At 42.2% G+C, this 115343-nt stretch carries 113 protein-coding genes (2 of these 113 cut by a window edge); 54 read left to right on the top strand and 59 right to left on the bottom strand.

From position 1 onward, the window contains the following. Positions 1-920 carry the end of an ABC transporter permease gene (locus tag ACFQ3S_RS18620; RefSeq protein WP_377167304.1) on the top strand. It extends 1534 nt beyond the left edge of the window, so only the last 920 of its 2454 coding nucleotides appear in the window; the start codon falls outside the window, past its left edge; the stop codon is at positions 918-920. A gap of 221 nt (positions 921-1141) precedes the next feature. Here the strand turns inward: ACFQ3S_RS18620 and ACFQ3S_RS18615 are convergent, their stop codons facing one another. The 3 genes from ACFQ3S_RS18615 to ACFQ3S_RS18605 form a co-directional block, all read right to left on the bottom strand. Beyond that, a complete protein-coding gene (locus ACFQ3S_RS18615) occupies positions 1142-1771 on the bottom strand; it encodes a CatA-like O-acetyltransferase (protein ID WP_377167302.1) in 630 nt (209 codons plus the stop codon). Next, the gene (locus tag ACFQ3S_RS18610; RefSeq protein WP_377167300.1) at positions 1768-2457 is read right to left on the bottom strand and encodes an HAD family hydrolase; all 690 of its coding nucleotides are present in this window, start codon (positions 2455-2457) and stop codon (positions 1768-1770) included. The genes ACFQ3S_RS18615 and ACFQ3S_RS18610 overlap by 4 nt, the downstream gene beginning before the upstream one ends. A 312-nt stretch (positions 2458-2769) precedes the next feature. Beyond that, a complete protein-coding gene (locus tag ACFQ3S_RS18605; RefSeq protein WP_377167298.1) occupies positions 2770-4014 on the bottom strand; it encodes a cation:proton antiporter in 1245 nt (414 codons plus the stop codon). Between the two features lie 268 nt (positions 4015-4282). Between ACFQ3S_RS18605 and queA the strand changes: the two genes are divergently transcribed. Continuing rightward, positions 4283-5332 (top strand): tRNA preQ1(34) S-adenosylmethionine ribosyltransferase-isomerase QueA, encoded by a 1050-nt coding sequence (queA, locus tag ACFQ3S_RS18600; protein ID WP_377167296.1) that lies wholly within the window; start codon positions 4283-4285, stop codon positions 5330-5332. Positions 5333-5517: 185 nt separating this feature from the next. Next, entirely contained in the window at positions 5518-6237 is a 720-nt protein-coding gene (locus ACFQ3S_RS18595; protein WP_377167294.1) for a 2-C-methyl-D-erythritol 4-phosphate cytidylyltransferase, read from the top strand. 36 nt (positions 6238-6273) lie between these two features. On the opposite strand, the gene ACFQ3S_RS18590 is transcribed toward ACFQ3S_RS18595, so the two are convergent. The 4 genes from ACFQ3S_RS18590 to ACFQ3S_RS18575 all read right to left on the bottom strand — a co-directional run bounded on the left by ACFQ3S_RS18590 (position 6274) and on the right by ACFQ3S_RS18575 (position 7608). After that, complete coding sequence (locus ACFQ3S_RS18590) at positions 6274-6435, bottom strand: lmo0937 family membrane protein (protein ID WP_377167292.1); 162 nt, start codon at positions 6433-6435, stop codon at positions 6274-6276. Between the two features lie 33 nt (positions 6436-6468). Then, positions 6469-6630, bottom strand: a complete 162-nt coding sequence (locus ACFQ3S_RS18585) for a lmo0937 family membrane protein (protein WP_377167290.1) — start codon at positions 6628-6630, stop codon at positions 6469-6471. Between the two features lie 118 nt (positions 6631-6748). Further along, positions 6749-6970, bottom strand: coding sequence for a DUF2795 domain-containing protein (locus ACFQ3S_RS18580; protein ID WP_002996718.1), 222 nt, complete (start codon positions 6968-6970; stop codon positions 6749-6751). Positions 6971-7059: 89 nt separating this feature from the next. Beyond that, the gene (locus ACFQ3S_RS18575) at positions 7060-7608 is read right to left on the bottom strand and encodes a cob(I)yrinic acid a,c-diamide adenosyltransferase (protein ID WP_377167288.1); all 549 of its coding nucleotides are present in this window, start codon (positions 7606-7608) and stop codon (positions 7060-7062) included. A 97-nt stretch (positions 7609-7705) separates the two neighbouring features. On the opposite strand from ACFQ3S_RS18575, the gene ACFQ3S_RS18570 reads away from it, so the two are divergent. Then, positions 7706-8740 (top strand): chitinase, encoded by a 1035-nt coding sequence (locus tag ACFQ3S_RS18570; protein WP_377167286.1) that lies wholly within the window; start codon positions 7706-7708, stop codon positions 8738-8740. A gap of 127 nt (positions 8741-8867) precedes the next feature. Here ACFQ3S_RS18570 and ACFQ3S_RS18565 read toward each other — a convergent pair whose 3' ends face one another. From ACFQ3S_RS18565 to ACFQ3S_RS18555, 3 genes are all read right to left on the bottom strand, one after another. Beyond that, a complete protein-coding gene (locus tag ACFQ3S_RS18565) occupies positions 8868-9344 on the bottom strand; it encodes a DUF4920 domain-containing protein (protein ID WP_377167284.1) in 477 nt (158 codons plus the stop codon). 108 nt (positions 9345-9452) lie between these two features. Continuing rightward, positions 9453-10832, bottom strand: a complete 1380-nt coding sequence (locus ACFQ3S_RS18560) for a tetratricopeptide repeat protein (protein ID WP_377167282.1) — start codon at positions 10830-10832, stop codon at positions 9453-9455. A gap of 216 nt (positions 10833-11048) precedes the next feature. Continuing rightward, positions 11049-12308, bottom strand: coding sequence for a dicarboxylate/amino acid:cation symporter (locus ACFQ3S_RS18555; protein ID WP_377167280.1), 1260 nt, complete (start codon positions 12306-12308; stop codon positions 11049-11051). A 235-nt stretch (positions 12309-12543) separates the two neighbouring features. Between ACFQ3S_RS18555 and ACFQ3S_RS18550 the strand changes: the two genes are divergently transcribed. The 7 genes from ACFQ3S_RS18550 to ACFQ3S_RS18520 all read left to right on the top strand — a co-directional run bounded on the left by ACFQ3S_RS18550 (position 12544) and on the right by ACFQ3S_RS18520 (position 20935). Next, the gene (locus ACFQ3S_RS18550) at positions 12544-15849 is read left to right on the top strand and encodes an amidohydrolase family protein (protein WP_377167278.1); all 3306 of its coding nucleotides are present in this window, start codon (positions 12544-12546) and stop codon (positions 15847-15849) included. Positions 15850-16372: 523 nt separating this feature from the next. Further along, on the top strand, positions 16373-16600 hold the full coding sequence (locus ACFQ3S_RS18545) for a hypothetical protein (protein WP_377167276.1): 228 nt from the start codon (positions 16373-16375) through the stop codon (positions 16598-16600). Positions 16601-16695: 95 nt separating this feature from the next. Further along, a complete protein-coding gene (gene tam / locus ACFQ3S_RS18540) occupies positions 16696-17463 on the top strand; it encodes a trans-aconitate 2-methyltransferase (RefSeq protein ID WP_377167274.1) in 768 nt (255 codons plus the stop codon). A 44-nt stretch (positions 17464-17507) separates the two neighbouring features. Further along, positions 17508-18767: a glycosyltransferase gene (locus ACFQ3S_RS18535; RefSeq protein WP_377167272.1), complete on the top strand. Its 1260-nt coding sequence runs from the start codon at positions 17508-17510 to the stop codon at positions 18765-18767. A 122-nt stretch (positions 18768-18889) separates the two neighbouring features. Further along, a complete protein-coding gene (locus ACFQ3S_RS18530; RefSeq protein WP_377167270.1) occupies positions 18890-19303 on the top strand; it encodes a DUF1810 domain-containing protein in 414 nt (137 codons plus the stop codon). Between the two features lie 177 nt (positions 19304-19480). Further along, complete coding sequence (locus ACFQ3S_RS18525) at positions 19481-19894, top strand: hypothetical protein (protein WP_377167268.1); 414 nt, start codon at positions 19481-19483, stop codon at positions 19892-19894. A 15-nt stretch (positions 19895-19909) separates the two neighbouring features. Further along, the gene (locus ACFQ3S_RS18520; protein WP_377167266.1) at positions 19910-20935 is read left to right on the top strand and encodes a DUF4189 domain-containing protein; all 1026 of its coding nucleotides are present in this window, start codon (positions 19910-19912) and stop codon (positions 20933-20935) included. 2 nt (positions 20936-20937) lie between these two features. Here the strand turns inward: ACFQ3S_RS18520 and ACFQ3S_RS18515 are convergent, their stop codons facing one another. Next, positions 20938-21744: an alpha/beta hydrolase gene (locus ACFQ3S_RS18515; RefSeq protein ID WP_377167264.1), complete on the bottom strand. Its 807-nt coding sequence runs from the start codon at positions 21742-21744 to the stop codon at positions 20938-20940. 514 nt (positions 21745-22258) lie between these two features. On the opposite strand from ACFQ3S_RS18515, the gene ACFQ3S_RS18510 reads away from it, so the two are divergent. Beyond that, complete coding sequence (locus ACFQ3S_RS18510) at positions 22259-22720, top strand: hypothetical protein (protein ID WP_377167262.1); 462 nt, start codon at positions 22259-22261, stop codon at positions 22718-22720. 85 nt (positions 22721-22805) lie between these two features. Here the strand turns inward: ACFQ3S_RS18510 and ACFQ3S_RS18505 are convergent, their stop codons facing one another. The 3 genes from ACFQ3S_RS18505 to ACFQ3S_RS18495 all read right to left on the bottom strand — a co-directional run bounded on the left by ACFQ3S_RS18505 (position 22806) and on the right by ACFQ3S_RS18495 (position 25393). Further along, positions 22806-24740: a DNA polymerase III subunit gamma/tau gene (locus ACFQ3S_RS18505; protein ID WP_377167260.1), complete on the bottom strand. Its 1935-nt coding sequence runs from the start codon at positions 24738-24740 to the stop codon at positions 22806-22808. Between the two features lie 129 nt (positions 24741-24869). Next, the gene (locus ACFQ3S_RS18500; RefSeq protein WP_377167258.1) at positions 24870-25172 is read right to left on the bottom strand and encodes a PIN domain-containing protein; all 303 of its coding nucleotides are present in this window, start codon (positions 25170-25172) and stop codon (positions 24870-24872) included. Further along, positions 25169-25393 carry a hypothetical protein gene (locus tag ACFQ3S_RS18495; protein WP_377167256.1) on the bottom strand — a complete coding sequence of 75 codons (225 nt, stop codon included), beginning with the start codon at positions 25391-25393 and terminating at the stop codon, positions 25169-25171. Before ACFQ3S_RS18495 ends, ACFQ3S_RS18500 begins: the two co-directional genes overlap by 4 nt. A gap of 76 nt (positions 25394-25469) precedes the next feature. On the opposite strand from ACFQ3S_RS18495, the gene ACFQ3S_RS18490 reads away from it, so the two are divergent. The 8 genes from ACFQ3S_RS18490 to eno all read left to right on the top strand — a co-directional run bounded on the left by ACFQ3S_RS18490 (position 25470) and on the right by eno (position 31884). After that, a complete protein-coding gene (locus tag ACFQ3S_RS18490; RefSeq protein ID WP_377167254.1) occupies positions 25470-26051 on the top strand; it encodes a Uma2 family endonuclease in 582 nt (193 codons plus the stop codon). Between the two features lie 111 nt (positions 26052-26162). Further along, positions 26163-26522, top strand: coding sequence for a 30S ribosomal protein S6 (gene rpsF / locus ACFQ3S_RS18485; protein ID WP_377167252.1), 360 nt, complete (start codon positions 26163-26165; stop codon positions 26520-26522). Between the two features lie 2 nt (positions 26523-26524). Continuing rightward, entirely contained in the window at positions 26525-26788 is a 264-nt protein-coding gene (gene rpsR / locus ACFQ3S_RS18480) for a 30S ribosomal protein S18 (protein ID WP_377167250.1), read from the top strand. A gap of 17 nt (positions 26789-26805) precedes the next feature. Next, positions 26806-27249 carry a 50S ribosomal protein L9 gene (gene rplI / locus ACFQ3S_RS18475; RefSeq protein ID WP_377167248.1) on the top strand — a complete coding sequence of 148 codons (444 nt, stop codon included), beginning with the start codon at positions 26806-26808 and terminating at the stop codon, positions 27247-27249. A 151-nt stretch (positions 27250-27400) separates the two neighbouring features. After that, on the top strand, positions 27401-28087 hold the full coding sequence (mtgA, locus tag ACFQ3S_RS18470) for a monofunctional biosynthetic peptidoglycan transglycosylase (protein WP_377167446.1): 687 nt from the start codon (positions 27401-27403) through the stop codon (positions 28085-28087). A gap of 223 nt (positions 28088-28310) precedes the next feature. Further along, positions 28311-29072 (top strand): ABC transporter ATP-binding protein, encoded by a 762-nt coding sequence (locus tag ACFQ3S_RS18465; RefSeq protein WP_377167246.1) that lies wholly within the window; start codon positions 28311-28313, stop codon positions 29070-29072. 121 nt (positions 29073-29193) lie between these two features. Then, a complete protein-coding gene (locus ACFQ3S_RS18460; protein ID WP_377167244.1) occupies positions 29194-30351 on the top strand; it encodes an ABC transporter permease in 1158 nt (385 codons plus the stop codon). Between the two features lie 237 nt (positions 30352-30588). After that, positions 30589-31884: a phosphopyruvate hydratase gene (eno, locus tag ACFQ3S_RS18455; RefSeq protein WP_377167242.1), complete on the top strand. Its 1296-nt coding sequence runs from the start codon at positions 30589-30591 to the stop codon at positions 31882-31884. A gap of 150 nt (positions 31885-32034) precedes the next feature. Here the strand turns inward: eno and ACFQ3S_RS18450 are convergent, their stop codons facing one another. The 3 genes from ACFQ3S_RS18450 to ACFQ3S_RS18440 all read right to left on the bottom strand — a co-directional run bounded on the left by ACFQ3S_RS18450 (position 32035) and on the right by ACFQ3S_RS18440 (position 33515). Then, entirely contained in the window at positions 32035-32412 is a 378-nt protein-coding gene (locus ACFQ3S_RS18450; protein WP_377167239.1) for a response regulator, read from the bottom strand. Between the two features lie 168 nt (positions 32413-32580). Then, positions 32581-32871 carry a putative quinol monooxygenase gene (locus ACFQ3S_RS18445; protein ID WP_377167237.1) on the bottom strand — a complete coding sequence of 97 codons (291 nt, stop codon included), beginning with the start codon at positions 32869-32871 and terminating at the stop codon, positions 32581-32583. Positions 32872-32939: 68 nt separating this feature from the next. Beyond that, positions 32940-33515 (bottom strand): thymidine kinase, encoded by a 576-nt coding sequence (locus ACFQ3S_RS18440; protein ID WP_377167235.1) that lies wholly within the window; start codon positions 33513-33515, stop codon positions 32940-32942. 77 nt (positions 33516-33592) lie between these two features. Between ACFQ3S_RS18440 and ACFQ3S_RS18435 the strand changes: the two genes are divergently transcribed. The 5 genes from ACFQ3S_RS18435 to ACFQ3S_RS18415 all read left to right on the top strand — a co-directional run bounded on the left by ACFQ3S_RS18435 (position 33593) and on the right by ACFQ3S_RS18415 (position 37159). Beyond that, positions 33593-34771: a hypothetical protein gene (locus ACFQ3S_RS18435; protein WP_377167233.1), complete on the top strand. Its 1179-nt coding sequence runs from the start codon at positions 33593-33595 to the stop codon at positions 34769-34771. A gap of 57 nt (positions 34772-34828) precedes the next feature. Then, on the top strand, positions 34829-35371 hold the full coding sequence (locus tag ACFQ3S_RS18430; RefSeq protein WP_377167231.1) for a hypothetical protein: 543 nt from the start codon (positions 34829-34831) through the stop codon (positions 35369-35371). Positions 35372-35402: 31 nt separating this feature from the next. Further along, positions 35403-36209, top strand: a complete 807-nt coding sequence (gene truA, locus ACFQ3S_RS18425; RefSeq protein ID WP_377167229.1) for a tRNA pseudouridine(38-40) synthase TruA — start codon at positions 35403-35405, stop codon at positions 36207-36209. Between the two features lie 133 nt (positions 36210-36342). Further along, positions 36343-36534 (top strand): cold-shock protein, encoded by a 192-nt coding sequence (locus ACFQ3S_RS18420; RefSeq protein WP_377167227.1) that lies wholly within the window; start codon positions 36343-36345, stop codon positions 36532-36534. Positions 36535-36700: 166 nt separating this feature from the next. Further along, a complete protein-coding gene (locus ACFQ3S_RS18415) occupies positions 36701-37159 on the top strand; it encodes a cold-shock protein (RefSeq protein ID WP_377167225.1) in 459 nt (152 codons plus the stop codon). Positions 37160-37278: 119 nt separating this feature from the next. On the opposite strand, the gene ACFQ3S_RS18410 is transcribed toward ACFQ3S_RS18415, so the two are convergent. Genes ACFQ3S_RS18410 through ACFQ3S_RS18395 form a run of 4 tightly spaced genes read right to left on the bottom strand, consistent with a single transcriptional unit; the run spans position 37279 to position 39562 of the window. Continuing rightward, entirely contained in the window at positions 37279-37983 is a 705-nt protein-coding gene (locus tag ACFQ3S_RS18410) for an SDR family NAD(P)-dependent oxidoreductase (RefSeq protein ID WP_377167223.1), read from the bottom strand. After that, positions 37980-38342 (bottom strand): type II toxin-antitoxin system VapC family toxin, encoded by a 363-nt coding sequence (locus ACFQ3S_RS18405; protein WP_377167221.1) that lies wholly within the window; start codon positions 38340-38342, stop codon positions 37980-37982. Before ACFQ3S_RS18405 ends, ACFQ3S_RS18410 begins: the two co-directional genes overlap by 4 nt. Then, the gene (locus tag ACFQ3S_RS18400) at positions 38332-38586 is read right to left on the bottom strand and encodes a hypothetical protein (protein ID WP_377167219.1); all 255 of its coding nucleotides are present in this window, start codon (positions 38584-38586) and stop codon (positions 38332-38334) included. Before ACFQ3S_RS18400 ends, ACFQ3S_RS18405 begins: the two co-directional genes overlap by 11 nt. Before the next feature lie 28 nt (positions 38587-38614). Further along, positions 38615-39562 (bottom strand): lysylphosphatidylglycerol synthase transmembrane domain-containing protein, encoded by a 948-nt coding sequence (locus ACFQ3S_RS18395; protein ID WP_377167217.1) that lies wholly within the window; start codon positions 39560-39562, stop codon positions 38615-38617. Between the two features lie 127 nt (positions 39563-39689). Here ACFQ3S_RS18395 and ACFQ3S_RS18390 point away from each other — a divergent pair, with 127 nt between their 5' ends. The 5 genes from ACFQ3S_RS18390 (at position 39690) to ACFQ3S_RS18370 (ending at position 44869) form a co-directional block, all read left to right on the top strand. Continuing rightward, positions 39690-40559 carry a carbon-nitrogen hydrolase gene (locus ACFQ3S_RS18390; RefSeq protein WP_377167215.1) on the top strand — a complete coding sequence of 290 codons (870 nt, stop codon included), beginning with the start codon at positions 39690-39692 and terminating at the stop codon, positions 40557-40559. Continuing rightward, positions 40552-41625: an agmatine deiminase family protein gene (locus ACFQ3S_RS18385; RefSeq protein ID WP_377167213.1), complete on the top strand. Its 1074-nt coding sequence runs from the start codon at positions 40552-40554 to the stop codon at positions 41623-41625. The genes ACFQ3S_RS18390 and ACFQ3S_RS18385 overlap by 8 nt, the downstream gene beginning before the upstream one ends. 495 nt (positions 41626-42120) lie before the next feature. Continuing rightward, complete coding sequence (locus tag ACFQ3S_RS18380) at positions 42121-42948, top strand: LiaF transmembrane domain-containing protein (RefSeq protein ID WP_377167211.1); 828 nt, start codon at positions 42121-42123, stop codon at positions 42946-42948. Between the two features lie 143 nt (positions 42949-43091). Beyond that, entirely contained in the window at positions 43092-44126 is a 1035-nt protein-coding gene (locus tag ACFQ3S_RS18375) for a sensor histidine kinase (RefSeq protein WP_377167209.1), read from the top strand. Next, positions 44123-44869 carry a LytR/AlgR family response regulator transcription factor gene (locus ACFQ3S_RS18370; protein WP_377167207.1) on the top strand — a complete coding sequence of 249 codons (747 nt, stop codon included), beginning with the start codon at positions 44123-44125 and terminating at the stop codon, positions 44867-44869. The genes ACFQ3S_RS18375 and ACFQ3S_RS18370 overlap by 4 nt, the downstream gene beginning before the upstream one ends. 466 nt (positions 44870-45335) lie before the next feature. Here ACFQ3S_RS18370 and ACFQ3S_RS18365 read toward each other — a convergent pair whose 3' ends face one another. From ACFQ3S_RS18365 to ACFQ3S_RS18335, 7 genes are all read right to left on the bottom strand, one after another. Beyond that, positions 45336-46673, bottom strand: coding sequence for a TldD/PmbA family protein (locus ACFQ3S_RS18365; protein WP_377167205.1), 1338 nt, complete (start codon positions 46671-46673; stop codon positions 45336-45338). Positions 46674-46681: 8 nt separating this feature from the next. Then, positions 46682-48322 (bottom strand): TldD/PmbA family protein, encoded by a 1641-nt coding sequence (locus tag ACFQ3S_RS18360; RefSeq protein WP_377167203.1) that lies wholly within the window; start codon positions 48320-48322, stop codon positions 46682-46684. Between the two features lie 39 nt (positions 48323-48361). Beyond that, the gene (locus tag ACFQ3S_RS18355; RefSeq protein ID WP_377167201.1) at positions 48362-48751 is read right to left on the bottom strand and encodes a four helix bundle protein; all 390 of its coding nucleotides are present in this window, start codon (positions 48749-48751) and stop codon (positions 48362-48364) included. A gap of 52 nt (positions 48752-48803) precedes the next feature. After that, positions 48804-50441, bottom strand: a complete 1638-nt coding sequence (locus ACFQ3S_RS18350) for a TldD/PmbA family protein (RefSeq protein WP_377167199.1) — start codon at positions 50439-50441, stop codon at positions 48804-48806. Positions 50442-50624: 183 nt separating this feature from the next. Then, the gene (locus tag ACFQ3S_RS18345; RefSeq protein ID WP_377167197.1) at positions 50625-51608 is read right to left on the bottom strand and encodes a LiaI-LiaF-like domain-containing protein; all 984 of its coding nucleotides are present in this window, start codon (positions 51606-51608) and stop codon (positions 50625-50627) included. 2 nt (positions 51609-51610) lie between these two features. After that, positions 51611-52114, bottom strand: a complete 504-nt coding sequence (locus ACFQ3S_RS18340) for a PspC domain-containing protein (protein WP_377167195.1) — start codon at positions 52112-52114, stop codon at positions 51611-51613. 23 nt (positions 52115-52137) lie between these two features. Further along, the gene (locus ACFQ3S_RS18335; protein WP_377167193.1) at positions 52138-52842 is read right to left on the bottom strand and encodes an SDR family oxidoreductase; all 705 of its coding nucleotides are present in this window, start codon (positions 52840-52842) and stop codon (positions 52138-52140) included. Between the two features lie 79 nt (positions 52843-52921). Here ACFQ3S_RS18335 and ACFQ3S_RS18330 point away from each other — a divergent pair, with 79 nt between their 5' ends. Both ACFQ3S_RS18330 and ACFQ3S_RS18325 read left to right on the top strand, forming a co-directional pair. After that, on the top strand, positions 52922-53653 hold the full coding sequence (locus ACFQ3S_RS18330; protein WP_377167191.1) for an MlaE family ABC transporter permease: 732 nt from the start codon (positions 52922-52924) through the stop codon (positions 53651-53653). A 3-nt stretch (positions 53654-53656) separates the two neighbouring features. After that, positions 53657-54409, top strand: a complete 753-nt coding sequence (locus ACFQ3S_RS18325; protein WP_377167189.1) for an ABC transporter ATP-binding protein — start codon at positions 53657-53659, stop codon at positions 54407-54409. A 91-nt stretch (positions 54410-54500) separates the two neighbouring features. On the opposite strand, the gene ACFQ3S_RS18320 is transcribed toward ACFQ3S_RS18325, so the two are convergent. Further along, positions 54501-55376, bottom strand: a complete 876-nt coding sequence (locus ACFQ3S_RS18320) for a restriction endonuclease (RefSeq protein WP_377167187.1) — start codon at positions 55374-55376, stop codon at positions 54501-54503. 206 nt (positions 55377-55582) lie between these two features. Here ACFQ3S_RS18320 and ACFQ3S_RS18315 point away from each other — a divergent pair, with 206 nt between their 5' ends. Then, positions 55583-56464 carry a class I SAM-dependent methyltransferase gene (locus tag ACFQ3S_RS18315; protein WP_377167185.1) on the top strand — a complete coding sequence of 294 codons (882 nt, stop codon included), beginning with the start codon at positions 55583-55585 and terminating at the stop codon, positions 56462-56464. A 126-nt stretch (positions 56465-56590) separates the two neighbouring features. Then, positions 56591-57640 carry a hypothetical protein gene (locus ACFQ3S_RS18310; RefSeq protein WP_377167183.1) on the top strand — a complete coding sequence of 350 codons (1050 nt, stop codon included), beginning with the start codon at positions 56591-56593 and terminating at the stop codon, positions 57638-57640. A gap of 193 nt (positions 57641-57833) precedes the next feature. Here ACFQ3S_RS18310 and ACFQ3S_RS18305 read toward each other — a convergent pair whose 3' ends face one another. The 5 genes from ACFQ3S_RS18305 to ACFQ3S_RS18285 all read right to left on the bottom strand — a co-directional run bounded on the left by ACFQ3S_RS18305 (position 57834) and on the right by ACFQ3S_RS18285 (position 62163). Further along, on the bottom strand, positions 57834-58502 hold the full coding sequence (locus ACFQ3S_RS18305) for a DUF5683 domain-containing protein (RefSeq protein WP_377167181.1): 669 nt from the start codon (positions 58500-58502) through the stop codon (positions 57834-57836). A gap of 58 nt (positions 58503-58560) precedes the next feature. After that, complete coding sequence (locus tag ACFQ3S_RS18300; RefSeq protein ID WP_377167179.1) at positions 58561-60048, bottom strand: gluconokinase; 1488 nt, start codon at positions 60046-60048, stop codon at positions 58561-58563. A 144-nt stretch (positions 60049-60192) separates the two neighbouring features. Beyond that, entirely contained in the window at positions 60193-61050 is an 858-nt protein-coding gene (locus tag ACFQ3S_RS18295) for an OmpA/MotB family protein (RefSeq protein WP_377167177.1), read from the bottom strand. A 200-nt stretch (positions 61051-61250) separates the two neighbouring features. After that, a complete protein-coding gene (locus ACFQ3S_RS18290) occupies positions 61251-61670 on the bottom strand; it encodes a PH domain-containing protein (protein WP_377167175.1) in 420 nt (139 codons plus the stop codon). A 13-nt stretch (positions 61671-61683) separates the two neighbouring features. After that, positions 61684-62163: a DUF6702 family protein gene (locus ACFQ3S_RS18285; RefSeq protein ID WP_377167173.1), complete on the bottom strand. Its 480-nt coding sequence runs from the start codon at positions 62161-62163 to the stop codon at positions 61684-61686. A 67-nt stretch (positions 62164-62230) separates the two neighbouring features. Here ACFQ3S_RS18285 and ACFQ3S_RS18280 point away from each other — a divergent pair, with 67 nt between their 5' ends. The 5 genes from ACFQ3S_RS18280 to ACFQ3S_RS18260 all read left to right on the top strand — a co-directional run bounded on the left by ACFQ3S_RS18280 (position 62231) and on the right by ACFQ3S_RS18260 (position 67627). Further along, positions 62231-62821: a HupE/UreJ family protein gene (locus tag ACFQ3S_RS18280; protein ID WP_377167171.1), complete on the top strand. Its 591-nt coding sequence runs from the start codon at positions 62231-62233 to the stop codon at positions 62819-62821. Continuing rightward, complete coding sequence (locus ACFQ3S_RS18275; RefSeq protein WP_377167169.1) at positions 62818-65163, top strand: M1 family metallopeptidase; 2346 nt, start codon at positions 62818-62820, stop codon at positions 65161-65163. Before ACFQ3S_RS18280 ends, ACFQ3S_RS18275 begins: the two co-directional genes overlap by 4 nt. Positions 65164-65230: 67 nt before the next feature. After that, entirely contained in the window at positions 65231-65944 is a 714-nt protein-coding gene (locus ACFQ3S_RS18270) for a DUF4145 domain-containing protein (RefSeq protein WP_377167167.1), read from the top strand. A 55-nt stretch (positions 65945-65999) separates the two neighbouring features. Beyond that, on the top strand, positions 66000-66452 hold the full coding sequence (locus ACFQ3S_RS18265; RefSeq protein WP_377167165.1) for a hypothetical protein: 453 nt from the start codon (positions 66000-66002) through the stop codon (positions 66450-66452). Positions 66453-67081: 629 nt separating this feature from the next. Next, the gene (locus ACFQ3S_RS18260; RefSeq protein ID WP_377167163.1) at positions 67082-67627 is read left to right on the top strand and encodes an REP-associated tyrosine transposase; all 546 of its coding nucleotides are present in this window, start codon (positions 67082-67084) and stop codon (positions 67625-67627) included. A 710-nt stretch (positions 67628-68337) separates the two neighbouring features. On the opposite strand, the gene ACFQ3S_RS18255 is transcribed toward ACFQ3S_RS18260, so the two are convergent. Next, positions 68338-69417, bottom strand: a complete 1080-nt coding sequence (locus ACFQ3S_RS18255) for a right-handed parallel beta-helix repeat-containing protein (protein ID WP_377167161.1) — start codon at positions 69415-69417, stop codon at positions 68338-68340. Between the two features lie 869 nt (positions 69418-70286). Here ACFQ3S_RS18255 and ACFQ3S_RS18250 point away from each other — a divergent pair. From ACFQ3S_RS18250 to ACFQ3S_RS18235, 4 genes are all read left to right on the top strand, one after another. After that, positions 70287-71330: an NAD(P)-dependent alcohol dehydrogenase gene (locus ACFQ3S_RS18250; RefSeq protein ID WP_377167159.1), complete on the top strand. Its 1044-nt coding sequence runs from the start codon at positions 70287-70289 to the stop codon at positions 71328-71330. Positions 71331-71442: 112 nt separating this feature from the next. After that, positions 71443-72252 carry a 5'-nucleotidase, lipoprotein e(P4) family gene (locus tag ACFQ3S_RS18245; protein ID WP_377167157.1) on the top strand — a complete coding sequence of 270 codons (810 nt, stop codon included), beginning with the start codon at positions 71443-71445 and terminating at the stop codon, positions 72250-72252. A gap of 67 nt (positions 72253-72319) precedes the next feature. Further along, positions 72320-73186, top strand: a complete 867-nt coding sequence (locus ACFQ3S_RS18240) for an aldose 1-epimerase family protein (protein WP_377167155.1) — start codon at positions 72320-72322, stop codon at positions 73184-73186. Between the two features lie 84 nt (positions 73187-73270). Next, a complete protein-coding gene (locus tag ACFQ3S_RS18235; RefSeq protein ID WP_377167153.1) occupies positions 73271-73612 on the top strand; it encodes a hypothetical protein in 342 nt (113 codons plus the stop codon). 62 nt (positions 73613-73674) lie between these two features. On the opposite strand, the gene ACFQ3S_RS18230 is transcribed toward ACFQ3S_RS18235, so the two are convergent. Then, on the bottom strand, positions 73675-76395 hold the full coding sequence (locus tag ACFQ3S_RS18230) for a DNA gyrase/topoisomerase IV subunit A (RefSeq protein WP_377167151.1): 2721 nt from the start codon (positions 76393-76395) through the stop codon (positions 73675-73677). A 239-nt stretch (positions 76396-76634) separates the two neighbouring features. Between ACFQ3S_RS18230 and ACFQ3S_RS18225 the strand changes: the two genes are divergently transcribed. Further along, positions 76635-77189 (top strand): hypothetical protein, encoded by a 555-nt coding sequence (locus ACFQ3S_RS18225; protein ID WP_377167149.1) that lies wholly within the window; start codon positions 76635-76637, stop codon positions 77187-77189. 33 nt (positions 77190-77222) lie between these two features. On the opposite strand, the gene ACFQ3S_RS18220 is transcribed toward ACFQ3S_RS18225, so the two are convergent. After that, a complete protein-coding gene (locus tag ACFQ3S_RS18220; RefSeq protein ID WP_377167147.1) occupies positions 77223-77732 on the bottom strand; it encodes a YdeI/OmpD-associated family protein in 510 nt (169 codons plus the stop codon). Between the two features lie 163 nt (positions 77733-77895). Here ACFQ3S_RS18220 and ACFQ3S_RS18215 point away from each other — a divergent pair, with 163 nt between their 5' ends. Continuing rightward, positions 77896-78321 carry a nuclear transport factor 2 family protein gene (locus ACFQ3S_RS18215; RefSeq protein ID WP_377167145.1) on the top strand — a complete coding sequence of 142 codons (426 nt, stop codon included), beginning with the start codon at positions 77896-77898 and terminating at the stop codon, positions 78319-78321. A gap of 86 nt (positions 78322-78407) precedes the next feature. Here the strand turns inward: ACFQ3S_RS18215 and ACFQ3S_RS18210 are convergent, their stop codons facing one another. The 3 genes from ACFQ3S_RS18210 to ACFQ3S_RS18200 form a co-directional block, all read right to left on the bottom strand. Continuing rightward, positions 78408-78905 (bottom strand): cytidine deaminase, encoded by a 498-nt coding sequence (locus ACFQ3S_RS18210; protein WP_377167143.1) that lies wholly within the window; start codon positions 78903-78905, stop codon positions 78408-78410. Positions 78906-79337: 432 nt separating this feature from the next. Next, the gene (locus ACFQ3S_RS18205; RefSeq protein WP_377167141.1) at positions 79338-81215 is read right to left on the bottom strand and encodes a DNA topoisomerase IV subunit B; all 1878 of its coding nucleotides are present in this window, start codon (positions 81213-81215) and stop codon (positions 79338-79340) included. Positions 81216-81351: 136 nt separating this feature from the next. After that, positions 81352-82014 carry a hypothetical protein gene (locus tag ACFQ3S_RS18200; RefSeq protein ID WP_377167139.1) on the bottom strand — a complete coding sequence of 221 codons (663 nt, stop codon included), beginning with the start codon at positions 82012-82014 and terminating at the stop codon, positions 81352-81354. 112 nt (positions 82015-82126) lie between these two features. Between ACFQ3S_RS18200 and ACFQ3S_RS18195 the strand changes: the two genes are divergently transcribed. Then, positions 82127-83449, top strand: coding sequence for an APC family permease (locus ACFQ3S_RS18195; RefSeq protein WP_377167137.1), 1323 nt, complete (start codon positions 82127-82129; stop codon positions 83447-83449). Between the two features lie 117 nt (positions 83450-83566). Then, positions 83567-84883 (top strand): sensor histidine kinase, encoded by a 1317-nt coding sequence (locus ACFQ3S_RS18190; RefSeq protein ID WP_377167135.1) that lies wholly within the window; start codon positions 83567-83569, stop codon positions 84881-84883. Positions 84884-84938: 55 nt separating this feature from the next. Here ACFQ3S_RS18190 and ACFQ3S_RS18185 read toward each other — a convergent pair whose 3' ends face one another. Both ACFQ3S_RS18185 and ACFQ3S_RS18180 read right to left on the bottom strand, forming a co-directional pair. After that, positions 84939-85583, bottom strand: coding sequence for a PAS domain-containing protein (locus tag ACFQ3S_RS18185; protein ID WP_377167133.1), 645 nt, complete (start codon positions 85581-85583; stop codon positions 84939-84941). Beyond that, entirely contained in the window at positions 85543-86394 is an 852-nt protein-coding gene (locus tag ACFQ3S_RS18180) for an alpha/beta fold hydrolase (RefSeq protein WP_377167131.1), read from the bottom strand. Before ACFQ3S_RS18180 ends, ACFQ3S_RS18185 begins: the two co-directional genes overlap by 41 nt. Before the next feature lie 256 nt (positions 86395-86650). Between ACFQ3S_RS18180 and ACFQ3S_RS18175 the strand changes: the two genes are divergently transcribed. Both ACFQ3S_RS18175 and ACFQ3S_RS18170 read left to right on the top strand, forming a co-directional pair. Continuing rightward, the gene (locus ACFQ3S_RS18175) at positions 86651-86884 is read left to right on the top strand and encodes a molybdenum ABC transporter permease (protein ID WP_377167129.1); all 234 of its coding nucleotides are present in this window, start codon (positions 86651-86653) and stop codon (positions 86882-86884) included. 300 nt (positions 86885-87184) lie between these two features. Continuing rightward, the gene (locus tag ACFQ3S_RS18170; RefSeq protein ID WP_377167127.1) at positions 87185-88282 is read left to right on the top strand and encodes a PD-(D/E)XK nuclease family protein; all 1098 of its coding nucleotides are present in this window, start codon (positions 87185-87187) and stop codon (positions 88280-88282) included. A 149-nt stretch (positions 88283-88431) separates the two neighbouring features. Here the strand turns inward: ACFQ3S_RS18170 and odhB are convergent, their stop codons facing one another. The 5 genes from odhB to ACFQ3S_RS18145 all read right to left on the bottom strand — a co-directional run bounded on the left by odhB (position 88432) and on the right by ACFQ3S_RS18145 (position 96997). Further along, on the bottom strand, positions 88432-90027 hold the full coding sequence (gene odhB, locus ACFQ3S_RS18165) for a 2-oxoglutarate dehydrogenase complex dihydrolipoyllysine-residue succinyltransferase (protein WP_377167125.1): 1596 nt from the start codon (positions 90025-90027) through the stop codon (positions 88432-88434). Positions 90028-90129: 102 nt separating this feature from the next. Then, on the bottom strand, positions 90130-92943 hold the full coding sequence (locus ACFQ3S_RS18160) for a 2-oxoglutarate dehydrogenase E1 component (protein ID WP_377167123.1): 2814 nt from the start codon (positions 92941-92943) through the stop codon (positions 90130-90132). A gap of 514 nt (positions 92944-93457) precedes the next feature. Next, entirely contained in the window at positions 93458-94330 is an 873-nt protein-coding gene (locus tag ACFQ3S_RS18155) for a YitT family protein (RefSeq protein ID WP_377167121.1), read from the bottom strand. Positions 94331-94446: 116 nt separating this feature from the next. Next, positions 94447-95103 (bottom strand): DUF4136 domain-containing protein, encoded by a 657-nt coding sequence (locus tag ACFQ3S_RS18150; protein WP_377167119.1) that lies wholly within the window; start codon positions 95101-95103, stop codon positions 94447-94449. Positions 95104-95347: 244 nt separating this feature from the next. Then, positions 95348-96997 carry an NAD+ synthase gene (locus tag ACFQ3S_RS18145; RefSeq protein ID WP_377167117.1) on the bottom strand — a complete coding sequence of 550 codons (1650 nt, stop codon included), beginning with the start codon at positions 96995-96997 and terminating at the stop codon, positions 95348-95350. A 66-nt stretch (positions 96998-97063) separates the two neighbouring features. Between ACFQ3S_RS18145 and gldB the strand changes: the two genes are divergently transcribed. Together gldB and ACFQ3S_RS18135 are read left to right on the top strand one after the other, a co-directional pair. Then, positions 97064-98107 (top strand): gliding motility lipoprotein GldB, encoded by a 1044-nt coding sequence (gene gldB, locus ACFQ3S_RS18140; RefSeq protein ID WP_377167115.1) that lies wholly within the window; start codon positions 97064-97066, stop codon positions 98105-98107. Between the two features lie 20 nt (positions 98108-98127). Further along, positions 98128-98559 carry a hypothetical protein gene (locus ACFQ3S_RS18135; RefSeq protein ID WP_377167113.1) on the top strand — a complete coding sequence of 144 codons (432 nt, stop codon included), beginning with the start codon at positions 98128-98130 and terminating at the stop codon, positions 98557-98559. Between the two features lie 58 nt (positions 98560-98617). Here ACFQ3S_RS18135 and ACFQ3S_RS18130 read toward each other — a convergent pair whose 3' ends face one another. The 10 genes from ACFQ3S_RS18130 to ACFQ3S_RS18085 form a co-directional block, all read right to left on the bottom strand. Further along, complete coding sequence (locus ACFQ3S_RS18130; RefSeq protein ID WP_377167111.1) at positions 98618-98821, bottom strand: hypothetical protein; 204 nt, start codon at positions 98819-98821, stop codon at positions 98618-98620. 71 nt (positions 98822-98892) lie between these two features. Then, positions 98893-99765, bottom strand: coding sequence for a DUF4349 domain-containing protein (locus tag ACFQ3S_RS18125; protein WP_377167109.1), 873 nt, complete (start codon positions 99763-99765; stop codon positions 98893-98895). A 259-nt stretch (positions 99766-100024) separates the two neighbouring features. After that, positions 100025-100912 carry an ATP synthase F1 subunit gamma gene (gene atpG / locus ACFQ3S_RS18120; protein WP_377167107.1) on the bottom strand — a complete coding sequence of 296 codons (888 nt, stop codon included), beginning with the start codon at positions 100910-100912 and terminating at the stop codon, positions 100025-100027. Between the two features lie 120 nt (positions 100913-101032). After that, the gene (atpA, locus tag ACFQ3S_RS18115; RefSeq protein WP_377167105.1) at positions 101033-102607 is read right to left on the bottom strand and encodes a F0F1 ATP synthase subunit alpha; all 1575 of its coding nucleotides are present in this window, start codon (positions 102605-102607) and stop codon (positions 101033-101035) included. 35 nt (positions 102608-102642) lie between these two features. Beyond that, on the bottom strand, positions 102643-103191 hold the full coding sequence (gene atpH / locus ACFQ3S_RS18110; protein WP_377167103.1) for an ATP synthase F1 subunit delta: 549 nt from the start codon (positions 103189-103191) through the stop codon (positions 102643-102645). 87 nt (positions 103192-103278) lie between these two features. Beyond that, on the bottom strand, positions 103279-103788 hold the full coding sequence (atpF, locus tag ACFQ3S_RS18105) for a F0F1 ATP synthase subunit B (protein WP_377167101.1): 510 nt from the start codon (positions 103786-103788) through the stop codon (positions 103279-103281). 149 nt (positions 103789-103937) lie between these two features. Then, on the bottom strand, positions 103938-104144 hold the full coding sequence (gene atpE, locus ACFQ3S_RS18100) for an ATP synthase F0 subunit C (protein WP_157540113.1): 207 nt from the start codon (positions 104142-104144) through the stop codon (positions 103938-103940). A gap of 51 nt (positions 104145-104195) precedes the next feature. After that, positions 104196-105305 carry a F0F1 ATP synthase subunit A gene (gene atpB / locus ACFQ3S_RS18095; RefSeq protein ID WP_377167098.1) on the bottom strand — a complete coding sequence of 370 codons (1110 nt, stop codon included), beginning with the start codon at positions 105303-105305 and terminating at the stop codon, positions 104196-104198. Positions 105306-105319: 14 nt separating this feature from the next. Further along, positions 105320-105700: a hypothetical protein gene (locus ACFQ3S_RS18090; RefSeq protein WP_377167096.1), complete on the bottom strand. Its 381-nt coding sequence runs from the start codon at positions 105698-105700 to the stop codon at positions 105320-105322. Continuing rightward, complete coding sequence (locus ACFQ3S_RS18085) at positions 105697-105894, bottom strand: AtpZ/AtpI family protein (RefSeq protein WP_377167094.1); 198 nt, start codon at positions 105892-105894, stop codon at positions 105697-105699. The genes ACFQ3S_RS18090 and ACFQ3S_RS18085 overlap by 4 nt, the downstream gene beginning before the upstream one ends. Before the next feature lie 107 nt (positions 105895-106001). On the opposite strand from ACFQ3S_RS18085, the gene porW reads away from it, so the two are divergent. From porW to uvrC, 3 genes are all read left to right on the top strand, one after another. Then, positions 106002-108788 (top strand): type IX secretion system periplasmic lipoprotein PorW/SprE, encoded by a 2787-nt coding sequence (gene porW / locus ACFQ3S_RS18080; RefSeq protein WP_377167092.1) that lies wholly within the window; start codon positions 106002-106004, stop codon positions 108786-108788. Positions 108789-108791: 3 nt separating this feature from the next. Then, the gene (locus ACFQ3S_RS18075) at positions 108792-111029 is read left to right on the top strand and encodes a penicillin-binding protein 1A (protein WP_377167090.1); all 2238 of its coding nucleotides are present in this window, start codon (positions 108792-108794) and stop codon (positions 111027-111029) included. 332 nt (positions 111030-111361) lie between these two features. Beyond that, positions 111362-113206 (top strand): excinuclease ABC subunit UvrC, encoded by a 1845-nt coding sequence (gene uvrC / locus ACFQ3S_RS18070; protein WP_377167088.1) that lies wholly within the window; start codon positions 111362-111364, stop codon positions 113204-113206. Positions 113207-113271: 65 nt separating this feature from the next. On the opposite strand, the gene porN is transcribed toward uvrC, so the two are convergent. Then, positions 113272-114234, bottom strand: a complete 963-nt coding sequence (gene porN / locus ACFQ3S_RS18065; RefSeq protein WP_377167086.1) for a type IX secretion system ring subunit PorN/GldN — start codon at positions 114232-114234, stop codon at positions 113272-113274. 16 nt (positions 114235-114250) lie between these two features. Next, positions 114251-115343 carry the 3' portion of a type IX secretion system motor protein PorM/GldM gene (porM, locus tag ACFQ3S_RS18060; RefSeq protein ID WP_377167084.1) on the bottom strand. It continues 443 nt past the right edge of the window, so the window shows 1093 of its 1536 coding nt (coding positions 444-1536); the start codon falls outside the window, past its right edge; the stop codon is at positions 114251-114253.

The raw sequence follows: 115343 nt of genomic DNA, 5'->3' as shown, positions 1-115343 counted from the left end.
GTACGGGAGGAGCTCCGCCATCATCGGGCAATACCATGTCTACAACTATGCAGTATAAAGACGGTAAAAAGGAGATTGAAACTGAGGTATTCCTTAAATATGCCGATGAAAACTATATGCCTATCTATAAATTCCGCTTGCTGGCCGGCAGGCCCTTGCAGGCACATGATACTGTTGGTGCATTTGTTATCAATCAAACCTACGCCAAAGTGCTGGGATTTAGAGATGCTAAAAGTGCTGTAGGTAAAATGATTATCCGCGATAACAAGAACGTTCCTATAGTAGGCGTTGTGCAGGATTTCCACCAAAAATCGTTGCATGTTCCTATTAAACCGGTAGTTATTTTAACCAGCCAGCAGCGTCACTATAACCGCACTATTCATTTGGCGCTAAAACCGCAAACCGGTAACGATAAATCATGGGCCAAGGCCATCAAACAAATGAAAAAAGACTGGAAAGCCGTTTACCCGGAAGATGATTTTGAATACACATTTATGGATGAAAGCGTAGCCCGCTTTTACAAAGCCGAGCAAAATACGGCTAAATTGCTTAACTGGGCTACAGGTTTGTCTATCCTCATTAGCTGTTTAGGTTTATTAGGATTAGCCATACACAGCACCAACCAGCGCACCAAAGAAATTGGCGTACGCAAGGTATTAGGCGCTACGGTGAGCCAGATTGTAACCCTGCTGAGTGTAGATTTTGTTAAGCTTATTGTGCTGGCCTTTATGGTATCGTTACCTATTGCCTGGTATGCCATGCACCAATGGCTGCAACGGTTCGAGTATCATACCAACATCAGCCTGTGGATCTTCGCTATAGCCATCCTATCTACCGTGATAGTAGCCCTATTTACCATGAGCCTGCAAACCGTTAAAGCCGCTATGGCCAACCCGGTGAAGAGTTTGAGGAGCGAATGAGGTCAGTAGTCAGTAGTCAGTAGTCAGTAGTCAGTAGTCAGTAGTCAGTAAAGTTGCAGATGGGGTTTGTTGTTTTGATTTTTCTAACTTTATAACCCAAAAAACTTTGGACTTTGGACTTTGGACTTTGGACTTTGGACTTTGGACTTTGGACTTTGGACTTTGGACTTTGGACTTTGGACTTTGGACTTCGGACTTTAGACTTCGGACTTTGGACTCGCCTATAGTCCCATATTCAGCAGATCCTGGAAGCATTGCAAGTATTGAGCTACGTGCATGCCATCCATAAGGGCGTGGTGTACGTGGACGGATACCGGCATTGCTTTTTGGCCGTCGACGTCGGTAATACGACCGAAGCTTACCTTGGGCACGCTCTCTTTAATGCTAAACATGCGGGCGTGCGATATAGATGTAAAGTTGATCCACGGCAGGGCCGAAAAGTGAACGACGTTCTGGCCCGATTTGGATGGCATCAAATCGGTTGTGTTTTGAACCTTGGCAATTTCCTGTTCAGCCCCTTCTAAAAAACGCGCGAACAACTCGTTGTAGTACAGGTAACCGAAACCGAAGGTACCATTGGGCCTGTTAATGGTTGGCGCGGCGTCTACCCTGTCATAAACCATTACCTGTTCGTCCTCTATTCGGTACCGGAAAGGTTCAACGGTATTGGCAGCGGCCAGGGCCTGGTACAGGTAGTAAATAAATAAAGATACGCCTGCGGCTTTAGCATGCTCAAAGCCCAGCGTTACATCAACATTGGCCGTAACGCCGAAATAAGGTTCTTCAAACTGTTTAAAAAATTCGAAGTGTTGCTTGCGGGGCCAGTTCTCTAAATCGAGCAGGTGTTTCATAAGAGTAAGTAGGATAATATTTCTTTGATGTGGGTTACGCTTTTAAAGTTTTCGTGTTCCACCTGGTTTTCTACCATTTCGTGCGCCCAGGTAATATGGTAGGGCACGTGTATAGCATGGCCGCCAATGTTCAGCACAGGTATCACGTCAGATTTTAAGGAGTTACCCACCATCAGCAGTTCGTGTGGTTGAATGTCGAGGTGCTTCAACAGCTTTAAATAACTGGCGTCATCCTTTTCCGACATCACCTCAATATGGTGAAAGTATTGGGTCAGGTTAGATTTTTTAAGTTTGCGTTCCTGGTCTAACAAGTCGCCTTTGGTTGCAACCACCAGCCGGTATTTGCCGTGTACGGCCTGCAGCACCTCCTCTACCCCTTCCAGTAATTCAATGGGTTCGTTCAGCAGTGCTTTACCCAGGGTAAGTATCTTGCCAATGCCATCAGTGCTTATCTGTCCGTTGGTTATTTGAAGTGCCGTTTCAATCATCGATAGCATGAAGCCTTTGATACCATATCCATACAAACCCAGGTTGCTTATCTCGGTCTTCATCAACTCGCGTTCAATATCATGCGGTGATAAAAACTCGCTGAACAGGTGACAAAATTTTTCCTCGGTACGCCTGAAATAGGGCTCGTTCACCCAAAGGGTGTCATCGGCATCAAAGGCAATAACTTTAACGTTCATAAATAGGTAATTCGGTACAATTATAGGCAAATGGACTCAAATGAAAATCACCTATATTACTTAACAGGCATTTATGTAAAGTAAATTGTTACAATTGCCTCCTTGTATTTTACAACCTTTAGGAATACCTTAGCAATGAAAGCGGCTTCTTGTTGTGGTTGTTTTCATAAGTAAATTAGATTAGGGACCGGGTTTGATTACCCGGTCTCTTTTTTTTAATATAATGAGTACAAAAAAGGTATTTACCATGCATAAAATAGCCTGTTAGTGGGCTTTAAAATATTTGGCAGTAGCCTCGCTTATTAAGCCTTTTTACATTTTGATCTCTTTGGCAAAACGCCTTTCCATCCGTTTCATAACCGTAGTAGCGGTTAGGCCATGTACAATAATTGAAAGTAATATGGTAAATGAAACAATAGTCCATAGTTGCTGGGCAAATGGAAACTCGGCCTCTTTAAGCGCATACGACAAATAGTAGACAGAACCCATGCCCCTTATCCCAAAAAAGCTGATAACCCATTTTTCTCGGGTATGTAACTTACAAGAAATGAGGCTTAAAAATGACGTTAACGGCCTCAATACAAACAAAAACAAAACCGAAAACATCACCATACGCCAGGTTAGGCCATCCAGTACGCCGCTTAGTAAGCTTCCGCCAAATAAAATGAGTACAATGGCAACCATAATACGCTCGGTTTGGTCGGCAAAGGCATGCAGTTTATCGTGGTAATTATGTTGGGATTGATAATTGCGCAGTGTTAAACCGGCTACAAACACAGCTATAAAACCGTAACCGTGCACTACCTCGGTTAGGCCGTAAACCATTAGCGTAAGTGATAATGCTACAAAACCATCGCGGGTTTCCATCATATTAAACTTATTGCCCATGGTAAAAATAAGGTAGCCCAGCATCCTGCCAATAATATAGCCTACAACCAACCCAATAGCCATGCGTACAATTACCTCATAGCTCAACCATACCCAAACACTCCCCTCACCTTTAAACATCATGTGCGAAAGGGTAATGGCCAGCAACACGAATGGCAGCGCAAGCCCATCGTTCATCCCAGCCTCGGCAGTTAAGGCAAATTTAGTTTCAAACTTTATATTTTCATTAGGTGGCCCTACCTGCACATCCGAAGCCAGTACCGGATCGGTTGGGGCCAACACGGCACCCAGTAGCAGTGCCGATGCCACATCCATACTGAAGAAAGCGTAGCCTAACAAGGCCGCAGTGCCAATACAACCTACTAAGGCTATGGTAACCAAGCGTATGGGGTTTTGCCAGCTTTTCCATTTTAGGGGCCGGTCAATTTTTATAGCAGTACCGAATATGGAAATAATGACTACCATTTCGGTTAAATGGCGGGTATAAGTTTGGTGCGTACGCGGATCGGGGTTGGGTAACAAATGCGGAAAAGCCCAGTAGATCAGCACACCGGCCAAGGTATAAAATATAGCGTAGGAAATTCCTGTTTTTTGCGAAACCGACGGCATCCAGGCCATACCCAAAGCGGCTATGCCAATAACGCTGATAATTACGATGTACTGATCCATATATTAAAAAGAAGAAGCAAAAAACCTACAATGAGCTGGGCATCTATGCAGTTAATAAGGATATAGCAAGCTAATTCAACAAACTATATTGCATTAAATTTAACCCGTTTGTACACTTTAACTGTAATTAAAACAAATAACCTGTATGCTAAAAACCTCAACTGCTATTTTGTTTGCTTTAGCCTGACACAAATGCACCTGTTAAAGCGTTTACATTTACAAGAAAAAATGCGTACATTTGCGCCCTAAAAATATATTTTAAAAAGATATGAAATTATCTCAATTTAAATTCAATCTACCCGATTCGTTAATTGCTCACAACCCGTCCGATGTTCGCGACGAGTCGCGTTTGATGGTATTACACCGCGATTCCGGTAAAATTGAGCATAAGATATTTAAGGATGTATTGAGTTATTTTGATGATAAGGATGTAATGATCCTGAATAATACCAAGGTATTTCCGGCCCGTATGTACGGTAACAAAGAAAAAACCGGTGCTACTATTGAAGTTTTTTTGCTGCGTGAATTAAATAAAGAACTCCGCCTTTGGGATGTACTGGTTGACCCGGCACGTAAGATTCGTGTGGGTAACAAATTATATTTTGGTGACGACGACCTGCTGGTTGCCGAAGTGGTAGATAACACTACATCGCGCGGCCGTACTATCCGCTTTTTGTTTGACGGTACCGATGAGGAGTTTCGCCGCAACGTGGAAATTTTAGGGGAAACACCACTGCCTAAATACATTAAACGTAAAGCAACAGCCGAAGATAAAGAGCGCTATCAAACCATTTTCGCTAAAAACGAAGGTGCTGTAGCCGCACCTACCGCAGGTTTACACTTTAGTCGTGAATTAATGAAACGCCTGGAATTAAAAGGTGTTGAGTTTGCCGAAGTAACGCTTCATGTAGGTTTAGGTACGTTTCGCCCGGTTGAGGTAGAAGATTTGACCAAGCACAAAATGGATTCGGAGCAAATTATCATCGAACCTAAACAGGCTGATATTGTAAACCAGGCTATTGAGCGTAAAAACCGTATTTGCGCGGTAGGTACAACTTCCATGCGCGCTATCGAATCGGCCGTATCGGCTAATAAAACGCTCAAATCGGTTAACGACTGGACCAGTAAATTCATTTTCCCACCGTACGAGTTCAGCATAGCCAACTCTATGATTACCAACTTCCACACCCCCGAATCGACCCTGTTGATGATGGTGAGCGCATTTGGAGGCTACGATCATATTATGAATGCTTACGAAGTAGCCGTAAAAGAGAAATATCGCTTTTACAGCTACGGCGATGCCATGCTGATCATCTAAGGTTAAATTTGAGATAAATTACAGCGTGTCAGTCTGAGCCTGTCGAAGACTTGGCTCATTGAAAAGTTCAGAATCACATTAAAAGAAGTATAATGCATAACGCAAAAAGGTGACCTTCATAAGGTCGCCTTTTTGCGTTATGATATTCAGGTGCCCACATTGTATATTTGAGCAATCGTATAAACATGACCGAAGCCCCTCTCACTTCTCCAATCTCTAATCTCAAATCTTCACACTATGCTATTATAGTAGCCGGTGGGTCGGGTACGCGTATGCAGTCGGCTGTGCCTAAACAATTTTTGTTGCTGAACGGTTTACCGGTTTTAATGCATACCCTCAACGCTTTTTACAGCTGCCACCCACAGCCGAACCTCATACTGGTATTGCACGAAGATTATCATAGCTATTGGATGCACCTTTGTGCCGATCATCAGTTTCAGCTACCCTATCAATTAGTGAGTGGTGGCGACAGTCGTTATCAATCGGTTAAAAATGCTTTAGAGCTGGTACCCGATGATGCGCTGATAGCCGTACATGATGCGGTAAGGCCATTAATTAGCACGGATATTATTGAGGAAGCTTATCGTCAAGCCGAGCAGCAAGGCGCCGTTGTGGTAGCCGTAAAAAGCCGTGACTCCATAAGGCAGGTTAAATACGAACGCAGCCAAAGCCTGCTGCGCGATGAAATTTACCTGGTACAAACCCCTCAAACCTTTAAAGCCGGTTTGCTGAAAGAAGCATACCTACACCCCTACCGCAATGACTTTACCGACGATGCCAGCGTAGCCGAACAAGCCGGACATCAAATTCATATTGTAGAAGGCAGTTATCAAAACTTTAAGATTACCTTTCCTGAAGATATTGCCATTGCCGAATTACTGATCAACAAAAAAGCCTCCCTGTAATTAAACAGAGAGGCTTGAGTTATTTAGTGCTGTAAATTATGCCCTACGGATAACTTTAAGCAATATTACAATAATAGCGATTACTAATAATACGTGGATTAAACCACCATCGCCAAAGGTACCTAAGCCGTGGAATAAAAATCCTACCGCCCATAAAATGATCAGGATAACAGCGATTAAATACAATAAATTTCCCATGATATGTTGTTTAAGTTGAATATTTAATTGAAATTATGCCCTGCGTATTACACCTAATATGATTGCGATAATAGCGATCACCAGCAAAACGTGGATAATGCCACCACTACCAAATGTTCCAAGTCCATTGAATAGAAATCCTACTACCCATAATATGACTAATACCACTGCGATTAGATACAATAAGCCTCTCATAACGTTGTTTTTTAATGTTTTTTAGTTTGATAAATGTATTTTCTACATACGTAACCAAAACTATTCCAAAATGTTGTTATAAAATAAAAAAACCTGCCGGGGCAGGTTTTTATAGGTTTTAATATTCGTCTTCATTAAAAAAGAAATCATCCTTTGTAGGATAATCAGGCCATATTTCCTCTATATTTTCATACGGTTCGCCGTCATCTTCCAGTGCTTGCAGGTTTTCAATAACCTCAACAGGCGCGCCCGAACGAATGGCGTAATCTATCAGTTCATCTTTTGTAGCAGGCCATGGTGCATCTTCCAGATGTGAAGCCAATTCAAGAGTCCAGTACATATTTTATAATTTTTATTATTGGGGTTAATTTATCAATTTTCGCAAAAATATAATAATTTTAAATGCTTTATCAAATTTTTTTTAAATCATTAATTTCGGGTTATCCATTTATTTTCTTTTACACCCTGCTCATGCCCTATCTGGCGTGCCAGCATAAAAAGGTAATCGCTCAATCTGTTTAAATATACTATAACATTTTCGTCTACACTGCTCTCTTCTGCCAATTGCACGGTTATGCGTTCGGTCCTGCGGCATACGCAGCGCGCAACATGGCAATAAGATATGGCATTATTTCCACCCGGCAAAATAAAATGCTTTAAAGGGGGCAATTGCTTGTCCATCATATCCATTTCTTGCTCCAGCAAATCTATATCTGCCGTAGTTAAATCAGGTTTTATTATGTCTGGTTTATCTGGGTCGGCAGCCAGTGATGCTCCTATGGTAAACAGCCTTTCCTGAATTTGTTTTAAAATTTGTTGGTGATGCGGTAAAATATCCTGATCGGCAATGAGCCCCAGGTAAGCGTTCAGTTCATCTACCGTACCATAACTTTCTATACGGATATGGTACTTAGCCACCCGGCTGCCGCCAATTAGCGAGGTGAAACCTTTGTCGCCGGTTTTAGTATATATTTTCATATAACTGCAAGTAAATAATTTAAATATTGATTTGATGCAATGTGAATAATTTTTGATGTTTACCGTTATATTATTATTCTACTTAACATACGCTTTTATGCCCAACCCTTTTAATAATAAGTCCGCATTATACGCCAAAATACTTGCCTGTACAGCCAGTACCCTGTTGCTATTCAGCTTTAGTTGCGGCAACACCAATAGCTCAAAAGCCGTTAATACTGCCCAGGTTAAGGCTAAACCTGTAGCTGCTGTAGCAAATATGATCACCGAAAAACAATTTAACACACTTTTTCCGCAGCGTAATACATTTTACACTTATTCTTCCTTTATTAAGGCAATAAAAGAATTAGGTAACATAAAAGTTAAGGTAACGCGCAGAGCGGTATCGGTGTACCAAATTATACGCACAGTTAAAACTACCGGCAAAGCTAACGTAGTGCGCCAGGATGTAGATTGGAACGAGGAATGGGCCAAAGAAAAACCCGATAGCAGCTTTATAGTTGATTTTAGTAAATTTTGCAGCGAAAAAGACACAACGACCAATAAGAAAGAGTTAGCCGCCTTTTTTGCCAACATAGCCCATGAAACCCGTGGCGGTGTAGACGATACCTTTACCGATGGACTGATGTACGTTCACGAAAAGAATACGTCCTTGACATATATTGCCGAAAATGACGAATACCCACCCGTACCCGGCAAAAAATATTATGGCCGCGGACCAGTACAATTGAGTTATAACGGCAATTACGGCTATGCTGGCGATTGTATTTTAGGCGATGATAAGATTTTGCTGAACAACCCCGACCTGGTGGAGACCGACCCGGTGCTGGCATTTAAAACGGCTATTTATTTTTGGATGATGCCGCAAACCCACAAACCATCGGCACATGATGTAATGGTGGGCGTTTGGCAACCTAAGGCCAGTGATACCGCCAAAGGGCGCGCCCCGGGTTTTGGCATGACCATTAATATTATTAACGGCGAAGTAGAATGCAACAAAGGCGAAAGCAATTACAGCATGAAAGACCGCTTGAAATTTTACCAGCACTTCCTCACCAAATTTAATGTACAGGATATCACCAACTGCTCATGTGGCAAAATGCAGCCTTATTTGTATGGGGTGAATGAGTAGTTTTTAGAGACAAGAATTAAGATACAAGAGCCAAGAAACTAAAAATGCCCTGCTATCATAGGGCATTTTCAATTGATATAACCAGAAATGTCTTGTTTCTTGTCTCTTACTTCTTGTCTCTTTTCCGTTACTCCGTTACCAGCACCCCATCGGCCATAATGGTTACGTCTTTTTTAGGTTTATTGATCTTAGAAATTTCTTCCTTACTTTTACCGGCATCTTTGGCATAGTGGCGTAAGCGCTCTACGGTGGTTTCGGTTACTTTGGCTTTACCTTCTACCACTACCTTTTTACCTACCAGGTTTTGCGGCATAAAAAAGGCGTAATCTGTAAAACGCACCATTACGTCTTCGCCGTTGGCTTGTTTCAGTTTCATAAAACAGCCTTTCTTTTTACACACTTCCACTACTTCACCGGTAATTTTACCATTGTACACGGTATCCTTGCTTAGTTCTTTATTTAAACTGGCTAAGGTAATGGCTTTATCTTTAGTTACCGTTTTGCCGTAAGTTACACCTGGGGCAGCCGGCTTAATGGCGTCTTGCTGGGCGTAAGTAAATGTGGCGGTTAACATGGCCGCGGCTATAAAGAGTAATGCTTTCATATTGAGTTTGTTGTGTGGGTGTAAAGGTAAACACAATTTTGTTTATTCAAAAGCATTATACAAAATGTGTTCATGGTAAATTATGCCAATGTTTAAACATCCCGAAGATTACAATTCTTCCTGGTAGTTTAAGCTTTCTACTTGTTGCTCATCCTCCTTTACTACGGGCAAGGTGAACGGGTTAAGCAGTCCTTTCCTTATAAGAATAGAACCTGTTAAAGCGGTAAGCAACACTATTAAAACAAAAGTAGCAAACAGGAGGATGTTGTTAAACCGGTTACTCTTTACTTCTTGTTTTAAATTGTATTGCTGCTGTAACAAATCAAAATCATCATTGAAGTTAGCCGCGGCTAAAACCCGCATATCAACCTCTACAGAATCTTTGAGGTTTACATAACTATTCAGAAAATTGTATGCCAGTTTAGCATCGCCATCAGGAGCCGCACTGTAGTAGGCCGCATTGGTTTGCAGCCATTTCAACATTTCGGGCCGGTAATTAGTATCGAGAGCCGGTTTAACACTATCTAACAATAACCTGGCTTCATTAAAACGGGCGGTTTGCACATATAACTGTGCCAGTTTAAGCTGGGTCATGCGGGCATCACCTACATAAAAGTTCTTTTTGCCGTTAATGCCAATACTGGCCTTATACCGTGCTTCGGCCAATGCATATCTTTTTTTTTGCAGGTAGGCATCACCTTCGTTACCATATATAAGTCCCAAAGCCATTTGCAAAACGTCCTTTTGATTGGGGTATAAATGCTGTTGCGACAAAATCAAACTTATGGCCTTATCAAAATACCGGATGGCTTCATCGGGCCGGTTTAGGTTACGGTAGCATAAGCCAATATCATCAAGCGTGCCTTGTTTACGGCGCAAGGCCTCATAGCCATTTTCACAAGTGACCTTGTTCATTCGTTCGTGAAAGAGGCGTATGGCTTGTTTATATTTTCCCTGCCCGTATGCTACCAGCGCAAGGTTTCCGTTAAGTTCGCTCATGTATTTATTGTAGGCGCAACTATCTTGCTGGTGAAGTATAGTTTTACCCAAATAATACCACTGGTATGCCGATGAATAATATTTTTGCTTGTAAAGTATATTTCCTTTACACAGGTAAGCATTAGCGTAGCTTAGGTTATACTTCTCATCGTTATAATAAGGCTTTATCACCGTAAGCATGCTATCGGCATAAAACATGGCCTTATCACAATCACTTAAATAATACAGGTAAAAAACACTTTTGAAATAATATTTCTGTACCAGATCGGCCGTGCTTACATGGGGTACGCGGTTATATACCGAGTCGATATAAGGTATGGCTTTTGAATATATCGCCGGATTGGGCATACTGTAAGCGTGAGTAATGGCCTTTTTAAAATAAGCTTCATGATCGGGTTCGCGCTCGAAGAACCTGCATGATGAAAGTACGATAGCTGCGGTGAGGAAGCTAAAAAACAGGTATAGAGATTTGTGAGGATAAGGTGGCATTTTACAGCTGCTAACAATATACTACTAATATACAGTGTTATTATTAATAATTGGTTAACAGATGTTAGATGCAGTTAATATTTGCAGAACAACCGCTAAAACTTACCCGCCCGCTCAATTTAATGCTATATAAACCCATATTAATACTCAGAAGTCATCCTATATTGCCAAAACATCCACAGATATAAAACATATACCAGCCAAAAATTTTTTTCTCTAAGCTTCTGTTACCGGCATCTCTACGCTGTGCAAATCCTGCACCTCTCTTTCCATCCACCCTTTACCCTCGGTAAAACGGGTGATCATCATGGCGGCAACCGTATCGCCGGTGGAGTTAAGCAGGGTAGCCAGCGGGTCGACCAGTGTACCGATAATCATGGCCGGAGGCAGGGCTTCGGGTGGGAAACCGTAGGCTGCAATGAACAGCAGTTCGCCTACGTAACCACCATTGGGGATGCCACCTTCTACAATGCTGACCAAAACCGTCATGGCCAGGGCCAGTATAATTACATCGGCACTGTTAAAGCTTTTGCCGAACAGGGCAAACACTACCGCCATTTTAACAATGGACGAGATACTGGATCCATCTTTATGCAGCGTGCCGCCCAGGGGGATGGTCACATTAGCGATAACATCAGGAATACCTATTTTTTTAGCGGCGTCCATATTAGCCGGTATAGTGGCAACACTACTGCAGGTGCCCACCGCCGTAGCCGAAGGGATAATGTTATTGCGCCAGTACTTTTTCACCCCTTTTATTCCTCCCGCAATAAAGGCATACACGCTGAACATCACCACAAAATAAACAGCACCCGTAGCATAGTACAACCCCAGCGAGCGTGCATAAGCCCCAAACAATTGCGGCCCGAACACACCCACCTGGTAGGCAAAGTAAGCACCCAAGCCTACAGGCCCTAACTTCATAATAATAATGAACACCTGCTTAAATACTTCATTACCCGAATGCAGAAAGCCAGTGAAAGCGGCACCTTTATCTCCGCTGCGCAGTGCCGCAAAACCAATGATCACCGAAAAAATAATCATAGCCAGCATGCTCTTGCGTGAGAGCAGTTCGTAAAATTCACCCGTAGTAAATAGCTGCGTAATTTGATTACCAATGGGCTGCGGGTTCAAATCTTCGGTTAATTTGGCGCCGGTTAACTGCTCATGAATAGGAAACATCCATACGGCAACTATGGTAATACAAGCCGCCACAATCACCGTCCCCAAAAATATTAAGCACATCACACCCATAATACGGCTCAGCTTTTTACCCGGCTGCAAACCTGCAATAGCCGATGCTATGGCAAAGAAAACCAACGGTATAACGGCGGTAAACAGCAGGTTCAAAAAAATATCACCTATGGGTTTTAATATCTCTATTTTTTTGTCGAACACCAAACCTGCTATGCTTCCGCATAAAATGCCGGTAAGCAGCCAAATAATACCGCCATAATTTTTGTAAAAGTTGTTCATGATGATGATGGGTGGTTAAATGTAATGAAAAAAAGCCCCTCTCAAACCCTTCGCATTCTTATACCTCATAATTAGTTCCGTCATGCCGATAAATATCGGCCTCAACGGATTAAAAACATTGCTTAATTTAATATTACCCGCCGCCGCTTGGCTCCAGCCAAGTGGCAACTATTATTCGGCCTCCGGCCTACACACGTATTAACGAAGCACAACAATCTCATCACCTCCATCCCTAATGCATACATTTACAACCTCCCCTTTTGCCCATAATTTCTTAATTTCGCCTCCATTAGCCGACACCATGAAATACTACTACCTCTCCATAATTCTGTTATCAGTTACCCTTAACGCTGCCGCTCAAAAGTGGAACGTGGAAAACACCATAGGCCCCACCAAAAAGGTCAGCATTATTACCGACGAAGGCACCTGGATGAACCTGGATGTGAGCCCGGATGGTAAAAATGTGGTTTTTGATATGCTGGGCGATATTTATACGATACCGGTAGCAGGGGGTAAAGCGGTATTGCTAACCGGCGGCAAGGCCTGGGATGTTCAGCCGCGCTATAGCCCCGATGGTAAAAGTATATCCTACACCAGCGACCGCGATGGCGGCGATAATATTTGGATCATGAATGCCGATGGTGGCAGTAAACGTGTGGTGACCAAAGAGACCTTCCGGCTGCTTAACAATGCCTGCTGGACACCCGACGGACAATACCTGGTAGCCCGCAAGCACTTTACCAACACCCGTTCGTTAGGCGCAGGTGAATTATGGATGTATCATAAAAACGGTGGCGAAGGCATCCAGCTTACGAAACGCAAAAACGATCAGCAAGACGCCGGCGAACCTGTGGTATCGCCCAAGGGCAAATATATTTACTGGAGCGAAGACGTTACCCCCGGCCCAAACTTTCAATATAATAAAGATCCTAACCAGGGTATTTATGCCATTAAACGCTTAAACCGCGTGACCGGTGAAATTGAAACCGTGACTGGTGGAAGCGGCGGAGCATGCCGTCCGCAGTTATCGCCCGATGGTAAGCTGATGGCTTTTGTAAAACGGTCGCGCTTAAAAACCGTATTGTACATCCATAATGTATTAACGGGCGAAGAATGGCCTGTTTATAACGATTTGTCGCACGATCAGCAGGAAACCTGGGCCGTATTTGGCACCTATCCCAACTATAATTGGCTGCCCGATAATCAGCACATCATATTTTACGCAAAAGGCAAGATCTGGAACCTGGATATTTCGACCCTGAACGCGATGAACGTTCCATTTGAAGTTACCTCACAGCAAACCATCACCGAGGCGCTGCACTTTCCGCAAAAGGTTTACCAGGAAGAGTTTACGGCTAAAATGATCCGCCAGCTAACCACCTCGCCCGATGGTAAGCGGGTTGCCTTTAATACGGCCGGATATATTTACATTAAAGACCTGCCATCGGGCAAACCCGAACGCATCACTACTACAACCGAGTTTGAATACGAGCCGGCTTTCAGTCCTGATGGAAAGCAATTAGCTTACACCAGTTGGAACGATGAATTAAAAGGCGCAGTTAATGTGATAGACCTTACTACCCGCAGGGTTACCCGCCTCACCAACGAAAGAGGATTTTATTACTCGCCGGTGTTTAGCAACAAAGGCGATAAAATAGTTTACCGCAAAGGCGAGGGTAACGATGTGCTGGGTTTCGCATTCGGCAAAAATCCGGGCATTTATACCATTGTAGCTACCGGCTTTGCATCGCCGCAGCTCATTATTAATAACGGCATCCGTCCGCAGTTTTCGGCTGATGACAGTAAGCTATATTACCAAAGCAGCGAAGACGGCAAAAAGGCTTTCAAGGTAATTGATTTGACGCTGAACGGCGTAGCACCTAAAACATTATATACCTCTACCTATGCCACCCAGTTTGCGCCAAGCCCCGATGGTAAGTGGATGGCTTTTACCGAACTTTTCAATTGCTATATAACACCCATGACCCAGGTGGGCAACGCGCTCGAGCTATCGGCCACCAATAAAGCCCTGCCGCTTAACCGCCTTACCCGCGACGCCGGCACGTACCTGCATTGGAGCAAAGACAGTCAGAAACTCATGTGGACCTTAGGCCCTAAGTACTATACGCGTGATATTCGCACCGCTTTTCCTTTTATAGAAGGCAATGGTGAGAAAGCACCTGCTGCCGATACCGCCGGAATTGATATTGGCTTGAAATTAAAGTCAGATATTCCTACCGGGAAAATTGCTTTCACCAATGCGCGCATCATCTCTATGAAGGGTGATGAGGTTATTGAAAAAGGCACCATTGTGATAGACCGTAACGTGATTATGGCGATGGGAAAAAATGTGCAGCCCCCCGCCGATGCCAAGGTTTACGATGTGACCGGTAAAACCATCATCCCGGGCATTGTGGATGTACACGGGCATTTAGGTGTTAGTCCCGATGGGATATCGCCGCAGCAAGACTGGCATTACTTTGCTAATTTAGCTTACGGCGTAACCACTTCCCACGATCCATCAAGCAATGCCGAAATGGTGTTTAGTCAAAGCGAAATGCTGAAAAGCGGCCGCATGGTTGGTCCGAGGGTGTATTCAACAGGTAACATATTATACGGTGCCGATGGCGATTTTAAAGTGGTGATCAATAGCCTGGACGATGCCCGTTCGCATTTGCGCAGGTTGAAAGCAGTGGGGGCATTCTCAGTAAAAAGCTATAATCAACCCCGTCGCGAACAGCGCCAGCAAATTATTGAGGCTGCACGCGAGTTAAATATGGAAGTGGTACCCGAAGGTGGTTCTACCTTTTTCAGCAATATGAACATGATTGCCGATGGGCACACAGGCATTGAGCATAACATCCCCGTTTGGCCGGTTTACAAAGACGTAAAAAGCTTTTGGAATGCCAGCAAAACCGGTTACACGCCTACCCTCATTGTAACCTACGGCGGCCAGTTTGGCGAAAACTATTGGTACGACCGCAGTGAGGTTTGGAAGAACGAACACCTGCTAACCTTTACGCCACCAGCCAATATTGATGCGCGGTCGCGCAGACGCACCACTTCGGAGTATGGTGATTATGGCCATATTGATGCGGCCAAAGCCACCAAACAAATTGCCGATGGCGGCACTAAGGTAAATTTAGGCGCTCATGGTCAGTTGCAGGGCTTAGGTGCCCACTGGGAAATATGGATGCTGAACCAGGGCGGCTTTACGCCATTGCAGGCCCTGCGTTGCGCTACCATAAACGGCGCGGCATATTTAGGTATGGATAAGGAAATTGGTTCGCTGGAAGTAGGTAAACTGGCCGATTTAGTAGTACTCAACCAAAACCCTTTAGACGATATCCGCAATAGCGATAACATTAAGTACGTGATGGTGAACGGCCGTCTGTTCGATTCGGACTCTATGAACGAAACGGGCAATACCGAAAAGCCACGCCTGCGTTTTTGGTGGCAGCTCAACCGCGGCGATATGATGAATATGCCGGTTGGGAATACGGAAACTTATCTGTTTGGCAGTAGTGATGGGGAGAATTAGTTTTTAGTTGAAGTGGTGAGTAGCAGTTACAACTTGCACGTGCTGCCGCTGTTAAATGCTTGTAAAACATTTAACAGCCGTCATGCCGATGAATATAAGCATACCACATACCAATTCATAAACTGTTAATATGCAAAGAGTTCACCTTTCTGTTGAGGAGGCTGTCTCATAAGTAAAATGGAGACTCTGAGAATCGTCTGTACAAAAACTATCTCAGCCACCTATCCGAATAAATTAAAGAAAAAAGAGGCTGTCTCGTACTTATGAGAAAGCCTCAATTGATTATGCTTGCTATTAACGATACCGGAATCATAAAAAAGAGAAATCAAAAGATCGAAACAATTTAAATAATTAGTGCTTTTCAGCAAGTGAATCACCAAATCGGAAGTCACTATCAATGCCTTTGCAACTGCACTGGATTTGATTTTTTATCTTATTTCTCCCATATTTTCAGGCTAATGATATTTATAACTAATAAATATTTTCAGCAAACATGGTGTTATCGATTAGCTATCTTTACCCAATGATGCAGATCGTTGTTGATTTTAATGACACTTACGTGCCAATAACACTAAACCAAGAACTTACGTTGATGACCTTTATGGCACCACAGAAGATTGGTACGGATCAAGAATTACTGATCAAAATTGAGCCGCAGGGAAATCCTTTTCTACCGAACGTCTTCAACCTTGACTTCGGCCCGCCTGATATAGAAACCGTTGTTGCCCGGGCAAGAGGTAGAAGAGTTTAGTCCACTCATATTGTAATATATTAAACTGTTTGATTTTAATTATATAAATAACCTACACCATCCATCGGTTAAATTAACCTAACCACTAAATCTCCATGAGATGGTCATCCGTACAATATTCAAAGTTTGAGAACGAGCGTAACCGGCCTATACATGATCTGCTGGCGCAAATACCTAACAGCAATGTAAAAACTGCTGCCGATATAGGTTGCGGACCGGGCAACTCAACCGAACTATTAGTTCAAAAATATCCGGGTGCCCATATTATTGGGATGGACAGTTCGGCTAATATGATTGAAGCGGCACGTAAACGGATACCTGCCGTAGTCTTTGAAGTTGCCGACATTGCAACCTGGCCAAACCCTGGCGCTTTCGATGTAATTTTGGCTAACGCATCATTGCAATGGGTGCCCGATCATGCTTCTTTATTCCCGGCACTAATTGCTAAACTGGCACCGGGCGGCACCTTAGCTGTACAAATGCCCGATAATTTTAACGAACCCGCGCACCGCCTGATGCGGGAAGTAGCGGCTAATGGAACATGGAGCAACAAGTTGGCTAACTCATCAAAACGGTTGGTACGCGAAAGTGCCGATTGGTATTATGAACACCTGCGCGGTAAGGTAGCCAGTGTTAACATCTGGCGAACTACTTATTATCACACGCTTACCGGCGGCTCAGGCGCGGTGGTGGAATGGTTTAAAGGTACCGGACTACAGCCATTTTTAGCACCGTTAAACGAGGAGGAACGCAGCCTGTTTTCAGACCAATACCAGCACGAGATCAGCAAAGCATACCCTGCCTATGCCAATGGAACTGTACTACTGCCTTTTCCACGATTATTTATTGTGGCAACACGGTAAGGTGTTCGCACTATTTGCTTACATTTCGTTCAAATTAAAAGGGGATGCATTTCGGACTATTTACTTACGGCTCAAGGGGCGATGTGCAGCCATATATTGCACTGGCATTGGGACTCATAAACCGTGGTCATCAGGTTACCTTAGCCGCACCTCAAAACTTTAAATATTTTGTAGAGGATTACGGTATAGCCTTTCATGCGCTGCATGGTAATACCGAAGAAATAGTTTACTCGCCCGAATGCCTGGAGGTGATCAAATCGGGCAGCGACCTGGCTTTTGTACGCTTTTTTATTAAAATACAGCACAATATACGGTATGAGCTATTTAGCTCCATCATCAACGGATGCAAAGCGGTAGATGCCGTCATCGCCAACAATGTAGGCTGCATGCAGGTAAGTATTGCTGCCGAACATCTCCACAAAAAACTGCTTATTGTTCAACTCAATCCGCCCGCTATACCTACCAGTGCATTTGCCCTGCCCGGGTTCGATTTTATTAATTATCAGTGGTATAACAAACTAACTTACCGCATAATGCAGCGTGTGGTTTGGCGCATGGCAAAGCCCGACCTGATAGAATTTAGGCAACTGCTGAGGTTACCCCCCTTTGAGCAAACCATATTTAAAAACTTAACCGACCAAAAAATACCCATACTGCACGCCTTTAGCGAGGAATTAATTAAGCGCCCGACAGATTGGGAGAGCCATTACCCGGTCACCGGCTTTTTAACTCTGAACAAAAGCACCCGTAAAAGTAACGCAACAGATACTATCCCCCAAGATTTGGTCAACTGGTTGCAAGCCGGCGAAAAGCCCGTTTATATAGGATTTGGCAGCATTCCCATACCCGACCCCGACAGGTTAAGTCAAATTATACAACACCTGCTTACGCACACCAACCACCGCATTTTATTTTGCGTGGGCTGGTCGCACATACCAAATTTGCCGCATCATAAAAATTTGTTTGTAGTATCATCCGTCAATCATCAATGGTTATTTCCGCAGTGTAAAACAGCAATTATTCATGGTGGCATTGGCACACTTACGGCAGTATTGCAGGCAGGCATTCCACCTATTGTAGTGTCCTTGTTTGTAGATCAGCCTATATGGGGCAAAATTATTGCGCGTAAAAAAGCAGGGATGCACTTGCCCTGGCGTAAACTTAACGCGCAAGGTTTAGTTAAAGCTATCGCCGAAACCAGTACTTCTGTTTTAACCCTTCAAGCCGCTACAATGAGAGAAAAACTTAATAGAGAGGATGGTGTAATTAATGCGGTTAATTATATTGAGGGCTATTTTGTTTAAGAGCCAAATACGGTTGCGTACATCAGTCAAATTATGCTGAGCTATTATAATATCACAAGCCTTAAATTATTATGAGGGTTATTAACACTAAAAAAGTAACCATGTACTAACAAAACAAAGCTATGCAATATACTTTACAAAGGTTTACCCAAGCGCAAGCAAATAACTATGCCGATGCTTTGGCCGAAATTAAGAACGGTAAAAAACGCACACACTGGATGTGGTATGTGTTTCCGCAAATACAAGGTTTAGGTAATAGCGAATTTGCCCGTCTTTATGCCATTCATAACATGGAGGAGGCCGAAGCCTACTTAAATCACCCGGTTTTAGGGAGTAGGTTAAAGGAAATAAGCACTGCCTTGCTTCAACTGCAAAGTAACGATGCAAATGAGATCTTTGGCAGCCCCGATGATATGAAATTACAATCATGCATGACCTTATTTGCAATGGTTGCTGATACTAACCCAGTGTTTCAACAGGTATTAAATAAATTTTACAATAACGCAAAAGACCCAAAGACTTTGGAACTAATTTAAATACCCATTATTTCTAACAGATTAATCCCGGCTCATTTAACTTTTAATGGTATTATTATTTACATAAATAATTAAAATTATAACTAATAATATAAGTTATAATCAGTTTAATGTATATATTTTATAAATAAGCAGTGTTGTATATATTTGATAATATACTATCAAATTAAAATTACAATGAGAAAACACCTACTATTATTTGTTTTGCTTGTTACGGCAACTTTGACTTATGCTCAAAGTGAAACCGAAACATTAGAGTGGCTAAACATCAAAAAAACCGAGATTACTTTGGGCTCGAGCTATTCGAGTACGGTAAGCAGTTACAGCACAGTAAAATTGTTACTTACCAATGAGACCATGCGCTTAGAAAATGACAAAGGTGCCTGGACAGAAGGAAACTGGAGTTCAATTAAAGAAGTAAAGAACGAAAATAATTATGTAAAAATAATTTACAACTTTAACTACGATAACAAACCTACCATTATAGGTCTTTATATAAGCGATTCTGCCATAAAAGAAAAGTATATTAAAGCTGTTAAGCACATGGCTACGCTTAAAGGCGCTAAAATGATAGATTCGGATCTGTTTTAAACTGTAATATCCGGTATGAGAAATTTTTACATACTTGCTTTACTGCTAACGGTATGCTCTCGTAATTATGCTCAAAACGTATATGGCGCGTTAGCTATCGACCGCGATAACGGCTTTTATTACGGTTGGGCCAATGATTATGCATCACTTACGGGGGCAGAAAACCGGGCTATTAAAGAATGTACTGCAAAAGGCGGCAATTGCAGCGTAGTGCTTAGCTGGGAAGGTAAAGCCTGTGCTGCGTACCGCACCATTTCGGGTAATGTTGGAACTGCCTATGGCTGGGGGCTTGCTGCTACACGTGAAGAAGCTGATGCCATTGCCACTAAGGAAGCACTTAAACGAAGCAAAGGAATTTCTCCAAGCAACTATGCGTGGGTTTGTAATACAGTTGGTGCTTTTAAACCTATTAAAAGCGAAACTGCTGTAAACGATAAGCCCATTGCCGGCACAGCCGCTGCTGCTCCCCTAACCAATACATCGGGTGTTAAAACCGGTGTGCTAAAAGGTGCAAAAGATAATGAAGGCGTTGAATATGACTATGAGGGGCAACTGCTTGATAATAAACCTCATGGCATTGGTACTATTACTTATATTAAAAAAGGCGATACTTACACCGGGCAGTTTAAAAACGGTCATATTAATGGCCGGGGGTTTTACCGTTGGCCAAGTGGCGCCAAGTACGAAGGCGAATTTGTTAACGACAGTATGCAGGGAAAAGGCACTTACTATTTTTCAAACGGAAACATTTACACCGGCGATCTCTTTAATGGCAATATGCACGGCTCTGGTACTTGGCGTACACCCAATGGGGGGCAGTACACCGGGCAGTTTAAAAATGGTAAAAAACATGGCAGCGGAACGCTTGTTGCCGGCAACGATCAAGAACTTATTTACACCCCTAAAACAGTTAAATATATAGGCGACTTTATAAGCGGTGACAGGATAGGTTATGGCAAATGTTATGATATAAACGGAAAATTGCTTTACAGCGGTAATTTTAGTAACGATAAGCCTTCGGGCACTTATCCCGCTCAATAACCTCAGCTGTTGAAAGCTTCTTGTAGCCATACGTAAAACTTTGAAAAATCATCATGCCATTGCTGCTCGTTGTGCCCGGCACCCGGAATAACTTGAATTGCTACCTGCTTTTTATCAACTACTTTACTTTGCACAATAGCAGCCATTCCCTGCATATCGCCCACCATATCATCACTTTCAGCATCTCCGCAAACAAAATAATAGCGCGAATTTTGTAGCGTGTTTAAATTCTCTGCAAAACTATAAATATCTTTAGCTATCCAAAACGCAGGCGAAAACACGCCAGCATTACCAAACACTTCGGGGTACTTAAGCGCAGCATAAGTGGTTATTAGCCCGCCCATAGAACTGCCCGCTATAGCTGTATGCTGTGCACTGGGCAGAGTACGGTAGTTATTATCAATAAAGGGCTTTAAAGTGTTCACTAAAAAACTGGTATAAGCATCCCCCCTACCCTCGCCATTTTCTTCCGAATTAAAAGGGTAATATTCATTTATCCGGCTTTCCTCACCATGATCCACAGCCACAATAATGCAGGATTTATGATAAAAACGCTCGTCCATTATTTCGTCAACCCCCCATTCCTGATGACTGGCCGTGTACTGATCGAACAGATTTTGACCATCGTGCATATAAATTACCGGGTAATGCTTGTCCAATGCTTTATAATCGGCCGGTAGGTATAACCAAATACGCCGCTCTGTTTGCAACTCGGGCATCCGAAAATGTTCATCCAAAACATGTACTTGTGCGCTTGCGGTGTGTTTTTCCTCCTCGGTTTGGGCGTATTGCTCTTGTACGGTATCCATTAATTTATGCTTGATGCGGTGCTATTAGCAATAGCCTTGCCAAATTCCAGCAATTTCGCATAAGCTTCAAAAATACATAGGTAACAGCGTTGAGGAAGTAGGTATGGTTAGGGGTAAATAATTATAATTCATATCAAGCATGCAATGTCTGCCACTCTTATTAATAGCCGGGGCTATAGCATTCTGATGTTTAAGTAGTTAATTTATTCAGGTAGGTTATTTGATTTTATACCGGGAGATCTTGTGCTTTAAGATTACGATCATACTTGCTTGCCTTGTTATCAAACGCTTTTAACCATATTCACTAATCGATCAATTTTTTCATCCAGCACTACCCATTCCTTATGGGATAATGATAGGTATTATATAGGATCTTAAATTTCTTTCACTTTTATTTAATATAGAAACCTTATACTACTATGAGAGAGGGTTTTGGAAAGGCGCCATTTATATTCGTTTCCTTAAAACTTTGGCCTGATATTTTCTGTTATATTTATACTAAAGTTTTAAACCTATGAAAAACGACGATACATTTTATCCCGGTTTTAACGACGAGAACATGGATAGAGACAAAAAACTGAAAGACGATTTGAACGAAGAAAGCGCTGCCCACGATTTAAAATACGACCCAGATACCAATAGCTACGAAATTGAAGTTGCTAGTAACGACCCGGACTATGATCCACCTGCATTGTTTGAAACCGCTGCACCAAATGGTAGCGATGCTAATTCCAGCTACGATGAGGCTAACCCTTACGATACTTTAGGTGAGTACGATAAAGACCGTTCACTGGAAACCGATGTAGAAGGTTTGGGTATGCACATTGACGATGGTAAAATTGTAGAGCTCGACCCGGTTGATGAGGCTCTCTCGCATACTCCCGAAGATGACCGCGACGACCTTGACGAAGAAGGTTATCCAAAAGATGATTCGGACATTGCCGGAGAGGCAGAGGATGATGAATATTTAAAATAACCTCACCACGGCCCTCTCCAAAGTAGAGGGAGAAGCAATACCCTTTTTATGCAAAGCCCTCCCCTTTTGGGAGGGCTGGGAGGGGTTAATCAAATTCCAGGTTAAACCGCTTTTTTAGTTCTATCAACTGCGGGTTTTTGGAAGCCATGTGTTGAAACTTCTCTAACGAAGTGTAAGGCTTTCTTACCACCGTTTGTTCATCAATACGGGTGTTTACTTCAATATCAAAGTTACGAAGTATGGTACGGAGGTAATTCATTAAACCGGGCTTCTCATCCCTGAAAACAGTTTCCTGCGTACGATTACTTACAATAATCTCATAATTAACAGGATTTGTCATTACCGGTGCATTAGCGGTAAGGATAGTGACCAAAGTAGCTTTCCCTTCAGCTTTAATTTTAGCCGCATAATCATTCCAGCATTTTAAAAACTCATTGGTTGTAAAAGTTTCCTTATCGGTTCCATATAAATACGGGTTTTCCTCTTCTTCCACGGTTAAAGTGCCTGCGCCACCACCTTTTAAAGATGGGCTTAGCGATATTGTACTTAATAAAGAAGCCGGTTTATGATTAACGGTATCATGCATAATAGGCTCGAGTACCTTAGCGGCTACCGGCTGTGGCGATGCGGAAGGCAATGCGTCAGTAACATGTTTAACTTCTGCTGGTACTTCTACCTTAATTAAGGAGGGTGTAGCCATTAGCGACTGTGTAGAAGCCGGATATAACGCCTTCGGCTCGTTCAATACCTGTTCGGGCTGCTTTTGAACGGGCGAGTTAACCGGCACTTCAACAGTGAGCGTAACAGGTGCAGAAGCTACAAGCTTAGGTGCATCGGCAACAGCCGTTACGCCTGGATCAGAGTTTTTTTTTAAGGCCTCACCAATTGGTGAAGCTGGTGTGGTAGATGCACTTGCGGCGGTAAACACAGCAGAAAGATGGCATATTTTCAGCAAGGCCAGTTCTACTTGCAAACGCTGATTTTTACTCAACCGGTAATTCAGATCGCACTGGTTGGCAATGTTCATGGCCGATAACAGGAACGATGTACTGGCCTGCTGCGATTGTTGCAGGTATTTATTACGGATTCCGTCGCTTACTTCCAGCAGCTTCAGCGTAGCCGCATCTTTGGCTACCAGCAAATTACGCAGGTGACCCGATAAGCCGGTTATGAAATGACTCCCATCAAACCCGTGCGATAAAATCTCATCGAACAACAACATGGTTTTGGCAGTATCCTCTCCCAGCAAACTATCGGTTACGTTAAAGTAATAATCGTAATCTAAAATGTTCAGGTTATCAATCACCGAACGGTAAGTCACTTGTCCGCCCGAAAAACTCACGATCTGGTCGAACATCGACAGCGCATCCCTTAAACCGCCATCGGCTTTTTGAGCGATGATGTGCAAGCCGTCGGGTTCGTAAAATATGCTCTCCTTTTGCGCAATGGAAGCCAGGTGATTAGCCATATCCTCTACTCTAATGCGGTTAAAATCGTAGATCTGGCAACGCGAAAGTATGGTTGGCAGTATCTTATGCTTTTCGGTAGTGGCCAATATAAAAATGGCATAGTTAGGCGGTTCTTCGAGCGTTTTTAAAAACGCATTGAATGCCGCCTGTGAGAGCATGTGCACCTCATCAATAATATACACCTTATAACGGCCGGCCTGTGGCGGTATGCGCACCTGCTCTATCAGGCTGCGAATATCATCAACCGAGTTGTTTGATGCCGCATCCAGCTCATGTACGTTAAAAGAATTTCCGTTTTGAAATGCCCTGCACGAATCACACTCGCCGCAAGCCTCGCCACTGAACTGCAAATTAGTACAGTTAATAGTTTTGGCCAATATACGGGCACAAGTTGTTTTACCTACTCCACGCGGCCCGCAAAATAAAAATGCCTGCGCCAGTTGACTGTTCTTAATCGAGTTCTTCAACGTGTTAGTCACATGTTGCTGACCTACCACGCTTTCGAAAGTAACCGGGCGATATTTACGAGCCGAAACTATAAAATTATCCACAGCACCAAGGTAAGAATAAAAGGATAAAGTTAAAAGGCGGGAAGCTGAATGTTAAAAGAAGGTTTATAGCAACCTCAAATTCTCTATAAATCTAAAGTCTTTAGTATTCAATGTATATAAGATAAAATCTTAACGAACTGCGGTAGCTGCAATCAACATATCTGGAACTGAAGGCCGATGACTTAAAGCATAACTTTCAGACAAATAATCAAAAACATGTATAACACGCTCATCCAATGACAAAACACTAAAAAATGCTTTTAACTTTTTGCACTTTATTAAATCACTTTTATCCTTAGCTCCACGATAAAATTCAGCAACTACAACAGGAGTTATATATAAATCCTGTTGATTGTACTCATAAATTTGCTGCTTAATGTCTTGATTGCCTTTTTGTAATTCGATCAGGATACAGGTATCTAAAATGATCATTTATTTGGCCAAGCTTCTTTACGAATAATTTCTATAGAAGGGAAATCAGGGATAGATTCAATATCGTCTAAATAAGTTTTATTTCGAGCCAATACTATCTGTTCATCAACTGCCTTTTCGGTTAATTCAACAATCACAACCTCTACTTTTTTACCATAAAATTCTTTAGGTAATTCAAAGGTGTGGTGTTGCTGATCTGGAAAAACTATCTGCCTGTACATGAGTTAATGTTTGAACAAATTTACTAAATTAAATTATCACATAAAAAACATACTTTTGGTTAAAGCATTTACAACTATGCAGTTTTCAGATCTTGATTTAACCAAAAGCTACACCTATGCCGACTACCTGAAATGGCAGTTTGATGAGCGGCTGGAATTAATTAAAGGTAAGATCTTCAAAATGAGCCCGGCACCGGGTTATACCCATCAACGCATATCGCAATATGTGAATGTTAAATTATATAACTTTCTAACTGGTAAGCCTTGCGTAGTTTGTGCAGCCCCATTTGATGTGCTATTATCACGTACAATAAATGAGGAACATATTATAACTGTATTGCAGCCCGATCTATGTGTAATTTGTGACACATCCAAAATTACTGAACGAGGATGCTTGGGCACACCTGATATAGTAGTTGAAATACTGTCGCCAGGCAATAACAAGAAAGAACTACAAAACAAATACGAAGTCTACGAGGAAGCCGGCGTGCTCGAATACTGGATCATTCATCCATCCGAAAAAACATTTTTAAAGTATAGCTTAGTTAATGGTGCTTACCAGGCTTCCCGACTTTTAACACTTGGCAATGAGGTTACCACACCCGTTTTGCCCGGTTTTACACTGAGCTTGGAAGAAGTATTCGCCGATAATCAGTAACTATTCACGCCCTCAACTATTTATCTTAACCAGGTATTGCAATTTTGCAAGAGATTTCCTACATTTGCGTCCCCGTTTGCACGGGCAATACAAATTAACAAAAAGTATAAAATGCAACAGTACGAAACCGTAATCATTCTAACCCCGTTGTTATCTGATGAGGTTGCTAAAGAGGTAATTGCCAAATTCAGCAAGCTTTTAACAGATAACGGAGCCGAAATTGTTCAAGAGGACAGTTGGGGTTTGAGAAAATTAGCGTATCCTATCCAAAAAAAATCGACAGGATACTACCACCTCACCGAATACCGTGCTCCAGGTGAATTAATTAACAAACTGGAAGTTGAATTCCGTCGTGATGAGCGTGTGATGCGTTTCTTAACTATTTCTCTGGACAAACATGCACTTGCATACAACGAGAAAAAACGTAGCGGTGCTTTCAACAAAAAACCTAAAACCGAGGAGGCAGCTTAATTATGGCAAACGATCAAATTCAATACGTTACCGCTCCTAAAGTGGACGATAACCGTAAAAAATACTGCCGTTTTAAAAAGAACGGTATCAAATACATTGATTACAAAGACGGTAACTTTTTATTAAAGTTCATTAACGATCAGGGTAAATTATTACCACGCCGCTTAACAGGTACTTCGTTAAAATTTCAGCGTAAAGTGGCCCAGGCAGTTAAACGTGCCCGCCATATTGGTTTGTTACCTTACGTTACTGACTCGTTAAAATAATATAGGAGGTTAACAAAATGGACATTATTTTAAAACAAGACGTTAAAAACCTCGGCGAGAAAGACGAAGTGGTTAAAGTAAAATCGGGCTATGGCCGTAACTTTTTAATCCCTAAAGGTTTTGGTATTTTAGCTACCGAATCGGCACGTAAAGTTTTGGCTGAAAACTTAAAACAGGCTCAGTTTAAACAAGACAAGATCCGTAAAGATGCTGATGTAATTGCCGCCCGTTTAGAAGGTGTAAAATTATCTATAGGCGCTAAAGCCGGCGAAAGCGGTAAAATTTTCGGTGCTATCAACACTATTCAAGTTGCTGATGCATTGAAAAAACAAGGCTTCGATGTTGATCGTCGTCGTATTACTTTCAACGAAGAGCCTAAATTTACAGGTGAGTACACTGCTATCTTAAACTTACATAAAGAAGTTAAAGTTCAGGTACCTTTCGAAGTTGTAGCTGAGTAATACCTCACCCCAACCCTCTTCAAAAGAGAGGGAGCAGGAGAATATTTGATAAAAGCTCTTTCCTAACGGAAAGGGCTTTTATATTTTAGCAGCGTTTTTCTATTTATTTTTTTTTAAAAGCCCTCCCTTTTTGGGAGGGTTAGGAGGAGCTATGGGTATTGGAAAATTAATTTGGCGTTTTGTAAGGATATTTGTGTTCGCTTTTATAGCGATCTCAGTTTTGTGGGTATTGCTTTACAAGGTTATTAACCCACCGGTTACCTGGCTCATGATCAGTCGTGGTTTCGAGCGAAAATCGGATGGTAAAACCTGGAAGATAGACAAACACTGGAAAGATTTTGACGAGATTTCCATCAACATGAAAAAAGCCGCAATAGCCGGAGAAGACCAGTCGTTTTTAGAGCATAATGGATTTGATTTTAAGGCGATTGAACGTGCCATAAAAAAGAACCAGAAAAGTAAAAAAATTATAGGCGGAAGTACCATATCGCAGCAAACGGCCAAAAACGTTTTTTTGTGGCAAGGCCGTTCGTGGTTACGTAAAGGACTGGAAGCTTACTTTACATTGCTTATAGAAACCATGTGGAGCAAGCAGCGTATTATGGAAGTTTACCTCAATGTAATTGAAATGGGTGATGGCATTTACGGTGCCGAAGCTGCCGCGCAAAACTATTTTCACAAACCTGCCGCTAACCTAACCCGCCGCGAATCCGCCGCAATCGCTGCCATATTTCCAAGTCCGTTAAAGCGATCGGCGGTTAACCCTACGCGTTTCATTAGGCACAGGCGCTATTTGATTATGAAAAACATGAAGAGATTAGGACCTTTAGATTTTTAAAAGGAAAGCTTATTCAAACACAGTATTGCGAGATACGAAGCTATCCCGGCACGAAAAATGACGGACTAATTTTCTACGCAGGGATAGCTTAGTACCTTGTACAAATGAACTAATTTTAGCGTTTAAAATTCTCTTAACTCGTTTTCTTACCACTCACCGCTTAAAACATGCCATTCGCCGAAAATAGTTTTTAATTTTCCGCATACAACCCTACTTTTAGGGTATGGCAAAACAACCTATCATCACCGTTAACAACCTGGTAAAACAATACGCCGATTTTACCGCCGTTAAAGGCATTAGCTTTGAGGTTTACGAAGGCGAAATTTTTGGCTTGCTTGGCCCAAATGGTGCCGGCAAAACCACTACACTGGAGATCATTGAAACCCTGCGTAACAAAACATCGGGCGATGTACTGGTAGATGGTTTCAGTATTGATACCCAGGCTAACCAAATTAAGCAACGCATTGGAGTGCAGTTACAAGCAGCAGGTTATTACCCTAATTTAAACCTGACCGAACTGCTTGAACTTTTTGCCGGCTTATACGGAAACCGCATTAAGCCTATGGAAATGCTGGAAAAAGTGGCCCTTACCGATAAAACCAAGGCTAAGTTTAAAGACCTCTCGGGCGGGCAAAAACAGCGTTTCTCTATTGCCACCACTCTTATTAACAATCCCCGCATTATATTTTTAGATGAACCCACTACCGGGTTAGACCCTCAGGCGCGTCGTAACCTTTGGGAACTGATCCGCCAGATCCGCAATACCGGTACAACCATTGTAATTACCACCCACTATATGGATGAGGCCGAAGAGCTTTGCGACCGCGTAGCCTTTATCGATGGCGGCCATGTTATCGGCATTAACACCCCCGATAGCTTTATTGACGAACTGGTATCTACCGGCTTCGAACGCAAAAAGCAAGTAAAGCAGGCCAACCTCGAAGATGTGTTTATTAACCTAACGGGAAAGGAATGGCGGGAGTAAGCGCCCAACCCCTCCCAACCCTCCCCAAGGGGGAGGGCTATTGATCAAACTTTAAATTTCATCACTTTAAAAAATACCCCTAAAACTCCCTCTCCTTTGGAGAGGGCTGGGGAGAGGTACCATGAACACTTCACCATACAGTAACACCCGTGCAACATTGGCCATTGCCAAAGCCAGTTTACGTTCCATATTCCGCAGCCCGTCGGCTGTGGTGTTCAGCTTATTATTTCCGTTGATATTTATTGTGGTATTTGCCAATATTGGAGGCGGCGGCGTAACTGTTGACGTGGGCGTAGCCAAAGGATGTGACACGCTTAATCCAATTTATAAAGCTTTGCAACAAAGTAAAGTAGTAAACCTGATTAAAAATCAGTCGTCGGAAGATATGAAAAAGAATCTTGCTAAAGGTTCTATTGATGCCATTTTAGATGTAAAAGTAAATGGCAAAACTGGTTGGACAATTTATCCTCCATTAGCTGCATTACCCAAAATCCCATCAACGCTAAATACAGCTCCATTTACACTAAATATACAATATTCAAATGCGTCTCAAGATAAAGGCAGCATACTGAAGTCTATATTAAACAATGTATTATATAATATTAACAGTGTTGTATATGCTAACTTGCCTAAAATTGCTGAGATAAAAGAAACCACCGTTAAAGGCCGCGAATACAAATACATTGATTTTATTTTACCCGGACAGTTAGGATTCTCCTTATTGAGCACGGGCGTATTTGGTACAGCTTTCGTATTTTTGAGTTTACGCCAAACTTTAGTTATTAAACGCTTTTTTGCCACACCGGTAAAACGCTACAGCATTGTATTAGGTGAAATGCTTGCCAGGGTAATATTCGGGTTATTAGGTGCTTTGGTTATTATTATAATTGGGCATTATGCTTTTGGGTTTACCTTAATAAATGGCTTGGGCACCATGCTGAATATGCTGGTGCTATCGTTCATAGGGCTCATCGTTTTTATGGGCTTTGGCTTTATTATATCGGGCTTGGCCAAAAACGAAACCAGCGTACCTCCCCTATCCAACATTATTACCTTACCTCAATTTTTACTGTCGGGTACGTTTTTTTCTACAGCCGCTTTTCCTAAATGGTTGCAGCCAATCAGTAATGCTTTACCGCTTACACATCTTAATAACGCCATGCGTAAAGTGGCCTTTGAAGGAGCCGGCCTGGGCGATGTTACCCACCAGTTACTCATTTTGTTAGCTTGGGGTATAGTGATTTATGCAATAGCTATTAAAACCTTTAAATGGGAATAAATCATAATTTAAAAACAGGAACGATAAATAAGATACACTATGTGTTGTGTTGGTGCGACTGAAAGCTGCATTGCAAAATTTATAGCGTGAATAAGCAGTTATTAATTTAGTATAAGCAATGAGCCTATGTTTTGTTAAGATGCTATTAAATTATTACCACACGATTTACATTTTCATAATTTGCATTATCTTAGCAGCCGCAATATTGTATATAATACACTAACCCAAAACAGCATTATGAGCTTAATAATTGATGTACATGCCCGCCAGATACTGGATTCGCGCGGTAACCCTACAGTTGAAGTAGAAGTTTTAACAGAAAACGGAGCATTAGGCCGTGCTGCAGTACCATCGGGCGCGTCAACCGGTGCTCACGAGGCGGTTGAGCTACGCGATAACGATAAAAGCAAATACATGGGTAAAGGCGTTTTACAAGCCGTTGCCAACGTAAACGATATTATTGCCAAAGAACTGCATGGTGTGGATGTGTTTGAACAAAACACTATCGACCAGATTATGATAGACCTTGACGGCACACATAATAAAAGTAAATTAGGTGCTAACGCAATTTTAGGTGTTTCTTTAGCTGCTGCCAAAGCTGCCGCGCAAGAAAGCCGTCAGCCTTTATACCGTTACGTAGGTGGGGTGAATGCCAATACGCTGCCTATCCCAATGATGAACATCGTTAACGGTGGTTCACACTCTGATGCGCCTATCGCCTTTCAGGAATTTATGATTATGCCGGTTGGCGCCCCTACTTTTTCGGAAGCATTGCGTTGGGGTACCGAAGTTTTTCATAATCTGAAAAAGATTTTACATGACCGTAGCCTTTCTACCGCTGTAGGTGACGAAGGTGGCTTTGCTCCTAAATTTGAAGGTACCGAAGATGGCGTAGAAACCATTATACAAGCTATTGAAAAGGCTGGTTACAAAGCTGGCGAAGATATTTGCCTGGCGTTTGACTGTGCCGCTTCTGAGTTTTATGTTGATGGCAAATACGACTATACTAAATTTGAAGGTGAAAAAGGTGCTATCCGCACCAGTGCCGAGCAAGTTGAATACCTGGCGCAGTTAGCCGAAAAATATCCTATCATTTCTATTGAAGACGGTATGGCCGAAGACGATTGGGATGGCTGGAAATTATTAACCGAAAGATTGGGTGCTAAAATACAACTGGTAGGTGATGATTTATTTGTAACTAATGTAACCCGTTTACAACAAGGAATTGATACCAACGTGGGTAACTCTATATTGGTAAAAGTAAACCAAATTGGTTCGTTAACCGAAACCATTAACGCCGTAAGCTTAGCACAAACCAACGGTTACACTTCGGTAATGAGCCACCGCTCTGGCGAAACTGAAGACAGCACCATTGCAGATTTAGCAGTAGCTTTAAATTGCGGTCAAATTAAAACCGGTTCGGCTTCCCGTTCAGACAGGATTGCAAAATACAATCAATTACTACGTATTGAAGAAGAATTAGGCGCAAATGCCAAATTTATCGGTAAAAACTTTAAGTTTTTTAAGAAGTAGTGAGTAGTTGATTAAATCTTCATCAATAAGAAAGCCGCTCAAAAAATGAGCGGCTTTCTTATTGATGATATTTTCTAAAAGTTATCCCTACGGGCAAGAATTATTCGTAAGATTTCGTTTTTAAGAGGCATAATGGGTTGCTATACGCCATTAGGTGAGGCTACCGGTATGCTTATTCACAATAGCGAACAGATCTATTAAGTCGAATGGCTTTTTCAGGTAACCATCTGCCATACCGGCATCTGCAATTTCTTTGATATTGCTTACAGCCGATACGATAATAACCGGAATATGACTGGTAGACGGGTTTGTTTTAATTTCCTTACTGATCTGCTGCCCGTTGGCATCGCTTTTCCAATCGGTCAGCCAGTTGTCCAACAAAATCAGGTCTGGTTTCAACTCTGCCAGGTTCTTTAATATCCTGGCACTTTCTGAAGCTATTACTTCAAAGTTTTCTGTCTGTAAAGCATATATAATCGTGTCTCTTATATCTTTGTCATCTTCAATAAGTAATATTTTCTTGGCCATACTGGTATCGGTGTAAATAGTATTGTTATAATTGAGGCGTAACCAACTGCCTTATTACAGGTGGGCTAAACGTTTGCACATTATTAACAATTATAACCAGGCATTTTGTTTTAACTGTTAACACAAAATTGATGATTTTTAAGAAAATATAAAGTGTTGACATTAATGTTATGCCAACCGTACCAAAGTTTTAATATGTGGCGGTTGTAATAATAACACTGGTATTACACGTACAAAATGTTTATAATGACGAGTTTCACGGTGCTTTATCAGGGCTTTTTCATTTTGCCAACACGCTATGATAATGTAGCAACAAGGCTCATCTTTATACTGGTTAAGTTGATATTCTATACACCCTTCATCATGCACCGATGCTTCAACCAGCCGTTTCAATTCCTGCTCAAATGTGTCTTCTGCATCATGGTTACAATGCAGTATAGTTATCACTTTTACACTCATAACACAAATGATTATCTATCAAATATACCCATCTGCAAGGGCCAATTGTTCAATTAACAATAATAAACTTATACCCGCGCGTAGCAAGATCTGCAACGTGGCTCATAACTTTCTTTTTCACCCAGCAAAACGCGGCTTTCATCGGGCACCAAACGGTACGAATACAGGGCCGGGTTACCGCAGTTTACACATACGGCATGCACCTTGGTAACCGATTCGGCAATGGCCATTACGCCGGGCATAGGCCCAAAAGGTTTTCCTTTAAAATCCATGTCAAGTCCGGCCACAATAACACGCACCCCTTTATTGGCCAGGGTATTGCATACATAAGCCAGCTCGTCATCAAAAAACTGGGCCTCATCAATACCTACTACCTGCACACGGCTGCCCAGCAGTAATATAGCCGAAGAACTTTCTACAGGAGTACACGGAATACTGATTTGGTTATGCGATACTACCGCTTCGGCATCATAGCGGGTATCGGTCATGGGTTTAAAGATCTCTACTTGCAGGCGGGCTATCTGGGCCCTGCGAAGCCTGCGTATCAGTTCTTCGGTTTTACCCGAAAACATCGATCCGCACACCACTTCAATACTTCCGCCGTGTTCACCGCGCCTTTTAAAAACATCTTCACTAAACAGCATTCACAAAAACTTTACAGCCGACTAATATCAGAATTATATCTTACTTTTGAGTAGGCACATTATCAACATTGGCTTACATGAAACAACAGGAGATACTCAAAAAGATAGGTAATATACTTAAAGAACTGAACGAGCAATACGATTACCTGCAGGCCGAAGAAGCACATGCCAACGACCTGGAACTGGAATTATTTGCTGCCAACGCCAAGTTTTTAACAGACCATACCGAAATACTGCGTAAAATTAACGTGCAAAACTTAAACACGCCTTTAACCCTTCCCGAGCATACGCAAACAGCAGAATTTAACAGCTTGCCTACGCCCGATATTGAAGCGAGTATCAGCTATAATCCCGTTCAAACTATTACTGAAAGTCCTCTACCCTCATTGGCTGAAAGTGCCGTAACTTACGAACCGCAAACAGAGCCTATTTTGGAACAAGAGCAGGAAATAGCGGAAACCCACCAGGAACCGGCCCAGGAATATTTTCACCCTTTGGCTGAAGAAAGAACAGAACCCCAAATTTCGATAGAGCCCGCCGCAGCGCGTGATACCTACGATTATATACGCCACGAGCCACAGGTTAGCGACGATCATCATACCTTCAGCATGAGCAGCCACAGCCAGGAAGAAGAAACTCCTCCGCATGTAGACCTTACCCCTGTAGAACCAAAACAGGCTGAACCCATGCAAGTATATTACCCGGTTGTAGAACCCGAAGAAATTACCGATACCGACAAAACCGCGCAAGAGCCGGTGGTATATGCCAACCACACTACTACCCCGCAAATAATTCAACTACCTGAGCCAGAGCCGATAGAAAGATTATACTCGTTTACCGAGGAGATCAAGGCACCAGAACCTAATAATTTTGAACAGATAGCTTCGAATTACCCGCTGCCCGCCACCGAAGCCCATAAGCCAGAACCCGAGCAGCCTTTAACATTAAACGAAAGGCTATCCGCTCAACTACGTCCAAATCACACACCTTCTTCCCCTGCACAGCATACGCCAACCGCAGTATCAGACATTAAAGCGGCTATTAACCTGAATGATAAAATGCTGTTTGTGAAAGACCTGTTTAATGGCTATAGCCTGGCCTACAGCGAAGCTATTGAATTACTTAACCGCTGCAAAAGCTTTGATGAAGCCGACCGCTTTTTAAAATCCAATTATGTTGCCAAAAACCAATGGGCCGATAAACCTGCAACGGTAGATCAGTTTTATGCTGTACTTCACCGCAGGTTTACGGTTTAAGTAAATTTTAACATCCAACAATTGTTGGCGTTTAGTGGTGTCTGTAAATTACTATCAATGAAATCTTTGTGGTTAACGTACTTTTTGTTGCTATCAACGTTTGTAAATGCGCAAAATATTACGGCGCTTAAACAGGTATCTGGAAGCGATTCTATTAGTAACGGTACTTGCATTATTTACGGAAGCTTCATACAACGCTTAGGTTTCACCAGCGGAGGTTACCCGCAAGACATTAGAATAGAGAATACCGAAACAAAAGAAGTATTTTCCTTTCGGGTTAAACCAACATTTAAATCGGCCAAAGAAAACACTTTTTGCTTTAGTATAAAGCCGGGTACCTACACCATTTTAAATTATTGGTTTACCCAAAGTAAATGGTACGGCGGTAAAATGTTTACCGAACCAGTTATTAATAACGAAAATCGTCCTTATACATTCACCGTAAATAAACCGTTGAATTACCTGGGAACATGGCATTTTAAAACAAAAAACGTGTCGTTTTCAGCTGATAAAACCGTGCTTGATGCAAAGTTAAAAAGCGACTACAACCATATCAATTTTGAAACCGCTGATACTGTTTTACCGGTAGTATTAAAGTAAATAAATTTAAAACGCTCTAACAACTCCCCTCTTGCGCTATTTTTTTCATATAGGTTATCATGGTACCCAGTACAGCGGTTGGCAGCGAAACAAAGATGCGCCCAGTGTACAGTTGGTGGTTGAGAATGCGCTTTACCACGTTTTAAAAACACCAAAACAGGTTATAGGTTGTGGCCGTACCGACGCCCATGTACATGCCAACCAGTTCTTTTTTCACATGGATGCCGAGGAGACGTGGAATTATGATCTGAAATTCAGGCTCAACAAACTATTGCCCGATGATATTGCCATTTTTGATATTATACCCATGGAAGGCCTGCCCCATGCCCGCTTTGATGCGGTTCAGCGGTCGTATAATTATTTCATCCATACCTATAAAGACCCATTTCTGAGCAAATTTAGTTCCTTATATATGGCTAAGGGCTGGAACCTGCAACTGATGCAACGTGCAGCGCAATTGCTACTAAGCTATACCGATTATCATGCCTTTTGTAAAATGCCTGACCGCAACGAGCATACTACTTGCAACATCAGTGCTGCCAATTTTTATACGGATAGCATTGGAGATAAACTCCGCTTCAATATATCAGCCAACCGATTTTTGGGCAAAATGGTACGTATTATTGTAGGTAAACTGTTAGATGTAGGTACCGGTAAATTAAGCATCGATGAGTTTGAGCACTACCTGCTTAATCCGCAATTATCGCAGGTTATCAAACCGGCATATCCGCAGGGCTTATATTTAAGCAAGATCACTTACCCATATTTGGATCTTGCCCCGAGAAGTAATTTTAGCCAAATGCTGGCCGGTGAAGGGGCGTTATGGAAAAAAGTCTAAATTAACTGTGTAAATAATGTCATCAATGTTCTAAAAAGCGTTTTCCACATTAATTATTGATAAAGATTGTTCACTATACCGAAAATGTAAATTATTATACCTACCTTGCCTACTTATTCAACAATACAATATAATGCAAGAAGGAACAGTAAAATTTTTTAATGAGGAAAAAGGTTTTGGTTTTATTACACCAAACAATGGTGGTAAAGAAATCTTTGTACACTCATCAGGTTTAATTGACAACATTCGTGAAAACAATGTAGTTAATTTTGACGTGGAAGAAGGCCGTAAAGGACCAAACGCAGTAAATGTAAAATTAGTTTAATCACTATATCTTATTGTGAAGCATCTTCCTCATGGGAAGATGCTTTTTTTGTGAATGTTGTAAAAGCGCTTCATTCTAAGTAAAAACCTCGTCAATGCATAAACAAGCTGTTCATTTACAGCATCTTGCATCATAAAACGCTAAGTAATAAATTTTAATATAATCAATGGGTAGGTCAACAGAAACATTTAGTAAAAAAGAGCGAGAAAAGAAAAAAGCTATAAAGCAACGGGACAAGAAAGAGAAATCGGAAGACCGTAAAAACAATTCGGACAAGGGCAAAACCCTTGATGATATGATGGCATATATTGATGAGAATGGCAACATAACATCAACTCCACCAGATCCGACCAAGAAGAAAAAGATCATATCGACCGATGATATCCAAATTAGTGTGCCTAAGCAGGAAGACATTGTGCAGGATGTGATCAGGAACGGCACAGTAACACACTTTAACGATTCTAAAGGTTATGGTTTCATTAGAGACCACGTAACCCAGGATAGTGTTTTCGTACACATCAACGGGTTAATTGACCCTGTTAAAGAAAATGATAAAGTAACTTTTGAAACCGAACAGGGTCAAAAAGGCCTTAACGCTATTAAAGTAAAACTAACTGCCAAATAAGTAGTTAACTCTACATAAAGAGCGATCTGGCTCAAAAGTAAAAAGCCTTTTATCAACCTATTGATAAAAGGCTTTTTACTTTTCATTAGTAGCACTGCATATCAGCCAAAAATATAACTTCAGGTGGTTGTTAAAGCTACAGGCAATATTTTTCCATTAAAAAATTTATGGCCTGTGAGGGCAAAATCGGCTACGTATTTACCCATTTCAAAAGCCATCACCGGCGATTGATAATTGGGGAATGCATTCTCCAGCATTTCCGTTTGCGCCGAACCTAAAGCCAGGCAATTCACGCTGATCTGCTGCTCGGCCAGTTCTTGTGCCAGGCATTCGGTTAAGGTATGCAAAGCTGCTTTGCTGGCCGAGTACGCCGATAATCCGGCAAATTTCGAACTGCCCGTAAAGCCGCCCATGCTGCCAATGTTCACAATATGTCCACCCGCAACAATACTGGGTACCATAGCCTGTATCATGCGTACATGGCCTAAAAAGTTACTTTGCAGCATATCTACAAAGTCAAGTTGGCCCAGTTGGGTAAAGGGTTTATTAATTAAGGCCCCTGCGTTATTGATCAGCACATCAACCTTACCGTCGAAATGTGCTTTTACAAACTGCTGCAAGTCATTGTAAACATCATGTACTATGTCGAAAGCAATGGGGTATAATATGCAGTCCGGGTTCAACCCTTTAGCGATCTCCAGTAAACGGGTAAGCTTATCCTGCGACCGGGCCAATGCAATGATCTTATGTTTGTTGCTTAAAGCTAATTCAATAACGGCTTCAAAGCCTACGCCACTGCTGGCACCAGTAATGATGATATTCATAAAGAGAAAGGATTGATCAGTATAACCTTGTTATCAAGAGAAGCAAAATCGGCCATATTATTAGTTAGCAAAGGTTTACTTTCTACAAAGGCCGTCGCATAAATCAAGGCATCGGGCAATTTAATACGGTAATTTTTACGAAGGTTGATAGTTGCTTCGGCAATGGCATCTGAAACAGGAATAACTTTTAATATAGAGCAGATGCTATTGATGATTTCGTACTCTTCAATGTTTTGAAAAGAATATCCTAAAGCCTCTATCTTGGTTATTACAGAAATACCGGCGTCTTCCAAAAATAAGGCTTGAGGATTTAAAAGGTTTTTGGATAAGTAGATGAGGACGTTAGTATCAAATATCACGCTCCCATTCCTTTCTTAATTGGCGTTGCCATTCAACTGGATCTTTAATATCAGCAAATAGATTTTTTCCCTCAGCGGCTGCCAAAAGAGCTTTAACTCGATCCAAAACGGATAAAGAGGTACCTTCATACATTAAATGTTCTGATTTTTCTTCCTGCACATCTTTAACAAATGCTGCGCTTCGAAGCAAATGCTTCAAGGCATCAACCTGCTCATCATCAACAGTAACTCTTAATGTTGTCATACCTAAATATACAAACAAAAATTTGAAATCACTGGTTTGTCGCCGCAGGTGGTTGGTCAGCTTCTTGCACAGTGGGTAACCCCTCTTCTAAACGGCTTGGGCGTAATACGTAATATACACCCAGTAACGATACAATAAGTGAAATAATATAAAACGAGATACTTAAAAATACAGCCAGCGCCACATTCATGTGAAAAGGAACCGATAGCTGTGTAAAAATAGCTTCACGTGCCCCCGCACCACCTAACGAAATAGGCACCACAGCCGCTAAAGCAGATATTAAAAAAGATAAAAGGTAAGGTGCAAACTTTCCATTAAAACCCTGACCAAGGAGTACCATAATTATAGTTAACACTTGCAATGATTGCACCAGCACAGCCTTGGCATGCCCCTGGAAAAAGTTTTTAGTATATTCTTTAAAAAATTTATGAGCGACAAAGTAATAAATAGCTGTACCCAATAAAAAGATACTGGCTGGTATGGCAATATGCAATTCTACCTGCGGAACAAACAATATTAAAGCTACTATAATGAGCCCAATAGCCCAAAGGCCACTTAAACGATCAAATAAAATGGCCCAGAACACTTTTTTGGCCGGAAGTTTATATGTTTTATTAAGCAGGTAGATCTTATAACCATCACCCCCAATACCGCCGGGCAGTAAAAAGTTGTAAAACATACCTAACAGGTAAAGTCTAAAATTAAATTTTGGGTCTAACCGTAAATTAATAGACTTAAAAAAGCTTAATAACCGCCAGGACGATACAATGCTGGACAGAAAGAAAACAAAAACAGCAGCGCCCATCCACCAATAATTGGCAGTTAACAGCTTATATTTTACTTCTTTAAAAGGCACCTTAGTAAAAACATAGTATAATAAACCGGAAGTTACCACAATTTTGAGCACCAGTTTAGTAGCGCTCCACAGCGTATCTTTCCAGGTTTTTGTTTTTGGAAGAGTTTCCGAATCAGTCATTTGAGGCAAAACTATAAAAAATCATCCAATACCTGTTTATGGTTACGCAACCTTAACATTTATTAACCATTGTTTATGACAGTTAATTTACGATGAATACATTATTTTTGCGCAAATTTTAAAGTCCATGAGCAAAGTAAAAGTTGGGTTGGTACAAACAACCTGCACAGCTGATAAACAGCAAAATTTACAAAAAGCTATTGAAAAGGTACGTGAGGCCGCTAAAGGCGGTGCTCAAATCATTTGCCTGCAAGAGCTTTTTACCTCACTGTATTTTTGCGACGAGGAAAATTATGATAACTTTCAGCTGGCAGAAGCTATTCCCGGCCCTTCAACCGATGAGTTATCTAAAGTAGCTGCCGAATTGGGTGTGGTAATTATTGCTTCCCTATTCGAAAAAAGGACACAAGGCTTATACCACAATACTACAGCGGTACTCGATGCCGATGGCGCATACCTGGGTAAATACCGCAAAATGCACATCCCCGATGACCCTGGCTTTTACGAAAAATTCTACTTTACCCCTGGCGATTTAGGCTATAAAGTATTTAAAACCAAGTTTGCTACCGTGGGCGTATTAATATGCTGGGATCAGTGGTATCCCGAAGCAGCCCGTATTACTTCGTTAATGGGTGCCGAAATACTGTTTTATCCAACTGCCATAGGATGGGCTTCCACCCAGGATGTGGATACCAATACCGAGCAATACAATGCCTGGCAAACCATACAACGTTCGCATGCCATTGCCAATGGCGTACATGTGGTAAGCGTAAACCGTGTAGGCGAAGAAGTTGGCCTGAAATTTTGGGGTGGGTCGTTTGTATCGAACCCATTTGGCAAGGTGATTTTTCAGGGCGACCACCATGAAGAACAAGTGACCACCATAGAATTGGATCTGGATAAAACCGACCATTATCGTACCCACTGGCCGTTTTTACGCGACAGAAGGATAGACAGTTATCAGCCTATTACTAAACGACTGATTGACAATGACTAATTTAAAAAACTCTCAGGCTCTCGGACTTACGGACTTCGCCGCACTGCAAGGATATATCTTCCCTGCAGAATGGGCACCGCATACCGCTACCTGGCTGAGCTGGCCGCATAAGGAAGCCTCATGGCCGGGTAAATTGGAAACTATTTACGCTAAATACTGCGAGTTTATTAAAGCAATATCGATAGGAGAGTTGGTGCGTATTAACGTGGCCGATAAGCCGATGCAGGAACTTGCTACCCAGCACTTGCACAAAGCAGGAGTTGATTTGAACCGGATTCAGTTCTTTGAATTTCCAACTAACGATGCTTGGTGCCGCGATCATGGTCCGGCATTTTTAGTAAATCCTGATACGAAAAAGAAGGTGGTGATTGACTGGGGTTACAATGCCTGGGGAGGCAAATACCCTCCTTACGACCTGGATGACGTGATTCCGACCCGTATAGCCGAGCATTTCAACCTGCCGGTGTACCACCCGGGAATTGTAATGGAAGGCGGCTCAGTCGATTTTAACGGCAAGGGTACTGTATTGACTACAACAGCCTGTTTATTGAACCCCAACCGCAACCCGCACTTAAACCAGCAGCAAATTGAAGAATACCTGCAAAACTATTACGGTGTACAGCAGGTGCTTTGGCTGGGCGATGGCATTATTGGCGACGATACCGACGGCCATATAGACGATATTACCCGCTTTGTAAACGAGGATACCGTAGTAACCGTGGTGGAAGGAAACAGGAACGACGAGAACTATCACCTTCTGCAAGAAAACCTGGAAACGCTGAAAACCATGCGGTTAATTAATGGCAAACAACTCAACATCATTGAGTTACCTATGCCAACGCCAGTTATTTACGACGACCAGATCCTGCCTGCCTCATACGCTAACTTCTACATTAGCAATGCAGCTGTAGTGGTACCAACCTACCGTTGCGCTAATGACGATAAGGCCTTAGATATTATAACCCAATGCTTCCCCGACCGTAAGGTGGTGGGGATAGACTCTACCGATATTATTTGGGGGCTGGGCAGTTTCCACTGCCTGAGCCAGCAAGAACCGGAAGTTTAACAAAACAATAAAACCTGCTCAAATGAGTAGGTTTTATTGTTTTAAGTGCAAAACCCAGTTCAAGAAACTTCATATAACTTCAAAAAAGTACAAATAATTAGATATTTCTTCATTTAATTAGATTTGAGCGCACCGCAAAATTGACTATGCGAAGTTTCCGGTCAAATCGTCTTACCCCGTATTTCCCAAATCTTGTTGTCTCATATTTTTCATGATCAAATTGACTACCTGATTTTTTTGGCCTAAGATTTTCATCAAGCTTATAACCTGAAAAACTAAAGCCTTTCAAAGTTTGCCTGAATCAAATTATTACCGCTCACTGACAAGCTGTAACCCAACGATCATCTTCCATAATTGCCGCTCTAACTTGCCACAAACTTTTTCACCGACCAAATCACCGTCTTTACCGACAAACTAACTCCAACTGCCATTTAACTATAGGCATTTGCCTCCAATAGCATTAGTTTTGGATCATAGAATTACAATTATTATATCATGAGTATCCAACCATCATATCCAAACCGCCCGCAAAACAACGGAAAAGTATTTGCCGGCCTTATACTATTGGGCGTAGGTAGCATATTACTGCTGCGCCAGTTCAGCTTTTTCTTTTTCCCCGGCTGGCTGTTCAGCTGGCCAATGTTGCTCATTGTAATAGGTTTATTTAACGGGTTTAAACACGATTTTAAAAGCCCTACCTGGTTTATACTCATCCTAATTGGCGTGGTATTTTTATCGGGGCGGTTAATCCCGGGGTTCGATCTGCGTGCATATATATGGCCTATGGCTATTATTGCTGTAGGTATATGGCTTATTGTAAGGCGTAACCACAAACCAAGTTTTGGCAAAAAATGGAAAGCCGACCAGTTGGCATCACAAGCCACATTTATACCCGAGGCCGATTATATTGTTAAACCCGAAGGAACAACCGAAACCCCTAAGGAGCCATTTAACCATAACAATTACAGCAATATCCCTAAAAACGATGATTTTCTTGATTCCTTATCCATTTTTGGCGGAGTAAAAAAAATAGTCTTATCCAAAGATTTTAAAGGTGGCGAGATCGTCAACATTTTTGGCGGATCTGAAGTAGACTTTACCCGGGCCGATATTAACGGAACCGTTATGATTGAAATTACCCAGGTTTTTGGTGGGGTAAAGCTTATTGTTCCGCCGCACTGGCAGGTACAGTCTGATATGGCCGCCGTTTTTGCCGGTATAGATGATAAACGGTTTGGCAACGCTGCCGCGCAAACCTCCGATAAAGTATTGATCCTCAAAGGAATATCTATATTTGCAGGGGTAGATGTTCGTAGTTTCTAAACTTTAAAAACACAAAATCATGAACTGGTATTTGATCATCATAAGCATTTATACTATTTTAAAGCTGGTAATTGCCTTTTTAAGTGCACCGCTTGCTTAATAGTTGAGTATATTGTACAACCTTAGTTATCACCAATAACCGCATGTCCACGTCATCAACCCTATTTAGTAAACTAAACCTGGCCTTTGCCACTGGTGGTTTAGCGTGGACGGCGTTGCAAATTTACATTATACACAGTTTTGGCTTTGACTGGTACACCGCAGCTACCGATAGTGTAGTAAGCGTGGTACCGCTGGCCGCGGCCTGCTGGTTAATTGATAATAACCTCCGTTACTATCAACCCGGAAAGGGCAGTTATATTAACCTGTTTATTTGGTGCGTTGTACTGGCCGGTGTTTGTACGTTTACGGTAAGATGGGCGCTGCCTATGCTGGTTGCAGATAGCAACTATACTGGTTTTCTCCGGCAATCGCTCATTATCAGGCTTTTTACCAATTTTATGGCTATAGGTTGGATGGCCATGATTAGCCTGATATGGTATGTACAGCAAGACCAAAAAGAGAACGAGCGCCGCAAAACCGAAGCCGAGCAACTGGCACGCGATGCCGAATTATACAACCTGCGCCAACAGTTACAACCTCACTTTTTGTTCAACAGCCTTAACTCCATTAATGCGCTGATAGGCTTTAAGCCCGATGAAGCCCGTAAAATGATCCATCAACTTTCCGATTTTTTACGTGGAACCTTAAAAAAAGATGATCAGAAACAAGTACCGCTGAAAGAAGAACTGGAGCATCTGAACTTATATCTCGACATAGAAAAAGTACGCTTTGGTCACCGCCTGCAAACCGAAATCAGCTGCGATGATAAATGCAGCGAGGCCATGCTCCCACCCTTGTTATTGCAGCCCATAGTAGAGAACGCCATTAAGTTTGGCTTGTACGATACCACCGGTGAGGTAACCATTAGCATTAGAGCCGAGGTGGAGGACAAGTACCTGGTAGTTGTGGTGCAAAACCCATACGACCAGCAAACCGCCCGCCCGCGGCATGGTACCGGTTTTGGCGTAAGCGGCATACAGCGTCGCCTGTATTTGCTTTTTGCCCGTAACGACCTGGTGGAAACTTACCAAAATGATGATATATTTACCATCATGATTAAGATACCCCAGGCATGAAATGCGTACTGATTATTGACGACGAACCCTTAGCCCGCATGGTAGTACAGGAATACCTGCAGCCCTTTAACAACCAGTTGCAGGTAATACAGGAGTGTGGAGATGGTTTTGAAGGTATTAAAGCGATAATGCAGCACCAGCCCGACCTCATTTTTTTGGATGTGCAGATGCCCAAAATAAACGGCTTTGAAATGCTGGAATTGGTGGAACATGCCCCACAGGTAATTTTCACTACCGCTTTTGATGAATATGCCATTAAAGCTTTTGAGACCCACGCAGTTGACTACTTGTTAAAACCCTTTAGCCGGGAACGATTTAATAAAGCTATTGAAAAATATCTGTTGCAAGCCAACAATAAACCGGTAGCCAAACCCAACGAAGCACTGCTGGAAACCGCGGCACAATCTCCTGCGCAGCATGAGCGTGTTGTAGTGAAAACCGGTACCAAGGTAAAGATCATCCCGGTGCATGATATTGAATACCTGGCGGCCGACGATGATTACGTGAGCATTTATACTTCCGAAGGTTCGTTTCTGAAAAATAAGACCATGAGCTTTTTTGAGCAAACGCTGGATGCCCGGCACTTTGCCCGTGTACACCGCTCTTATATGGTAAACGTAGCCCAAATAACCCGTATAGATCCGTTTGAAAAAGATGCGCATGTTGCCATTCTGAGATCAGGCGCCCGCATACCAGTAAGCAAAGCCGGTTATGTAAAGCTGAGGCAGGTTTTAGGGATATAAAACCACGGCCTTACCCGGGAGGCAGAAAGAAAACGCTATGCGGTAATTAATTTACAGATTACATTATACGAACGCAAGTACACCAATATCGCTATACGTAGGAGACATAAGGTATTGTGCCTCTACGTGATACACATTTCAATTACATACATTTAGCAGACACAAAGTATTGTGCCTCTACGTAATACACATTTCAATTACATACATTTAGGAGACACATAGTATTGTGCCTCTACGTGATACACATTTCAATTACATATATTTAGGAGACACAAGGTATTGTGCATCTACGTGATACACATTTCAATTACATACATTTAGGAGACACAAGGTATTGTGCCTCTACGTGATACACATTTCAGTTACATATAACTTTTAAATTATACCTCGCCATAAACATATTGAAAGAAAAGAAAAAAGCGGGTGCCTCACAGCATCCGCTTTTCTTTTACAGATCAATTTCTAACTACACCGCATCCGATAAAGAACTAAACGTAAAGTCCCTGATCTTCATCGGTGGGATCAGCGCGTTCTGGCCGCTTTCTCCGCTTACGGTACGTTCGCTTTTACCTAAAGCTTCCAGGTTGTTGAGCATAATTACCGGGCTTTCGTTAAAACGGAAGTTTTTCACCGGGAACTTAATTTTGCCGTTCTCAATGTAAAATGTACCATCGCGGGTAAGGCCGGTGTACAGCAGGGTTTGCGGGTCAACCGGGCGTATATACCACAAACGCGTAACCAATATACCTTTTTCGGTGCCTTTAATCAACTCCTCTAAAGTTTGGGTTCCGCCTTCCATAATAATACCACCCGGGCGCGGAATAGGTTGTACACCTTTTTTTTCGGCCCAATAACGAGAGTAGGCTAAGTTTTTAACCACGCCCTTTTCAATCCAGTTTACCCGGTTTTGCGCCTGTCCGTCGCCGCTCCAGCGGCTGGTAGGCAGATCGAGGTTAGCCGGATCTGAATAGATGTTTACCCGCTCGTCAACCATTTTTTCACCCAGGCGGGTTTTACCACCCGGAAGGCTTAAAAAGCTGCGGCCTTCATCGGCACTACGGGCATCTAAACTACCGTACAATTGTTCTAATAAAACAATACCTGCGGCAGGTTCTAAAATAACGGTGTATTTACCCGGCTCCAACGCTTTGGCCGTTGCCGAACCAGTTGCTTTGGTAGCGGCAATTTTAGAAAAAGCCAGCGTATCTAATTTAGCTACATCATTGTAGGCTTTAGTAGCATAGCCCGATCCTTTACCATCTTCGGTACGCAGCGTAACCGAAAAGTTAATATCTGTCGAAGTATTGTAAGCGAACAAACCTTTAGAGTTCATCATGGCGGAAAAGCCGGTACTGTTCTCCAAAAAGCCGGCAGCAGTTAGCTTGGCATCTTTGGCAACCTTTAAACTGGCCTGCACCATATCGGCCCGGAGCTTGGGTGTAAGGTTAGCTGTTGCCGGTACAAATGTTTTAGTAGGCGGACCATAAGTTTGCGGACCTAAAAACGGCATAAACTCCGGGTTTTCGGGGGCCAATTGAGCCAGTTCTTCCGAACGGCGTACCACTTTTTCTAACGAGGCATCATCAAACTCGTTAATAGTAGCGGTACCAACTTTTTTGCCAAAGGCCGATGATACCACCATACTGTTACGGCTTATAGCGCCGCTGGTTGATACCGAATTACGTGCATAACGGATGTTTGACGAATCGCCGCCACCTAAATTAATTTCGCATTGTTCGGCTTTTGAGTAGCTGAGCGCTTTTTTTAGCAAGGCGCGTGCTTGTTCTTCTGTTAATATAGCCATAATAGGTTTTATATTTTGCGTGCTGTATTGATAACGTTAACTCCTTTAAATTTAGCTGTAGACGACCCGTGAGATACGGCGCTCGACTGGCTGGGCTGCCCTTTACCATCAAAAAAAGATCCGCCTAAACGGTAATCGCTTTGATCGGCAACGTCAGAACAGCTGTTCCAAAACTCCTGGGTGTTCGATTGATAGGCCACATCATTCAGCATGCCTACAATTTGTCCGTTCTTCACTTCGTAATATAACTGGCCGCTAAACTGAAAATTATAACGCTGCTGATCTATAGAGAATGAACTATCGCCAATAATGTAAATACCCTTCTCGGTGTTCTTGATCATATCGGCCACTTTAAGCGCTTCTTTACCCGGCTGTAAACTTACGTTAGGCATACGCTGAAACTGAACGGAAGACCAGCTATCGGCATAGCAGCAACCCTGCGATTCTTTCAGGCCGATGATATGGCCCTGGTCGCGGATGGACTGGTAATTAACCAGCACGCCGTCTTTTATAATATCCCATTGCTTGGTGCCTACACCCTCGTCATCATAACCTACGGCACCTAACGAACCTTTTTGCAGCTTATCGGCCACAATATTTACTTTATCGCTTCCGAATTTAAATTTTTTAGATTCCCATTTATCCAGCGTTAAAAAGCTGGTACCGGCAAAATTAGCTTCGTAACCCAGCACACGGTCCAACTCGGAAGGGTGACCTACCGACTCGTGAATGGTTAACCATAAGTGTGACGGATCGAGGATCAGGTCGTACTTACCCGCTTCCACCGATTTGGCTTTCATTTTTTGATCGGCCTGGGTAGCTGCAGCGCGTGCATCTTCCAGCATATCGTAACGGTCGCGGTATAACGTGGTTGGCGCTGTTTTAATTTTTTCGCTTTCGCTCGGCATTACATACTCATAACCCATACCGCGCGGCGAACTCAACGACTGACGGGTAGAAAACTTCCCGGTTTTAGGATCGATGCGGGTTACGGTAAACAAAGGCCAAATGCGGTGTACGTCCTGGTCTATGTACGAACCATCACTGGATGCGAAATACTTTTGCTCGTTCACCAAAAACATAATGGAGTTAACGTAGTTAGCTCCGGCTTTAAGCGCGGCATCATTTACCGATAGCAACAGATCTACCTTCTCCTTTACCGGTACTTCAAAAGCATTACGCTCAATAGGTGCTTTCCAGCTTACTTCGCCGTAACCTTTTTGAGGGAGGAGTTGCACCGGATCGCTTTGCAGGCGGGCATTTTCTTTAGCAATGGCAACGGCCTGGGCAGCAGCTTTGGCAATACTGTCGTTATCCAGCTTATCAGTAGCGGCAAAGCCCCAGCAGCCGTTGGCCAGTACACGAATACCCATACCGTACGATTCGGTATTGACCACGTTTTGCACTTTGTTTTCGCGGGTTACTATAAACTGGTTAAGGTAACGGCCAATACGCACATCAGTATAAGTAGCACCCTTACCACGGGCCGCATTTAAAACCACATCGGCCATGCGTTTTTTGGTAGCCACATCCACGCCGCCCTGCAACATGGCCTCGGGCGAAATTGGTGAACCAAATACGGGGACCTGGCTCAGCATTGCCCCACCGAAACCCATGCCGGTGAGGTAGAGGAAATCTTTTCTGTTCAAAGTTGGTTGGTTAGTTGAATAGTTAAATTGTTGATTAGTTTAATTAGTTTTTGAAACGACGCCGATTGCGTCCCTCTTTGTTTTTATAAATAATATATATCCATTCAGTTTTGCCATGCACAAGTCTATTTCATCCTTTAGTATGGTAAACTGTTCTTTAGAAACAAGCCCATCGTCAAAACCAACAATTAAGTGATCGAGTGTTTCTGTCAGCGAGCCTCTTGCAATAACACAAAAACGTATATTATCCTGATAGTGAAATCTCCCGTGCCCTTCCGCAATATTATTACCAATGGACCTTGAAGAACGGATTATTTGATCGGTTAACCTGAACTTTTCGTCTACAGGAAAAGAAGCTGTTAACTCTTTTATTTGCATTCTGATGCTCCTTGCCTTTTTCCATACATCCAATTCTGTAAACGAAGCCATTGCAGTATTTTAAAACTAATCAACTACTTTACCAATCAACCATTCAACAAATTTAACCAATCCTCCTACCTGTATTAATCACGTTCACTTTATCAAATTTAGTGGTGGAACACCCATGCGATACGGCGCTCACCTGTGAGGGCTGGCCTTTACCATCGAAAAAAGAACCACCCATACGGAAATCGCTTTCATCGCAAATAGCGGAGCAGGAGTTCCAGAATTCCTGGGTGTTGGCCTGGTAGGCGGCTCCTTTTACCATACCCACTACTTTGCCTTCCTTAATTTCGTAACACAACTGGCTGCTGAACTGAAAATTATAACGTTGCTGATCGATTGAGTATGAATTACGGCCAAACATGTAAAGGCCTTTTTCGGTATTTTTGATCATTTCGGCAACTTTAAGCGGTGTTTTACCCGGTTGCAGGCTTACATTCGGCATGCGCTGAAACTGCACATCGCTCCAGGTTTGGGCGTAGCAGCAGCCTTGCGAGGCAGGCAAGCCCAATATATGGGCCTGATCGCGCGTGGCCTGGTAATTAACCAGTACGCCGTCTTTTATAATATCCCACTCGCCGGTCTTAACGCCCTCATCGTCATAACCAACAGCACCTAACGAACCGGGGCGAACTTTATCGCCTACAAAATTGACCATATTACTGCCGAACTGGAACTTTTTGGATTCCCATTTGTCGAGCGTTAAAAAGCTGGTACCGGCAAAATTGGCTTCATAACCCAACACCCGGTCCAGTTCGGTAGGGTGCCCAACCGATTCGTGTATGGTGAGGAACAAGTTGGTAGGATCGAGGATCAGGTCGTATTTACCCGGCTCTACTGGTTTGGCCTTTAATTTTTCGTTTAACTGGGCGGTGCCAATGCGCACATCTTCCAGCATATCGTACCGTTTTTTATAAATCGGGAAAATACCCTGGATCTTTTCTTTTTCATCGGGGATGAGATACTCATAACCCATGCCTACCGGCGCGCTTAACGAATTACGGGTTTCGTAACCACCGGTTTTAGGATCGGTTTTGGTTAAGGTGAACGAAGGCCACATGCGGTGAATATCCTGATCAATGTAAGAACCTTCCGTCGATGCAAAATATTTTTGCTCATTGATCATGAACAGGTTATTACTGATGAAAGTAGCCCCGGCTTTTAAGGCCACATCATTGGCGGCCAGCAATAGATCTACCTTATCTTTAATAGGAACTTCAAAAGCATTTTTTTCGATCGGTGTTTTCCAGCTGACCTCGCCATAGCCTTTTTGCGGGGCCAGCTGAACGGGTTCCGACTGTAAACGGGCGTTTTCTTTGGCTATACTTACCGCTAATTGAGCAGCTTTGGCAATGCTGTCGTTATCCAGTTTATCGGTAGCGGCAAAACCCCAGCAACCGTTAGCCAGCACCCTTACCCCCATGCCGTACGATTCGGAACTGGCTATGTTTTGCACCCGGGTTTCGCGCGTGCTAATAGATTGGTTGAGGTAACGGCCCAAACGCACATCGGCATAAGTGGCCCCTTTTGATTTGGCAGCATTTAGTGCCACATCGGCCATCCGTTTTTTAATGGCTACATCAACCGGCTGTAAAACAGTGCCCGGCACAACCGGCGAACCTATAACCGGCACGCCCTGCAACATGGCCGCACCAACACCCATACCGGTAAGATATAAGAAATCTTTTCTTTTCAATGCAAATGATATTTGATTGCGTAAGATAGCAATATGGCTTTAAATTTTATCGTTGAAACACTATAATTGACTTATTTCAATACTTTTTACCTATATATTTCAAAAAAGTATGTCATAAAAAACAAAAGCGGCTGTTCCTGAAAGAAACAACCGCTTTATTATCAATCAATCACTATGTTTTTGTTAATATCTCTTTACATTAAAGTCAGACACGCCACCTTTTAGGTGAATGTAGATCTTATTAGCCGCGGTTTGATATCCAGGAGTGATGTAATGGCTGCCATCTATCTTGGTAAAGCCTTCAAAATTATTGGAAGACAGGCCGGACGATACGTCAACCTTACAGGCCGCGTTCCTGGGTATGCTGATCTCCACTTCCGAAGCACCTGTAGCTACATTAACTTCGGTAAACGGCAGCTTGGCATCCAATTTTACCTTGGTGGATGTTGCACCGCCGCTAACGTTCAGGTTTCTAACCTTAAAAGGTGTTAAATCGAAATTCATTTCGGCTGCTCCGCTTCTGAGGTTTATATCCCATATTGGAGCCGTATGCAAACTAATGCGGGCTTCATTTTTGCGGTCGCTGTCCCAATTAAACCTGTTGTTATGGTTTTTCATGATAAAGTTGAGCACCATTACCGAATCATCAGTGCTTTTGGTAAATATATAATCGCCGAATGTTTCATGTGTAGTTGCCCGGAAAAGACTATCCGTAGTAGTGTTCAAGATATACTTGGTCGCTCCTCCAGTAATATTTAAACGAACCCTTTTTTCATCAGGCCTGTATAATTCTTCATACGTACTACTCACACCTTTCGATCTTTTGATGTCTCCATCGTTATCGGTAGTGTCCGAATCATCGTCGTCATTATCGTTATCGTCTATATTGAAACGATAATTGAACGGTGAACTATGATCGCGGTTTTTGCCAACATTGCTGAACAACACAAAACCTAAACCCATAACCAGCACGGCTACTTTTATAACGGTTGCCCATACAGTACGGTTGTTGGCCAGCATTAAGTTAACACCACCTATCACCAAAAATATAGGCCATAAACGGAACAGGTTACCCCAGTGAAAATCGATTACACCAAAGTTGTTGAGCAAAAATACGGCGCCAATAACAATCAGTACCAGGCCCGAAAATAATCTATCGCTTTTCATAACTATACAATTGGAGGGTTAGTATTTGATGAATTGTTTTTTACCGATGTAAATATGAGCGCCAGCCCTATAATTACTAATGGTACAGGCCACAGGTGTTCAAAGTCCCAGTCGGGGATAATATCGTATTCATCCAGCAGTAAAACACCGCCTAAAAACACCAGCACTACACCAGCTATTACGCTAAAGTTGCTTTTACGGCGCGGCTGCATTACAAAAGGTTCCTGGGTAAAGCCGGGTTGAGCATCTGCGGGAGGTACGCCAAAATCGTTTGCCGGTGGTACGGTATAATCAACGCCGGGGGTACCATAGGCATAAGGTTTTTTAGGCAAAACGATCATCAGTACAATGTAGATGATAACGCCGCCGCCTTTAAATATGAGCATAAGCAGGAACAAAGCCCTTACAATGGAAACATCTATGTCGAAGTAATCGGCCAAGCCTTTACACACACCGCCAATGGTTTTATTTTGCTCATCGCGGTAAAGTTTTTTAGTGCTGTACATTTGTGGTATGTTTAAATAGTTAATTATAACTGACCCAAAACCGGCTTAATTATGATCTCATCAACATTGGCACCTTTGCTCATGTTGTAAGCGTTGAGTACGGCGGCGGCAATATCTTCGGGGAGTACAAAACGTTCTGGCGGCACTGCAGTACCAGCCCATGAATTGGTTAAGGTTGAACCCGGAAGCACTGCGGTTACTTTTACACCGTAAGCCTGCATTTCAAGTTTCATTATACTACTAAGACTATACAGCGCAGCTTTTGTTACACTATAAATACCTGCATTTACAATCGGTTCTTTAGCGGCAATGGAGCATATATTAAAGATGTGTCCGCTGCGTTCGGTCATCATGGCTTTGCCAAAAAAGCGGTACAGCTCGTAAGCCGGCATCAGGTTGGTATTGATGTTTTGCATAAAGGCATCGTCGGCATCATCTAAAATACTCAAAGGTGTAAACATGCCTACGTTATTAACAATAATCTTAATAAAACCTAAATGCTGTTGTGCTAAGCGGGCATATTCGAGCAGTTCTATCTTCTGGCTACAATCGGCAGTATAGGCAAAAACCTGTATTTTCGGATTAATGCTGAGCAGTTCTTTCTTTAATAATTCTAAATCTTTTACATTGCGTGAACAAATTGCCATACTTATTCCTTGTTTAGCAAATGAAATGGCAATTGAGCGACCTATGCCTTGTGTGGCACCGGTTATAAGGGCGTTTTCCATATTTTAAAAGTAAGCAAATAGGTTAAGCGGTAAAGCTTAATCATAAAAATGTATTTTTACCCATATTTCAGCAGTTAATATGTTTCAAACTTTAGGCAGATATCTTTTATTAATCCGTTTAAGCTTCCGTAAGCCCGAAAAATTTTCGGTTTACTGGGCCGAGGTAATGCGCGAAATGGTATCTATAGGCGTTGGGTCTATGGGTATTATCAGCATTATATCGGTTTTTATTGGGGCGGTTGCCACTATACAGGTAGCCTTTCAGTTATCAAGTCCGCTGGTGCCGCGTAGTATTGCCGGCAGTATAGCACGCGATTCAACCATCCTGGAATTTAGTCCAACCATATCGGCCTTAGTACTGGCCGGGCGTGTAGGATCCAGCATTGCCTCACAAATTGGCACTATGCGGGTAACCGAGCAAATAGACGCGCTGGAAATTATGGGTGTTAACGCACCCGGTTATTTAATTGCCCCTAAAATTATTGCAGGTATTACTATGATCCCTATTTTGGTGATCTACTCTATGGTTTTAGGTATTTTAGGCGGTTATATAGCTTGCGCACTAACCGGTACCATTGCCACTACCGATTACCTTGCTGGTTTGAGAGAAGGTTTTAATGTTATAATTATTCAGGTAGCTTTAACCAAAGCTTTCTTTTACGGCTTTATTATTACTTCCGTTTGTGCTTACCAGGGTTTTTATACCAGTGGTGGTGCCTTAGAGGTGGGCCAATCGGCCACTACAGGGGTTGTTTACAGCTGTATCTTTATTTTATTTGCCGATTTAGTTATTTCGAGCGCTATGTTATAGGTTATGATTGACATTAACAATATATATAAAAGTTTTGGTGATAACGAGGTTTTGCGCGGCATTACTGCCACGTTTGAAGCCGGAAAGAACAACCTCATCATCGGTGGTTCGGGTTCGGGTAAAACTACGCTGCTTAAATGCATTGTGGGTTTGCATGAGCCTACCATAGGCGATGTGAAATTTGACGGTGAGCAATTTACCACCATGAGCTTTGAAGAACGGGTACCTATTCGTAAAGAGATAGGCATGCTGTTTCAAAACTCGGCCCTGTTCGATAGCATGACCGTGGAGCAGAATATCATGTTCCCGCTTAATTTGTTCACTACAATGAGCACAAGCGAAAAGCAGGACCGCGCTAATTTTTGCCTGAAACGGGTGAACCTGAAAGATAAGAACAAGCTATTCCCGGCTGAGCTATCGGGCGGTATGAAAAAACGGGTAGGTATTGCCCGCGCCATTGCTATGGAGCCCAAGTACCTGTTTGTAGATGAGCCTAATTCGGGGTTGGATCCAAAGACCTCCATTGTAATTGACGAACTGATTAGCGAGCTGACCCAGGAATACAAGATAACCACCGTAATTGTAACCCACGATATGAACTCGGTAATGGGTATTGGCGATCACATCATTTTTTTACACCAGGGCCAAAAAGCATGGGAAGGCTCGAACAAAGAAATTGCCCATACCGATAACCAGGATGTAAACGACTTTGTATTCGCCAGTAAGTTTACGCAGGCGGCAAGAGAGAAGTTGTAGGTTAGTTGCCAGTTGCCAGTTGCCAGTTAAGAAATGCTATAATTCATTATTGTTTTTTAGAATTAACAAAAAATAATAAATAGTGTAAACATTAAAGATGAATAAACCAATCTGGTTTAATGCTTACACTTTCTATTAATTCGGTATTAACTCCTAATCTAAATTCCTTTAATTTATCGCAAAGCAATTCACCGTCTATTAAATCAATAGGTGGTGCACCGTCTCGTGTGGCTTCTTTTACGGCTTCCCTGGTAAATGTACCTGTAGTAATATACAATCCCTTATCTGCTCTACCCTGCATTGCACCTCTAAAATCTCTGATTTGACTTGGTGTAATAGATCCTTTATAACGTTTGCACTGGAATATTACATGAAAACTTAAAAACCCACTTATCCTAACAATACCTTTCCCATCAATACCACCATCACCCGATTTACCTGTTACTTCAACTTGTATAAATCCGCTTTCTCGCAACAAACGCTGAGAAAGACGCTCAAACGCTGCGGGTTGAATTGATAAAAGAGTTTCAAGCAACTGTTCTTTCCAAGTAATGGTAGTTTCTTCTTCTTCTAATATCTCTTCTGTTTCTGAGCCGTTCGTATTGCTTTTTAAATCAGCTTTTTTATGACTTTCCCGAACGGTCTTTACAATTTTATCTTTATCAATATTATCGACATCAAGTTCATTAGAAACTAAAGCCCAAATGCCCCTCGCGGAATTGTCAATTAACCCAAACTTCTTTAAATAAGTTCTTGACCATGCTAACCGATAATCTACTTCACTCGAAAGTCCATTGTCACTATGAGGTATTTTAAGAACGTCTTCAGATAAGCGTGCTATTACATAAACATTTTCATTAACTTCTTCAATTGTTCCTGAACCGCCAAGCTTTTTTAAAGCTTTTAATGTTGGAACGATAAGTTCGTCAAATGTAGGTAGATTTTTATATTGCCGCTTTCTCGCCATTATGCTAATTTATCTTATTAGATTCTAAAAGTATGGAATAGCGTTTAAATTTAATGTCGTTTGCACACTTTAATTTTACCTAATTCCCAATTAATAACAGTCAAACAGCAACCAACAACACTGGTAATCTAATATTGGATACGTTTTGTTAGCTTTGCAGACCAACGACTGGCAACAGAAAACTGACAACAGACAATTAATAAAGAATGATCCAACTCCTTACCCCATCGCACTGGAAAGATTATGAACTGATAGATTGCGGCGATTTTGAAAAGCTGGAGCGTTTTGGTGAAGTGATTTTAATCCGCCCCGAACCACAGGCCGTTTGGAGCAAGACTTTGCCTCCTGCTGAATGGCAGCGTTTACATCATATTAAGTTTAAAGGCCGGTCGGCCACTGCGGGCGAATGGTTAAAGAAAAACCCAAACACGCCCGATCGCTGGCACATTGAATATAAGAATGATCATGCGGCTATCAAGTTACGTATGGCGCTTACCTCTTTCAAGCATTTGGGCGTTTTCCCTGAGCAAGCCGTAAACTGGGACTATATTGCCGAAAACGTTAAACGTTTTAAAACACCCAAACCCAAAGTACTAAACCTTTTTGCCTACACGGGTGGTGCATCGCTTATTGCGCAAAGCGCCGGGGCCGATACCACGCACGTAGATTCCATAAAACAAGTGGTAAGCTGGGCTAACGAAAACCAGGAAATATCGAACCTGAAAGATATTCGCTGGGTAGTGGAAGATGCCCTGAAATTTGTAAAACGCGAAATTAAACGCGGCAAAAAATACAATGGTATCATATTAGATCCTCCTGCCTACGGCCACGGACCTAACGGTGAAAAGTGGAAACTGGAAGACCACATTAACGAAATGATGACCGATGTAATGGAGTTGCTGGATCCTAAAGAGCACTTCCTCATCTTGAACACTTACTCATTAGGCTTTTCATCGGTTATTGTGGAGAACCTGATCAGGAGTGCCAAACCCGATGTAGAAAACCTGGAGATTGGAGAACTATATCTGCAAGCTACTGCAGGACCAAAACTCCCCTTAGGCGTGTTTGGCAAGTTCTATAAAATTTAAGTAAAAATTAAAGCACAACTAATTGCGGCATTAATTATATTTACAACGCATTAAAACGCAAAAAATTTTACAAGCATTAAAATATTTATCCTACAGCTACAAACCCACGTGCTGCAATCATCTATTATGAGATTTAAAAATCTATTGCTTTCTTCTTCCATACTGCTATCCTCTGTATTACTATTATCTTATTGTACCGAAAACAGTAAAGCAGGTAAAACCACAACTGCAGGCGCTAAAGCCGCTGCCTCTACAGAAGACACCATTGCAACAGGCAAATCAACCTATGCGCCTATTGATACCGCTAAATACGATAGCCTGAACGTACGTTTAGCCAATGGTGATACTACAGGCCGCTGGCCGGTTAAAAACCAGCCTTACCCGGTTGCGGGTGCTATTTTACCATACAAACGTGTGGTAGCTTTTTATGGTAACTTATTCTCTAAAAAAATGGGGATCTTAGGTGAATTGCCGCCTAAAGAAATGCTGGCTAAGCTAAAAACAGAAGTTAAAGCCTGGGAAAAAGCAGACCCTAATACACCTGTACAACCAGCCTTACATTACATAGCCGTGGTAGCACAGGGCGATGGCGGTGCCGATGGTAAATACCGTTACCGTATGCCATCCAAGCAAATTGATACGGTTTTATCATTAGCTAAAAGAAGTAACTCCATTGTATTTTTAGATGTACAGGTTGCCCTAAGCGATATTCAAACCGAATTACCTAAACTGGAAAAATACCTGATGATGCCACAGGTGCATTTTGGTATGGACCCTGAGTTTTCGATGAAAGACGGCAGCAGGCCCGGTAAAAAGATAGGCACTTACGATGCTACCGATATTAATTTTGCCAGTGAGTACCTGGCCGGTTTAGTGAAAAAATACAACCTGCCTCCCAAAATACTGGTGGTACACCGCTTTACCCGTAAAATGGTGACCAACTATAAGAATATTAAACTCCGTCCTGAAGTGCAGGTGGTAATTGATATGGACGGATGGGGCGAACCTACACTTAAATTAGGCACATACCGTAACCATATTTACCCTGAACCTGTACAATTCACCGGTTTCAAACTTTTCTACAAAAATGATTTAAAGAAGTCACCGCACCACATGCTTACACCGCAGGAACTGTTGAAATACAAACCGCAACCTATTTATATACAGTATCAGTAACATAAAAGACCCTACTGAATACTGGCGAAGCCCGATGGTAAAACATCGGGCTTTTGTTGTTTTATGTATTACAACAAGCTAAGCATGTTATTGCGAGCGTAGCATGGCAACCGCACGCGTTTAGATATGCCAGCGTGTGTTTGCCACGTCGCTATTGCTCCTCGCAATGACATGGTTTTTATTATCTTCACTCCTACAGCACCACACACAACCTCATAACCGGTACTACCGCAGGCATGTTACTATTCGCATACATCGGCCCTGTTGTACTGATACCCGGCTTTATATTAAAGCTCAGATCCCTATCCATACTGTACGAATGGATAAACTTGGCATCTACAAAAGCATCGATCATTTGAAGTCCCCACATACCTGCTATACCCATTATACTGAGCTGCATGTTGCGCTGATGCCCATTAAGGGCGCCTTCAATAGCAGTAGGGGTTTGAACAAGCGTATTATCGTATAGGGTGCGCACAGCAGTTCCTTTAGCCGGTCGGGGCACGTAAGGGTTTGCTCTTAATTTATAAACAGCCAAATATTGCTGGTAGTTGTGCTGATTAAAAGCAACCGCCGAACCCAGCAGCCCCATGCTGCCATATATCAAAGGTACTTTCCACCAATTGCCATTATAAACCTGGCCCCAGCCCGGTATAATACCCGATTTAATGAATGCGAGGTTTGGCTTGTGTGAACTATCGGGCCTGTGGACTTTAATATTTCGGTTAGCGAGCCTGATAAGTTCAGGAGCTTGTTGCCCAATGTCTTTATTTTGAGCCTGAATAGCCAGCATATTGGTCACCATTAGAGTCGACAATAGGCCGAACTTTAAAAAGCGTTGTAAGAATGATTTGGGTTGCATTGCTTAATAACATAGCAAATAAATGTTTATTGCGAAGTACGTTAAAAATGCAGCCGGTTTACCTCAAATCCTGCAACAACTGCATGGTTCCCTTTAAATCTGCATACAACTTTTTGTAAAGCGGAAATGCCTGTGTGTAAACTTCATGATTAGCTTTACCAGGTTCTACCACCTTTTGTTCCTTAGCAACAGGCAAAGGCTTATCGGGATATAAAGTTTCCATAGCCAAATAAATGGCACCAATAGTAGAGGCATCTTCCATTTGCAGCACCACCAATTTTTTGCCGGTAATATCGGCCAGTATTTGCACCCAGGTAGCCGAATCAATAAATCCGCCGCTAATATTGATCTGCTTAATGGAACCCGATGCTTCTTCCAGGGTACCCAGCACATCGTTCAAGGCATAACAAATACCTTCTAACCCGGCCCGTAAAAAATGTGCCTGGCCATGCTTAGGTTGTATGTTAAGGTAAGCCCCGCTACTGTTGGCATCCCAAATGGGCGCACGTTCGCCATACAGGTAGGGTAAAAAAATCAGGCCTTCGCTCCCGGCAGGTACGCTGTCAATCGCTTTAAATAACCCGTTATAACTTTCCTCGTTTAATTCGGGCTGATTTAAAAATTTCTTTAGTAGCCAGTCGACCGCTATACCGCCATTGTTTACCGCCCCACCACTTACAAAAGTATTTTTGTTAAGCAGGTAGTTAAACGGCATGGCCTTATAATTAAATACAGGTTTGCTGCCCGTTGTGCGTACCGCGCCGCTGGTACCAATGGTTAAAGCTGCCATACCTGCACCAGTTACATAACTGCCTAAATTTGCACAGCACCCATCGCTTGCACCAATTACAAACGCTGTATCTTCGGTGATGCCCAATAAGGATGCCATATCGGCTGTTATTCCTTTTTGCTGATAATTGGTGTCGACAGGTTCAGACAGCACATCGGCCGTAACGCCAGCTAATTGGCAAGCCTCCTCATTCCAGCGCAACTCCTTAATATCGAACAAACCTGTGGCCGAAGCAATAGCGTAGTCTACCTCAAACTTATTAAAAAGCTTATACCAGATGTATTCTTTAATAGAAATGAATTTAGTGGTTCGCTTGAACAGTTCTGCTTCATTTTCGCGCAGCCAAATGAGTTTGCATAGCGGCGTCATAGGATGTATAGGCGTTCCGGTATTGCGATAAATGGCCTCTCCCTTTTCAGAATCCCTCAGGCGCTGTGCGATACTTTCGCTGCGGGTATCGGCCCAGGTAATCATGTTGTTCAGCACCTTGCCGTCGGCATCAACCAAAATCAAACTGTGCATGGCACTGCTGAAACTTATAGCCTCGGGCAATTGGTTGAGCTTCTTAGTAATCTCCTGTACACATTGTACAAATGCCTGCCAAATTAACTCGGGGTCCTGTTCGCTAAAGCCGGGTTGAGGTTCGATGATGGGGTACCGGTGCTGAGACGATGCCAGGGTTTCTCCAGCCAAACTCAAGGCAACACCTTTAGTGCTACCGGTGCCAATATCAATACCTAATATGTACGATTTCATAGAATTAATAAGAATAAAACGCTTCAGCAAGTAATTGTGTTTAATTAAAACAAGTTAGCTACATGTTTAAACACGCTATATTTATCAAACAAAAAAACCGCCTCTATATTTTATATAAGGCGGTTTTCCATTACTAAATTAATGTTATTTCTTTTCTGGTGCTTTATCTATCAGCTCCATAAACTGATCCAGTTTAGGAGTGATGATAATTTGCGTACGCCTGTTACGGGCTTTACCGGCGGGGGTATCATTACTGGTAAGCGGATTGTACTCACCACGACCACCAGCGGTTAAACGCTTAGGATCAACATTGTATGTTTTTTGCAAAGCCATTACTACCGATGTAGCACGCAGCGCACTTAAATCCCAGTTGTTACGGATGTTAGGCTTAGAGATAGGCTCCGAATCGGTATTACCTTCTATCAGCACATCGTAATCTTTATAATCGGTAATGATCTTGGCAATTTTGCTCAGGGTTTCATTGGCCTGATCTGAGATCTCGTAACCGCCCGATTTGTATAGCATATTGTCAGACAATGACACGTAAACCACACCTTTTAATACCTGCACGTTTACGTCTTTCGATTCTTGCTGACTTAACGAACGGGTTAGGTTGTTGGTTAATACCATATTCAACGAATCGCTCTTGTTTTTGCTGTTAACTAACTGCTGAATGTATTTGTTGGATGAATTGATCTCATCGACCAGTTTAGAGATATTCACATTACCCTGACCCGATGTAGTTAAACATTTATCTAAGGCGGCTTGCAGCGCGGTAAGCGTTGAACGACCGGCGGTAATTTGCTCTTCTAAACTTTTTACGCGTGTAGTAGCGCCGGTAAGTTCTTGCTGGCTGTTCAGGAATTTAATATTCAGATCTTTGTTTCTGGCTTCTAAATCGCTGTAACTGGTTTGTAAAGCGGTGTACTTCTTGGTACTAACGCAACCTTGCGAAAGCAGCGCGACGGCTAATAAAGCAACAGGAATAATTGAGTATTTCATAGAATGATGATAATGTTAAAAAATGGTTTATTTGGCCAAATTTAACGGGTTGAAATGCTAAGTTTTGGCTAAAATAACTTATTGTAATGATTTGTACTAACAAAACGAAATTAAATTAGTTTTAGCATGCGCTGTAACCCTGTTTGGTAGGTCCAACGTTGATGTCACTTATTCAGTTATGTACAAATATCACATACCTATTAAACTATAACTTTAATGCCCGAGTTGATTTTCTGCAACTCTTCAATAAACAAATCCATGTTTTTAGGCGACAGGTAGATCTCATCAAATTTATTATAACCAACAATACAACCGCCCGATGCCAAGGAAGGCTTTAGTCCGGCAAATATTGTATTTTTAGTGGTGATGCTACGGATTTCCATAATATTGATAGTACCTTTTATCGGTCCCGAACGATAGTGAAGCTGCTGCCCTTCAATTTCATAATAGGTACCAAACCACATCCATAACAACAGGCTGATTACCATAGCAACAATTAGTACCAACCAGCGCTCAGCTCCACCCTGCTGAACAATATGTACTCCGCACACTGCAAGCAGTAACACAGCCCCCCATATTACGCAACTTACAAATACATCTCTTTTCGATTGAAAGATCATAGCCTAATAAGATTTATTTAAAGCTGAAGCTGGCATCAGCAGCGGGGTTATCCAGCTTGGTACTTTTGCGCTCACCCTTAACGATGACGTGCAGCATATTAATCTGCTCGGTATGTTCGGTGTATAGCAAGTCATCGTGTACCTCTATCTTTTGCGCTTTGTTTACGCCTTTTACTTCAAGGTAGGCCCAGGCACCGTCTTCCTGAATTTCGTAGCCTACATAGGCCGGGTTAAGCACTTTGCCATCCACCTTAATAATGAGGTGACGGTGGATGTAATCGTTAATGAGTTTGTTGAGCTGGTCTTTATTGGTAGGTTTTAGAATATCCAGCCGGGTATTGTACTGTTTTTCCAGCACGTGTTCCAGGTCGTCGTAAAACATGCGGCAGCTAATTTCAACCGACTGGGTTTTGGCATTGTGGTTAATTTCGGTAACGCTCACATAAAACGGGTGGAAAATACTAAGGCAAGCGGCAACCAAATATTGTAACATACTTAAATGTGTTATGGGTATTCACACAAAATACGCTATAATTATCCATTAATTTACATTTTAGCCCATGCACGATTTTCCCTTATACTTTGAACTGGGCTGGCAGCACATTTGCGACTGGCAGGGCTACGACCATATATTATTCGTCACCATATTATGCGGCACCTACCTGCTTACCGACTGGCGCAAGGTGCTTATTTTGGTAACCGCGTTCACCATTGGGCATTCCATTACGCTCGCGTTAAGCGCGCTCAACATCGTACACATCAACACCTCGCTTATCGAGTTTTTGATCCCGGTCACCATAGTCATTACCAGCCTGTTCAACATCATCAAAAAGAAACGTTCGCCGGGTACGGCCAAAGTTATTTACGCACTCGCTCTGTTTTTTGGATTAATACACGGTTTAGGGTTCAGCAACTATTTAAAAAGCCTGCTGGGCAAAAGCACTAACATAACAGCGCAACTACTGGCCTTTAATTTAGGGCTCGAATTTGGGCAGGTGCTCATTGTAACAGCCATTTTAATTGTATCTTTTATTTTACTCAATATAATTAAAATACAACGGCGGGAATGGACTTTATTCCTATCATCTGCTATATTTGGCATAGCGTTAATTATGTGTATCGAGCGGTTTGCTCTAATCCATTTCAAATGATCAAATTTTACTATTTACTGGCAGGTTCGCTGCTGTTAACATCGGCACTAAAGGCACAGCAAACCGAAAACAATCCGGGTTCTAACCACGGTAATAAGTTCGAACAACTGGGCCAAATGCTGGCCGATCCTAACATGTACCGTTCGGCATCGGGCGCACCGGGGCCAAAATACTGGCAGCAAAAAGCCGACTACGATATTAGCGCCAAGTTAGACGATGATAAACAACGTTTGGATGGTGTTGAAACCATTACCTACTACAACAATTCGCCCGACCCATTAACCTACCTTTGGTTACAGTTGGACGAGAATGAGCATAAGAAAGGTGCCGAAAGCTCTAAGTTTGATGGCAGTAAAATGCAGGAGAAAATGAGCATCCGCCAGTTGCAGGCCATTATGGGCAACAACCTCGATTTAGGAAACCACATTGTGAGCGCCAAAGATGCTGCCGGCAACCCGCTTAAATACACCATCAACGAAACCATGATGCGCATTGAACTGCCGCAAACGCTGGCACCGGGTGCAAAGTTCGTGTTTAAAATTGCCTGGTGGTACAACATATCCGACCGTATGAGCATTGGCGGTCGCGGCGGTTATGAGTACTTCCCCGAGGATAAAAACTATTTGTACACCATGGCACAGTGGTTTCCGCGCATGGCCGTGTACAGCGATTTTCAGGGCTGGCAAAACAAGCAGTTTACCGGCCGCGGCGAGTTTGCCTTAACCTTTGGCGATTATAAAGTAGCCCTAAACGTACCGGCCGACCACGTAGTAGATGCCACCGGCCAATGCTCCAACTACAGCCAGGTACTTACCGCCGCCCAATATAAACGCTGGCAGCAGGCTCAAACTTCATTTAAAGAACCGGTAGAAGTGGTAAACCTGGCCGAAGCACAAAACGCCATGAAAGGCCACGCCACAGCCCGCAAAACCTGGAACTGGCATGCCGAAAACGTACGGGATTTTGCCTGGGTATCATCCCGCCGGGTGGTGTGGGATGCTATGGCTGCCCAAATTGATGGTGGCCGCAAGGTAATGGCCATGTCGGTTTACGGCCCCGAGGCTTACCCCCTTTACCGCAAGTACAGCACCAAGGTGGTAGCGCATACGGTTAAAACCTACAGCAAACACACTATACCTTACCCGTACCCTTGTGCTACTTCGGTGGAAGCCAGTAACGGCATGGAGTACCCCATGATTTGCTTTAATTACGGTCGTGCCGAAAAGGATGGCACCTATAGCGAGGCTACCAAGAATGGGATGATCGGTGTAATAATTCACGAGGTGGGTCATAACTTTTTTCCGATGATTATAAACTCGGACGAACGCCAGTGGACCTGGATGGATGAAGGCCTGAACACCTTTTGCCAGTACTTAACAGAGCAGGCCTGGGATGCTAACTTCCCGAGCAACCGCGGACCGGCCTATAAAATTGTGGACTACATGAAGTTGCCGAAAAACGAGCTGGAACCTATTATGACCAACTCGGAAAACATACAGCGCTTTGGACCTAACGCTTATGCCAAACCGGCTACGGCTTTAAACGTACTGCGCGAAACGGTGATGGGTCGCGATTTGTTCGATTACGCCTTTAAAACCTATGCCCAGCGCTGGTCCTTTAAGCACCCTACACCAACCGACTTTTTCCGCACCATGGAAGATGCCTCGGCGGTAGATTTAGACTGGTACTGGCGCGGCTGGTTCTACGGAACAGAGCCGGTTGATATATCTATCGACAGCGTAAAGCTCTACCGTTTGAACACCAAGAACCCGCAGGTAGAAAGCACTTATGACCGTGCCCAGTTCGATCGTAACCTCACCAACATTAGCACCACCCGTAACAAGGAAGCTGGCATGCGCACCACCGTGGAAGCCGATACCGCCCTGCAGGATTTTTATTACAAGTGGGACCGCTTTGCCGCTACTCCGGTTACCGAGCAAAGCTACAAAGCCATGTACAATGCGTTGAGTCCGGATGAAAAGAAGCTGTATGACCAGCAAAGCTATTTTTACGAAGTGAACTTCAGCAACAAAGGTGGCTTGCCTATGCCATTATTTATTGAGTGGAACTATGCCGATGGCACTAAAGAACTTGAAAAAATATCGGCCTATATATGGCGGCACAACGAGTATAATGTAACCAAAGTATTTGCCAAAACTAAAGAGGTAAAAAGCATTAAGCTTGACCCCTACCGCGAAACCGCCGACATAAACGAAGGCAACAACAGCTGGCCGCAACAATATACGCCCACCCGTTTCGAGCTGTTTAAACAGCAGAATACGATACGAGGAGCGAGCAGTGGCGGAAACCCGATGCAGGATGCGAGGAAGACAAATCCATAATTATGAAAGCCGGGAGACCGGCTTTTTGACTGGTTAATAACATTATTGTTCATCTAAAACATTATAAATGCAAAGAAATATATGGATTGATGCTTATGCTAATCTTCCTTGTCCAAGCTGTTTGATTGGGGAATTAGATTACGAAAAACATGGCTTATTAACAGAAACTCAAGCATCTCTCATTGACAACGAATTCCACAAAAACGGATTAGTTTTTCCTGCTATAACATATTTAGCAAGCACTCATTTAACATGTAATAAATGCAAGGATATTGTAGTAATGACATACAAAGTTGTAGAGGATGTCCGGCATGTTGATGAACATGGAAGTGAAGTACAATTGATAGAACCAATATCCTACTATCCTGCACCAAAAATTATAGATATTCCAAACTCAAGTCCACTGATTATTAAAGAACTATTGAATCAATCTTTTGCACTATTTTGGATTGATTTAAATTCTTGTGGTAATAAAATAAGAGTTGTAGTGGAAGCACTAATGGATGATTTAGGAATACCTAATAAGTCTGCAAAAGGCAATTTAATAATGTTGCATCAAAGAATCGAGCTATTTAAGAAAACCGACCCCAAAATAGCAAGCTTCTTAATATCAATTAAATGGATAGGTAATTCTGGTAGCCACATATCTGGTTTAACAAAAGAAGCTATTCTTGATGCGTATCAAATTATGGAGTACTCTTTAGAAAATATATACAAAGACAAAGAAAATGAAGTTACGACACTAAGTGATAAAATTAACAAGGCAAAAAGACATGTATAGGTTTTACAATTATTGCATGGGCTTGTTGCAGTCTTATAAATTAGTAATTTGGGGAATGAGATCATTTTTAACGTTTGTTTTAATTATAATAACTTTCAATACAAGTTATTGTCAATCTAAAAAAGCTAATGAACAGACCTTTGATGAACTAATTAAGAAGTTAAATGGCGATGAAAGTGGAGAACTATGTTTTGATAGAACACTTAAACCTTACATACAAATTTCTTATAAAAATCAGTTTAAAAGTGTAGTTACAACCTTGGAATTCACTTTCGACTATCTAATTAAGGGCAAAAGCTATCGTAGTAGTAGAACTGTTCAAAGTTTGATAAAACATGGTGAGACTAAAAAATTAAAAATAATCTTCAGCAATAAAGAACTTAAGGATTATGATGTGCCACAAGATATAGTTAACACCTCATTATACTTGTTAACAATTAGATTTGCTTCAGGTAGCATAATTTCTTACAAATACCGTCCGCTAACACGTTTTACTTCAAATTATTAATTTACACCCCCAGCTACCGCAAGGGTCCCCCTTGTGGGCATCGACAGGTAACTAAGCAGTGATTTGTGTAATGATTTAATAGCGCTCCGGCCACAAGGGAGACCCTTGCGGTAGCGGGGAGAAAGTGATTACGAATATTTGCATACCAGTGCCCGTGATTATAATGGCACCAAAGGGTTGGTTAGCATAATTACAACTTAGTGCTCGGGCCACAAGGGAGACCTTGCGGTAGTGGGGGAGATGTATCTGTCTATCGATCCTGATGAAAGTGATGGAATTTCAGAGGATGACAACGATTTTGTGTTAGGTCGAAATTTGGAAGGATTCATTAAAGTGAAAGAATAAGCTTCCAACCCTTCCCCCGCTACCGCAAGGGTCTCCCTTATGGGCAGCGACAGGTAACTAAGCGTAAAATAGTGTAATGATCAATAGCATATCTACCCCAGCTACCGCAAGGGTCCCCCTTGTGGGCATCGACAGGTAACTAAGCAGTGATTTGTGTAATGATTTAATAGCGCTCCGGCCACAAGGGAGACCCTTGCGGTAGCGACACTTTCGCTCGGGCCACAAGGGAGACCCTTGCAGTAGCGACACGCTGTATTTACAACTAACGTTCGTACCTTTAATGCATGAGCCGCAACTATAAATTTCACAATCCCGAAGGCTTGTATTTTGTAAGCTTTGCTACCGTATATTGGATAGATGTTTTTGTAAGACCTATATACTTTGAATGCCTGGTCAAGAATTTAAACTACTGTGTGGAAAAGAAGAGTATGGAAATTTATGCATGGTGCATTATGCCCAGCCACGTGCATTTAGTATTTAAATCAACCATTCAAAAGCCGGAAGAATTAATCAGAGATTTTAAATCTTTTACTGCCAAAGAATTGATTTCTTTAATTGATAATAACATACAGGAGAGCAGGAAAAAGTGGTTATTGAATGCATTTAAAAAAGCAGGTAATAAAAACTCCAACAACACCAAAAATCAATTTTGGCAGCAGCATAACAAACCTATCGAATTATGGAGCAATGCTGTAATTCAACAAAAAATCGATTACATTCATAATAATCCGGTAGAAGCTGGGCTGGTAGAAAGTGATTACAAATATTTGCATACCAGTGCCCGTGATTATAATGGCACCAAAGGGTTGGTTAGCATAATTACAACTTAGCACTCGGACCATAAGGGAGACCCTTGCGGTAGCCATAGAGTTAGATAATTTATTATGATTAATATAAGAGTCGAGGAAGTCGGAGACATTCATGCTGAATACCCATATTTAGAAGTATTTTCGGATAACAGTAATGTGCCATTTCTGGAAATTGGTATAACTGCTGAACAGAGTTTGTTATTTAAGTTATATAATGTAAGTACCAATACCTTCTTAACCCATGAGGAATGGAGTCATCTACTCACAATAGCTGATGATTTTTTATATCGAACTTTGAAAAATGAAAATAATTTTCTGAATTCTAATTTAGAATAATTTATAGCTAAGATTATTATAGACTCTTAATATCTAAACAGTACGAGTGGTTTATATTCAGCCCCTCGCTACCGCAGGGGTCTCTCTTGTGGGCATCGACAGGTAACTAAGCAGTGATTTGTGTAATGATTTAATAGCGCTCGGGCCGCAAGGGTCTCCCTTGTGGGCATCGACAGGTAACTAAGCAGTGATTTGTGTAATGATTAAATAGCGCTCGGGCCACAAGGGAGATCCTTGCGGTAGCGGGGGGGGCGCCAGAACGAGGGATTATTGATATTTATCATTTAAAAGAGTGCCTCCAGCTCTACACTGCCCCCAAAAAATTAGACACTATTTGGGGGGCACTTCACTCTTTGAGACACTCTTTTAAATAATATTATTTAAGTTATTGATTTTTAAAAACCACTTTTAGTGACGTAAGTGTTATTATTTTGAGTCATGCCAGAAACGCTGATAAACTTTATATCAACAACAGCATTCCCGGTAGCAGTATTGTAAGTGAGTAAACCGTTTTGGCAATCACTTAATTCTATGCCCGAATAACTATTGTTATTTACGGTATTGTGATGTACGTTAAAACCATTGAAGTGATATAGTTTTAAGCCCCATTTGTTATTATATATATTGCAGTTTTTAATTTCGTTAGTGGTTTCTGTAAATACATCCTGGAAATCGGTTATTTTTAAACCGATAGCAACATTGTCAAAAGCTTCTAAGCCATCTACTACCATTTTATCGGAGCTTGATAAGTATAACCCATGATAGTATTTAGACACTGCCCCATTGTTGTTTACCTTAGTGTTTTTTATCAGAACATTGGTAGTTCTACCTATCTCTACCCCCATGCTACAACCAGAAACATAACAATCGCTGATTACCGCATTATAGTTTCTAATATTGGAGTTATGATTATCTGTAAAGGATATTCCATAAATTTTTAATCGGGCTGCGTCTATACGGGCATCTAAGGAAGCTTTAGATTCTGTTCCGCTGCTTATTCTGTCATTGTACTCTTGTTCGCCTTTATGGAAATAAGCGGGCAAATTCATTTCACTGTCAGTTAAACCGCCTCTTATATCCACTCTCACCACATTTACATAAGAAAAAGGAATGTATTTGTTTTGAATAATCGGACAATCCTTTCCATCTCTCAATCGAATTACTGGAACAGATTCTGTAGCTACACTTCTTAATGTACAGTGATTTGGTATTAAAATGGTGTTATCTATATAATACCAACCCGATCTTAAATACACCGTTCCACCTCCGTTAGCTTCGCAAGTATTTAATGCGGTTTGAATGTCTTGGGTATTATTAATGGTAAGAGAAAATGCTGTGGTTTTTTTCTCCACGCTTTTAGATGTTGTTTGAACTTCTTGGGAAGTGATCGTTTCTTGTTTTTTACATGATTGAAACGTAATTGCAAATACCATTAAGGTGCTTGCGACAGCTTTAAAAATAATTTTGCTTTTCATTTTGGTTAATAATTATTTGGTTAATTGAATTAATTCAAAGTCTTTGTTAATTTGATTGGTCATTACACTTAACACTATTGGAACCTTTAACCATTTTTGGTTTAATAATCATCTATACATTGGCTTACATAATTAAGATATATGAAATACCACTGCAGAATTTTTTTACTTAATTGGATTATTTAGTTATTAAAATAAAATTAAAAATGAGCGTTAGTACCAATACACTTAGAAGTAAGACTGTAAGAGGTATATGTTCTATATTACTACAACATACATCTTCAATGCTATTAACGATAAAGTTTAACTCGGTGCAAAAAGATGATGATATCTCTACAGAATAAACCTGACTTTTATTAAAAAAGTCAATAATCATAATTAATACGGCTTATTATTCGGTTATAATTGTTAAACAAATTTAAAAAACTAAATCGTTTTAGCAAAAAAAAAGAAATTTTAGTTTATATTTTTAAAACCACTATAATAGAAAATTTGTGTGTTAACTAACCCCCCTCGCTAACGCATGAGCAATGTTATTAAGTTAAGAAAGATTGCATTACAAATAAAATAATGAACTTCAAATGTCCAATATCGAATATAATACTCATTATATTATATTTAAAATTGAGAAAATATTGGCCTGAATCCTTAATGACATTGTGTTCGCGCCAGCATAAGGGGTTGCATTTGATTACTGTTTATAAGTTTAGCGTTAAAAACACTTCCTAAAGTTGTAAGCTCTGTTTAGTAGCTAAACCTATACTGCAATAAAATTGTAAAATATGTTTGAACACCCAAACAAAAGCATGGCTGTTTGCTTTGATTTTACAACACAAAAACTAATTTTAACCCGCAAAACATTTAATCCAATGACATTAGTAAAAGCATACGCTGCACAGGCAGCAGACCAACCCCTTGCACCCTACTCTTTTGAGCGCCGCGAACCGCAAGCCGAAGACGTAGAAATTAAGATTTTATTTTGTGGTGTATGCCACTCCGATATTCACACCGCCCGTAACGAATGGGGCGGCACGGTTTACCCATCGGTACCGGGCCACGAAATTGTAGGTACCGTAACCCGCGTAGGCAGCAATGTAACCCGCTTTAAAGAAGGTGATACGGTTGGCGTAGGTTGTTTTGTAGACTCGTGCAGGCATTGCTCTAACTGTAACGACGACCTGGAGCAGTACTGCGAAAACGGGCATACACAAACGTATAACTCCTTGAGTCAGGACAAGCAATACACTACCTTGGGAGGCTATTCGAGCCATATTGTGGTAACCCAGCACTTCGTGCTTTCGGTAAGTGATAAATTGCCGTTAGAAAAAGTTGCCCCTTTATTGTGTGCCGGTATCACCACTTACTCGCCGTTACGCCACTGGGGTGTAAAAGCGGGCGATAAGTTAGCCGTTGTAGGTTTAGGTGGTTTAGGTCACATGGCCGTTAAATTAGCTGCCTCTATGGGTGCCGAAGTAACTATGCTGAGTCGTTCTCCTAAAAAAGAAAAGGATGCCAATGAATTGGGTGCACACCACTTTGCGCTCACTACCGATGCTGATACCATGGCCGGATTAGCTAATACTTTCAATTTTATTATTGATACCGTTTCAGCTCCGCACGATTATAACGAGTACTTGGCATTGTTAAAAACAGATGGCGTGATGGTATTGTTAGGTGCGCCGCCAGAACCAACCCCGGTTGGTGCATTCCCCTTTATTATGGGTCGCCGCAGTTTGGTAGGTTCGTTAGTGGGTGGCATTAAAGAAACCCAGGAAATGCTGGATTACTGCGCCGAGCATAACATCACTTCAGATGTGGAAATGATCAACATTAACCAAATTAACGAAGCTTACGAACGCACCTTAGCCGGTGATGTTCATTACCGTTTTGTAATAGATATGGCTACGCTGTAACAAATAGTTTTTTTTATACCTATAACAAACGCCGTGGCACAAGTTGCTATGGCGTTTGTTATTTACACATAGTTTATTAGTTTTAACCTGATACTATTCAACTTTTCATTTCATGAAAAAAGCCTGCCTCCCCTCTCTCTTGATATTAGCCATCTTCTCTGCCTGTAGCACTACCAAAAGCACGGTTAAAACTGCCGGTACATCTACCGTGAACAACGGTAAGGTCTGGGCATCATTATGGCAACAGCGCTCGGCCGAGTACAAGGCTTTATGCTTTCAGGCGTATCATATTGCCCGTTTACGGTTGGATGAGGCATTAAAGCAGCCGGGAGGCAAACCCTTAGCTATTGTGACCGATATTGACGAGACTATTTTAGATAATAGCCCGTACGATGCACAACGTGCCATTAACAACCAGGAGTATGACCTGGCAACGTGGAAACAGTGGACCGCCAAGGCGGCTTGCGATACGGTTGCCGGCGCACCCGGCTTCTTTAAATATGCGGCAAGTAAAGGCGTCAACGTTTTTTACATTACCAACCGCGATGAGGATGAACGCGCCGGCACTACCAAAAACCTGCAATTATATGGTATGCCCTATACTGATACCCAACACGTTTTGTTAAGATCGGGCAGTTCGAGTAAAGAGGCACGCCGCTTGCAGGTGCTTAACAACTATAACATCGTACTGCTTTGCGGAGATAACCTGGCCGATTTTGATAAGTTGTATGACAATAAACCATTGGAAAGCAGCCGCGACGCCACCACTACGCAGCTCAACAAAAAATTTGGCAGCAAATACATCGTATTGCCCAATCCATCGTACGGCGATTGGGAAGGCGCGTTGTTCAATTTCAATTACAAACTTACCGCAGCACAAAAAGATTCAATTATTAAAGCCAGTTTACGTTTCAATAAATAAGCTTAGGCAAACCGTATGAAGACTGCTTTGTTGCTATATTACGTTTATTACAAACTAAATCTTTGTTATGACCATCATTGAGAACGATAACTTTAAAGTTAGTATTAGCCCCAAAGGCGCCCAGTTAACCTCTTTATACAATAAAGCTACTCAAACCGAACATCTGTGGCAGGCTGATGAAAAGATCTGGCCATGGCACGCACCTAACCTGTTCCCTATAGTAGGTGGTTTGGTTAATAACGAATTACATGTAGATGGACAAACTTACACACTACCACGCCACGGCTTTGCACGGCAATCGGAATTTGAGATATTAGAAGCCAGCCGCAATCATGCGGTATTATCGCTGGTGGCAACAGAAGAAACGCTCAAAGCTTATCCATATCAGTTTGCATTTCAGGTTCTGTTTGATTTGATAGATAATGCCCTGCGGGTAACTTATAAGATTATTAACCTGGATGATAAGCCTGTTTACTTTTCAGTAGGCGGTCACCCGGCTTTTAACGTTCCGTTTAATAGGGAGGATAGTTACGAAGATTATTACCTGGAATTTGAAACGGCAGAAAAACTGGAAGCTTGCCTTTTATCGGCCGAAGGGTATTTTACCGGCCAAACGCAACCGGTTGAACTAAATGGGCAAAAACTGCATTTAACCCGCCATTTGTTTGATGCAGATGCGCTGGTGTTTAAAAACATCCAATCTAAAATAGTTACTATTAAATCAACCAAACACCAGCAAACTTTATCGTTGAATTTTCCTCATTATAAACATTTGGGGATATGGGCTAAGCCGGGTGCCAATTTTGTTTGTATTGAACCCTGGCTGGGCTATGCCGATGCTGTTGATGCATCTACGGATATTAGTCACAAAGCAGGCATCCAAAAAGTAGATAAAGGCCATGTATTTGAAGCGCCTTATTACATCAGCTTTTAAAAATATTACATTAAGTTAACTTTTTTAAAACATTATATGCCGGATAGAAGTTTTGTGTTTAAGTTTAATTTTATCTTTAATCACATGAAAAAGAAAATTTATTTATTAATGACAGTCATGATGTTAAGCTTTGTGGCTTTTACATCTAATGCAGCTACTAAAAATGACGAAGGTATTAACTACAAAGAGTTTTACGCCAACAAAACCGTTGAAGAAAGAAATGCCCGTGTAGAAGAAATCAAAACCCGTGTGGATGAGATCAGAACTATGGACAAATCTGATTTGAGCAAAACTGAGCGTAAAGAATTAAGAAAAGAATTGAGAGAACTGAAAAAAGAAGCTAACGCTGCTGCTGCCGGTGGTGGTGTTTATCTTTCAGTTGGTGCAATTATCATTATCATATTAGTATTGATCCTGATCCTGTAATCAGCATAATACCACATTTAAAAACAACAAAGGGACTCAATTTTTGAGCCCCTTTGTTGTTTTTAGAACAGTCCTAACTGACCTTTGCTTAAATCTATATCATCTTTAGAGTCCTTCCCTTTATTTTCAGGGAGGTTAAAATCTATGTCTTCAGGGTTGGTTATTTCCAGATCGATGTTCTTTGCTGCTTTTTCGGGACTAACGTCCGGTATTTCTTTTTCTTCGGTTACATCGGTTATGATCTGGGTATCAGCTACCGAATCTGGTGCCGGGTCGGGCACATCTTCGGCATCATCATGTTCGGCTATGAGCTGTACGCTTTGCACCGGGTGGGCCGATAGGCGGTTACCCATAGCCTTCATACCTTTTATATCTATGAGGTCGGTCAGGTTCAATTCTACCAGTTCCTGCAACAGCGTTTTGCCTTTCAACTGCTCCACCTTAACTACGGGTTGTGCCGCACCCGAAATGAGGATAAGCTTTGAACCCGCTTCTTCGCTTATAAAGCTACTTTGCCTGCCTACGGGCGTGTTTTCAAAAACAAAACGCTTAACCAGGTAGTTTTTCGATTTACCATCGTAATGCACCACGGCATATACCTTTTCGGCGTCATATTTTTCAATGAGCAGCATTTTATCATCAAAATGGTTATTCAAATCAAAACTGGTAAGTTCGTAGGTACCGTTGGCTAACACCGTCAAAATTTTATCTTCCCCATCAAACTCGCCTAAATACCGGCCACGGCTATCGGCATTTAAGCGTTTCAGGTTTTCATCGTACCATATTTTACGGCCAGCAAGCGTAGAAACACCTTTGGTTTTCAACACAATTTTTTTTACCGGGTATTTGGTTAGCTGGTTACCCATCGAACTTCGTCCTTTAATAGCAATAGCTGCAAAATCTTCATCAAAGTTTAGTTTCTTTAATTTAGAATGCGGTTTGAGCTGTATGTTAACCACTTCGGCCTCACCGTTAGGATTAGCAGAGAAGTATAACATTTTTGACCCTTTAGATCCTTTGGTTAAGTCGTATTCTTTGTCGCGCGTTACGCCCACTACCGAAAAACGCTTGATATAGGCAGTACCGCTTTCACCATCTTTGTAGATCATATTATATACCGTACGCTCGTCATTCTTTTTAAACACGGCTACATGTATAATATCCTTACCCACAAATACTTTGTCCTGCACCTTAGTAATCATACACTTACCATCGGCCCTGAACACAATAATGTCGTCAATGTCCGAACACTCACCTACAGGTTCGTCTTTTTTCAAGCCGGAACCTATAAAGCCGTCCTGCCGGTTCACATAAAGCTTTACGTTAGCCAAAGCTACCTGCGATGCTTCTACCTTATCAAAAACACGGAGTTCGGTTTTGCGCTCACGGCCTTTGCCATACTTTTCTTTAAGCTTGGTAAACCAGGCAATGGCGTAATTGTTCAGGTGTTTAAGGTGATGATTTACCTCTTTAATTTCGGCCTCCAAAGCTTTCATTTGCTCATCGGCTTTTTTAACGTCGAAGCGGGTAATGCTGCTCATTGGTTTATCAATGAGCTTCTTATAATCTTCGGGCTGTATGGTACGGTAAAACTTGGGAAAAAAAGGCGTGAACAAAGTATTTAACACGCTTACAACTACCTCAAAATTTGCCGAACTCTCATAATCGGGGTGCTTGTACATCCCTTCCTGAATAAAGATCTTGAGCAGGTTACTAAAAAAGATCTTCTCCTTTAATTCGAGCAACCGGATCTCCAGCTCGCGCTGTAGCAAATGCTTGGTATGCGCTACGCTTTGCTGAAGGATATCGTTCACACTTAAAAAGTGCGGCTTATCATCTAATATAATACAGGTATTGGGCGATATGGATACTTCACAATCGGTAAAGGCATACAGTGCATCAATGGTAACATCGGGCGATATGCCCGGCGCCAGGTGCACTACAATTTCTACATCTCTCGCGGTATTATCTTCTATCTTCTTAATCTTAATCTTGCCCTTATCGTTAGCGGCAATTACGCTATCAATTAATCCACCGGTTGTGGTGGTAAAAGGTATTTCGTTAATGATCAGCGTTTTTTTATCGCGCTCAACAATTTTGGCACGTACGCGGATCTTGCCGCCACGCTGTCCTTCATTATAGTTCGTGGCATCGGCCATTCCACCGGTAGGAAAATCGGGCATGAGGTTAGGGCGCACACCATTCAATACACCTATAGATGCATCTAATAGCTCAATAAAGTTATGCGGCATTACCTTGGTGGCTAAACCTACGGCAATACCATCGGCTCCCTGGGCCAGCAGCAAAGGAAATTTTACAGGCAGGGTTATAGGCTCACGGTTACGGCCATCGTAGCTGGCCTGCCATTTGGTGGTATCGGGGTTAAAAACTACTTCGAGCGCAAATTTTGATAAACGCGCCTCAATATAACGAGGAGCCGCTGCCGAATCGCCGGTTATAGGATCGCCCCAGTTACCCTGGCAATCTATCAATAAATTCTTTTGACCTATTTGCACCATGGCGTCGCCAATGGAGGCATCACCATGCGGGTGATACTTCATGGTGTTACCAATTACGTTGGCCGCTTTGTTAAAACGCCCATCGTCCATTTCTTTTAACGAGTGCAAGATACGGCGCTGTACAGGCTTTAACCCATCGTATATATGCGGAACGGCACGATCTAAAATTACGTAAGAGGCATAGTCCAGAAACCAATTCTCGTACAAGCCATCCAGTGAAATAATATTGTGCAGCTTTTCGTTAGAATCTAAATTATCTGACATATCTGTTTTGTTAAAAAAGAGGTATAATCTTTTTTAAACATGTGTAAAGGTTAAACAATTGCTAAAAATATTAGCCAAATATACTAAATTCAAGGCAAATTACCTATTATGCCTGTGTGATATATCTATTATAATGGGTTGAATTTATTATATATTTTGATAAATTTTTCATTGATTTACAGTTCGTTGTAAACCTATACTCTTACCCGGAGTTTTTTATTTAAACTAACCAATGGATCATGATGAGGTTATGCCTGTTTACATGGGTAGCATTGCTATTGCATGCCTGCCAAACCACACCTGTTAAAAATGATAAAGGTAATTTAAAAAATACCTTAAAGTATGCTTATTTAATTAAAGACACCGGCCAATGGGTCATTACTAAAAACCATAACAATGCTGTTACTGCACTCAATGTTTTAAAAGCCTACGAGCTTGGCGACACGGCGCGACTGAGAAGTTATTTAGCCGATACCGTAGCCGTTTATTATGATGGTGGCAAATATAAAGGTGGCAGCCGCGAACTGATGTATGCTATTAAAGAAAAGATTAAGTCGTTAACCAACCTGCGCATCCAGGTAAATAATTGCGAAACAGCAATTAATAAATTAGAACATCAGGAGCGTGTAATTACCCGTTACACGCAATTTTATACTAACGAAAGATCGCAAGCAGATTCGGCCGACTTAATAGATGAGGCTTTTTTTGAGAATAATAAAATTGTGGTTTGGCGTAGCTATGTAAGGCGGTACGCCAATCAGCGGCCTTCCCCAGGAGAGGGTGAGATAAAATAATCAATTTAAAAGTCCTCCATCCTGAGAAAGGATTTAGGAGGAGTTTCTGCCTGCCCGTATCATTTGCCCATAATTCATACGGTTAGCCATAGCATGGCAGGTTTGGGCTATGCGTTTGGCGCGGGTGGGTATGGTTTTAGCACTGTTTATCCAGTTTACAAAATACCTGCGGTGCGATTCGGGCAAGCTGTTAAAATATTCTAACGCTTCGGGTTCATCGGCCAGGCATCCGTACACATCATCTGGTACTACTAGTTTAAAATCTACATCTTCTTGTAAACTTACCTGTAACAAAGCACCTTCGCGTTTACGCACACCTTTACGCATGGGAGCATTAAGCGTTAAAATAAAATGACCTCCGCCCATGGGCATTACGGCTACGCCCGATATAGGATAATTATCTAAAGTACCGCATACCCGAAAAGATTTGCGGTTACCGGGCTTTAATCCTTGTGCAATATCTGCCGGTATATCAATATATATCCAACCGGTCTTCTCACCCATTTCACCGAATTTTAAAATTATTGCAGTAAAAGTTACCATATTGTTAGGTGGGGCTTACCATTAACTAAAAATTAATGCACTTATAAAGGTTAATGTTAAAGAGTTGTTAAATCTTCAATTATAGTGAAATTAGTTGTAACGTTTGGGTAATTGTGGATGTCTTATGGATATATAAATTATTAAACATATAAAATATAAAGATATGAAAACCTTAAAATCAATTGTATTAGGCTTAGCCTTATTAGTAGTTACCAACGTTGTTAAAGCCGACGAACCTGTAGCTGCAAAAATTTCAAAAAACAAAGCTATTACAGCTTACATCAACGCCATGACCCAAGGTAAAAACAGCGGGTTAAATGACGTGATCGATCAAACCGCTAAATTCAGTTCGTTACGTGGCAACAAAGTGGTAAGCTTTGACAAAGCCGATATGATGAAATATGCTGAACAAAATAAAGATATTCAACAAAGCTGCACTACCACCACCACAGAGGTAGAAAGCAATTCTGATTTAGCTGTTGTAAAAGTTGATATGCAATATAGCAACTTTACACGTACCAATTACGTAACAATGGCTAATACCGGCGAAGGTTGGAAAATCACTAATGTGTATTCTGTTTTTAAATAAGCAGTTATTAGTAAATAAATAGTTTAGTTAATCATGAAGAAGCTGCTGCGAGAGCGGCTTCTTTATTTTAAAAGCTTTTTTATTTATTATGCAGGCACCGCTACCAGTCTATCTTCAAAAAAGAGGAAAGGCAAAAAGCTATCTATCCCATTGGTAACCCAGGTAGAACCATCCTGGCAATATAATATGGTGCGGATAGGTTGCTTTTGTTTCTTTTCGTACTCGGCCAATACTTGCAGGCAGGAGCCGCAGGGCGTTATAGGCTTGTTTATTACAAACTTGGCGGTGTAAGCGGTAACCGCCATACTTTCAATAGGATCGTCGGCATAATTGGCACCCCAGGTAAATAGCGCAACCCGCTCGGCGCACAAGCCCGATGGATAAGCGGCATTTTCCTGGTTGCTGCCATAAATTATACGGCCGCTTTGCAAACGTAATGCAGCGCCCACACAAAAGTTAGAATAGGGTGAATGTGAACCGCTCAATGCTTTCACAGCTTCGCGGCATAAGGCTTGATCTATATCGTTGAGCTCATGGAAGGTACTATACTCTTCAAAAGCTATTTTAATTTCGTGGTTAATCATGTATTTAACCCTCTTAACAAAGTAGGGGAAACAATATAGCAAGAAACTTTTACAATTAAGTAGTAGAGATCAATAACTTTTTTAGTAAAATAGCTGTTATATACACCATGGCTACTATCAACACAAAACAACTGTATTCAATTTTATCAGAAAAAGCAGGAAAGAAACTGCCGAGACTTTAACGGATTATATTGAGACAAAAATCAAAGATGATTTAGAAAACAAAAGTGCTACACTTGCTACAAAACAAGATATAGCTACATTAGAGGTAAAAAGAGCCGAATCGAAAGCCGAAATTATAAAATGGATATTTATAGTTGGGGTTGGTCAAGTAGTTGCCACATTCGGTTTTATACTGCTCTTTTTAAAGAAGCAACATAATACAAGCTAACAAAAATGAGGGATCAACTTACGTTGATCCCTCATTTTTGTTTAAGCCACTAAAGCATCCGGCTCTGCCAACAGCGGGTTTACCGTTTCGTCGTCTTTTTCTACGCGCAGGTTTTGTACAATATGCTGCTGGCGGGTTGGGGTGTTTTTACCCATAAAGTATTCGAGCAGGGCCTTGATGTTGGCGTCTTTCAATATTACCGGATCCAGGCGTATATCCTTACCTATGAACAAACCAAACTCATCGGGCGAAATTTCACCCAAACCTTTAAAGCGGGTTATCTCAGGTTTAACACCCAATTTGGCTATAGCGTTCCTACGTTCTTCGTCACTGTAGCAGTAAATAGTTTCCTTTTTATTACGTACCCTAAACAGCGGCGTTTGCAAAATATAAACGTGCCCTGCCTTTACCACATCGGGGAAGAACTGCAAAAAGAAGGTCATGATTAATAAGCGGATGTGCATACCATCCACATCGGCATCGGTAGCTATCACAATATTATTGTAACGCAAGCCATCCAAACCGTCTTCAATATTTAATGCATGCTGCAACAGGTTAAACTCTTCGTTTTCGTAAACCACTTTTTTGGTGAGACCAAAGCAGTTCAACGGCTTTCCTTTCAAACTGAACACGGCCTGGGTAAGCACATCGCGCGATTTGGTGATCGATCCGCTGGCCGAGTCGCCCTCGGTAATAAACAGTGTGGTATCCTGGCGGCGTTCGTGCGTATCTTCAAAATGTAGTTTACAATCGCGCAGTTTTCGGTTATGCAACGATGCCTTTTTGGCACGCTCGTTGGCCAGCTTTTTAATACCGGCAATATCCTTACGCTCCCGCTCCGATTGTAATATACGAGCTTTTAAAGCTTCGGCCGTAGCCGGATTGGTGTGCAGATAATTATCCAGCTCACGCTTCAAAAAATCGACGATGAAAGTGCGTACTGTAGGACCCTCGGGACCAATATTTTGCGAACCTAATTTAGTTTTAGTTTGTGATTCAAATACAGGCTCCTGTACTTTAATAGCTATAGCACCAATTATGGAAGCGCGTACATCGGCAGCATCGTAGTCTTTATCATAAAACTCGCGCACCGTTTTCACCACAGCTTCACGGAAAGCCGCCTGATGGGTACCGCCTTGCGTAGTATGCTGCCCGTTCACAAACGAATAATATTCCTCGCCGTACTGTTGGCCATGGGTTAAAGCCACTTCAATATCTTCACCTTTTAAATGTATGATGGGGTACCTTATATTGGCTACATCGGCGTTACGCTCCAGCAAATCGCGCAACCCGTTTTGTGAAAAAAACTTTTGTCCGTTAAAATTAATGGTTAAACCTGCGTTCAGGAACACGTAGTTCCAGATCATATTCTCCACAAATTCTGGTATAAAGCGGTAATTGCGGAAGATGGTTTCATCGGGAAAAAAATTGATGGCAGTACCGTTACGCTGGGTAGTTTCCTTTTCGGCTTCATCGCGTATCAATTCTCCTTTGGCAAACTCGGCCAGCTTAGTACGGTTCTCGCGGTATGATTGTACGGTGAACGAGGTTGATAAAGCGTTTACCGCCTTAGTACCCACGCCATTTAATCCCACCGATTTCTGGAAGGCCTTACTATCATATTTACCACCGGTGTTGATCTTAGACACGCAATCGATCACCTTACCCAGGGGTATGCCACGGCCATAATCGCGAACCGATACTTTGTGATCGCTCATGCTTACATCAATGGTGCGGCCCGCGCCCATTACAAATTCATCAATGGAGTTATCTACAATTTCTTTAAGCAGTACGTAAATACCATCATCGTAAGCGGTACCGTCGCCCAACTTACCAATATACATACCCGGCCGCAGGCGGATATGCTCTTTCCAATCGAGCGAACGGATACTATCTTCACTATAATTTACTTCTGCCATATGTTCTGAAAAATCCTGCCCCTGCCTTCCCAGGTAGAAAGGATTGCAATTAAAACTTCTCCCTACCGGGGAGGATTTAGGAGGGGCTTTATCATTCAAACATACTAAAATAATTGGCAACCATCAAGCGGTCAACTCACCTGAACTTAATGCAGTTGCGGGCTTTATTAATATTTTTAAAAAACTCAGGACCTTTTACATTGGTAAGGCAAACGGCCATAACATAACCAATATGGTGTTTTTGAATTGCTATGAGCAAGGCATATTTGTAGTTACGTGTTTCGGGCATGTTGGCCAAATCAAACAGGTAGGTTTTACCGGCATCGGCATTATACATTTCTAATACACTTTCAGGTAATGGCCTCATAAAATAATTATCGTCATCGCTTAAAGCCGATGCGTGGGCACGTGCCGCATTTAAATAGGTTGAATCGGGGTTGGCCAAGGTTTTACCGGTTATATTTTTAACTTGCTCATAGCTGGACCAGTTTTGTTTAAGTGAATGCACCTGAAACCAAACTTCAAAATCCTGGCCAGGCATGGTCATAGCGTAATCAAAAGTAAAATTCTCGTTATTTACAGCAGGTAACTCTTTAAAAGGAACCGGCAGCTTAAAATCTATTCCGGCCCCATCAGCTTCTTTCACAAAAGATGTAAACTGGCTACTTACCCTGGCTGCAATTGGCGTTACTTTACGCTTTTTATTTTTTTTAGTTTGCGCTGTAACCACCACCCCTGTAAGGTAAAGCATACCTGCAGCAAGTATTATAATTTTACTAATTTGCCTTATAAAATTCATTACTGGTAAATGCAGCGAACCGTTTAAATATGCTATATTAACAAACGCATCAATGATCAGTATCAAAGCAAATGTATAATATTAATTCAAAAATCAAACAGCTCACTAATAAATGAGTATTAAACCTAAACTAAGCCGTTTCGATCTGACGATGATCGTGATCAGCCTCATCATTGGTACCGGGATATTTAAATCGCCGGGTGAGGTTGCCATACGCACCGGCAGCACACAGCTGTTTTTTGCGGCTTGGGTGGTAGGCGGCTTAGTTACCCTTTGCGGCGCCCTCACCTTTGCCGAAATTGGTGCACGTTACCCTAATACGGGCGGCTTTTATAAATTGTTTTCGTACTGTTATCACCCGGCTTTTGCATTCATGATAAATTGGGTGGCCATAATTGCTACCACGGCATCGGTAGCGGCAGTAGCCTTAATTGGTGCCGAATATTTGAACCCTATATTGCTGCCGCAAAACCTGCAAAATAATACTGGTACCAAAATCACTACTATTGCCATGGTGCTTATCGTGTACTTTATTAATTTTTTAGGTATTAAAATGAGTGCAAGGGTACAAAACCTGCTTACTATTTTTAAGGTAGGGATGATTACACTTTTATGCCTGGCAATATTTAAAAGTGATAGCGGAAGCGTAATTACCCGGGCCATTATACCAACAGGAAACCCCATAGCCCAATTTGGGTTAAGTTTGGTGGCTGTTTTTTTTACTTATACCGGCTACCAGCAAACTATTAACTTTGGTGGCGATGTTATTGATGCCAAACGTAACATACCTAAAGGTATTATTATTGGCATAGCTGTAGTAATAGCTGTTTATATGGCGGTTAACTTTGCTTACTACTATGTACTGGGCATGGGCGGACTACAGCAAAACACCGGATTAGCCGCCAAAATGGCTTCGGTAGTATTTGGCGAAGTGGGTTCAAAAGTAACCTCGGTTTTAATGTTCGTATCGGTACTGGCCTATGTAAACGTTAACATTATGTCGGTACCGCGCATGTACTACGCTATGGCCGAGGATGGTATGCTGCCCGTTATATTTAAATGGGTGAACCCGCGTACCCAGGCCCAGGAGTTTGGCATGAGCTTTTTTGTTGCCACGGTACTCGCCATCTTGTTCTTTGTAGGTTCGTTTGGCGAGGTGTTGAATTACGCTATGTTTTTTGAATGTATTGGCTTAAGCACCGCCGCCATTGCCATATTTATTTTGCGCAAACGAACCAGCCATTTAAATGGTACCGGCATATATACCATTAAATGGTACCCGTTGGTACCACTGGTTTTTATAGCGGTTTATTGGTTTGTTACCATTAGTATATTTATAGATAAGCCCAAAGCCACACTGGTTTGTTTAAGTGCTTTTGCAGTAGGTTTACTAATTTATTATACAGCAAAATTCGGTAAAGTCGGAAAAGAATAATTAGCCTTGCCTTTTTCTTTTCATCGCCCGTAATAATATCAAATGAGCCTGTATAATTCGTGATTAAACTATATTTTTATATTCTAATTAGTTTAAAAATTGATACCTCCCCAATCATTGATTCGTACGTGGTATAAATTAACCGGCCATGTAACCGAATTTCCTTTAACTACCCGCATATTTCATTCTATTTGTATAATTGTTATGCTGGCACTGGCATATAATGTGCCTTTAAATTATTTTGTTGGTTTAGGTTACATTGCCTTGTTAAGTGGTTGCAGCTTAGTAGTTATAGTATTGGTTTATTACCTGTCGCGCTTCAAAAAACAAACTCCTTTGGCATTATGGCTTTTTATGTTTACGGGTAACCTGCTGTTCACTATCAATTTCTTTCTTAATTCGGGCATTAACGGGCCTAACGACCTTTTTTTTATTGTTACTATGGTTGTTATGGTAACTGTTATACCGGTGAAGCAGTATTGGCCGCTTATTGCTATAAACCTGTTACTGGTTACGGGTTTGCATGCTTTACAATATTACATCCCTTCACTGGTTCCCTATTCATACGATAGTTCGGCATACCGTTTTTTGGATATAACATCGGCCTATTGGGTGGTAATGGTAATTGTTTTGTTAAACTTTTATTTTATCAGGCACAATTACGAAACTGAACGACGCTCGGCTGAACAAAAGACTGCTTTAATGAAGGTGTTGAATGAGGAGAAAAACAAACTGCTCTCTATTATATCGCACGATTTACGTGCGCCGCTGAGCAATGTTCAAAATTACCTTGAGCTACTTACCATAGTGGAAATAAGCCAGGAAGAATCTATTGATATTAAGCGAAAACTATTGGATTCTACCCGTTATACGCTCGATATGGTGAACAATATACTCTCATGGTCGCAAAGCCAGATGAGTGGTTTAAAATTCAGGATTACTCCGTTACTTGCGCATAATGTTTTGATGCCCCAGCTCCTGTTGTTTACCAACATTGCTGGTAATAAACAAATTAAAGTAGAAATTTATATTGACCATGACATTGTTATAGCTGCTAACGAAGGTATGCTGCAGGTAATTGTACGTAATTTGATCAACAATGCCATCAAATTTACCTCGCCAGGAGGGCGCATTATTGTAAGTGCCCGTACCCAAGATGGCTTGTGTACTTTTATGGTCCGCGATAGCGGTAACGGTAAACCAGCCGGGTTAACGGCAAACATATTTTATTTGAATAGTAGTACTACCGCCGGCACTCTTAACGAAAAAGGAGTTGGCCTGGGCCTGGTGCTTTGCAAAGAATTTACCGAGGCATTACAAGGACGCATTTGGTTTGAATGCGACCCGGCAAGCGGTACAACATTTTTTGTAGAATTACCACTGGAAGCCGGTACAGAAAACGTGGATGAAAATACAGCGATCTTTAATATTTAAAGGCTGTATATTCCTTGTAAACCAAAAAATTAAATTATAGTGAGCTCATTTTTGTTTATACGCCGTTTAACTTATCGGCTAATTTGATCACTTCTTCATCGAGCTTTGTGGCACTAACGCGAAGCAGCTTGATCATACTGCTCACCTCATCATTAGCATCCATGTCTTCCAACAAAGTTATTAGTCCTAAAATATTCGCTAATGGTGCCCTTACCAGGTGCGAATGGTCGAAAGCCACTTCTTTTAAAGTCTCTTCTTTTATTTCCTTTTCGGTATCGGCTTGTTGTTTCTTTTTCAGCAGTTCGTTCTCATACTTTTTACGATCGCCAACTTTGAAAATAGTAGCAGAATAAAGCAGTTTCTCTTCACCGTAGTTTTTAAATAGCTTTGCACTAAATAAACACGGAAAATTGCATTTATTAGTAGTTATGTGTAAGCTGATTTCTTTAGCCTCATTGTTCAACCTTAATAAAGGCTGAACAAATAACTGATAATATAATTTACCGCCTTTGGCCAAAAGATCGGTAAAATTTGTTTGTATCACCTCTTCAACATCGGCATTAAGCCAAACCAAAAACGTTTTGTTAATGTGTATAATTCTCCCATCCGCTCCAAAGATGAATAATCCGCAGGGCGCTTGATCGTAATAATCTTCAAAATTATTCGGTGACGATGGTACCAGGAGATTGAAGTTTTGCATCAGTTAATACCTTATCAAAATCCAGGTAGCTATCAATGGCTTCTATTGTTTCACGGGCGGCACTTAAATGCGGACAATGACCTGTGGCGTTTAATATAACTAATGTGTTATTGGCCGTATGCTGCTGTATGTAATGCCCTATATGAAGAGGTGCCAGCATATCTTCTCTGCACTGAAGTGTAAAACTCGGTACGTTAAGTTTATGAAGGTCGGCCCTGCTGTCCGAAAAAAATGTGACACGTGCAAACTCTCTGGCAATGTCGGGGTCGTTAGCACAAAAACTAACCGTGAGTTCTTCGCCTAATTCGGGCATATCTGCATTACCCATTATTAATGGTGCCATAGAACTCGACCAACCCAGGTAATTACTTTCCATCATCACAAACAGCGCTTCCAGATCGTCTTTATTCAGGCCACCAACATAATCATCCTCATTAATGTAATAAGGCGATGGGGCAACAAATATGAGTTTGCTAAAATATTCGGGCTTATTTATTGCCGCACGTACGCCTATCATACTACTCACCGAGTGCCCTACAAAGATCACATTGCGCAGGTTTAAGGCTTCAATTATATCTAAAACATCTGCCGCGTATCCTTCTAAAGAGCTATAGCGGGAAGAGTCATAAGCAGACAAGTCAGACTGGCCCGAACCCACAAAATCAAACACCACCAAAGTGTATTTTTCCTGATAAGCTTTAATTAAATGCCGCCATACGTGTTGGTCGCATCCAAAGCCATGTGCCAGCAACATAACCTGGTCGCCATCGCCAAACATCCGCACATTATTCCTTTTTAAAATATCCATCATCTCTAAGTAGAAATAAATTTAGTGCTTATACGTCATCTAAAATAGTAAAGTTTGTTTGTAAAAACAGTTTATTCATACAAAATAAAACCAACCAGGCCGGGCTGCTTTGGGTGTGTTGCGCGGGTGATAATACCGATTATAGACTAACAGATCAGGAACCGTATTTGACTACAACTGGAAAGTATTATAATGAATGGTGCCAACCCAAGTTAAACAATAGATAATTAGAGCTGTTGTAAGATCAAATTAACAAGATATGACTTTAGTTTGGGCAATACTATTTTTAGTTGGTGGATTTGTGCTACGATTTCAAATTAATAAAAGGCAGTTTAACAGGCGAAATGCTGCGGGCGTTGAAGAATTTAAATCGTACGGGAATGCATACGGCATTCAAATTATGGAAAAAATAGGCCGTTGGGTTGGGCTCTTTCTTATTATTACAGGTATTTTCTTTGCCGTATCTTTCTTTTTTGACGGCTCACATAAGTAGCTTATATCATAGCTTTGAGGTCGTTGTTATTACCGCACCATTATTAGGTTGTTAGATCAAGAAAGCTGAAAACATGACACTGCTTATGGGCGTTTCCCTACGGGCCGGGTCATCCGCTCATACGCCTGCAGGCCTTACGGCACGGGCCGGTATCCGCTACTACCCCTAACGCAAAACGTCTAAACCGGAATTTGAGGAATTAATAGAATTGGCAGAATTGATTGTGTTTTGTTTAGTGGTGCGGTGATAAAACCGACCACAAGCTAAAAAGCTTAAAACATTTTATATATTTATAAAATCATGCCTATTGAAACTTCTGACATCGACATTATTCTTAATGAGTTTCTTAAACTACCTAAAAGAATTAAGCAGCCTACTTATCTTGAGCTTTGTAAATACCCGTATAATCGCTTTGAAGAGATTTGCAGCAGATTACTATGTTTTTATTTGGATCCAAGTAAAGAACATAATTTAAAGGATTTAGTGATTAAATCTTTAATAACGGTTATTGATGTTAATATAACTCTAAATTTTAATGATATAAATATTTACAGTGAGGATAATGCAGAAGGTAAACGAATTGACATACTTATACATTCAAATGAGTTTGTTATAGGTATTGAAAATAAGATAACCGCCACTTTATATAATCCATTAGAAAAATACAGAAATCGTATTGCATTATATAACAAGCGTAACGCCTACTGTATAGTTCTATCGCTTCGAAAAGTCATTAATAAAGAAGAACTAAATTATATGCAGTTACACGGGTTCAAAAATGTAACCTATTCTAAATTATTTGAAGCAATTAAACAAAACATACCAAGTTACACATCAAATGCTAATCCAATTTACATAACATATTTACAAGACTTCATGGACACACTTAATAACCTAACTGGCCAGCAACCAAATAATGAAGAATTAGCAAATTATTTTTTTGACAATTCATCCAAAATTGATGAGTTGATAAAATATTACGATCAATATAATAACAGAGTAAGTAATGTTCAAAATGAAAATATTGCTCAAATCAAAGAACAACTAAACTTAATAACGGAGGCGAAATGGTGGGCATGGGAAAAATATTTACTTGGATGTAGTAAAAGCAATAATTTAAATCAAAAACTTGGTATTGAGGCTCAATATGAAGCAACAAAATTAGATTCATTAGGATTATTTCATATATCATTTGTAACATGGTCCTTAAGTGATTGGAATGTATTTGAGGCTGAATTATTACAAGAGTTTCCGAATGGAAAAATCAACAAATCCAAGACCAAATGTTCCATAGAAATTGATACTGTTCCTAATAATGATATAACTCTTATTCTTAATAAGTTAAAAGGATATTATCAGTTGTTGTTAGAGATTATACATTCGGTACCGACCCTGTAATGATTGAATGTATCTTAGGTCCGATAATATAGTTTGTACAATGATTATGAGTGTTAAGGTTATAATAACTGACCCCAAATTATTTAACGTAATTACCCCACAAAAAAAGCCCGGCAAAACCGGGCTTCCTTATTTTCAATAACTTATAATTAAACGCCTAACAACAACCTTGCAGGGTCTTCCAGCAGTTGTTTAACACGTACCAGGAAGCTTACCGATTCGCGGCCGTCTACAATACGGTGATCGTACGACAGGGCCAGGTACATCATCGGGCGAATTACCACTTGTCCGTTAACGGCAACCGGGCGCTCAATAATGTTGTGCATACCCAATATGGCCGATTGCGGCGCATTAATGATTGGCGTGCTCAGCATCGAACCGAAGATACCACCATTGGTAATAGTGAAAGTACCACCGGTCATGTCTTCAATGGTCAGTTTATTTTCGCGGGCTTTACCGGCCAGCATTACCACAGCTTTCTCAATTTCGGCAAGGCTCATAGCATCGGCATTGCGGATGATAGGAACCACCAAACCTTTAGGGGCCGATACGGCGATAGAGATGTCGGCGAAATCGCTATACACCACTTCTTCGCCATCTATACGGGCACCAACGGCAGGCCACTCAGAAAGGGCCATGCAAACCGCCTTGGTAAAAAACGACATGAAGCCTAAGCCTACACTGTATTTCTCTTTAAATTTATCTTTGTACTTGCTGCGCAGTTCCATAATAGGCTGCATATCTACCTCGTTAAAGGTTGTCAGCATAGCGGTTTCATTTTTAACAGCCACCAAACGCTTAGCTACGGTTTTACGCAGGTTCGACATTTTTTCGCGACGCTCGTTGCGGGCGCCGGCAGCTGTCGGTTGCGGGGTTTGGGGTGCGGCAGCGGGTTTTGAAGCAGGTGCCGCAGCAGCTGGTTTCTGAGCTCCTAAAGCATCCTCTTTAGTAATACGGCCACCAACACCGGTACCACTTACACTTTGCGGACTCATCCCTTTTTCGGCCAGTATTTTACCGGCTGCAGGTGATGGCGTACCAGCGGCGTAAGAAGAGCCTGAAGTCTGAGATCCGGAGTTCGGAGTTGAAGACTGAGCTGACTCCTGACTTGGGGCTGACGACTGAGAACTTGCAGCAGCAGCTCCGCCACCCGTAATGGAACATACCACAGCACCAATGGCCAGGGTATCGCCTTCGGCGGCAACAGTTTTCAAGGTACCTGCGCTTTCGGCAGTTAATTCGAAAGTTGCTTTATCCGATTCCAGTTCGGCAATGGCTTCGTCCATTTCAACGGTATCGCCGTCTTTTTTGATCCAGCGCGATAAGGTTACTTCCGTAATAGACTCACCCACCGGTGGAACTTTAATTTCAATAGTTTTGGCTTCGGTTGCAGCAGGTGCGCTCTCGACAGCCGGAGCTTCCGGTTTAGCAGCACGTTGGCCGGGCGCGCTTTCGTCGGCAGCGGCGGCAGTGCTTTTATCAACAGCAGGAGCAGCGGCAGGTGCGCTACCGGCAGCTTCAATAGTAGCTACTACACCGCCAATAGGTAAAGTATCACCTTCGGCGGCAACAGTTTTTAAAGTTCCGGCACTTTCGGCGGTTAGCTCAAAAGTAGCTTTGTCCGATTCCAGTTCGGCAATAATTTCATCCATTTCAACCGCGTCGCCGTCTTGTTTGATCCAACGCGACAGGGTTACCTCTGTAATAGATTCGCCAACCGGCGGAACTTTGATCTCTAAACTCATGTTTTTGTTATGTGTTATTTTGTGAGTAAAGAATAGTGAGTAGTGAGTGGTAAAGAAGTTGTTTTACAACCACTCACCATTCACTACTCACCACTCACTAATTTAGTCTGCATTAGTTTCAGCCATTTTTTTGGCTGTGTTTTTTACCTTTTCTTTTTGGTTTTCGCTTACCGGGGCTTCAAAAGCCTTAGAAATAATGTACAGTTGCTGCGAAGCATGTTGCTTGGCATAACCGGTAGCCGTGCTGGCACCTTCCTTGCGCGAAATTACATCTAACTGTAACTCACTCTTGCGGAACTTACGTAACATGTAAGGCCATGCACCCATGTTTTCGGGCTCTTCCTGTACCCAAATAAATTCTTTGGCATTGGTGTATTTGGCTTTAATGGCTTCCATTTCCAGTACCGGGGTTGGGTATAGTTGTTCTACACGTACCAGGGCCACATCGCTGCGCTTATCGGCTTGTTGTTTTTCCAGTAATTCGTAATAGATCTTACCGCTGCAAAACAGTACGCGGGTAACTTTCTTTATATCTGTAGTAAAGCTATCGTCTATCAGCTCTTCAAACTGGCCTCTGGTAAAGTCTTCCAGTTTTGATACGCAAGCCGGGTGGCGCAGTAAGCTTTTCGGCGAAAAAATAACCAATGGCTTACGGAAATCGCGGTGTAACTGGCGGCGTAATATGTGGAAGAAGTTAGCAGGGGTAGTACAGTTAGCCACCTGTATATTATTATCGGCACATGATTCTAAAAAGCGCTCTATACGGGCCGATGAATGCTCGGGACCCTGGCCTTCGTAACCGTGAGGCAATAACATCACCAAACCGTTACCACGCTGCCATTTAGTTTCGGCGCTTACCAGGTACTGGTCAACAATAATTTGCGCACCGTTCACAAAATCTCCAAACTGGGCTTCCCAAATAGTAAGGGCATTGGGGTTGGCCAAAGCGTAGCCATAATCAAATCCTAAAACGCCGTATTCCGATAGTAAAGAGTTATAAACATTAAACTTAGCTTCGGTGCCTAAAGTAGTTAAAGGAGTGTATTCTTCATCCGTATCGGGCAGGGTAACTACGGCATGCCGGTGCGAAAATGTTCCGCGTTTTACGTCTTCGCCGCTTAACCTTACCGGGTGACCTTCTTTTAATAAGGTACCATAAGCCAGCAACTCACCCATAGCCCAATCAAAGGTTTTGGTTTCGTTTACCATTCTGCGGCGGTCGTCAAACAGTTTTTCGATCTTTTTAAAGAAGCCTTTATCCGACGGCAGGTCGGTCAGCTTTTTACCGATCTCTAAAAGTTCCGCTTCGTTCACCGAAGTATCGGTGTTAGCATAAACCTCTGCTTTGGTGGGCAGGTGCAAACCTTGCCACGAACCCGCGAACATGGCATTACCGGTTTCTACACGGGCCTGGGCCTTAGTTTCGTCCAATTGCTTTTGCAGTTCATCACGGAACATTTTTTCCATCGCCTTGGCATCTTCGGCAGTAATGCTGCCTTCGGCCAATAACTTCTGGTAATAAATTTCGCGCGGATTAGGGTGGGCTTCAATAGCCTTGTACAAGGTAGGCTGTGTAAATTTAGGCTCGTCGCTTTCGTTATGACCAAAGCGGCGGTAGCACAAAATATCGATAAACACATCCTCGTTAAACTCTTGGCGATATTCCATAGCCAGGTTTATCACATATACCAATGCTTCGGCATCATCACCATTTACGTGAAATACCGGCGAAAGCACGGTTTTAGCAATATCGGTACAATAGGTACTCGAACGCGCATCTTTATAGTTAGTGGTAAACCCAATTTGGTTATTAATAACCAGGTGAACAGTTCCACCGGTTTTATAACCATCCAGTTTTTCCATTTGCAGCACCTCGTAAATAATACCCTGGCCGGCTACCGAAGCATCACCATGGATCAGTATAGGTGCAATTTTATCGTGGTCGCCGTTGTACTTGCCATCAATTTTGGCACGGGTTATCCCTTCCACCACCGGACCAACAGTTTCCAGGTGCGATGGGTTTGGGCAAAGGCTTAAGTGTACTTTGTTACCGTTAGAGGTGGCAATATCGTTTGAAAAGCCCAGGTGATATTTAACATCACCACCAAAAGACGATTCCATGTCGTAGTTTTTACCCTCGAACTCTGAAAAGATCTCGCGGTATGGTTTGCCCATGATGTTGGCCAACACATTCAAACGGCCACGGTGAGCCATACCAATGGTAAACTCTTCGATGCCTAATTGCGAACCTTTTTCAATAACCGAATCCAGCGCCGGTATTAATGCCTCGGCACCTTCTAACGAAAAACGCTTTTGGCCCAAAAACTTGGTACCCAAAAAGCTTTCGAAACCTACGGCCTCGTTAAGTTTATTTAAAATACGTTTCTTTTCTTCTTTAGTGAACGACGGCTGGTTGCGTTTGCTTTCCATCCTATCTTCAAACCACTTGGTTTTAATAGGATTACGGATGTATTTATACTCGGCACCAATGCTCTCGCAATAGGTTTCTTCCAGCAACTGGCGTATATCGCGCAGTTTGGCCTGACCTAAGCCTACTTCAACACCGGCGTTAAACACGGTGTCCATATCGGCTTCGCTTAAACCAAAAGTTTCTAACTCTTTACCCGGGTGGTACTTGCGGCGTTCGCGTACGGGATTTGTTTTGGTAAACAGGTGACCGCGTGTACGGTATCCGTTTATCATATTCAGCACGTTTATTTCCTTTAAAACATGCTCGGGTGCACCTGAAGTTGCCGCCGTAGCAGCGGTTTTAGGTGCAGATCCTTGTCCGAAATCGAAGCCTTCAAAAAACTTTTGCCAGCCGTAATCTACCGATTCGGGGTCCTGTTTGTAAGCCTCGTACAAAGAATCTATATAGGCAGCGTTTCCGCTATTAACATAAGTAAGACGATCCATCTGAATACCAATCTGTAAAACGGTACAAAACTAAGAATATAAGCTGTAAGTTTTACGGTTTAATTTGCTTTAGATTGGGTAAATTTTATATTTGTTGCCCTAATAAGACGTGTATAGTGAACACTTAGTATTAGAAAACTTTTAATTGATATGAGGTTTGGGCGTTTCCCTCCGGGCCGGGCTATCCGCTCATACGCCTGCAGGCCTTACGGCACGGGCCGGTATCCGCTATTATACCTAACGCAATATTTGAACCGGAATTGGAGAAATTGATAGAATGGTTCGGTAATAACAAATACTATATCCTTTAAAAACAGTTTTAATGTTTTTACTATAAAATATAGATCCAACTCGTATTCGGTGTTAGGAGAATGACCAACAATTAATTTAAGTAAGTACTCTTAGAATCGCATAAAGCAATTATATTACATACCTGTCCAGACCCCCTTACTCTCGGATTTGAGTTTTCGGTTAGCTGTTATCACCTCACCAATATATTCAGCCGGTCCATACATCAATGGCTCCCCGCCCTCCGCTTCAAAACCCCACCTGCCGCTTCTTTTATACTGCTGGTAAACACAAATGCCTTTTCGTCAATTTCATGTATCTTATTACGCAGGCGCCTTACTTCCATGCGGGTAACTACGGTGTAAATAATATCAACCGGATGGCTTACGTCGAAGCTATCTTTTAAAAAGCCCCGCTCGCCTTTGTAAACGGTAATGCCCCGGCCCAAATCCATCACCAGCACTTGTTTAATGATATCGCTCTGGCCCGATATAATGGTAACACCCGTATATTCTTCCAAGCCCTCAATTACAAAGCTAATGGTGCGTGAGGCTGCGTAATAGGTTAATATAGAGTATAGGGCTATAACCAACCCCATGTGTATGGCGGCTATTAAAAACAATACGATATTAAATACAAAAATAATCTCGCTGATGCTCAAGCTCAGGTACCTGCCCGTGTATAAAGCCAGTATCTCGCTGCCATCTAACACACCGCCACCACGCATGGCCAACCCCACCCCTACGCCTAAAAATACGCCGCCAAACACGGCTACCAGCAACTTATCCGACGTAATTTGAGGAAACGGAATTAATAACATACATGCGCCCAGGCAAACAATAGACAGCATAGTTTTAATAGCGAATGTGCGGTTCATTTGGTATGCCCCCATAATAACGAACGGTATATTGATCAGCACAATGAGGTAAGCACTATCTACATGGTATATTTCGTGCAGCAGCAGGGAAATACCGGTAACACCGCCATCTAAAAAATGATTGGGTACCAAAAAGCTTTTAAGCGCAAAGGCGGAGATCAAAATACCCGATAAGGTGTACACAATATCGGTTATCCAGTGTGTAAGGTGTTGGGTTTTCATGTGTGAGCTTATAAAAGTTTGCTAAATATAAACCTTTGCACCAAAACCCGCCCATTTAAAGTAAACACAAAAGGCCCGCTTTTCAGCAGGCCCTTATTACAGTGTATGCGATAGCATTACGATTTTACCGGCAGTTGCTTAAAAATATCTTCTACAATTTTAGGTAATTGGCTTAATACTTTTTGCGGATCGCGGCTTAATTCGCCGCTGCCGTAGCCTATCCAAACCGGTTCGTTGGTGCGGGCATCAATCAGTTCAATAGATAGCACACCTTCTTTAAAGTGTTCTTGCGAAGGGTAGCCGCCATATCCGCCGCCCCAACCGCCATACATAAACGGACTAAAACGGTATCCCCAGCCCCAACCCCAGCCTGGTCCCCAACCGCCACCAAAATAGGGCGAGTAATAGGTATTGCGGGTACCACGGCCTACCAGGGTAGAGTACCTTACCAGCAGATCGGCACGGCCTTCCTGCAGGGTTAAGCCTTTAGCCTTGAGGCTGCTTACTGTAGCATCCTTAATTTTTTGCATAGCCTCGGGGTTGTTATAGTACCGGTTGTTGTTCACGTAATTCAACCGGGCGCCCAGGTCCTTTTTATCGTTCAGCACACTATCGGGCTTACGCATTTTAAGGTAAGGGGCAAAAGCAAATGATTTGTATTGAGTTACGCTGATATCATCCTGACCGGCAGTATAATAATGATAACCAGTGGAGCAGGCCGAAAACGCGGTGACCATCACCAGCATCAGCCCTATATGAAGTAGTTTTTTCATGGATGTATAATTTGAATAGTATTATTTAGACAACGTAGTAACCAAAGGTTTAATACATTATTGTAATTTATTTACTCCTTTTGGTGTTAGTTAATAAAGTGTTAAAGTATAAGTATCAATGAATAAGAAATGTTCTGTTGATAGTGCAGATTAACTGTAATAGAGCGGCGATTTTACATGCTATGGCAATTATATGATGTTGTTAAGCCCTCCCTCCCGGTGAGGGTTTGGGAGGGGTTCCTTTTTACGACAAATATTTACCTACAATAGGCATCCGCCTGCCCATACCAAAAGCTTTAGGCGATACCCGTAATATAGGCGGCGTTTGATAACGTTTATGTTCGGCGGTGTTTACCAGTTTAAGCACGCGGCGCACAGTGGCTTCGTCGTATCCCGAAGCTATAATTTCGGCTGATGATTTGCGATGCTCCACGTATTCCATGAGGATAGTATCCAGCGTATCATAATCGGGTAACGAATCGCTATCCTTTTGATCGGGGCGCAACTCGGCTGATGGCGGCTTGGTGATCGAATTTTGCGGAATGATCTCGCGTTCGCGGTTAATGTAATTAGCCAACTGGTACACCTGTGTTTTATACACATCTCCTAATACCGAAATACCGCCGCACATATCGCCGTACAAGGTGCCATAGCCTACGGCAGCCTCGCTTTTGTTGGATGTGTTAAGCAAGATGTAGCCAAACTTATTACACATAGCCATAAGCACCACGGCACGAGTGCGGGCCTGCAAGTTTTCTTCAGCAATGTTAAAGGGTAACCCTTCAAACTGCGGATGCAGGGCCGTTTCAAAGGCATCGGTTATGGATTTGATTTCTACCGTTTCGCTCATGCAGCCCAGGTTGTTCACCAGGCCTTCGGCATCAGTTATAGAATGCCCGGTTGAATATTTGGAAGGCAGGAGTACACACATTACATTTTGAGCACCCAAAGCTTCGGCAGCCAGCGCGCATACCACAGCAGAATCGATACCACCCGACAAACCTAAAATAGCTTGCTTAAAGCCCGACTTGTAAAAGTAATCACGAATACCCAGGATCAACCCGCGGTAGATCTGCTCAATATTGCTTTGGCGTTCGGGCATCAGCGTTACCGGCTGCTGCGGGGTTATGGTAGCATCATCTTTTAATACGTAGTAGGTGAGCACCTCTTTAAAGTAAGGCAACTCATCAACCAGTTCACCTTGCTTATCAAATACCAGCGACCCACCATCAAAAATAATTTCGGTTTGGGCGCCTACCTGGTTTACGTAAAACAAGGGCAGGTTGTAACGTTTGGCGTTATCGCTCAATATGGCAATACGCTCCTCATCGTGGTTATAGGCAAAGGGTGAGGCGGCAATGTTGATCATCATATCGGGCTTTTGCTCTATCAGCTTATCCATAGGGCGAATCATATACAGGGGATTTTCAATAGTATTCCACAAATCTTCGCAAATGGTAAGCGCTATACGGTGGCCTTTAAAATTAATACAGGCAAACTCGGTTTCCGGCTCAAAATAACGATACTCGTCAAACACATCGTAATTAGGCAGTAAGGCTTTATTTACCACCTGCTGTACCTTGCCATCGGCAATAAAGTAGGCCGAATTGTGCAGGTCTTTACCATGCGGACCGGTGTTAGGTGTAGGAATACCTATTATACAAGCTACATCCGTACATTCAGCCGCTATTGTTAGTGCCGATTTCTCGCACAGGTCAATAAATTCGCGGAACTCCAAAAAATCGCGGGCAGGATAGCCGCTGATGCAAAGTTCGGCAAAAACCACCAGGTCGGCGCCGTTGCTGCGGGCGGTTTTAAGTGTATCAATTATTTTAGCTGTGTTCGAATCAAAATTACCGATATGGTAATTTAACTGTGCCAGTGCGATATTCATAGTAAAACTTTGTTATGCGTTTGCTGGTATAAATACAAACATAAACCCTTTATTTGTTGAAAGTATATGACCATACTCTACCCTGGCAAATTAAAACATTTTTACGCGCTTTTTTTAGTGGCAGCTCTTTTGGCCTCTTGTAAAAACGATAAAAACAATGTTGATGTAAGCGGCATTAAGCTGGAAGTACACATAGAACGGTTCGATTATGACTTCGACCAGCTGGGCAAAAAGCCTAAACTACAACAGGCTGATCTTTTGCAAAAAAAGTATGGGCTCTTTTATGCCGATTTTGTGCAGCGCATGCTGGAGTTTGGTAGCGTACGCGATACAGCCTATTTTGATAAGCTCAACCAAATGTTTGCCGGTAAACCTTACCAGGACCTGAAGCATGAGGTAGATTCTATATACCCCGATTTGGACAAACAGGAAGAACAACTCACCGATGCTTTCAAACGCATAAAATATTACTTCCCTAAAAAGCAGTTGCCTAAAGTGTATGCTTACTTTTCGGGTTTTCAGGCGCAAACCACGTTGGGTAATGGTTATGTGGGGGTTGGGCTCGATATGTTTTTAGGTAGCAAGTCTAAGTTTTACCCGGCACTGATAGCCACCTTTCCACATTATATATCGCGCCGGTTTACGCCCGATAACATGGTACCGCGTGTAATAGAGGGGATGATACACGAAGACATGTTCCCGGAGAGCAGCGCCGATAAAACCTTTTTATCAAAGATAGTGTACGAAGGTAAAATGATGTACCTGATGGACCAGCTGTTGCCCACCTTGCCCGATAGTATCAAGATAGGCTACACCACCCAGCAAATGGAATGGAGCCGCGCCTTTGAAGCCAACATTTGGGGGTACTTTTTAGAAGAAAATCTGCTATACGAAACAGACTTTCTGAAACAACAGAAATACCTGAACGAGGCGCCCTTTACCCCCGGTTTGGGCGAAAAAAATGAATCGGCACCTAAACTTGGGATCTATACCGGCTGGCAAATTGTACGCAGCTATATGCTTAAACACCCCGATACTACTTTACCAAAATTGCTGGCCATAAAAGATGCGCAGCAAATATTAGATGGCGCGGGGTATCATCCGAAATAAATAACATAGTACTTTAGTTGATGGATTTTTACGATGAATTAAACGAAGCTAACAGCTTACAAGCCTCGAATATAGAAGATATTGGTAGAAACCAACTTATTTTTAATTTGAATATAGGGAGAACTGCTGAAAATTCTGAAGACATTATTATAAATGATATGAACCTTGGCCCCGCCTTCCAAATACATTTCGATAACGGCATCTACGAAGTTCACTTTAAATCGTACATCTGCTTTAATGTTATTAATGAAAGTTTTGATGCATTAGGTGGAGATGAGTTTATAGGAAAAAGAATTAGAATATATTCCAAATCAAATTTTTTAGACTACATCTCAAATGACACTTTTGCCACATTTGATTATCCAGGAGAATTCAAACACTATTCGTTCATAACAGCAAACCATATTATTAACGTGATAACAACAGAAGAGCCAGCTATCAAAAAGCTATAACTCAGCCATAAACAAAAAGAGCTTCCCGAGGAAGCTCTTTTTTTATGCTGTATGATAATTATGCTTTTAAAATTGCAAATACACCTTTAAGGGAAATAAGGATACCGATAACCAGGATGATATTAGATACACTGGTGAAGATAAACCCATGACCAAAAATTTCATCGAGGAAACGGAAAAATACACCTACCATACCCACCACAATGGCTACAGTTAAAATCATGTACACGCTTGTTGAATTTGCTTTTTCCAGTGAACTCATAGTTATTGACAATTATGTTGGTGCAAAAATAAAAATGTTTGGCTAATAATCCCTATCCGGCTGCATAAATTTTAAATACTATTTAAAGCCGTTGGCACTTTGCGTTTATAAAGTTTGAAGAGTAGCCAAATACCCCAACCAGCCAATATAAATACCCATAAATTAGTTAAGGCAATTACTAAAGAAGCAAAAATCTCCCAACCATTTTGAAATGCGATCAGCAGCCGGTTAAGAAAAGGTATTTGATAAACACCCGGATCGTCATTGGCAATAATTTCTTTAATTATGGAATTACTTTGGTATAGGCTCATGTCCACCACACTATACCTTACAGCTTCATCAATGCGGCTGTTATTTATCTTTTGATCTACCGTTTCGTCTTTGATCTGCAGCATGGCATCCGCTTCTTTTAAAGACGGCTTCCATTTCTTTTGCTCGCTGGCAATCTCCAAGCGATTTTCATGCTTCAGTTTAGCCGACAGGTAATCCAGCGTTTTGTCCTCTATATCCATGCGTCTTACGCTTACATGGATGCCCAAATGGCTCACCTCGTTCATAAACTGATCCAAATTATCGGGCGGTACTTTTACCGTAATGTTGGCTGTAGTTTGATAGGCTGAAACTTGCTTTAACGAATCTTTACTTAACCTGATGCTCTGCTCTTGTACAACGGTCGATTTCATGTCATGGTGCATCACAATCCCCTTATAATTTCGGGTTAGTGCAGTTATAGCTTCGCTGCTTTTTTGAACGTCTTTTACCTTAAATTGCATTTCGGCGGTTTTCACTAATTTAACCGCATTACTGTTTACCGAAACACTGTCTGCCGACTGCATACTTACCTCTTCGGTTTTATCCATAGTCTCACTTCCAGTTCTTCCTTTACTACAGGCTCCAAGCAGGCAAAGCGCGGCCAGGAGCACCAATAAGTTACTCATTTTCATAGCATTAAAGTTTAATATGATTTTTATATTGATACCGCGAATAGCAGAAAAGTAACCTATGGTTTTAGATTGTGATAAACTTGTTACCAAAGAAGTGTTCCACCCGCCATTGCAAATAACGAAGCAATCCCTACGTAGAATCGTCGCCCTATTAACTGTCGTACAGCGATTGCTTCGTACCTCGCAATCACGGGTCCATTTTAAACCTAAAAAGCCCCGAGAGTTCGGAGCTTTAGGAAACATATATGTAAGTTTATAATTATCCGTTTGAAAGGGCTGCGGCACCACTAACGATCTCAGTAAGCTCGGTGGTAATAGCTGCCTGGCGGGCCTGGTTGTACGAAAGTTTTAAAGCTTTCAACAAGTCGCCGGCGTTTTCGGTAGCCTTATCCATAGCTGTCATACGTGCGCCATGCTCAGATGCGTTAGAATCTAAAACAGCCCGGTATAACTGGATCTTGATATTTTTAGGGATCAACTGCTCCACAATGGCTTGCTGCGATGGCTCCAAAATATAATCGGTTTGATCTGCGCTAACCTTGCTTTGCTCACCCTCGGCTTTTGGTACCGGCAGCAATTGCTCGCTTACCAATATTTGCATAGCCGCATTACGGAAATGGTTGTACACCAGTTCCACACGGTCGTAATCGCCGTTGATAAAGCCCTGCATAATAGACTCGGTCACTTTCGATACCGTAATGAAGTTCAAATCGGCATAAACCTCGTTGTTATCTCCAATTACATTATAACCACGGCGTATGTAGTATTCCTGAGCCTTACGCCCAATAGCTACTACCGAAACGTTACCGGCCCTTAACTGATCGCTGTATTTTTCGGCGATCAAATTGTTGGCCGTTTTAATAGCGTTGGCATTAAAAGCACCCGCCAAACCACGGTTAGATGATACCACTACCACCAGTACACGTAAGGGCTCACGCTCTTGCAGGAAAGGTGAGGCACTATCCTCTAAACTGGCCGATAAGTTAGCCAGCATATCCTTTAGCTTGGTAGCATAAGGGCGCAACTGTACAATAGCATTTGTAGCCCTCTTCAGCTTAGCTGCCGAAACCATTTTCATGGCCTTGGTAATTTGCTGCGTGGAGTTTACAGATGTAATACGGTTTCTTACTTCTTTTAAATTAGCCATGTTTTAAATGTGCAAATGTGCGGGTATGCAAATGTGCAGATGGACCTATTGTTAATATTTATATCAAATTGATATGCAGATCCTGACATTTGCACATCAGCATATCTGCACATCCTCACATTAGTACTTTCCAGACAGTTCCTTAGCTACTTTCTCCAGTACGCTGGTTAAGCTATCATCAAATTTACCTGCTTTAAGGGCAGCTAACACCTCAGGATGGCGCAATTCCAGTTGGCTGGTGTATTCGCTTTCAAACTCTCTTACTTTGTTTACCGGTACATTACGCATTAAGCCTTTGGTACCTAAGTAAATAATAGCTACTTGTTTTTCAACAGTTACCGGTGAGTACTGACCTTGTTTCAGGATCTCTACGTTACGGGCACCTTTATCTAACACATTTTTAGTAGCCGCATCCAAATCCGAACCGAATTTAGAGAATGCCTCTAACTCGCGGTATTGTGCCTGGTCTAACTTTAAAGTACCGGCTACTTTTTTCATGGATTTAATTTGCGCGTTACCACCCACACGCGATACCGAGATACCTACGTTAATAGCCGGACGTACACCTGCGTTAAACAGGTTCGACTCCAGGAAGATCTGACCATCGGTAATAGAAATTACGTTGGTAGGAATATAAGCCGATACGTCTCCCGCCTGTGTTTCGATGATAGGCAGAGCGGTTAATGAACCACCACCTTTTACTAAATGACGGATAGACTCTGGTAAGTCGTTCATCGCCTGGGCGATCTCATCGTTTGCGTTGATTTTAGCGGCACGCTCTAATAAACGGCTGTGCAGGTAAAATACATCACCCGGATAAGCCTCACGGCCCGGTGGACGACGTAATAATAACGACACCTCGCGGTAAGCAACTGCCTGTTTTGACAGATCATCATAAACGATCAAAGCCGGACGACCGGTATCGCGGAAGTACTCGCCAATAGCGGCACCTGCAAACGGCGCGTAAAACTGCATTGGAGCAGGTTCGGCAGCACTGGCAGCAACCACGATAGAGTAAGGCATAGCGCCGTTCTCTTCCAGTGTACGCACAATGTTAGCTACAGTAGATGATTTTTGACCGCAGGCAACATATATACAAATTACAGGCTCACCTGCATGATAAAATTCTTTTTGATTGATTATAGTATCGATACAAACGGCAGTTTTACCAATTTGACGGTCACCAATTACCAACTCACGCTGACCACGGCCAATAGGAATCATGGCATCGATAGCCTTAATACCAGTTTGTAATGGCTCGGTTACCGGCTGACGGTAGATTACACCTGGTGCTTTACGCTCCAAAGGCATATCATAGGTTTCGCCTGTGATAGGGCCTTTACCATCAATAGGCTGACCAAGTGTGTTAACCACGCGGCCCAGCATACCTTCACCTACTTGTATAGAGGCAATTTTAGTGGTACGTTTAATAGTATCACCTTCTTTTACACCATCCGATTGGCCAAGCAATACCACACCTACGTTATCTTCTTCCAGGTTAAGTACAATACCTTGCAGGCCATTATCAAATTCAACCAACTCGCCCGATTGTACTTTTGTTAAGCCATAAACACGTGCAATACCATCGCCCACCTGTAGCACGGTACCCACTTCTTCTAATTCAGATTCTGACTTAAAGCCCGACAATTGCTGACGCAATATGGCCGATACTTCGTCTGGTCTAACCTCTACCATTTTTAATTTTATTTTGAGTATAAGTGTCTAATAAATTATTGTATCACCTTATGGGCGAATTCTTTCTTTAATTTTTGCAGGCTGGTTGATACCGAAGTATCTATCTGGCGGTCACCAACGGTTAACACAAAGCCACCTATCAACGATGCATCCACCTTTTCCTGCAATATAACTTCACCATTGGTAAGGCTTTTTACCTCGCTAATGATTTCCTGCTTATTGGCATCAGATAACGGCACAGCCGATACTACTTTTGCATTAACAATATTATTTTTTATATTATATTGGTTTATAAACTCCTTACCGGTTGGATACAGAATATCGGCACGGCTTTTACCCACCATTATTTTAAAGAACGCGCTGGTGGATGAATTAACCTTACCGCCAAAAATAGCCTGCAATACTTTTTGTTTTTTATCATGCGAAATAATAGGATTACGCAACACAGCCTGTAACTCGGTACTGGCCTTTAATGTATCAACAAAAAAGATCATATCCTGCTTAATGGCTTCCAAAGCATTTTGTTCCAGCGCCAGGTCTATCAGTGATTTGGCGTAACGGGATGCAACTGTTATTTCAGACATTTTATTGGGTTGTCTGTTGTCTGTTGTCTGTTGCCGGTGCCGAGATAAATTTTTTAACTGACAACTGACAACTGATAACTGGCAACTTTATTTAATTTTTACTTCCTTTAATAAATCGGCTACCAGTTCGTCTTGTGCATGCTGATCGGCAAATTGCTTGCGTAAAATTTTCTCCGCAATCTCAATTGATAAAGTAGCTACCTGGTTTTTAACATCGGCCATAGCAATAGCTTTAAGGCTATTAATTTCGAGACGGGCCTGCTCTATCATGCGGGCACCTTCTACGTTAGCAACGGTTTTTGCTTCGTTAACAATCTGGTCTTTCAGGTGGCGGGCTTCGCGTAAAATCAAATCACGCTCGGCACGTGCTTCTTTCAGTAACTGCTCGTTTTCGTTGGTTAAACGCGCCATTTCTTCTTTGGCGGCTTCTGCTTTTAACAGGGCATCTTCAATTGAGCGTTCACGATCAGCAATGGCGCTCATGATCGGGTTCCAGGCAAACTTAGCAAGCAGGAACAACAGTATTAAAAATGCTACTGCAGCCCATACCACAAAACCTAAGTGATCATTTAATAAACCTTCAAATAATTGTTCCATTTATATTTCTTTGTTAGCTAACCAACACTTCTTTTAACTTTAATAAGCCTCTACAAGTCCTCCCTCCCGGGGAGGATTTAGGTGGGGCTGATAAAAACCTTACCTGCCGCCAACCGCTGCAAGTAAGGTTTTATTTTTTGCCGGGTAAATTATTTACCCAACAGTGCAACTACCACACCGAACAGAGCCACACCTTCAATAAGGGCAGCAGCGATGATCATTGCAGTTTGAATTTTTGAAGAAGCTTCAGGCTGACGGGCAATACCTTCCATGGCTTTGCCACCAACCTGACCGATACCGATGCCTGCACCGATAACTGCTAAACCTGCACCTAATGCAGCAATACTTCCAGTCATGTTTGTTTGAATTTAAAGTTAAATATAGTGTATAATTATTTACTAAGTTGATTAATGATGATGCTCTTCAACCGCAGTACCAATGAACAGAGCGGTAAGCATGGTGAAAATAAAAGCCTGTAAAAAAGCAACCAGCAACTCTAATACATCCATGAACAATACAAAGATGATAGACACCGGGGCTATCCATAAGGTCTTGAAAATAAATATCAATGATATTAAGCTTAGCACGATAATGTGACCTGCCGATATGTTAGCATACAAACGGATCATTAACGCGAATGGCCTCGATATAACACCGATTAGCTCCACCGGGATCATGATGAGGTACAACCAAACCGGTACAGGCGGCATAAAAATGTGTTTCCAGTAGTACTTGTTAGCGCTGAAGTTTACCACAATCAGCACTATAAACGCCATTACAAAAGTAAGCAGGATATTACCGGTTACGTTAGCACCACCCGGAAAGATAGGGATTAAACCCATTAAGTTGTTGATCCATATAAAAAAGAATATGGTTAACAAAATAGGCATGTAGCGCTGGTAGCGGTAACCAATGTTAGGGCGGGCAATTTCATCACGAACAAACAATATTACCGGCTCAATAAGCGATTGCAACCCTTTAGGCGCTTTACCAACTGTTTTTTTGTAAGCAGCAGCTACCGAAAAGAAGATAATGAACAACAACGTACCCGCTATCCACATAGCTAAAACGTTTTTGGTTATCGAAAAATCGTAGATATGACTGGATGCTTCTTTATCAACCTCACCTGCTGCGTTTACAACACGGATCTTGTCTTCAATAAGTTTATAAGTGTAATATTTGGCTTGATAAGCTTCCGTTGCATGATGAAACTTTGCTGCTGAAAAAAATTCTGTTCCTTTATCGGTAAAAATGATGACAGGCAACGGTACTGATGTTTCACCTATTATATGCCAGTAATGCGAATCGGCGATGTGTTCTAAAATAGCAGTGGTTGGATTAAAAGCTTCATGCTCGCCAGCTGCATGCTCTACTTGCCCATGTTCTGCATTTTTAGCCTCTAATGAGCTATTTTCTCCTTGTATAGCGAAAGTTTTACACGTGGTTAGTGTAAAAATAACACCTAAAATTACGCGAAGGAATAATTTTCTTGAGTCTAAAATGTGCCTAAAATCCATTTATTGCGAGATTTTTACTTTTTATTTTGGACGCGCAAGTTACTCAACAAACTATAAATTTCAAAGGCCGTATATGAGAAATATAGATAAAAGTAGTTGAGCACAAAAACAACGTCGTTTACGGTGTATTTATGCAGATATATGAGCGCTAACGACATACACAAAACCAGCTTTAAAGTGGTAGCGCCTAAAAATATTTGTCCGCCGAGGGTGCCGTTTTGCTTTTGTCCCCATATTACACCCAGGCATATTAAAAAAGTTAATGACGAAAAAAACTGAAAAATAAGCCAGAAACCAGGAATGAGCGACTCAGCTTTACTTGCATAGCCCAGCAATGCCGGAGGCAAAGCGATAACAACAGTGGCTATACCGAACGCGATAAAAAAACTTTTCAATCTTTAAGAGATTTTATAACAATGTAAAGGGAGATCAACACACCTGTTAAAGATAGCAGGGCTGTAACCCAGGGCGTGGCATGCGCTGCACGTTTATCAATTTCGTAACCGGCAAAACTAAACACGCCTATAATGGCTATCATCTGGAAAGCGATTCCTGTATATTTTATATAATTGTTTACCGGCTTATTCATTTAGCTATTCACCCATGCATTCGTTATATAGGGTTGTGCAAATTTATGAAACGGGTTGCATAGTATTTAGTAAATTAGCCTGGCTTTTTTACAACTGAATTTTGGTCTTGAAGTACAACTTTAAAATTTTTCATCTTTTACCTTTCATCCTGTTATGGCTGGCCGGCTGTTCGCTCGAAAAAGAGAGCGCCGTTAACCGTGGGTTGCAAAATCTGACAGCTCGTTATAATATCCTGTTTAATGCCAATGAGATCCTGCGCGAAAAGCAGGCTAACTACGCCTCTTCCTTTATAGATGATTACGACCAACTGCTGAACGTTTACCAGGACACGGCATCGCACCTGGCCACGGGCGATAAGGACCTGGACGCCGTAGTACAAAAAGCCAATACCATTATCAGCATTAAGGAACAAAGCAATTACACAGGCGACGCCTACCTCCTGCTGGCTGAAGCCGCCCATTTAAACGCCAACTATTATAATGCTATAGAATACAGTAGCTATGTGATCCGCTCTTATGCCAATAAACCACATTTGGTACAACAGGCACGTGCCTGGCAAATAAGGTCACTGGTTTATTTAAACCAGTTGCGCCAGGCCAAAGCGGTACTGGATACTTCCCTGCAAAACATCGTACCGAAAGATAAGACCGAAACAGGCTATATATATGGTGCCGCTATACAGTATTATATAGAGGCGGGCAAATACCCCGAAGCTATTGCCATGACGGAGAAAGCTATTCCTTTAGCTAAGCAAAGTCAGCAACGTTTACGGTGGACGTTTATATTAGCGCAGCTACAGGAACTTAACCGCCAGCCCAGTGATGCCTACGCCAACTATACCCGCGTGGTAAAAAGCAACGCCCCCTTTGTAATGGCCTTTAATGCCGAACTAAACCGCATCCGTATTGAAGATACCGCCAATGGCCGCCACCTCAGCCGGGCCGATAGGTTAAAGAACCTATTACGAAACGAGAACAACGAAGAATTTACCGACCAGATCTACTACCAGTTAGGGGAGTTGGCTGTTAGCGATAATCAAACGGAGGAGGCTATTAAAAATTATAAGCTTTCCATCAAGAACAGCCTCAAAAATCAAAACCAAAAAGGCCTGAGCTACCTGCGCCTGGCCGATATTAGCTTTAAAACCAAAGGCGATTATACTATGGCCAAGCAGTATTACGATAGTACGCTGCTTAACCTCTCGCCTAATTACCCGGGTTACAACACTATCCAAAAAAAGGCTGATAACCTGCAGTTACTGTCAAACCGGTTGCAGTCTATTGCCCGCGAAGACACCCTGCAAGCTTTAGCCAAACTTCCCGAAGCCCAACGTAACCAGCGGGTACAGGAAATGACCAACCTGCAGGCACAACAGCAAGCCAGTAGTGAAGCCACCGCCATTACTCCTTATACTACTGCTAATAATAACCAATTGGCCAATAACACCGCTACGGTGGATAATTTTTTTACCCAGGACATTAACACGGCTACTACGGCCAGTGGCTTTTACTTTGATAACATAGGTGCCATAAGCCAGGGGTTTTCTGATTTCAAGCGCAAGTGGGGCAACCGACGGCTGGAAGATAACTGGCGCCGCAGTGTACGCAACACCGCCGATATTACCATTAATACGTTAAACACTACGCAAAATGTTGATCCTACCGTGTTGCCGGGCCTTACTCAAAAAAGCACGGCCGATGTAGCATCTACCGGTTACCAACAGCAACTGGTGCAAAGCATCCCGCTTACGCCGGAGTTGATGGCGCAATCGAACCTGCGTATTTATAACGCGTACCTTGACCTGGCCACTTTTTATCGTGATGTGTTGATTGATAAGCCTGAAGCCATTACCATTTATGAACAGTTGATTAAGCGTTTCCCTAAAGATGAAAGCCTGGCAGCTAATTATTATAACCTGTACCGCTTATATGCCGAGGTAAACCAAAGCAAATCCGAGGAGTACAAGAATAGCATCCTCACCCAATTCCCCAACAGTACTTTTGCCAAAGTAATTAACGACCCCGACTATGCCCGCCGTTTAGATGATAAGGATGCCGAACTGAATGCCTTTTACAACCAGATCTATGACTTGTACACCCAACGCCAGTATCCACAGGTAATAACCCGTGCCGATGAACTGCTACAGCAATACCCCGATAGCCGGGTAGCCCCTCAATTGGCTTACCTGCGTGCCATAGCAGCAGGTCACCAGGAAAAAGTTACGCCTTTACGGGCCGAACTGCTGCAAATAACGGTAACCTACCCTAACGATGAATTAATAACGCCATTAGTAAGGCAACATCTCGCCTACATAGATGCCAACCAGGCCGAAATAGCCCTGCGCAGGTTTGCCATTATAGATAGCCACCCTAATGCGGAGTTTGCAGTTACCAGTTCTCAGTCAACAGTTACCGGTTCTCAGTTAACAGTTGTTAGTCCGAAGTCGGTAGTTAAAAAGCCAACTTCCGCTCCTCCTACCCCGATCCCCGCAACTAAAACCCCCGCAACCCCTATCCCGCAACCCGCATCTATCTTCAATAATCGCGATAGTACCAACTACTATTTCGCCATTAATGTAAGCAGCGGCACTACCAATTTGGCTTCGTCGAGGTTTGGTGTAGGGCAGTTTAACCGTACCAGTTACCAGGGTACCACTATAAAACATCAGTTGAAACCAGTTGGTGCCGATAATCAGCTTATATTTGTAGGCCGGTTTACCAGTATGAATGATGCTAAAGAATACGCGCGTAAAATTGTGCCGCTCATGCCGCAGATCATGAAAGTGCCGACTGATAAATACAGCTTTTTTATCATCACTCAGGAAAATCTGGATAAATTAGCCGACCGAAAATTACTGGATAGCTATATAGAATACTATCAAAAAAACTTTTAAAGCATGCAAGTTAAACTTACCCAACACGAAATACGCAGCTACAACTGGGTTATCTGGAAAATAGCCATTAGCTGTTTTGCGCTGTTCGTGCTTATTATAGCCCTTACGGCAATAGGCGTATTTGGACCCCTGCCCTCTTTCCGCGACCTGGAAAACCCTAAAAGCAACCAGGCTTCACAAATTATGTCGTCTGATAAACAGGTATTGGGTAAATACTTTGTTCAAAACCGTTCTAACGTACGCTATAACCAAATATCGCCCAATGTAATTCACGCCCTCGTGGCCACCGAAGATAATCGCTTTTACAACCACTCGGGTATCGATTTTGGCCGTACTTTCACTATTATTTTCTATAACTTAATAGGTAAAAAGCAAGGTGGCAGTACTATTACCCAGCAGTTAGCGCTTAACCTATTTTCCGAAAGATCGCACGATCCGTTCAAACGCATCATTCAAAAATTACAGGAATGGGTGATCTCGGTTAACCTTGAACAACGTTACACCAAGGAAGAGATATTAACTATGTACCTGAACACGGTGGATTTCGGTGCTTACAATACATTCGGTATTAGTTCGGCATCGGCTACCTACTTTAATGTAACACCCGATAAGTTAACGCCCGATCAGGCTGCCCTCTTAATAGGTATGGTCAACGGTCCGGGTGTGTATTCGCCTATCCGTCACCCCGAAAACGCGTTGAGCCGCCGTAACTTTGTTTTACGCCGTATGGCCGAAGAAGATTACCTGAGCGAAGGCCAACTGGAAGAATTCAAAGCCCGTCCGCTGGGTTTGGATTTTCACCCAACCGATCATAACGAGGGACTGGCTACTTATTTCCGTTCGGTACTGCGTAAAGATGTACAGCGGATACTGAACGAAGAGGGGATGCGTAAATCGGATAATACGCCTTACGACCTCGACCGTGATGGTTTAAAAATTTATACTACCATTAATTACACCATGCAGCAATACGCTGAAGCTGCTCAAAAAGAATACATGAAAGCCTTACAGATCCAGTTTAACCAGCACTGGCGCGGCCGTAGTTTATGGAAAGCTATTCCCGATTTTAAAATGCTGTTAGATCAGGGCATGAAACGCTCCGACCGTTACCGTTCGCTTAAAATTCAGGGAAAATCAGACGAAGAGATCCGCACCGACTTTAATACACCGGTAAGCATGAACCTATTTACCTGGCATGGTAATATAGATACCACCATGAAACCGGTAGACTCTATTGTGTATTGTAAAATGCTACTACGCAATGCTATGATGAGTATGGACCCTACAACAGGTTTTGTGAAAGCATGGGTAGGCGGTATAGATTATGAACACTTTAAATACGACCAGGTAAAAATGGGTACGCGCCAGGTGGGTTCTACCGCTAAACCGTTCACTTATGCGGTGGCTATTGATAACGGCTTTTCGCCCTGTATGCAAATTAATAACGTACCCGATACCATTTACGGTTACGGCAAGCCCTGGTGTCCGGGTTCGGCCCCATCCGAAACCGTGCCGGGTATGATCACGCTTCGCAAAGCAATGGCACGTTCGCAAAACTGGGTTACGGCACACGTAATGAAAGAAGTAACCCCCGAGCCGGTTATGCAGCTGATTAAAAAAATGGGCATTACCAGCGATGTTCCGGCGTACCCTACCATTTGCCTGGGTACGTTTAACGCTTCGGTGCTGGATATGACCGGCGCCTACAGTGCCTTTGCCAATGAGGGTTTGTGGACCGAACCTACCTACTTGCTCCGCATTGAGGATAAGAACGGCAACTTGCTGTACGACCGTAAAGCTCGTGTGGTACAAGCCATGAACCCGCAAACCGCCTATGTAATGACCTATATGCTCAAAGGTGTAGTTGACGAGGGCACAGGATGGCGCTTACGGAGCAAATATGGCCTGCGCAACCCTATAGGCGGCAAAACGGGCACCACGCAAAACAACTCCGACGGTTGGTTTATTGGTGTTACCCCGCAATTGGTAACCGGCGTTTGGACGGGTTGCGAAGATCGCGCCATCCACTTTCGCTCTACTAACTTAGGAGAAGGGGCCAACAGTGCGCTGCCTGTTTTTGCCCTGTATATGAAACGTGTATATGCCGATAAAACCCTGGGTATTAAACAAAATGTAGACTTTGCCATGCCTAAAACGGGCATTAATATTACGCTCGATTGTAATGCCTACAGCCAGCAGCAGCAGGGTACAACCGAGGTGGAAAATAAGTTGGGATTTTAAGCTCAAGAGACAAGAATCAAGAGACAAGACGATTTTGCTTGCTATTACCCTATCCGTCATGCCAATGAATATAAGCATCCCACGTGCTGAGCCTATTGCTGGTAAACACTTAGCATCCGGTTTGGCGTGGTGAGTTGCTGAAACAAGTTCAGCATGACTATATACTCTGCCCGATCCAGGCGTCCACGCCTAATCGAAACGATGGTAAGAGCGTTCATGCTCACGTATAATTGAGCGCAGATTAATACAAACAAAACCTATTAACCGTTATTACATTAAGAAACATTAATACTCCTTTGCCGATGTGGCCAAGTTTGAGGGAATTTGAGTTTATGTTTGATTACAAAGAAGCATTAAAAAATATACCGCATAAACCCGGCGTTTACCAATATTGGGACGAGCATAATACACTTATATATATAGGTAAGGCTAAAGACCTGCGCAACCGTGTGTCGTCTTACTTTGTAAAAGACCAGCAAATTAATGCCAAAACGCGTGTTCTAATTTCTAAAATACGCAATATTACTTTTACCATTGTTGATACCGAAGTAGATGCCTGGCTACTCGAAAACAGCCTGATCAAGAAGCACAAACCCAAGTATAACATTGATTTAAAAGACGACAAAACCTACCCCTGGATAGTAATCAAAAAAGAGAATTACCCTCGCATATACTGGACACGGAATGTGGTTAAGGATGGCTCAAAATACCTTGGCCCCTACCCATCTGTAAGTATGATGCATACCATTATAGGTGTTATTCGCGAAACCTATCCGCTACGTACTTGCAACCTGGCCTTAACCCGCCAAAATATTGATGCCGGCAAGTTTAAGGTCTGTTTAGAATACCAGTTAGGCAATTGCAAAGGTCCCTGCCAAAACTACCAAACCGAGGAAGACTACGACCGCAGCATTAATGAGATTCAGGATATATTGAACGGCAAGATAAGTAACGTAGTAAAAGAGCTGAAAACTGATATAGAAAGCGCCGCCATGAACCTCGATTTTGAGCAGGCACACCGGCTAAAACGCAAGTACGATTTGCTGGAGAAATACCAGAGCAAATCTACCGTGGTTAATACTTCCATTACCGATATTGATGTGTTTAGTATTGCATCCGAAGAAAAATATGCCTTTGTGAATTACCTGAAGGTGATGAACGGTACCATTATTCAAACGCAAACACTGGAACTGAAAAAACGCCTGGATGAAACAGACGAGGAACTGTTAACGCTCGCAATTTCGGAGTTCAGGATCAGGTATAATAGTACCTCGCGCGAAATTATTGTACCGTTTGACATTGAACTGGATGATGACAAAATCAAATTTACCGTACCCAAATTAGGTGAAAAGAAAAAATTGCTCGACCTGTCGCAAAAGAACGTCCATTTTTTCAAACGTGATAAAATAGAACAGTACGAAAAACTGAACCCCGATGTACGTACCGATCGCCTGCTTACGCAAATGATGAAAGATCTGCGCATGAACCAGCTGCCCCGACATATTGAGTGTTTCGATAACTCCAACTTCCAAGGCAAGTACCCCGTATCGGCCATTGTGGTGTTCAGGGATGGTAAGCCATCTAAACGGGATTACCGCTTTTTCAATGTAAAAACGGTAGAAGGACCTAATGATTTCGCTACCATGGAAGAAGCCGTTTTTAGGCGCTACCGCCGCATGCTGGATGAAGGCGGCGTATTACCCCAACTAATTATTATTGACGGGGGTAAAGGACAATTATCATCGGCCGTGAACAGTTTAAAGGCCTTAGGCATTGATAAGCAATTGACCATTATAGGTATTGCCAAACGTTTAGAAGAGCTATTTTATCCGGGCGATCAATACCCCATGTACCTCGATAAACGGTCGGAAACATTAAAGATCATTCAGCAATTGCGTGATGAGGCCCACCGCTTTGGCATAACGGCTCACCGTAAAAAACGCGATAAAGGCACTCTTGCTACCGAACTGGAATTAGTCCCGGGCGTAGGCCGTCTATCTGCCGAAAAGCTGTTGAAATATTTTAAATCAGTGAAAAAAATAAAAGAAGCTACGGTGGTGGAATTGCAGGAGGTGGTGAACCTGAAACAGGCGCAGGCGGTGTTGAGTTATTTTGCCCCCCAGCCCCCTGAAGGGGGAGCGGAAGTCATACAAATAACAAAGGCCGATGATTATTAAACATCGGCCTTTATGATTATAATATTGAACAATCTTTTGCTCCCCTTAGGGGCTGAGGGCTTCGCTTAATATTGCCACAAACCCAATTCCCAGTCCAACAAGGTTTTCTTTACCTTTTCTGATTCGTAAAGTTTATCAATTCCTTGGGCGTAGTCTTTAATGCGCTCATCTTTCTGGTTGGATACCTTGACTATTACACTGGCAAACAAGCGTTTCATAAACACATCGTCGAAGCTTAAACCGGTTGCATCATTATTACGGCTTACGGCTTCTTTAGTGGCCAGTACCTGGCGTGCTTCAGGAAAATAAACCCAAAACGCCGGTTGAAAGTCGGTATCTACACCACCTGCTTTGATCTTGATCAAGGGCGCAATGCCAATAATACGCGGTTCAAAAATAGAGCGCTGTTTGTCAAATACCCAGTCTTCTTTAATACGAAAGCGTATTACACTATCGGCGTTAAATTCACCGGCCTGCATACTCGATCCTATTTTATCACCATTTTTATCAAACTTATCAACTATGGTACTATCAGCCATTTTTGATTGTGCCTTACCGGGTGTGAGTGGTATAGCAAAACTATCACCGTTTGGATCATCCTTGCTGGGATTGGCATCGTAAGCGGTAAGTTCACCGGCCGCCACAGCTATCATCAGCACATCAATTAACCTCGATTTTGGTGAAGCCATATACTGGTTCATTTTTTCGCGCAGGTCAATTTCGCGCCATATCCTTTTGGCATATACAACGTCAGCTTCGCGCAGGTTGGCATAAGGAGTTACACGGGCACTTAAAATGTTGGCTTTTTTGTAATAGCCATCAATAGGGCGTTCAAAAGTTTTGGCTTTTTTACTGGTATCAACAGTTTGTTGCGCATTAAACGTGGTATTAGCCGTGTTGTTTTGCGCACGGTTGGCCGCTTTACGGCTCGCCGCTGTTGTACGTTTACGTGTAGTGCCTTTCTTTTGAGCGTATGTACCCAAACAAAATAAACTCAATAGCCCCACTACCAAAATCTTCCGTCTCATATGTAGTTTTTTGTTATTAATTTGCTGCTATAATCACATCATCCAAACCTCGCTGGGCACCATCGGGGCCTACAGCAATTACGTTGGTGAATATAACCCTTGTACCCGGTGTAATGGTTGCCATAGCCGAACGCATTTGGCCAGACAGTTCATTACCACTTGTTGACAACAAAATAGGATCTTGCCTTGGTTTAATAATTACCAGGTTAAAGCGCTGAATGCTGAAGTTAGCGTCAAACTCAAAGTTTTCTAACTTGGCAAACACCCTGTCTTGTCCTTTTAAGTTAGCAGCAGAGGTGCTACCACCACTTTTGCCACCAAACACGGTCTTCGGATCAGGTATACGTTTTACACGAAATAAAGTTGACCCTAAAACCTGGGTTTTTCCAGGAGATGCTTCACCTGATACGGTTACGTTAACCGTGCCCGGTGATGATACCCTTGCCGTGAACGAACCGCCCGAACCGCTAACCGAACCGCCAGACATGCTTACACGCAATTTATCTTTAGGAATACCCGGAGCAGATACCGATAATGGGTTAGGTACGCCAATGTACAACACGTTCATTTTTTCGGCAGCTACCGTAGCCGATGGCTTGGCTACCTGGTACTGCTGCGGAGCAGTTTTGTATTCTTTAATAGTACCGTCGTTTTGCCTTACCTTAACAGTACCTATCCAGGTACGCATACCTTCGCCGCTTGTACCGGTAGTGTAAGTACCCCTGCCTTCTGTTACTTGTAAACGAGAACCGTTAACAGCAATTTCAGGATTTGACTTTGAATCGTATGCGGTTAAGAAAACATCGGCTTTGTAAGGCTGACCTGCAATAATATAGCTGCTTGGAGCTACGGCTACGGCCTGAAATTTATCCAGGTTAACCACAGCCTGATCAACTTCGCCTAAAATCTTTTTTACCACTTCCGACTCCGCATTTTTAGCATCACCCTGAATTTTGGTTAAAATGGTCATGGCAGCACCCATAGGAATACCATCACCAAAATTTGCCTGCTCCCAGGTTTTTGCGGTGTTACCACTTTTGGCTTTAGGGGCCTCAGCCGATAAAGACAGCTTAACACCCACGCGTTCTTTTTCGGTAAGCAATGCCATT

The organism is Mucilaginibacter terrae (assembly GCF_042679325.1).
In the GTDB taxonomy this organism is placed as follows: Bacteria; Bacteroidota; Bacteroidia; order Sphingobacteriales; family Sphingobacteriaceae; genus Mucilaginibacter; species Mucilaginibacter terrae.
Note: the sequence above shows the minus strand (reverse complement) of the source record. Positions and strands in the feature narration are given on the sequence as shown.

Excerpts from the sequence above, each read along its gene's own strand:
- odhB (WP_377167125.1), bottom strand. The coding sequence starts at position 90,027 with ATGAGTTTAGAGATCAAAGTTCCGCCGGTTGGCGAATCTATTACAGAG.
- ACFQ3S_RS18180 (WP_377167131.1), bottom strand. The coding sequence starts at position 86,394 with ATGATGGATATTTTAAAAAGGAATAATGTGCGGATGTTTGGCGATGGC.
- ACFQ3S_RS18500 (WP_377167258.1), bottom strand. The coding sequence starts at position 25,172 with ATGATCATTTTAGATACCTGTATCCTGATCGAATTACAAAAAGGCAAT.
- ACFQ3S_RS18185 (WP_377167133.1), bottom strand. The coding sequence starts at position 85,583 with ATGCAAAACTTCAATCTCCTGGTACCATCGTCACCGAATAATTTTGAA.
- ACFQ3S_RS18555 (WP_377167280.1), bottom strand. The coding sequence starts at position 12,308 with ATGAACAACTTTTACAAAAATTATGGCGGTATTATTTGGCTGCTTACC.
- ACFQ3S_RS18375 (WP_377167209.1), top strand. The coding sequence starts at position 43,092 with ATGTCCACGTCATCAACCCTATTTAGTAAACTAAACCTGGCCTTTGCC.
- ACFQ3S_RS18335 (WP_377167193.1), bottom strand. The coding sequence starts at position 52,842 with ATGGAAAACGCCCTTATAACCGGTGCCACACAAGGCATAGGTCGCTCA.
- ACFQ3S_RS18260 (WP_377167163.1), top strand. The coding sequence starts at position 67,082 with ATGAGCCGCAACTATAAATTTCACAATCCCGAAGGCTTGTATTTTGTA.
- ACFQ3S_RS18460 (WP_377167244.1), top strand. The coding sequence starts at position 29,194 with ATGAACACTTCACCATACAGTAACACCCGTGCAACATTGGCCATTGCC.
- ACFQ3S_RS18380 (WP_377167211.1), top strand. The coding sequence starts at position 42,121 with ATGAGTATCCAACCATCATATCCAAACCGCCCGCAAAACAACGGAAAA.
- ACFQ3S_RS18560 (WP_377167282.1), bottom strand. The coding sequence starts at position 10,832 with ATGCCACCTTATCCTCACAAATCTCTATACCTGTTTTTTAGCTTCCTC.
- atpF (WP_377167101.1), bottom strand. The coding sequence starts at position 103,788 with ATGGAACAATTATTTGAAGGTTTATTAAATGATCACTTAGGTTTTGTG.
- ACFQ3S_RS18320 (WP_377167187.1), bottom strand. The coding sequence starts at position 55,376 with ATGGCGAGAAAGCGGCAATATAAAAATCTACCTACATTTGACGAACTT.
- ACFQ3S_RS18415 (WP_377167225.1), top strand. The coding sequence starts at position 36,701 with ATGGGTAGGTCAACAGAAACATTTAGTAAAAAAGAGCGAGAAAAGAAA.
- ACFQ3S_RS18125 (WP_377167109.1), bottom strand. The coding sequence starts at position 99,765 with ATGAAAATGAGTAACTTATTGGTGCTCCTGGCCGCGCTTTGCCTGCTT.
- ACFQ3S_RS18435 (WP_377167233.1), top strand. The coding sequence starts at position 33,593 with ATGAAACAACAGGAGATACTCAAAAAGATAGGTAATATACTTAAAGAA.
- ACFQ3S_RS18170 (WP_377167127.1), top strand. The coding sequence starts at position 87,185 with ATGCCTATTGAAACTTCTGACATCGACATTATTCTTAATGAGTTTCTT.
- ACFQ3S_RS18210 (WP_377167143.1), bottom strand. The coding sequence starts at position 78,905 with ATGATTAACCACGAAATTAAAATAGCTTTTGAAGAGTATAGTACCTTC.
- ACFQ3S_RS18220 (WP_377167147.1), bottom strand. The coding sequence starts at position 77,732 with ATGGTAACTTTTACTGCAATAATTTTAAAATTCGGTGAAATGGGTGAG.
- ACFQ3S_RS18575 (WP_377167288.1), bottom strand. The coding sequence starts at position 7,608 with ATGAAAATATATACTAAAACCGGCGACAAAGGTTTCACCTCGCTAATT.
- ACFQ3S_RS18615 (WP_377167302.1), bottom strand. The coding sequence starts at position 1,771 with ATGAAACACCTGCTCGATTTAGAGAACTGGCCCCGCAAGCAACACTTC.
- uvrC (WP_377167088.1), top strand. The coding sequence starts at position 111,362 with ATGTTTGATTACAAAGAAGCATTAAAAAATATACCGCATAAACCCGGC.
- eno (WP_377167242.1), top strand. The coding sequence starts at position 30,589 with ATGAGCTTAATAATTGATGTACATGCCCGCCAGATACTGGATTCGCGC.
- ACFQ3S_RS18570 (WP_377167286.1), top strand. The coding sequence starts at position 7,706 with ATGCCCAACCCTTTTAATAATAAGTCCGCATTATACGCCAAAATACTT.
- ACFQ3S_RS18550 (WP_377167278.1), top strand. The coding sequence starts at position 12,544 with ATGCATACATTTACAACCTCCCCTTTTGCCCATAATTTCTTAATTTCG.
- atpB (WP_377167098.1), bottom strand. The coding sequence starts at position 105,305 with ATGGATTTTAGGCACATTTTAGACTCAAGAAAATTATTCCTTCGCGTA.
- ACFQ3S_RS18200 (WP_377167139.1), bottom strand. The coding sequence starts at position 82,014 with ATGAATTTTATAAGGCAAATTAGTAAAATTATAATACTTGCTGCAGGT.
- ACFQ3S_RS18385 (WP_377167213.1), top strand. The coding sequence starts at position 40,552 with ATGACTAATTTAAAAAACTCTCAGGCTCTCGGACTTACGGACTTCGCC.
- ACFQ3S_RS18085 (WP_377167094.1), bottom strand. The coding sequence starts at position 105,894 with ATGAATAAGCCGGTAAACAATTATATAAAATATACAGGAATCGCTTTC.
- ACFQ3S_RS18585 (WP_377167290.1), bottom strand. The coding sequence starts at position 6,630 with ATGAGAGGCTTATTGTATCTAATCGCAGTGGTATTAGTCATATTATGG.
- ACFQ3S_RS18465 (WP_377167246.1), top strand. The coding sequence starts at position 28,311 with ATGGCAAAACAACCTATCATCACCGTTAACAACCTGGTAAAACAATAC.
- ACFQ3S_RS18255 (WP_377167161.1), bottom strand. The coding sequence starts at position 69,417 with ATGAAAAGCAAAATTATTTTTAAAGCTGTCGCAAGCACCTTAATGGTA.
- ACFQ3S_RS18330 (WP_377167191.1), top strand. The coding sequence starts at position 52,922 with ATGTTTCAAACTTTAGGCAGATATCTTTTATTAATCCGTTTAAGCTTC.
- ACFQ3S_RS18545 (WP_377167276.1), top strand. The coding sequence starts at position 16,373 with ATGATGCAGATCGTTGTTGATTTTAATGACACTTACGTGCCAATAACA.
- ACFQ3S_RS18510 (WP_377167262.1), top strand. The coding sequence starts at position 22,259 with ATGAAAAACGACGATACATTTTATCCCGGTTTTAACGACGAGAACATG.
- ACFQ3S_RS18245 (WP_377167157.1), top strand. The coding sequence starts at position 71,443 with ATGAAAAAAGCCTGCCTCCCCTCTCTCTTGATATTAGCCATCTTCTCT.
- ACFQ3S_RS18305 (WP_377167181.1), bottom strand. The coding sequence starts at position 58,502 with ATGCAACCCAAATCATTCTTACAACGCTTTTTAAAGTTCGGCCTATTG.
- ACFQ3S_RS18230 (WP_377167151.1), bottom strand. The coding sequence starts at position 76,395 with ATGTCAGATAATTTAGATTCTAACGAAAAGCTGCACAATATTATTTCA.
- ACFQ3S_RS18450 (WP_377167239.1), bottom strand. The coding sequence starts at position 32,412 with ATGGCCAAGAAAATATTACTTATTGAAGATGACAAAGATATAAGAGAC.
- ACFQ3S_RS18290 (WP_377167175.1), bottom strand. The coding sequence starts at position 61,670 with ATGATCTTTCAATCGAAAAGAGATGTATTTGTAAGTTGCGTAATATGG.
- atpE (WP_157540113.1), bottom strand. The coding sequence starts at position 104,144 with ATGACTGGAAGTATTGCTGCATTAGGTGCAGGTTTAGCAGTTATCGGT.
- ACFQ3S_RS18495 (WP_377167256.1), bottom strand. The coding sequence starts at position 25,393 with ATGTACAGGCAGATAGTTTTTCCAGATCAGCAACACCACACCTTTGAA.
- ACFQ3S_RS18205 (WP_377167141.1), bottom strand. The coding sequence starts at position 81,215 with ATGGCAGAAGTAAATTATAGTGAAGATAGTATCCGTTCGCTCGATTGG.
- ACFQ3S_RS18420 (WP_377167227.1), top strand. The coding sequence starts at position 36,343 with ATGCAAGAAGGAACAGTAAAATTTTTTAATGAGGAAAAAGGTTTTGGT.
- ACFQ3S_RS18605 (WP_377167298.1), bottom strand. The coding sequence starts at position 4,014 with ATGGATCAGTACATCGTAATTATCAGCGTTATTGGCATAGCCGCTTTG.
- ACFQ3S_RS18225 (WP_377167149.1), top strand. The coding sequence starts at position 76,635 with ATGATGAGGTTATGCCTGTTTACATGGGTAGCATTGCTATTGCATGCC.
- atpG (WP_377167107.1), bottom strand. The coding sequence starts at position 100,912 with ATGGCTAATTTAAAAGAAGTAAGAAACCGTATTACATCTGTAAACTCC.
- ACFQ3S_RS18610 (WP_377167300.1), bottom strand. The coding sequence starts at position 2,457 with ATGAACGTTAAAGTTATTGCCTTTGATGCCGATGACACCCTTTGGGTG.
- ACFQ3S_RS18370 (WP_377167207.1), top strand. The coding sequence starts at position 44,123 with ATGAAATGCGTACTGATTATTGACGACGAACCCTTAGCCCGCATGGTA.
- ACFQ3S_RS18365 (WP_377167205.1), bottom strand. The coding sequence starts at position 46,673 with ATGGCTATATTAACAGAAGAACAAGCACGCGCCTTGCTAAAAAAAGCG.
- ACFQ3S_RS18410 (WP_377167223.1), bottom strand. The coding sequence starts at position 37,983 with ATGAATATCATCATTACTGGTGCCAGCAGTGGCGTAGGCTTTGAAGCC.
- ACFQ3S_RS18395 (WP_377167217.1), bottom strand. The coding sequence starts at position 39,562 with ATGACTGATTCGGAAACTCTTCCAAAAACAAAAACCTGGAAAGATACG.
- ACFQ3S_RS18155 (WP_377167121.1), bottom strand. The coding sequence starts at position 94,330 with ATGAAAACCCAACACCTTACACACTGGATAACCGATATTGTGTACACC.
- ACFQ3S_RS18265 (WP_377167165.1), top strand. The coding sequence starts at position 66,000 with ATGAGATCATTTTTAACGTTTGTTTTAATTATAATAACTTTCAATACA.
- ACFQ3S_RS18275 (WP_377167169.1), top strand. The coding sequence starts at position 62,818 with ATGATCAAATTTTACTATTTACTGGCAGGTTCGCTGCTGTTAACATCG.
- ACFQ3S_RS18145 (WP_377167117.1), bottom strand. The coding sequence starts at position 96,997 with ATGAATATCGCACTGGCACAGTTAAATTACCATATCGGTAATTTTGAT.
- ACFQ3S_RS18150 (WP_377167119.1), bottom strand. The coding sequence starts at position 95,103 with ATGAAAAAACTACTTCATATAGGGCTGATGCTGGTGATGGTCACCGCG.
- ACFQ3S_RS18340 (WP_377167195.1), bottom strand. The coding sequence starts at position 52,114 with ATGTACAGCACTAAAAAACTTTACCGCGATGAGCAAAATAAAACCATT.
- atpH (WP_377167103.1), bottom strand. The coding sequence starts at position 103,191 with ATGTCTGAAATAACAGTTGCATCCCGTTACGCCAAATCACTGATAGAC.
- ACFQ3S_RS18590 (WP_377167292.1), bottom strand. The coding sequence starts at position 6,435 with ATGGGAAATTTATTGTATTTAATCGCTGTTATCCTGATCATTTTATGG.
- ACFQ3S_RS18270 (WP_377167167.1), top strand. The coding sequence starts at position 65,231 with ATGCAAAGAAATATATGGATTGATGCTTATGCTAATCTTCCTTGTCCA.
- ACFQ3S_RS18580 (WP_002996718.1), bottom strand. The coding sequence starts at position 6,970 with ATGTACTGGACTCTTGAATTGGCTTCACATCTGGAAGATGCACCATGG.
- ACFQ3S_RS18355 (WP_377167201.1), bottom strand. The coding sequence starts at position 48,751 with ATGGCTTCGTTTACAGAATTGGATGTATGGAAAAAGGCAAGGAGCATC.
- ACFQ3S_RS18315 (WP_377167185.1), top strand. The coding sequence starts at position 55,583 with ATGATCCAACTCCTTACCCCATCGCACTGGAAAGATTATGAACTGATA.
- ACFQ3S_RS18175 (WP_377167129.1), top strand. The coding sequence starts at position 86,651 with ATGACTTTAGTTTGGGCAATACTATTTTTAGTTGGTGGATTTGTGCTA.
- mtgA (WP_377167446.1), top strand. The coding sequence starts at position 27,401 with ATGGGTATTGGAAAATTAATTTGGCGTTTTGTAAGGATATTTGTGTTC.
- ACFQ3S_RS18520 (WP_377167266.1), top strand. The coding sequence starts at position 19,910 with ATGAGAAATTTTTACATACTTGCTTTACTGCTAACGGTATGCTCTCGT.
- ACFQ3S_RS18325 (WP_377167189.1), top strand. The coding sequence starts at position 53,657 with ATGATTGACATTAACAATATATATAAAAGTTTTGGTGATAACGAGGTT.
- ACFQ3S_RS18240 (WP_377167155.1), top strand. The coding sequence starts at position 72,320 with ATGACCATCATTGAGAACGATAACTTTAAAGTTAGTATTAGCCCCAAA.
- ACFQ3S_RS18160 (WP_377167123.1), bottom strand. The coding sequence starts at position 92,943 with ATGGATCGTCTTACTTATGTTAATAGCGGAAACGCTGCCTATATAGAT.
- queA (WP_377167296.1), top strand. The coding sequence starts at position 4,283 with ATGAAATTATCTCAATTTAAATTCAATCTACCCGATTCGTTAATTGCT.
- ACFQ3S_RS18130 (WP_377167111.1), bottom strand. The coding sequence starts at position 98,821 with ATGAGTTCACTGGAAAAAGCAAATTCAACAAGCGTGTACATGATTTTA.
- ACFQ3S_RS18075 (WP_377167090.1), top strand. The coding sequence starts at position 108,792 with ATGCAAGTTAAACTTACCCAACACGAAATACGCAGCTACAACTGGGTT.
- ACFQ3S_RS18400 (WP_377167219.1), bottom strand. The coding sequence starts at position 38,586 with ATGACAACATTAAGAGTTACTGTTGATGATGAGCAGGTTGATGCCTTG.
- ACFQ3S_RS18310 (WP_377167183.1), top strand. The coding sequence starts at position 56,591 with ATGAGATTTAAAAATCTATTGCTTTCTTCTTCCATACTGCTATCCTCT.
- ACFQ3S_RS18135 (WP_377167113.1), top strand. The coding sequence starts at position 98,128 with ATGGATTTTTACGATGAATTAAACGAAGCTAACAGCTTACAAGCCTCG.
- ACFQ3S_RS18250 (WP_377167159.1), top strand. The coding sequence starts at position 70,287 with ATGACATTAGTAAAAGCATACGCTGCACAGGCAGCAGACCAACCCCTT.
- ACFQ3S_RS18295 (WP_377167177.1), bottom strand. The coding sequence starts at position 61,050 with ATGAAATACTCAATTATTCCTGTTGCTTTATTAGCCGTCGCGCTGCTT.
- ACFQ3S_RS18565 (WP_377167284.1), bottom strand. The coding sequence starts at position 9,344 with ATGAAAGCATTACTCTTTATAGCCGCGGCCATGTTAACCGCCACATTT.
- porN (WP_377167086.1), bottom strand. The coding sequence starts at position 114,234 with ATGAGACGGAAGATTTTGGTAGTGGGGCTATTGAGTTTATTTTGTTTG.
- ACFQ3S_RS18515 (WP_377167264.1), bottom strand. The coding sequence starts at position 21,744 with ATGGATACCGTACAAGAGCAATACGCCCAAACCGAGGAGGAAAAACAC.
- ACFQ3S_RS18285 (WP_377167173.1), bottom strand. The coding sequence starts at position 62,163 with ATGTTACAATATTTGGTTGCCGCTTGCCTTAGTATTTTCCACCCGTTT.
- ACFQ3S_RS18195 (WP_377167137.1), top strand. The coding sequence starts at position 82,127 with ATGAGTATTAAACCTAAACTAAGCCGTTTCGATCTGACGATGATCGTG.
- ACFQ3S_RS18595 (WP_377167294.1), top strand. The coding sequence starts at position 5,518 with ATGACCGAAGCCCCTCTCACTTCTCCAATCTCTAATCTCAAATCTTCA.
- gldB (WP_377167115.1), top strand. The coding sequence starts at position 97,064 with ATGACCATACTCTACCCTGGCAAATTAAAACATTTTTACGCGCTTTTT.
- ACFQ3S_RS18490 (WP_377167254.1), top strand. The coding sequence starts at position 25,470 with ATGCAGTTTTCAGATCTTGATTTAACCAAAAGCTACACCTATGCCGAC.
- rpsF (WP_377167252.1), top strand. The coding sequence starts at position 26,163 with ATGCAACAGTACGAAACCGTAATCATTCTAACCCCGTTGTTATCTGAT.
- ACFQ3S_RS18280 (WP_377167171.1), top strand. The coding sequence starts at position 62,231 with ATGCACGATTTTCCCTTATACTTTGAACTGGGCTGGCAGCACATTTGC.
- ACFQ3S_RS18300 (WP_377167179.1), bottom strand. The coding sequence starts at position 60,048 with ATGAAATCGTACATATTAGGTATTGATATTGGCACCGGTAGCACTAAA.
- atpA (WP_377167105.1), bottom strand. The coding sequence starts at position 102,607 with ATGGTAGAGGTTAGACCAGACGAAGTATCGGCCATATTGCGTCAGCAA.
- rpsR (WP_377167250.1), top strand. The coding sequence starts at position 26,525 with ATGGCAAACGATCAAATTCAATACGTTACCGCTCCTAAAGTGGACGAT.
- ACFQ3S_RS18345 (WP_377167197.1), bottom strand. The coding sequence starts at position 51,608 with ATGAAAAGCGATAGATTATTTTCGGGCCTGGTACTGATTGTTATTGGC.
- ACFQ3S_RS18530 (WP_377167270.1), top strand. The coding sequence starts at position 18,890 with ATGCAATATACTTTACAAAGGTTTACCCAAGCGCAAGCAAATAACTAT.
- ACFQ3S_RS18390 (WP_377167215.1), top strand. The coding sequence starts at position 39,690 with ATGAGCAAAGTAAAAGTTGGGTTGGTACAAACAACCTGCACAGCTGAT.
- ACFQ3S_RS18525 (WP_377167268.1), top strand. The coding sequence starts at position 19,481 with ATGAGAAAACACCTACTATTATTTGTTTTGCTTGTTACGGCAACTTTG.
- ACFQ3S_RS18235 (WP_377167153.1), top strand. The coding sequence starts at position 73,271 with ATGAAAAAGAAAATTTATTTATTAATGACAGTCATGATGTTAAGCTTT.
- ACFQ3S_RS18215 (WP_377167145.1), top strand. The coding sequence starts at position 77,896 with ATGAAAACCTTAAAATCAATTGTATTAGGCTTAGCCTTATTAGTAGTT.
- ACFQ3S_RS18445 (WP_377167237.1), bottom strand. The coding sequence starts at position 32,871 with ATGAGTGTAAAAGTGATAACTATACTGCATTGTAACCATGATGCAGAA.
- tam (WP_377167274.1), top strand. The coding sequence starts at position 16,696 with ATGAGATGGTCATCCGTACAATATTCAAAGTTTGAGAACGAGCGTAAC.
- ACFQ3S_RS18430 (WP_377167231.1), top strand. The coding sequence starts at position 34,829 with ATGAAATCTTTGTGGTTAACGTACTTTTTGTTGCTATCAACGTTTGTA.
- rplI (WP_377167248.1), top strand. The coding sequence starts at position 26,806 with ATGGACATTATTTTAAAACAAGACGTTAAAAACCTCGGCGAGAAAGAC.
- ACFQ3S_RS18535 (WP_377167272.1), top strand. The coding sequence starts at position 17,508 with ATGCATTTCGGACTATTTACTTACGGCTCAAGGGGCGATGTGCAGCCA.
- ACFQ3S_RS18440 (WP_377167235.1), bottom strand. The coding sequence starts at position 33,515 with ATGCTGTTTAGTGAAGATGTTTTTAAAAGGCGCGGTGAACACGGCGGA.